We start from the raw sequence: 114,893 nt of genomic DNA, 5'->3' as shown, positions 1-114,893 counted from the left end.
TTACGAAAAAAAGACTACCGAGTCGCCTCGGTAGCCGATTACGAGTGATTCGCTCACCTGATGATATCCATCCAAATTTTTACTGTACTCGCTAAAATGAGTAGCGCTAAAATCATCTGCAGTGATTTTGTCTTCATGTTTTTACCGACGTTCGCGCCGAGCGGTGCGGCGATCAAACTGGCGATAATCATGATGACGGCAGGTTCCCACACAATTTGATCGGTGATAATTTTCCCTGCTGTCGAGCCAATTGACGAGATGAACGTGATAGCGAGCGAACTCGCGATTGCCATCTTCGTCGGAATCCGGAGCACGACGAGCATAATCGGCATCAAGATGAACGCACCTGCTGCCCCGACGATTCCTGCGGCCACCCCGACGACGAACGCCGAACTCGCTGCAATCACTTTATTGAATGTGACTTGGTCGAGTGGGACGTCCTCGACGTTCTTTTTCGGTAAGAACATCATGATTGTCGCAATCGTCGCGAGCACGGCGTAGACGACGTTAATCAAGTTCTCAGACAAGAGCGTCGAGCCGTAGCCGCCGATGAAACTCCCGATCAAGACGGCGACACCCATATACAGGATGAGCTGCTTATTCAAGTAGCCGCCTTTCCGGTATGCGTAAATCCCACCGATTGTCGCGAAGAAGACTTGAATCGCGCTGATCCCCGATACTTCATGGGCGCTGAACGCTGCGAAGCCGAGAAGCGGTGGAATGTACAACAGCATCGGATATTTAATAATCGATCCGCCAATCCCGACCATCCCCGAAATGAACGACCCGATAAAGCCGATCAAAAAGATGGTGATAATAAATCCAAATTCCATATTAACTCCTCCAATTCCCTACCCTCTATATAAGTAAGTTTTATTGTTGTTCCCAAGCGATCATGCCACCCGAGACGTCATAAATCTCCGTGTAGCCACGCTCTTGCAACAGCTGTGCCGCTTGGGCACTCCGGTTCCCGCTCCGACAGATGACATAAATCGGTTCACCTTTCGGATAAGGCAGTTCGGTGGCATTTAATGATGAAAGTGGTGCGTTCACCGCTCCTTCGATATGCCCCCCCTCGTATTCATCCACTTCTCGGACGTCTAACAAGGTTATTTCTTCGTTTTCCAATCTGTTTTGTAGTGTTTCGACGCCAATTTTTGTAATTTCACTCTCACCTGACGTAAAAAGAACGATTCCGACCGTCGCCAGCACTAAAATCGACACAATCATCATGATTTCCTTCAATTTTCGACCTCCGATTCTTTTTCTTGCATTCAGTATACCTCGGGGGGTATATTAAAAACAACGAAAGAAACTCGCTTCAAAAATTCTTAAACCAAAAAAGGAGATTTATCACTCATGAAAACCATTTCGACTATTGAACTAGAAACGTTGCTTCAATCTAATGAGACGCTTAACTTGATTGATGTTCGGGAGACAGACGAATTTGCAGGTGGCCACATCAAGCAAGCGAAAAACGTCCCACTCTCTGAATTCGGTACGAAAGTCGATGAGCTCGATCGTTCGAAACCGATTCACGTCATCTGTGCGGCAGGCGGACGAAGCATGAACGCTTCGGCTTACCTCGACTCACTCGGCTTCGATGTCGTCAACGTCGATGGCGGCATGATGAGCTGGACAGGTGAAACGGTCTAACAATCTTCTATATATACAGTAAAAAAACACAGTCGTTTACAGTCAACTATTCTTAGGGGGGTATTCCACATGTTATTACGTTATTTCTATGATCAAAAATTAGCACAAGCATCTTATATGGTCGGTTGCCAAATGACCGGCGAAGCCGTAGTCATCGACCCGGCCCGCAACATTACACCGTATCTTCAAGAAGCTGAAAAAGAAGGCATGAAAATCGTCGCGACGGCTGAGACTCACATCCACGCCGACTTCGTATCAGGTTCACTCGAGCTCGCGAAACGTACCGGTTCAACGGCTTACCTATCGGACGAAGGTGACGCGTCATGGAAATATGCGTTCGCGAAAGACATCGATTCAAAACTCGTCAAAGATGGCGATACGTTCAAAGTCGGTAATGTCACATTCGAAGTCATGCATACACCAGGCCACACGCCAGAACATATCTCATTCTTGCTGTATGACCGCAACCAGACACAACCAATGGGCATCTTCACAGGTGACTTCGTCTTCGTCGGCGATATCGGTCGTCCTGACTTGCTCGAAGAAGCAGCCGGCGTGAAAGGCACTACAGCCATCGGTGCCGAGCAAATGTTCGACTCGCTCAAGAAGTTCAAAGACCTTCCTGACTTCGTTCAAGTATGGCCGGGCCACGGTGCCGGCAGTGCCTGCGGAAAAGCGCTCGGCGCGATCCCGACATCGACAGTAGGTTACGAGAAAGCGACGAACTGGGCACTTCAAATGACTGATCAAGATGCGTTCATCAAAGAGTTGACGACGGATCAACCAGAACCGCCGAACTACTTCGCAATGATGAAGAAAGTAAACAAAGAAGGCATTCAAGTGACGAACATGATTGTTCGTCCGGAAGTCGTCGGTACGGACCGCATCGACACGCTCGTCGACGAGACACAAGTCGTCGATACACGTACAGGGGAAGAATTCGCCAAAGGACACGTCCCTGGCACCATCAACATCCCATACAACACGAAATTCGTCTCATGGGCCGGCTGGCTCGTCAACTTCGACAAAGACATCACGCTCATCGCGAGCGCGGAAGACTTCGAACAAGTGCAGACGGATCTTCAATCAATCGGTCTCGACCGTCTCCGCTTCATCGTCCCAGTCGAAGAGCTCGGTCAAGAACTTTTGACGGAAACGTACACGGACGTGACAGCTGAACAAGCGATTGAATCAGCTGAAAAAGGTGACGTCTTCGTCCTCGACGTCCGAAATGCGACGGAATGGAACGCGAGCCACTATGAGAAAGCCGAGCGCATCCTACTCGGTAAGTTGGCGCGTGACCACGAAGGCCTCCCGACAGATCAAACGATTGCCGTTCACTGTGCATCTGGCGTCCGTTCACGGATGGCCGCGAGTGTGCTTCAATCACTCGGCTACAAGGATATCCAAAACATCCTCGGTGGCTATGGCGCGATGAAGACTGTCCTCAATGCAGAACAAATCGGCTAATGCTATACTACAAACAAAGAAAGCGCCCACTCGTCTGGGCGCTTTTTCTCTAGGAGGGATTATGTGATCGCCATCGGTCCATTGAACATTCGACTCGATTTACTGGCTATGGTGGCCAGCCTACTTATTCTCTACATCGGCTTTAAAAAAATCGGCTTGTCGGAAAAAGAACGCGACGCCGTCCTCGGGACATGGTTCGCCGGTTTCCTCGCTTGGAAAGGAAGCGCGATCGTCCTCGGTCTCGCGTCGACAGGAAGTTTGGCCTTATCCCTTTATGCGACCGGCGGCACGTGGTCACTTCTCATTGCCGCTGCCGTGATTGCTTTTTTTGTATTCCGGCTCACGCCTAGCCTTCGTGGCTATTGGTTGTTCTCGGCCTTGGTCTTTTGGTTTGCGGTGACGCTCGTCGTCCCCAAATATGGGATGCTCCCGCTGCTTTCCTCATCGCAACCGCTCCATCTCTATATGGCCGCCCTCATCGTCTTACTGCTTATCGCAACGTGGCGCTGGATGCGGACACCGACGCTCGGAGCGCTGCTCTGGACGGGGGTCGGTGCATTTTCGATTTGGTTGACCGGGTCAATCGTCACCGGTACTTTCGAGTTGTGGTGGATCATTCCGTTCTTCCTTCTAATCGCCGTCGCCGCCTACGTGGCGCGACCGTCCCAGAAGGCCGTTCAATACGGACTCGGTCTCATCGTCGTGCTCGCCATCATCAACGCCAGCCTACCAGACGAGACACCACGACTCGAAGCCGGTTCGTCTCAGACCGGTTTGAACATTGGTCAAGTGCCGCCGAACTTTAAATTGAAGCGGACGGATGGAACGACGTTCAACTTGAGTGAGTTGCGCGGCGAACGGGTCGTCGTCAACTTCTGGGCGTCGTGGTGCCCACCGTGTCGGGCCGAGATGCCTGACATGGCCAAGTTTGCCCGTGAACAAGACGATGTGACCATCGTCGCCGTCAATACGACGACGAGCGAACGGGATGTCGCTGATGCCGAATCGTTCGTCGCCCCGTATGAAGACGCGTTCGAGGTCGTCTATGACGAGAACGGGATGGTCGGAGATGCGTATCGGATTCAGGCGATGCCGACAACATACGTCCTCGATGAAAATGGAGTCATCGTCGCCAAGCAATTCGGCGCAATCGACCACGCCTGGCTCGATGCTCAGACAAATTGAAAATAAAGGAGCGGTTTTCTCTCGATTGAGAAAAGCCGCTCCTTTATTTGTCTCGCGGGTAATTCAACTCATTTTTTTTCGTAAGCTTCAAATTCTTTTGAACCTCGTTTTGGAGGATCAGGATCTTGTTGAATAGATAACCACCCTACTAAACCTGTGACAAGCGAGAACAGACTGATCCCCAGTTGAGAAATCGACACGGACGTCATCAATCGGTCAATGATATTAACAATGATGAATGTACTCGTGATGTGAAGGAACAAAGCTAACATCCCTGTATGTGATTGGATGACATCAAGAGTCGTCAACGACTTCAACAAAGCCGATAGAAACAAGTTAATCGGGATCTCTGACAGTCCGTATACGAGGAAGAAGAGGAGCAGACTCCACAACGATTCATACTGTAGACCGAGTATTTTCAAGATTAGAAATTCAAGAGACGTAAACACAATCAATATGATTGAAATAATCAACGTACAAATCAATAAAGGTTTGATTCCTTTTATCGTGATCGTCCCCTTCTGTTTAGACAGCGTCCCCAAACTAAAAACCGCCTGAGCGGTTCTTAATTTTGCTTTGAGTAACCCTGAGTTTTCAAGAAATCTTTCACGTCGAGCCGGGTCGGTCTCGATAACATCCGTCCCATTTGTCCGGTCCACGTGTCGCTTCGTTGGTTCGACCCGCGTGCCGCATAGTAATCGTGAATCGTCGCATCATACGCATCGAGTTCTTGTTTCAGTTGCTCGGCGTCGGCGACGTATGTGTTCTCATGATAAATATGTTCGAGTGGGAGGCGCGGTTTTTGACCTTCGACGTGCTCTGGTACACCGACGGCAAGTCCGAAGAGAGGCAATACCCGCTCCGGCAGACCGAGCAGTTCCTTCACAGCGAACATATCATTGCGAATCCCGCCGATATAGCAAATGCCGAGGCCCATCGATTCGGCGGCAACGACAGCATTTTGCGAAGCGAGCGCGGCATCAATGACCGCAACAAGTAACTTCTCATCCGTCTCGAGTGTCGCATTCACTTCGGCCCCCCGCAGTTCACCGATTAACTCATGTCGATATAAATCAGCGCAGAAGACGAAGAAATGACCGTTGTCGATGACGTACTGCTGATTACCGGCGATTTCAGCCAGTCGAGCTTTCTTCTCCGGGTCGGTCACCCCGATGATGGAATAGGCTTGGATAAAGCTCGACGTCGAGGCGCGCTGGGCGCTCTCGACGATGAGCCGGATTTGTTCGTCGGTCAACGTCTCGTCCGTGAACGAGCGAACGGAGCGGTGGTTCAATAGTGTTTCAATGACTTGGTTCATGAAGCATCCCCCTTTTTTCTTATCTTGGCATAACCACAAGATCGGGACAATTTTGAAAGCTTCTAGTCAGACATCCACCTCAAAAATCGCCCACGGTAGCCAAAGGACAGATTCTGTCTCGACGTCTTCTTGATTGCTATATGTACAATAGCGTTCCGCTTCTTCAAGCGTCGGAATCAAGCCATGTTCATTCAAACGAAACGGGAACTGTTCAGCAAACTCTGACTCAAGACCATTACATAAATAGGAATGAAATATGCCCTTTTCATAACCAAGTACCTCATAACCTAACAGATGACCTGTTTCCACATTCTCTCTTCGCATGACGAAACGCTCGATTCCATATCGTTCAGGACTCTCACCCATTTCACTATCTTCTAAAAATGTAGAGATGTGTGCTTCCGGTAACGCTAGACCAACCACTTTGACCGCCACATGACTGAGAAACTGACGTTTGAATGTATGAGCCAGGTCTAGCGATTGAAACGTTTGTGGATACCCAAGCTGTCCAGACTCATGATACGTATCGATCCATGCCATTAGTTCGGTACTCCCTTGTTGATTAAGCTTTAATTCATGCTCATATGTCGCTTTGGCTTGCGTTGACATACCCCAGAGTACGTCGATGTTCGGATGGTGCTCGCATATACATGTACTTATAGACAAGACGGTTTCAGGAATGAGACGACTATCCATATAATCTGGTCGCACCGACTCTGCGACGAGCACATAACCAGCACTACATATTGTCATTTTTTCTCTCACACGTTTTCTAAGTATATGTAAAGACCTTATGACTCCCCAGGTTTATAGCGGACGAACGGTTGAAACGTTAGTTCAGTAACGTATTAGTTCGTTGTTTCATCATCATTCTTGCTCAATCGCTTTGATGATTTTGGCTGGGTTTCCAGCCACCACGACGTTCGGAGGAACATCCTTCGTTACAACGGAACCTGCAGCGATAACCGCACCATCGCCAATCGTTATTCCTGCCAAAACGACGCAACTCCCTCCAATCCATACATCGTTGCCGATATGAATCGGGGTAGCGATCCCACTCTTGTTTCGGTCACGTGAAGATAACGCATGTCCTGCCGTATAAATCCCGACGTTCGGCCCAATCATGCAGTCATCGCCAATCGTTACTTCAGCCATATCTAAAATCGTACAATTATAGCCTGCATAAAATCGATTTCCCACATGAACGTTAGTGCCTAAGTCACAATGAAAATTGTGTTCAACGACCGGATCTTCACCCACTGTACCAAATAGTTCACGGAGGATTGACGCTCGTAACGTATCATCATCAACTTCAGATGCATTGAAGCGCTGCACGAGCCGCTGTGCACGTCTTCCTTGACGCTTCAGAGCGTCAGTTCCTCGTTCATAATAAATGGTCTCTTTCATCACATGTTCCTCCTGACGTATGGATTAGGGCCTGCTAGTCAAAACGAGCCATCCCTGTGCTCTTTATTATACTCAAAAAAGCAGAGCGGCTGTTGCCGACTCTGCTTGAAATGATTATTCCGTCACTTGACTCAAGAACGGTGTGATATCGACGTTGAGTGCTTCCGAGAGACGCGCGCCGAGGTCGCGGTCGGCCCGATAGAAGTTGCAGATCAAGAGGAGCACCGTGTTTTCATGGCGGACTTCTTTAATGTGCGCCACCAAGTTGTTCACGAGTGCCGTCTTCTCTTCTTCCGAGTAGCGACGGTACACTTCTCCAGCTTGACCGAAGTCATTTGTCTTCTCGATTTTTTGACGTCCAGCCACTCCTGAGATTGGTTGTTCCGTCTCGATATAAGCCGCGTCCGGTTTCGGTGCGTCCTCATAGCGGTTCGGTTCATAGTTGACCGGGCTCGTCTGTTGTTTGAACGGCATCACGCCATCACGCTGATTGTTCGACACTTGTGCGAACGGACAGTTGATCGGGAGCTGCAAGTAGTTCGCCCCGATACGATAACGTTGCGTATCCGAATAGGAGAACAAGCGACCTTGGAGCATCTTGTCTTCAGACGGTTGAATCCCAGGTACGAGCACGCCCGGGTTGAATCCGACAGATTCCGTCTCGGCAAAATAGTTGTCGACGTTTTTGTTAAGCGTCATCGTACCGACGAGTTGATACGGGATGACATCTTCGAACCAGTCTTTTGTCGCGTCGAGCGGATCGAAATCGAAGTTATCCATATCGGCCGGGTCGAGGATTTGGACGTAGAGATCCCATTCTGGGAAGTCGCCTTCCTCGATGGCGTTGAACAAGTCGCGTGTCGCATGGTTGAAGTCTTCGGCCTGTACTTTCGCCGCTTCTTCCATCGACAAGTTTTTAATGCCTTGTTTCGGGACCCAACGGAGTTTTATGTACACCGTGTTTCCGTATTCGTTGACCCATTTGAATGAGTGGACCGATGAACCGCGCATATGACGGTATGAGGCTGGAATCCCTTCATCGCTGAACAAGTGGATGAGCATGCTCGTCGATTCCGGCGTGAGCGACATGAAGTCGAAGAAACGGTCTGGGTCTTGCAAGTTCGTCCGTGGGTCCGGTTTAAGTGAGTGGATCACGTCTGGGAATTTGATGGCGTCACGGATAAAGAAGACCGGTAAGTTGTTTCCGACGAAATCATAGTTCCCTTCTTCCGTGTAAAACTTGACCGAGAATCCACGTGGGTCACGAAGCGTCTCTGGTGAGCCAAGACCATGGATGACGGTTGAGAAGCGAGCGAAGATTGGAGTCTCTTGCCCTTCTTCCTGCAAAAATTTGGCTTTTGTATATCGTTTCATGCTATTTTTAACTTTGAAGACACCGTGTGCTCCGGCACCACGAGCATGAACGACCCGCTCCGGCACGCGCTCACGGTCAAAGTGGGCGAGTTTTTCAATGAGTTGATAATCTTCGAGAAGTGTGGGGCCGCGGCGACCCGCTGTGATGGAGTTGGCGTTATCCCCGATTGGGACGCCTTGGTTAGTAGTTAGACGACGATGTTGATCCATATTGTTGCCTCCTCTTTATAATCATTCTTACAAAGTTAATGATATTAAAAGATAATAATTATTACAAATAAAACGCTCGAGCAATACTCGGGCGTTTTGCAATCGCTTTCAGTTTTTACGTTTCTTATGTTGTTCTTTTCGGTGAATCTCGGTCACGAGCAAGGCCGCGATGATGCCGCCGAGTGATCCGGCAACGAGATCGACCATCGTGTCGTCGTTCCCGTTCCCTTGCATCGTCGTGTTCAATAGCAAGTCCGATGTGAATTCATACATTTCCCAAAGTGCCGCCCCGGCCATCGCGAAGACGACGATATAGACGAAGACGAACCGCTTCGGCATCTCAAGTCGGATGTCCTCATCAAGTCGACTTAAGAAATCGAAGCCGAGAAACGCCAAAAACACCCCACTCAACACGTGAAGAAACGTGTCCCACCAACCGTTCGAATACAATCCGACAATCGACCCCAAGTACTGCGACGCAAACAAGAATAAGATATAGGCGACTTTCATTTTAGCGTCGAACTCGGTTTTGAACGTCTTCTCGAGGATGAACGGAATCAAACCCGACACGATCCCCGCCCCGGCGACGCTCGCGTCAAACCACTCTCCTTCGATGATCGACGTGACGAGTATGACCGCCATGAACAACACGAACCCGAATTCTAGTAGACGTCCTCGTGTCAGTTTCATCTCCTTACGCCTTCTTTCGTAAGAATGTCTCATCTACTCCATTCCCGTTTCAGCGACCGTTTCAACAACCTTATCCGAAAATTCGTGCTTTTGTCGGATTCTTCCGTCATCCGTTTGTCTCATACTGAAAGAAACGATTCGAGGAGGAACACTCATGCCGATCAACCCTTATCTCAATTTCAATGGCGACTGTCGCGACGCCGTCCTGTTTTATGCCGACGTCTTCGCCGAGCCCGCCCCGGACATCATGACGTTCGGTGCCCAGCCTGGACCGGACGGTGAACCTGTACCGGACGAGCTGGCCGACCTCGTCCTCCATGCCCGTCTGAGCGTCCATGGTACATCGCTCATGTTTTCGGACGCTATGCCGGACGGTCCGGTCACGTTCGGGCAGAACATCACACTCGCCGTCGTGACAGATGACCTCCACGCCATCCGTCGAGAATTCGAGGCTTTATCTGCCGGTGGCCGTGTCCTTATGCCGCTCCAAGAGACGTTCTGGAGCAAGGCGTATGGCATGGTCGAAGACCGTTTCGGTGTCCAATGGCAATTCAGTCACGAGGCTTGACCATGACAAAGACCCCATGCTACTTGCAATGGGGTCTTTCGACTCTTTTTATGATTAGCATTATGACGGGGCCATGAATCAACATTGAATTACTTGTGAACGGAGAAACAAGGCTGTAAGCAAAATGAGATAAAAATTATCTGGTTCTCTATATCGCGTTTAAAAATGAGGTTCTGGGTATAAAGTGAAAAAAACTTTCAGGGAGATGGGATAAACTCATGAAAGAAGACAAACACGAGCACTCAAATATTCCAATTTGGGCTTATGAGACTATTGAAATAGAAGATTCTAACGTGCAGTGGGCACGGTTAGGTCTACAAGAAACAAGAGAGTTGTTCGACTTACTTTCAAAGTTTGACATCAAGGAAGCAGAACACATAGGTAGTACGGCCGTTCCTGGTCTACCCGCAAAACCTATTATAGATGTGATGATTAGTATCGAATCGTTTGAAAAAATCCACGATATTGTTGATACATTAACGTTGCATGATTGGCACTATGTACCACCTGAACTAGATGGACAAACCTGGCGGAGATTTTTTGTGAAAGTAAAAAATGATAAGCGAGTTGCTCATTTACACATCATGAAAGTGGCAGAAGATCGTTGGGGAAAACAGATTGAGTTTCGAGATAAATTACGAGACAATCCTTCGCTTGTAAAAGAGTACGGGCTTCTTAAAAGGCATTTAGCAAAAGAATTTCGTAATGACCGAGAAAAGTATACTCAAGCTAAAGCTGCCTTTATAAGTCAAGTATTAAACACCTGACTTGGAGGCACGGAAACACGAATTGGGCAAACATGACTGCAACAATGCTTCACTTCGGGCAGAACCATCAATAAAAAAAGAATCAGACCGCATGTTGCGATTTGATTCGTTAACAGCTCGAGACCCCATCGCAAATCCGCGATGGGGTCTCGTTTATTTCTGGGCGACAAAAAAGATTCGTTCTGCGTTCGGGCCCGGAGCTTGGTCCGTGAAGTCAGCGGTGACCGATTTCACATGGAAGCCGACCCCGATGAGCCATTGCATATACTGCCCCGACTCATACGTCCGTTGCTCATGCGTCTCCTCGACGCGATCATACGTGCCATCCTCGAGGGCGACGAAGAACGTCAAATCGTGAACGACCGAGAGCGGTGCTTCGCCCGGGTCGGCGAACCAGATATACGAACAATCTTCCCCGTTCGAGGCATACGTCTTCTGATTGAAGAGCGTCTGCATCTTGTTCGGCGAATGCACATCAAAGATGAACATGCCGCCCGGTTTCAATTGTTCGTACACCGCCTCGAACGTATCGATGACATCGGCCTCATCCTCGAGATAGCAAAGCGAGTCACAGAGGATTGTCACGGCGTCGACTGGGTGTGGCAATTCAAGCTCCCGCATATCCTGTTGCCAGAGCGGAAGCATGATGCCTGCCTCGAGCGCTTTCTCTTGGGCGACTTCGAGCATCGACTCAGATAAGTCGAGTCCGATTGTCTCGTAATGCTCCGCCAAGCGAATCGTCGCCGAGCCCGTCCCGCATCCGACGTCAGCAAGCGATGCACCGTCTTTGACATGGCGACGCACGAAGGCGACCCAGTCCTCGTACGGGGCATCTTTCATCAACTCATCGTAGACGTAGGCGAACCCTTCGTACGCCATTAGCCGACTTCTACTTCCACTTGTGGCGCATCTGCCCACAATTTTTCAAGGTTGTAGTAGTCACGGTCATCGCGATGGAAGATATGGACGACGACGTTTTCGAGGTCAGCGAGCACCCAACGTGCCGAGTCCATGCCTTCGAATTTGTGGAGCGGGAGCTCATGCTCGCCGGCCACGTCTTTGATTTCGCGCGCGATTGCTTGGACTTGCTTCTCTGAATTACCGTGGCAGATGACGAAATAATCTGCGACCGGTGAGATGCCTTCCATGTCGAGGACGACGATATCTTCGGCACGCTTATCGTCAGCGGCCTTCACGATCAATTCTAATTCTTCTTTTACAGTCATACTGTACCTCCTAGGGTGTTTTCACAAAATGGTTATACGTCTCAATCGTCAGCGGGAAAACCCGCACCGACTTGTTCAATAAATAAGCAATCGTATGGCGCAACGTCGCGACGACGGCCGCTTCGAGCGAACGATCCGCGAGGTCACGCAAGACGTCGACGCCCGGATACGACCGATTCGGTTCGATCGCGTCCGCGACGAATAAAATCTGGTCGATCCGGGACATGCCCGGTTCTCCTGTCGTATGATTCTTGATGGCCGACACGACGGCCGGGTCAAGGTCGTACGCTCGGTCTAACAGGATGGCCCCGACCGGCGCATGCAACAGCTCGTCATCGAACTCAAGCAAGCTCGGATTGAGGTTCTCCTCGACCACGACTTGCCGCATCATGTCGGCATCCAAATATTTCGCATAGTCGTGCAACATCGCCGCGAGTCGCGCCGCTTCCACATCGGCCCCGTACAAGCGGGCCAACCGGTCGGCCGTCTCGACGACACCGAGCGTGTGGATGTAGCGTTTCTCGGGCAACGTCGCCTCAATCAATGATTGTGCTTCCTCATACGTCATACAAGTCGCGCTCCTTGATATAAGTTTCGACATCGAGCGGGACGAGATATTTGATGGACTTGTCCCGTCTCGTCCGCTCCCGGATATCGGTCGACGAGATCTCGAGTTGCGGCATATCGATCGTGCGCACATCTGCCTGTTTCGGGATGCGGTATCGGCTGCCCGGACGCGCGACAGCCCCGAACGTGACGAGGGTGACGAGCGTCTCGTAATCGTACCACTTTTCGAGTGATTCGAGCGAGTCCGCCCCAATCAAGAAGAAGAATGTGTCGTCCGGATACAAGTCCCGCAACCGTCTCATCGTCTCGACCGTATAGGACGGTTCGTCACGTTCAAACTCAATCAAGCTCAGTTTGAACGCAGGTTGATCCGCAATCGCCCGCCGAGTCATTTCGATTCGGTCTTTAGCCGGGCTGAAGCCCGCCTTGTGCGGCGGAATCGCCGCCGGCAGAAACCAGACCTCATCGAGTTCCAACTGTTCGCGCGCCTGTTCGGCGATCAATAAATGACCGAGATGTGGCGGGTCGAACGTGCCTCCCATCAGGCCGATGCGGCTCATGGGAGTTTGATTTGGCGATTTTCTTTCTCAGTCGCCTGTTTGTACAAGACGATGACTTTTCCGATGACTTGAACGACTTCGGCTTTCGTGCCTTCAGCCAATTCTCCGGCTACGTCTTTCGGCGTATCGGTACAGTTTTGAAGCACTTGAACTTTCAAGAGCTCACGTTTTTCGAGCGCGTCGCTAATGTCTTTGCACATCGCTTCACTCACTCCATTTTTTCCGACTTGATAAATCGGCGAGAGGTGGTGTGCCTCGGCACGTAAAAAGCGTTTTTGTTTACCTGATAACATACTATTTATTCCTCCAATAAGCGTTCAATTAACTTCATTCCGACAAGTTGATCCGGTCTCACACCTGTCCAATATTCAAACGCCAAAGCGCCTTGTCCGACGAACATGGCAGTTCCGTTGACGATTTTCGCGTCTGCTTTGGCGGCTTCCTTTAAAAACGGTGTGACGAGTGGACGATATATGATATCACAAACGACAGTGTTTTGTCGTAAACCTTTTAACGATCGTGGTGAATCGACGCCGTCCATGCCGACCGATGTCGTCTGGATGATGACGTCATACCGTGCGATCTCGACATCTGTGAGCGCCTGCGCCTCAATCCCGAACGCGTCCGCGAGACTCTCCGCCCGTTCCATCGTTCGATTTGTGACCGTAACGTCACGGGTCGGCAAGGCACTGATGATGCCGCGCGCTGCCCCACCCGCCCCGATGACGAGCACATGGCCCGTCCAATCGGTCCAGCGGTCGAGCGCGGCGACGAGGCCAGCCCCGTCCGTATTCGTCCCAATCAGCTTCCCGTCCCGCTTATACACCGTATTGACGGCACCGGCGGCTTCGGCCGCCTGATCAAGCTCGTCCAGGTACGGGATGACAGCCTCTTTATACGGGATGGTGACGTTGAAACCGTCCCAGACGCCGTCACGCATCTTTTGAAACAAGTCCGCGAGTTCGTCCGGGGTGACGTCAAGCGCCTCATAGCGCCCGAAAAGCCCAGACGCTCTCAGCCACTGCTCGTGCAGGACGGGAGAGAGCGAATGAGCAATCGGGTGACCGATGACGGCCAGTCTCATACGAGCGCCTCACGTAATGTGACGGCAACTCCTTTTGGTGCCCACGCGGCGATGCGTCCACCTTTTCCGTGAATCGCGACCCAACCGAGTCCGCTGAAGACGATGTCTGTCTTGACGCCGTCACGGAGACTGAACTCGTGACGCACGAGCGGAGGCAACAATTGCAACGTTTTCTCGTTCGGCGGATTGAGCATTTTACCGATATGGTTTTCGTATAGTTCATCTGCTTTGTCGAGCTTGGTCCGGTGTGTCTTCAACTCGTTCGACATGTAGACAACGAACGAGCGCTTGTTGCCTTCCATGTAGTCGAGACGGGCGAGTCCACCGAAGAAGAGCGTCTGCTGCGGGTTCAACTGGAACACGTGCGGCTTAATCTCTTTTTTCGGGGTGATCGTCTTCAAATCTTTCGCATCGACATAATGCGCCATTTGATGACGGTTGATAATCCCCGGCGTATCGTACAGGTTCGCATCATCGTCGAGCGGGACGTCAATCAAATCGAGCGTCGTTCCCGGGAAATGACTGACCGTGATGATGGCCTCGTCTTCTGCTCCGAAACGCTTGATGATTTGGTTGATGAGCGTCGACTTCCCGACGTTCGTACAACCGACGACATAGACGTCCTTGCCTTTACGATAGTACTCAATTTTCTCTGCGAGCTCGTCGATGCCGTGCCCTTTTTTGGCACTGATCAAGTGCACATCGACCGGGTTCAAGCCGAGCTCTTTCGCTTCAGACTTCATCCAGTTGGCCATCCGGTTCGGGTTGACCGACTTCGGTAATAAGTCGACTTTGTTTCCGACCAAGAGGACCGGGTTCGTGCCGACTGAGCGTTGAAGCCCTGGCAACCAGCTACCGTTGAAGTCAAAAATATCGACGATTTTAATGACGAGCGCTTCTTTAGCACTGATGCCGTTCAAGATGCGCAAGAAGTCGTCATCTGTCAATTCGACGTCTTGAATTTGATTGTAGTGCTTCAATTTGAAGCAACGTTGGCAAATGACGATCTCGCGATCGAGTGCCGATTTTGGTGCATAACCGGCACCGGTCGGGTCTTCCGTTTGAATAGCGACACCGCAACCGGCGCAATAACGTGTTGTTTCTTCCATAATGTTGTCTGCTGTCATTTAAGTTGCCTCTTCTTCATTCACTGTAGCGCCTCGCCGCTACTCCTGAAGCGTTAATTCCGACGCCTTACGCGCCGTACATGGACAGCCTCCTTCTTCCTGTGCGTTCGAGGTCCTTATTCATCTTTTTTATGTGAATCTTCGGAACGTGAGTGCATCGCTTCACCGATTTTCTCGGCGACGGCCACTTTGGCGCGCTTCGCATCGACGGCGAGCTCCTCAACTTTTTTCGTGATCAACACGTACTTTCCGCGACGTTTCATATGGGCGAACACGACTTTTTCAAGCATGCGATTGAACTTCGTGACGAGTCCGTCCGTCTTGACGACCGGTTGCACGTGGATGACATGAATCCCGGCCATGTTGGCACCGAGTACGTCCGTGAACAATTGATCGCCTAAGAAAATGGCTTCTTTCGTCGAATAGCCATATTTTGCGAGCGCCTGTTTGAATCCAGACGGTAACGGCTTTTTCGCACGTGCCACATAGTGAAGGCCGAGCGGTTCCGTGAACGTACGTACGCGGTTCTCGTTATTATTCGAGACGACGATGACATCGAGGCCGTGTGACTTCACTTTTTCAAGCCATAGCAAAAGAAGCTCTGGTGCGTGCGGGACATCCCAGGCCACGAGTGTATTATCAAGGTCCGTCAAAATTACACGTACCCCACGGTCTTTCAATTCTTCAAGGTCGATGTCAAATACTGACGCGACGAACTGTTTCGGATAAAGTCGATTAAACACGGTTAAATTCCTCCAATTAGCTAAAGCGATTCAACTACTATACATGTAGTGATATCCCTTCTATGGTAAACGAAAACCGACCAAACGACTAGTGTATCGTTCGGTCGGCCTGAAAAAGTTTTAAAAAATCAACCGTTTTGCATCGTCCCGATGACTTCTCCGAGTCGAACCGGGCCGATTTTGGCTGGGTCGATGGTGACGCGGCCTTTCTCAAAACAAAGGATGACGGTCGAGCCGAATGAGAAATAACCGACCTCGTCGCCTTTGCCCGCGTGTTCGCCTTCAAGCGTCCATTCGATCGTATTGACGTTCAACGCCCCGACCATGATGTGCTCGTATACTCCAACGGCCGTCTCGAAGCGCGTAACGCGACGATAGTTGCGTGAGAGCGGACGAACCGTCTTCGTCAACCCGATGTCATTCACCGGTGCCGAACGGTCACCGAGTTCATAATGACTGAGCACCCGCCCGGCGAGCGGGACGTGTACGCGGTGATAGTCACGCGGGCTCAAATAAAGGACACAGACCGTACCGCCGGCGTAACGTCTTGCTTCTTGTTGCGAGCCGAGCAGCTCGGCGAGCGTGTACGACTGACCTTTGACCTCGAAGCGGCTGTCGTCCGTAATATCGGCCACGATGGACAGTTTGCCGTCGCATGGTGAGACGACCGAGTTCGGGTTGGCGTCAATCGGCCGGACCCCGTCTTTCAAATGACGTGTGAAAAAGGCGTGCAGGCTCGGATAAGCCTCAATCGGTTCCGCCGCTTCATCAACGTTGATTTGATACGTTTTCGCAAACGACGGGATGAAAGCCCGGCTCGCTGACGATTCAGCGAAGGCACGGAGTCGCTTGGCAATGACCGGGGTCGCGTTCAATTCAAACAAAGTCTGATATAAGCGGCTTTTGATCACTGTGTGCCCTCCTCGTTTTTAAAGAACGTTTCATACTGTTGCTCAGAGACCGCTCCTTCAACACGTCCGACTTCTTTTCCATCTTGGAAACGAATCATCGTCGGTGTCCCGTTGATGCCATAAGTCGTCCAGACGTTGTGGTCGGCCAAGTTGATGGAGACGGCGTCATTCTCTTCGATGAGTGGCTCGACGTATGGTTTGACTTGCTCACAGTATTCGCAACCTGTCTGCCAGAAGTAGACGACGACTTCCTCTTCTTCTGAAATCTTCGTCTCGAGCTCGTCAGGTGTGACGGCGTTGACGCCCGTCTCCTCGTTCGCGTTGTTCAAGAAGAACAACAAGCCGAGACCGATGACGATGATGACTCCGATGATGGCGAACGTGATGAAGTTCGCCCGTTTGGCATTGTTTTTCATATTCGATTCCTCCTAATAATATAAAAAGAACTGACTCGGATATGAGCCAGCTTGGTTGTAGACGTCTTACTTCTCTTGTGCGACGTCGCTAATCCCCATATCTTGGTTAAGCGTGTCCAAGAGTACAATAAAGATCGTGATGACGACGCCAAAGAATGTCGCGAGCATCGCGTTGAACGTCACGCCATCGACAGCAGAAATGATAAAGATTGCTGTATTCGAAAGCAAGATCGCCCAGAACAATGTGACTAAGTAACGCATCGATAGTCCCCTCCATCTCACAGATGATTCATGAAAAATTCATACGTCCTTAGTATAGCATTGTTACCGTAAAATGTGCGACCTCGATTGTATATTCTTTCCGTCGAAACGGGAAATATGGTACGGTTTGAGAAATAAGCAACTCGTAGAAAAGAGGAAACCCTATGTCACGTTATTTAATCGCAGTCGATTTGGATGGAACGTTGTTGCGCGATGACAAGACGATCAGTGAGCGCAACGTGCGTGCGCTTCAAGCAGCCCGTGAGGCGGGTCATGAAGTGATGATCGCGACCGGTCGCCCACAACGCCACTCGATCATATATTACGAAAAGCTCGGCTTGACGACACCGCTCATCAACTTCAACGGCGCGCTCGTCCATCACCCGAAAGATCCGTCATACGCAGTGACGCACCGGCCGATTCCGCTCAAGACGGCGCACGAAATTATCGAGGAAGTATCGGAAACGAAAGCGCACAACATCGTCGTCGAAGTGACCGACCACGTCTATTTCCATAAAGATCCGCAAGAGTTTTACAGCCCGTACGCCGAGCGCGCGCTCAGCGTCACCTCGGGCAACTTGCTCAAACACTTGCAGGAAGAACCGACATCGCTCCTCATCCACGCGACGAAAGAGCACGTCGACAACGTCCGCGCTCGTTTGAATAAAGTCCACGCCGAGGCCGTCTTGAACCGCCAATGGCGCATGCCGGAGCACATGATCGAGGTCATGAGCCAGAACACGTCGAAAGCACTCGGGTTGCGCGAAGTATCGAAACATCTCGGTATCAACCGCAAAAACATCATCGCGTTCGGCGACGAGGAAAACGACCTCGAGATGCTCGACTACGTCGGCACCGGCGTCGCGATGGGCAACGCCATCAGCCAGTTGAAAGCCATCGCGGATGAAGTGACCGCGTCGAACATGGAAGACGGCATCGCCATCTACCTTGAAGAAAAACTCGGCATCAAAGCATAATCCACACACCGGCTGTTCATGCAGTCGGTGTTTTTTGCGTTCAATTCTGACCTTGGTCAAATAAAGCGCCACAAATAGTCGTCAAAAATCTTGGTCATCACTTTCGGGGTGTTTGCGATGTACACATTGATTTGTTCTACGTTCGAGTCGACTGGATTCGCGTCGCGTTCATCCGTCGGGAAGTCAGAGATTCCTTTGACAATGATACACTCGACGCCATTTTTCTTGCAGATATACGCGATGGCGCCTGCTTCCGTATCCGCGATGGTGATGTCGTGTCCTTTCAGTTCCCGGTAGTCGTTCCACATCACGACCGCCCGATCGGCCGTCGCAATGGTACCCGTCAAAAAATCGTCCCCGTAGTTCGCTAGTTCAATGTCGACGATGAACGATTGCTTGATCAGCGGCTCTACTTCTTTGACCGTGCAATCGTATTGAACAGCGCGATGAGGGATGAGGATATCCAACTGGTTGAACGTATCGTCGATTCCGGCGCACGTGCCAGCCACAATCACTTTCATTAAATTGAAACGAGACATCATATATTGATTGGCACCGACCCCGTTCGCTTTCCGCACACCGGTGCTGTAGAAAACGAGTTCGACATCATCAAGCGTCCTCTTGAAATACTCGCCATACGGGTAACTGAACCGTTCATCCACGCTAACGTCATAATACTCCAATGTCGCTTCATACTCCCATTTCGTCGCAATACTGACTCCAGTCATCACACGTCCCCCTCACACTCGTTTGATCTCTACCTATACAATAACCCCCGCTGAGCGTTCAGCGGGGGTTTATTTTAGCGTCGGAACGCACCTTCGACATCTTCAGTCGGGACCATATTGATGAAGACGCTTGGATCGGCGTCTTTACAGATGCGTGTGATTTCACGCACTTCGTGTCGTTGAGCGACCATCATGAGCGTCGCTTTCTCGACTTTCGAGTATGTGCCGATCGCCGGCATGAGCGTGATGCCGCGGAAGACGTGCTGGTGCAACTCCTTCGTCACTTCGTCCGGATGACTCGTGACGATGAAGAGCGTCTGGCGCTGCGTATTCGTATAAATCTCATCGATGACTTTCGACGTCACATATAAGAAGACGATCGTATAAAGCGCGGTCTGCCAACCGAACAACGCACCGGCCCAAAGCGCGATCATCATGTTCATGAGGAACAGATAGACGCCGACCGAGTTGTTCGTGAACTTCGCTAAGATCAGGGCGACGATATCGAATCCGCCGGTCGAGGCACCGAAACGAATCGTAATCCCCGAACCGATGGCGAGCAAAACCCCACCGAACACAGCGTTCAAAAGCGGGTCGTCCGAAATGATTGACGACTGCGGAAGCACGCGAATGAACACGGTGACTGCCGCGACGCTGATCAATGTATGAATCATCATGTTCTTGCCGAGCATGAAATAACTGACGATCAACAGCGGTACGTTCAAGACGAAGAACCAAATCCCTTCCCCGAGCTCAAACGGTGTCCCCGCAAACAGTTGCGTAAAAATTTGGGCGAGCCCCGTAAATCCGGTCGAGTATACCCCCGCCGGGATTAAAAATAATGTCATGGATAATGCAACGAACACTCCCCCGATAATCGAAACGATTCCGATGCGAGCGTGTTCTTTAACGGCTTCCGTCAAGTTTTGTCTCCCCTTTCAAAAATGGCTAAGAATCAAGATAACATAGTTTTCTAGTGCTGCCTACCATAAAAATAATGGGATGTGTCTACGCTCTTCATAAAAAAACAAGCCGGCCGAGGCCGACTTGTTGAGCTGATGCGTTTGGTCACGCTTTCACCGTCTCGATTGTCACGGCATCATTTGCCGGGACCGTGACGACGTTTCCGTATACGCGGATGGACACGTCCGTGCCACCTGTCTGTTTGATCGTCACTTGTTCACGCGTCGACGTGACCGTCAAGTGATGACCGCGCCAGAGCATGTTGAACGAGTACCCGTTCCAGCCCTTAGGAATCATCGGGCTGAATGTGAGCTCCGACTCAAGGGCGCGCATTCCTGCGAAACCGTGAACGATCGACATCCATGAGCCGACCATCGACGTGATGTGAAGCCCGTCTTCCGTATCGTTGTTATAGTTATCGAGATCGAGTCGTGCCGAACGTTGGTACAACTCGACCGCCTTGTCTTCATAGCCGACTTCGGCTGCGATAATCGAGTAGACGCAAGGCGACAAGCTCGACTCATGGACCGTACGCGGCTCATAGAAGTCGAAGTTGGCCCGCTTCTGTTCGACCGTGAAGCGATCGCTGAACGTATACAGTCCTTGGAGCACGTCCGCCTGCTTGATGAAGTTCGAGCGGAGGATGCGGTCCCACGACCAGTTTTGGTTGAGCGGCAAATGTTTCGGATCGAGGTCTTTCACCAAGATTTGTTCTTTATCCATGAAGCCGTCCTGTTGCATGAACACGTCTGGGACGAGGTCATCTTTCGGGTAGTACATCTTCGTTTGGATATCGTTCCACTTCGCGAGTTCTTCGTCTGAAAGACCGAGTGTCGCAATCAGTTCTTCAAGACGCGCCGGCTCTGCTTCTTTCAAATAGTTGTACACTTCTTGCGTGTACTCGAGCGTCCAAGCGGCAATCAAGTTCGTATACCAGTTGTTGTTGACGTTGTTGTCGTATTCGTTCGGACCTGTGACGCCTAGAATCATATACACGTCTTTGTGCGGGACAAAGTTGACGCGGCTCGCCCAGTAACGCGAGATCTCGACCAATACTTCAAGTCCGTATTGACCTAGGTATGACTTGTCGCCCGTGAAGTTCGTATAGTTGAAGATGGCGTGGGCGATCGCACCGTTCCGGTGAATCTCTTCATGCGTGATTTCCCACTCGTTGTGGCACTCTTCCCCGTTCATCGTCACCATCGGATAGAGGGCGCCTTCCATGCCGACGTTCTTGACCGAGTTCTCTTTTGCTTGCGGCAATTGGTTGTGACGATATTTGAGCAAGTTCCACGATACTTCCGGTTTCGTCGTCGCCAAGTAGAAGTGGAGGCAATACGCTTCCGTGTCCCAGTATGTGGCGCCGCCGTATTTCTCGCCAGTGAACCCTTTCGGTCCGATGTTGAGGCGCGAGTCCTCGCCCGTATACGTCTGATACATGTTGAAAATGTTGAAGCGGATACCTTGCTGCGCTTCAGCGTCGCCGTCGATGCGGACGTCCGCATCTTCCCAACGAGCGAGCCATGCTTCCGTCTGCTCGGCGAGAAGCGTTTCGAAGCCTTTTTCGAACGCCATCTCGACACGTTGCATCCCTTCCGATTGTAACGCCTCGACTTCATAATCACGGTTCGTGACGACCGAGACGTACTTGTACGCCGTCGCCGTCTCACCAGCTGGTGCCGTGACCGTGAACTTGTTGGCGACGTAAAGGTCCGTCGCTTCGAGCACTTCGCAACGTGCCCCCTCAACGTCAGCAATCATCGATGCCGTGACGTGCCAGTCGAGCTTCTTCGTTTTCGTTGTCACGAACCCAAAACGCTCTTCGACCCCGTGTTCGACCGGCAACCAGAACTTCTCATCGTAGTTTGAGTCTTCGTTGACGACATCGCCGTCCAAGAAAGGTGTGAATTCGACTTTCGCTTCGTAGTTGACCGGAGTGACGTTGTAACGGATCGCCAAAATCTCTTTGTCGACGATTGAGAAGAACCGGACGACTTCGACGTTCGTCTCTTCCGTCCCGTTCACGAGTGTGAACGTCCGCGTCAAGACACCGCGCTGCATATCAAGTTCACGCGTAAAGTCTTTCACTTCCCACTTCGCCAAATCGACCGGCGTCCCGTTGATGGCGACACGAAGCCCAACGACGTTCGTCGCGTTCAATACTTTTGCGAAGTATTCTGGATAACCATTCTTCCACCAACCGACACGTGTCTTATCTGGGTAATAAACACCGGCCACGTAAAAGCCTTGATGTGTATCGTTTGAATACTCTTCTTCAAAGTTGCCACGCATCCCCATATGCCCATTCCCGAGCGAGGTAATTGATTCCGCCAGGCGATTTTCTTCCGGATGTAGGCCTTTTTCCGTTACTTTCCATTCGTCGACTGCAAACAATCGTTTCATCTGTCTGCCACTCCTTTTTCTCTACAAGGCTACTCGTCATTAGACAATCGAATCATGCAACCGTTTGTCTATGAAAGCGCTGTATTTCAATCTCACCTCTCATTTTACACGACTCGCACGAGAATGCAATCGTTTGCATAAACTTTTTTCTTACTTTTTGGAGCAAACAAAAAACCTACCACCTTTTCAAGAAGGCAGTAGGTGCTCTAGTCACTTGTCTTGGTCGCGCCCGAACGCCGCGTTCGCTTCGTGCCCTTCGAACGCCGGGTTGTTTCCATCATTGAACCCCGTGTCCGGTTCATCGAGAACCAAGGCGTAGCCTCCGTTTAAAATATCGCCATACGCGCGGTTGACGTCGTCGTCAGCGAGACCGAGGTCGAGCAACGCCCGCTTCACTTCCTGCTCACCTTCGGCCACACCCGCGAACTTTTGCATCCAGTTCGCGCTCGCTGCTTCCACTTTTGCGTCGGTGTTCCGTTTGACGAGCGAGACGTCATCTTTGTCTCTCGCGACGACATATAAGTCGCTCTCCTCATAACCTTCCTCGGTCAATTGATCGATTTTGGCGACGAGGGCCGCCTCGTCTTGGTATGTGTCTACAAATCGACGTTTGCTCATCGTGTCTCATCCTTTCGGGTTGTCTGGTCATGAATCGTGACGTCGGTCTGACCGACCTCGGTCACTTTAATTTCTTCTTTACGGAGCGTCTCCGTCATAGTCTTCACGTCTTCGGTCACTTGTTTCCGGACGATAATCTCTTCGACGACGACAGGACGTTTGACGATGAACGCCCGTTCCTCGATGACTTGAATCCGGAGATGGTCCCCTTCGTCAATCGTGCGAATGCCGGGCTGATTAAAGTCATAGTCCTCGAGCACGTCTTCTGACCCTGGTGTCCGCTCCACATGAACCTGTTCCCTGCGGACCGGGACTTCAATCTCTTGAACTGTCTCCGCGACGTGTCGATTGATGACGACCTCGCCCGTTTGAACGGCTTGTTTCTCGACGGTCAAGCGCTCCTCGTGCAAGGCAAGCGTCTGTTCTTCCGTCTCCGGTTCTGATTTCATTTTCGGGCGGCCGGCCTCAAGCGATTGGTCGCCACGGTCGGCATCGACGTACAAGAAGAGTCGTCCCTGCTCGACTTCCTGAGCGAAGCGATCCTGTTGCTCCTTCGTGAGCCGCATGCTACCAAGCCAGCGTTCAATCGGTCGCTCGCTCGATGTGACGAGTGAGGCGACCGTACCCGGTTCGTCGGTGACGAGCACATATAACTTCGACTGGCGTCGGACCGCGTCCGCGACGTCGGCTCGTTTGACGAGGACGTACATGTCCTCTTCGGCGTATCCTTCTCGTTTCAAATCGACCGTTCGATTGAGCAGCGCCTCCGGCTGGTCAAATACTTCAGAGATAATCGCATGTTTCATGGCATTGATTCCTCCTATGGTTACTTGGCGAAAAAAAAGGATGGTCCCTCAGAGAGAGCCATCCTTGTCGAGGTACTTGGTCAATCGATTACAGGCGGTCACGCTCGTCGCGACGTTTGCGATCGAGCTCATGATCGCGATGGCGAACGTCGTCTTCCCCTTCGATATGCGCTTCTTCTTTACGCAACGTCTCACGTACCGTTTCCGTATCTTTGACTTTCTCTTTGCCGACGATGATTTCTTCGGCAACGACATCTTTCTTCGTCACATCGACACGTTCTTCCGTGACCGGTACGCGAATCTCATCGCGGTCAGTCGTCGCATCGAACGAATGCCCTGTCGCTTCACGGTCCCCTTCGACACGGCGACGTTCGACATACACTTCATCGTGCTCGACTTCGACATCGACGCGTTCTTCGCGTTCGACGACATCTTTCTCGACGCGAACTTCACCAGTCTGCACACGTTCCTTGTTCACAAGGAGACGCTCTTCGTGCAACTCGAGTTTCTGTTCGTCCGTTAAGTCTGTACGGTTACGGATGTCCTCATCCATATCGTTGAAGCGGTTCGAGTTGACGCCTGCACCTGTTGCACCGATGCCGGCACCGGTTACGCCAGTCCCTGTTCCGAAGTCACGCGCGGTCATATTGCCCGCTTCGTTACCTTCTGATCCGTACCCAGCTGATGTGCGGCCGCCTTCGAACGTATCGTTACGTCCGTCGTCAAACACGCCGTCATTCTTGTCGAGTAAGAGGACCATGCCGCCGTTCTCGATATCTTGGTGATGACGCGCTGTTTCTTCTTCTGAGAAGCCGAGTTTATCGAACGTGTGACGTACTTCGTCTCCGCCGTCTGCTACTCCGAAGAAACGATCGAGCCATGAAGCTTTCGTTTCTTTTACTTCTGCATCCGTTTCGCCGCGAACCATCGAAAGGTTCGACTTATCTTTCACAACGACGTACAGATCGTCTTCGCGATGCCCTTGGGCGCGAAGCTCATCAATTTTTGACACAAGCTCTGACTCCTGATAGTAAGTGCCTACATAACGTTTGTTATCCATGATTGTATCTCCCTTTCAAATTCTTTATTTTTTTGGTTATTGGCTGGGCGGATTCGTAATGATCTGCCATTCGGCCGGTAATGTAGATGTTCCCTTGCAACTCCGTTTCATGCATTTCTTTCACGATTGTAATCTATTTGTAACGATATGACTTTTGACCGATTGATTCCGCTTCTATTATATGCATCCTGATTGAACATAAAAAAACCTCCCGCATGAAACGGAAGGTTTGACCTCATTCAACGATTTCAGTTTTCTTTTTCTGACCACATGACTGACGAACGACCAAATAATGCGGAACGATGACGCGTTTCCCGTAAGGTGGCGCGCTGTCTCCAATCTGTTCAATCAGACAGTTCGTTGCCTCGAAACCGAGGCCGAAGATGTTGATTTCGACCGAAGTGAGCGGCGGATTCGAATGTTCGGCGATGTAGACGTTGTTGAAACTGACGACGGCGACGTCCTCAGGTATCTTAAGCCCCATCTCACTGAGCGTGCTGATGACGCCGAGCGCCATCATATCGTCACTGACGACGACGGCTGTCGGTGGTTCCTCTAACTGGAGCAACTCCCGCACGGCTTTGGCCCCGCCCTTCGTCATGAACTCGGCACGAGCGATATAGTCTTCCCGAACCGGGATGCCCGCCTCCATCAACGCTGTCGCGTACCCGTTGCGACGATCTTGTGTGACGGCGAGTTTATCGGATCCCCCGATAAAGGCGATGCAACGATGGCCGAGGTTGTATAAGTGTTTCGTCACTTCACGCCCGGCCAAATAGTTGTCCGTGTCGACGTACGTAATCGACGAGGCATCTCCAAACGGCTTCCCGACGACGACGAACGGGAATTTTGTCTGACGTAAATATTGAACGACTTTGTCGTCTTCACGTGAGTACAAGACGATGACGCCGTCAACGCGACGGCCTTGGACCATCTCGATGACCCCCGACAAGACCTCTTCTTCGGTCACGCCCGTCGTCATGTAAAGCGAGTAACCGTTTTGGTGGGCTTTCGTACTGATTCCACGCAATACTTCAGGGAAGAATGGATTTTGAAGCGTTTTCGTCGCTGCGCTCGGCATGACGAGACCAATCGACTGTGTCGAGCGGTTGGCGAGACTTCGCGCGTGAATGTTCGGATGGTACCCGAGTTCTTCCATCGAACTGCGTACACGCTCTTTCGTTTTCTGACTGATACGCGGACTGTTGGCGATGACGCGAGACACGGTCGACGGTGCGACATTGGCGTGTTTGGCGACCTCTTTAATCGTGATTTGCATGATGCTCCCCCTTGCTTCCGTTAATTCATAATTCCCTATCACAGGGTATCGTCAGCTCGCGCTCTTGCGACGCTTCCACATGACCAATCCAGTCAAGAAAATCGGGATGGCGATGACAAGTAGACCGATCGTCCACATGTTCACTTCCGATTCCTCGACGATGTAGGCGTTCGCGCTTTCTCCTGCGAGCTTGATGGTGAACGTGCCACGTTTGTCGGTGACAAGTTGTGAGAACAAGAGACCACGAAGGCGTGTATCTTCTCCGACTTCGCTTACCTCGAATTCAATCTCTCGGTCCTCGGCGTTCATATTGATAGCGTACAAAGCGACATCGTCGCCGTCACGACGCTCGAACACGGCCATGCCGTCTTTCGAGGCGATCATGCGTTGTTCGCCGGTCGCGAAGACGGGATATTCCTCTCGCATCCGGTTCATCATCGTGACGTATTCATGGAGCTCTTCATTTCCAGGGAAATCGGTCATGGCCCGGTTCGCCGGATCGGCTCCGCCCTTTTGTGCGTTCTCCGTCCCTTGGAAGACGATCGGCATGCCTGGAGACGCATAAAGGGCGAACAATCCGAGGCGTAGGCGACGCTCGGCCGACTCGGCCCCGCCGAGTTCCGCGACGTGCATGAATCGTTCTACGTCGTGGTTATCGAGGAACGTCGCCATTTGGTTCGGGTCGTTGAAGAACGTCTCGGCGTAGCTGGCGGCCACGTCGATTTCGTCTACACTCGCCGACTTTTGCGTCATCGTCTTCGAGACGCGGTCGTAAAACGTGAAGTTCGTGATGCTGTTGAAGCCTAGGTCATCATATTCCGCGATGTACTGTGGATCCGGATCGAACACTTCGGCCAACAGATAAAAGTCGGGGTCGACGGCCCGCACCGCTTTAACGAAGTCTTCCCAAAACGGTTTGTCGACGTGACGTACCGTATCGAGACGATAGCCGTCAATGCCGGTCTCTTCAATCCAATACGTGGCCGCCTCGAGTAAGTAGTCTTTCACTTCCGGGTCTTCCGTTTTGAAGTCCGGCAAATCGAATAGCCAGTGCGTCTCGACTTGTTCTTGATCGTTCCAAAGCACGATCGGCAACTCGTCATGGAACCAGTCCGGTCGTTCTTCGACCCACGGATGTTTCGGACCGACGTGGTTGACGACGAAGTCGAGGATGACTTTCATGTCCCGTTTATGGGCCTCGTCGACGAGTTCTTGCAAATCTTCTTTCGTCCCGAATTGAGGATCAATGTTATAAAAATCTTTAATCCAATATCCGTGATAGCCGTCCGGCATGTTTTCAAACACCGGTGTCAACCAGACTGACGTGAATCCGAGCGACTCGATGTAATCAAGTTTTTCAATCACGCCTCGGATATCGCCCCCATGAAAGGCTTTCGGGTCATTCTGATCGACCTGGTCATTGTTGTCCGGATTCCCGTCAACGAACCGATCGACCATGATAAAGTACATGCGTTCCTGTTCCCACGATGCTGCTTCTTTCGCTCCGACGACTGTTGGAAACAAAAGAAGCGACAGAAGAACGAGCACGACGCCTCGCCTCATATCGCTTCCCCCTTAAGTGAGTATTATCCTTTCGTACCACCGGCAGTAAGACCCGAGACGAAGTAGCGTTGGAACATGAAGAACAAGAGAACGATTGGGAGGGCCGAAAGGACGGCGCCTGCCGCGAACAACGTGAAGTTGTTGTCGAACTGTCGAGAAATCATGTTGTAAAGACCAACCGCGAGCGTCTGTTTCTCTGGTGTCCGAAGGACGAGCGATGCCAAGATGAAGTCGTTGAACGGGCCCAAGAAGTTGAAGAGGGCGATCGTTGCGACGATTGGCTTCGCGAGCGGCAAAATGATTTGCCAGAAGATACGAAGGTGACCGGCACCATCCATCCGAGCGGCTTCATCGAGCTCTTTCGGAATCGTATCGAAATAACCTTTTGCCAAGTACGTATTCATCGGAATCGCGCCACCGGCATACAGCAGAATGAGCGCTGTGTGCGTGTCGAGAAGACCGAGCATGTTGAGCAATACGTAGATGGCGATGATGGCGACGAATTGCGGCACCATTTGCAAGACGAGGAACAAGACGAGCGAGTTCTTCCGTCCGACGAAACGATAGCGCGAGAACACATAACCAGTGATCGTCACCAAGATGACAGCGAGCGCCATCGTAATGAAAGCGATTTTCAACGTGTTCACATACCATAAACTATAATCCGAAATCGTTAGATCGAACAAGTTTTTATAGTGAATGAACGTCGGATTTTCTGGAATGATTTTTGACGTGATGGTACGACCCGGGTTGAATGACGTCCCTACCACCCAAAGCATTGGATAGAGAATGATGATCGACGCAAGCGTCAAGATGACATAAGAGAACGCCAAATTGATTCGTTTTTGTTTTTTCATATCAAATCATATCCTCGTCTTTGAAAGATTTTGTCCGACGGAACTGGATGACGGCAAGTGTCATGATGAAGAATGACAAAATGAGCGTGATCGCAGCCGCAAGTCCGTATTGCGGGTTGGCTCCGAGAGACAATTTGTAAATCCATGAAATCAAGATATCGGTACCACCGGCAGTTTGTCCCGGTACAGCCGGCCCACCGCCGTTAAAGAGATAGATGATGTTGAAGTTGTTGAAGTTGAACGTGAACTGCGTGATGAGAATCGGTGCTGTTGCGAACAAGAGCATCGGTAACGTAATCAAGCGGAACTTGTCAAAGATGGTCGCACCGTCAATCGTTGCCGCTTCATATAAGTCGCCAGGGATCGATTGCAATACCCCAGTCATGAGCGTCATGATGAACGGGAAGCCGAGCCACCATTGAATCAAGATGAGCGCGCTGCGTGTCGCCGTCGGATCGGTCATCCAGTTGATCGGATCAAGTCCGAACGCTGGAAGGATCGTCGTGTTGAACACACCGAACGATTCGTTGAACATCGAACGGAAAATCAAGATTGTGATGAACGCTGGAACGGCCCATGACAAAATCAAAATCGAGCGGAACAAGCGGCGGAAGCGAAGGCCTTCTTGGTTCAAGAGGACCGCGAGGAAAATCCCGATCGCGATGACACCGACCGTCGAAGCGACCGTCCAGACGAGTGTCCAACCGAGAACGCCGACGAATGTGTCGCGCCAAATGTCGATTTCAAAAATTCGTGTGAAGTTCTCAAACCCGATCCACTCGACAAGTTTTGCCGGTGGTGCGTTGTTGTAACGATAGTTCGTGAACGCGATCAAGAATGTGAAAATGAGTGGTAATACGACTGTGAAGACGAGCAAGATGAGCGACGGGATCAACATCAAGTATGGGAATCCATGGTCGCGCAAGTTGCGGAGTTGCACTTGGAACGTTGGGACGTTTAGGTGCTGATCACGAATGCGACCGACTCGGTAGGCGTCACGAATGTTCCAGATGTAGAACGCGATTCCGAAGAAAAGTAAGATTAATGCGACAATCCCTTCTACCATCAAGAAGATGGAGTGGTCGTTACGAGGTCCTGCCACTTCGCCAAGCGTGATCAATCCCCAAAGGCCACCACGGTCGCCAGGTCCTGCGCCCGCTCCTTTGAAAAAGAGATCGTAGTTTACTGCAAAATAAGACATGATGACGATAAAGAAAGCGATCGCTTTCGCTTTTTGATTGTTATAGAATTGACCGGCTCCCGGAATGATCGAAAGTAATGCGGCGTTCCGAGCATGATTGGTCGGTTTTTCCGGACGTTGTTCCGGCGTTTTAGGGTTCGCGATTGAAGCCATCCTCAATTTCTCCTTTCAATTTGAGCAAATCAATCGAGCAAGCGTTTGCTCAATTCTAGAAAATGAGGGGGAACGCCAGTCGGCGTACCCCATCATTTCATATCCTTATTGGTTGTTTGCTTGGATTTGTTGCTCGATGACTTTAACAGCATCGTCAGCTGATTTTTGTGCATCTTGCTTGCCAGTTGCTACGAGCTGAAGTGCTTGTGCCATTGGCTCCCAAACTTGTCCCATTTCAGGAATGTTAGGCATTGGGATTGCGTTCGTCGCTTGATCGAATACCGCTTTCGCAACTTCGTTCGACGTGATTGTCTCGTTCGACTCGAGTGCTGCTACTGGTGGGATCTCGTTGTAAGCTTCAAACATCTTCAATGCGTTCTCTTCGTTCGTAAGTTCTGCGAGGAACATTTCAGCCCACTCTTGGTTTTCTGTGTAAGCAGAAAGTGCGTATGTCTTCACGCCCATGAACGTCTTGATTGGCTCACCGTTTGGAAGTGTCGGCAATGCAGACGCTCCAAGGTTGACGCCGGCATCTTCGTAACCATCTACGGCCCATGGTCCGTTCATGACTGTGTGTGCTTTCTTCTCAGTGAAGAGTTGGTCCATCGCTTGGCCACCAGACTCGCCGATCAACCCTTTAGGGAAGAGGCCTTCTTGGTACCATTTGCCGATGTAGTCGAAGCCTTCAACTGCGCCTTCGTTGTTCAATCCGATGTCGGTTGGGTCGAGCGCGCCGCCGTCTTCTTTGAAGACGTAACCGCCGAAGCCAGCCACTACACCGTGAGCGAAGTAGAAGTTATCCCAAAGACCGAGGAAGCCGTACTCGCCTTTATCTTTAAGATCTGTAGACAACTTGTACAAGTCGTCCATTGAAGCAGGAGCTTCTGATACCAAATCCTTGTTGTACATGAGGACTGGTGTTTCAACTGATTTCGGATAGCCGTAAGCTTGTCCGTCGAACATAACAGCCGATTTCGAAGCGTCTGTGAACGCTTCAAGTGCGCCTTCATCCGTAAGTGGAGCCAAGTGACCTTGATCAGCGATCGTTCCGATTTGGTCGTGTGGTACGAGAACGATATCAGGACCTTTACCAGATGGGCCATCAAGCGCCAACTTGTCTTTTTGATCCGTCATTTGAACTTCAACGACTTCAACTGCGACGCCGTGTTCTTCTTCAAACGCCTTCGCAACTTCTTTCGTCGTTTCCGACTTATCAATATCTTCCCAAATTACGATTTTTTCTGGCTTGTTCTCGCTAGGAGAACCGCCTTCGTTAGTAGAACCGTTGTCCGTACCGCCACCACATGCAGCAAGTGCACCGAAAGCGAATACTGCCGTTGAAAGTCCTGCTACCATTTTTTTCATCTTCATGATGAAAAACCTCCCCAAGGAATAGTATGGTCAGATTTGCGCAATCGCACTGGCCTACTGATTTTAAACAACTCCGCTACAGAATCAGTAGGTTAGTGAAAACGTTTGCATCCTCACCTCAATTTTTATTATACAGTTGTGTAAGCGTTTTACAAGACTTTTTTTTTAGGAATTTTTCCTGCTGTTGTCCCATTTATCTCTTTTTGAACTTTTTGTAGGTGTTTTTCTTATGAAACAAGGAATCGAACGATTGACAAAATGTAAACGCTTTATTACCCTTTGCTTGAGCAAACGTTTTCACAACTGTTGTTTCTTTTCTGAACAGACAGTGTAAAATGGTTATAACTCTTAATAGAGAAAGGAATTCAAACCCATGATCAAAGAAGCCATCTACCACCGCGCCATGTCCCCTTTCGTGTACAAGTACGACCGAGAAACGATACATATTCGATTCCATACGAAAAGAAATGATATCCAATCTGTTGACTTAATTTGGAACGACCCGTACGACTGGCATTCGGAAGACCCGGCCATGTGGAACTTCGATCCGGACAAGCCGAGCTTTTGGCGCACGTTCGAGACACCGATGGAAAAGATCGGACACGACGACCAATACGACTATTGGTTCATCGCCATCAAGCCGCCATTCCGCCGGCTCCGTTACGGCTTCCGTCTCCATGACGGCAATGAGACGGCCGTCTATACGGAAAAAGGTTGGTTCGAAGATAAGCCGCTCGATGACACGGGCTACTATTTCTGCGTCCCGTTCATCAACCCGGTCGACATCTTCCACGCCCCATCGTGGGTGAAGGATACGGTCTGGTATCAAATCTTCCCGGACCGGTTCGCGAACGGTGACCCTTCTAACGACCCCGAAGGCACGCTCCCATGGAATAGTACCGAGCCGACGGTCACCAACTTCTTCGGTGGCGACTTCCAAGGAATCATCGATCATATTGACCACATCGTCGACCTCGGCATCACCGGCATTTACTTCTGCCCGATCTTCAAAGCGACGACGAACCATAAATACGACACGCTCGATTATATGGAAATCGATCCGCAGTTCGGAACGAAAGAGCAGTTCAAACAACTCGTCGATCTTCTCCACGAGAACGGTATCAAAGTCATGCTCGACGCCGTCTTCAACCATGTCGGCTACAACCACCCTTGGTTCTTAGACGTCGTCGAAAAAGGACCACAGTCAGAGTACCGGGACTGGTTCTATCTTCGTGACTTCCCGATCGAGACGACGCCGAAGCCGAACTACGACACGTTCGCGTTCGAAAAAAACATGCCGAAAATCAATACGGAGCACCCGGCGTTGAAAGCTTATCTATTAGAAGTGGCCCGCTACTGGGTCGAAGAATTCGGCATCGACGGATGGCGGTTAGACGTGGCCAACGAGGTTGATCACGCGTTCTGGCGCGATTTCCGTAAAACGGTCAAACAAGCGAATCCGGATGCGTACATCCTCGGTGAGATTTGGCATGACGCGCAGCCGTGGCTTCAAGGCGATCAGTTCGATGCGGTTATGAACTACCCGTTCACGAACGCGAGCCTTAACTATTTCGCGCTCGACCGGACGTCCGCTTCCGAGTTCCGGGATGAATTGACGCGCGTCGAGATGATGAACACGACGAACGTGAACGAAGTGACGTTCAACTTGATCGACTCGCACGACACCCCGCGCGCCCTCACTCGGGCAAAAGGGCATAAAGGGAAGTTCAAGTTGCTCATGACGTCGATGCTCACGTACACGGGCAGCCCATGTATCTATTACGGTGATGAAATCGGTCTCGAGGGTGAACAAGACCCGGGCTGCCGCCGTTGCATGCCGTGGGATGAGACGCAGGAAGACCGTGAACTGTTCCGCTATATCCAAAAATTGATTCGCCTTCGTAAAGAGCACCCGGTGCTCGCCAACGCCGGCTCGTATCGTTTCAACCTCGTCGATGACGAGTCGAACGCGCTCATCGTCGAACGCTGCACGAAAGACGAGACGTATTTGATATACTTCAATAACTCAGAAACGGTATCGAAGCTGAACCCGCTCTGGCATACAGGAAGCGCTTACGATTTGCTTCACGACCGCGATGTAGACTCACTCGAAGTCGAGCTCGCACCGTTCAGCGCGACGATTTTGAAAATGAAATAAATTCGGTTTTGCACCCGTCTCGGCGGGTGTTTTTTTGTTGAAAATAATTTGCTAAATCCCTTTCTTTTTCATTTCAAAAGGAGTAACATGACCCTTGTGATTTTGACAACGTAAATATTTCATAGAGAGAATTGTAGAAACAAGGGAGAATACACATGCCGAATAAAAACACCGAACAGCTCAGTTTATTTAAAATATCGTGGCCAATCTTCATCGAGCTCGCGCTCCATATGGGGACCGGGATTATCGCCACGCTCATGCTTGCCCATTACTCTGATGCCGCCGCTTCTGCCGTCGGCGTCGCCAACCAAATTTTGAACGTCTTCTTAATCGTCTTCAGCGTGACGTCGGTCGGCGCGACCATCTTAATTGGTCAAGCCATCGGCGCCAATCGGATGAAGAAGAGCCGTGACTTCGCCCGTTCTGCCGTCAGCTTGAACATGTGGCTCGGTGTGATCATGGTCGCCGTCGTGTTCTTGTTCGGTGAGACGTTCCTTCGCCTGTTCGGTCTATCGGATGAGCTGTTCGACCACGGTCTCTTGTTCTTACAAATCGTCGGGTTGTCGCTCTTCACCGAGGCGCTCATCATGGCGCTCAGTTCCGTCCTCCGGAGTCACGGGATGACGAAACATGCGATGCTCGCGACTCTTCTCATCGATATCATCACGGCCATCGGAGCCATGATCGCCGTCATGGGTTGGTTCGGCCTCCCGGTGACAGGTGTCGCCGGTGTCGCCTGGGCCATCGTCATCGCCCGTTTCTCGGCGATGGTACTCTTGTTCTGGATCGTCAAGAAGCGACTCATGCTCCGCTTCCCGCTCAAAGAATTGATTAAGCCGCAACGCGATGATATCCGTGCCTTGCTCCAAATCGGGGTACCATCGGCCGGAGAGAACTTGTCGTATCAGTTCTCACAAATCATCATCACCGGTTTCATCGCCACGATGGGTGAGGCGTCCCTCGCCGCCCGCGTCTACGTCATGAACCTGTCGATGCTCGCCTTCTTGTTCACGGTCGCCGTCGCGCAAGGGACGCAGCTGTTGATTGCCCGTGACATCGGCGGGAAACGGTTTAAAGAGGCGTATACCCGCGCCGTCAAGACGTTGAAGCTCGCCATGTTCGCATCACTCGTGGCCTCACTCGGACTTGCCGTCTTCGGTAAGTCGTTGCTCGGCCTGTTCACGTCGAACCCGGACATCATCGCCGTCGGCGTACCGATTTTATGGGCGACGCTCATCCTGGAGCCAGGTCGTGCCATGAACATCGTCTTGATGGGCTCGCTCAAGTCGGTCGGCGACGTTCGCTTCCCGGTCATGATTGGAATCGCCTCGATGTGGGGCGTCGCCGTCGTCTTCAGTTATTTGTTCGGTCTCCAGATGGGGCTCGGCGTCCTCGGGATTTGGCTCGCCTTCTCACTCGACGAGTGGTTCCGCGGTTTCTTCGCCTTCCGGCGCTGGAAATACGGGACGTGGCAACAAAAAGGCTTCCAGTTCGAACCGAAGCCAACTTCATAACCAATCAAAAAGAAGCGGTCGCTGTGACCGCTTCTTTTTTATCGATTATCGATTTAAGAATGCCTGCATCGCCTGGCGATGAACGTCCGTCTGCCCACATTTCCGTTGCCAGATAATCTCTTGCTCGAGCCCGTCCTCGAACGAATCGGCTCGGAACAACGCCTTCATGCCTTGCACCGCTGTCGGTGACTTGGCTGCGAGCGTCTCGGCGTATGTCGTCAACCGCTCCAAGTATGCCTCATCCTCGACGAGCTCCGTGACGAGACCGAACGTCTCGGCCTGTTCGGCGTCAATCGTGCTGCCGCTCCACATCCAAGCGAGCGCGAGATCTGGTCTCATCAAGCGTCGTAAATGGTATGGTCCCCCGGCGTCGGCGACGAGACCGATTTTGATGAACGCCGAACTGAACTTCGTCGACCTTGCGACGAGCCGGACGTCCGCGGCGAGCGCCAGACTGAGACCCGCCCCCGCGACGACCCCATGAATGCCGGCAATGATTGGTTTCGGACAGTCGGCAAGCGCCCGCACGAGCGGATGATACACCTCTTCTAAATACACTCCATAGTCGGCGTCACTCTCAATCGTCAAGTCCTGTCCCGATGAGAAGGCACGTCCTTGCCCGACGAGCACGATGACGTGGACGGCCTCATCCGCCACGAGCTGCTCCATCGCTTCCCTCGCCTCGCGAAGCAACGTCTCATTTAATGCGTTCAATTTTTCCGGCCGGTCCCATTTCAGCCAGCCGACCCCGTTCCGCTGTTCCAGTTGAATCGTTTCCATCCTAATTTCCCCCTTCATGATAAAATGAATCACTATTCATTTCTCTATCATGGATTCTGTTTCCTTCTTGTCATGAAAACTTTCCGAGTTCGATTGCCCGACGCTACCACTATTTGCTATTCTTAAAAGAGTCGTTCAACGAAAGGGTGGGACCGATGCAACTGACAAACGCCGCAAGACAACTGAAACAACGGAACGTCCCGTTCACGTATCACACATATGAAGTGGACGAGTCCGACGTCTCGGCCAAGCATGTCGCCGCATCACTCGGTAAACCGCTCGACCAACTGTATAAAACGATTTGTCTCGAGAACGAGCAACGCCGATTCGCCTTCTTTTTGATTTCAGGAGAGCTCGATATCGACTTAAAAGCGGCCGCAAAAGCCTGGGGCGCCAAAAAGGCTTCGCCCGTACCGGTGAAGGAACTCGAGGCACTGACCGGGTACATCCGGGGCGGGGTCTCGCCGATTGGTGCGAAGAAACGATTCCCTGTGTTTCTTCACGACAGCGCCAAACAAAAAGACACGATTATCATCTCGGCCGGAAAACGCGGCTATCAACTCGAACTCGCTCCGGCTGACTTGCTCGGATTCACGGACGGTCGCTGGTTCACTCAATAACAAAGATGGAGGCAATACCTATGTGGAAAGAACGAATCCGCTCGTGGATTCCTAACTCATTTACGTTCGGCAACTTGTTCTGTGGCGTCTTGGCCATCGTCTATGCGGCGCGCGGCGACTTTTCGAACGCGACGTTACTGATTATCATCGCCATGATGCTCGATAGTCTCGACGGACGGCTGGCCCGTATGCTCGGAGTGGCCGGTGACTTCGGGAAAGAACTCGACTCGCTCGCCGATGTCGTCACGTTCGGGGTCGCCCCGGCGTTACTCGCCTACTACACGTTCTTTATCGATTACGGCAATTACGGCCTCTTCTTCGCCGCCCTATTCCCGCTGTTCGGCGCCTACCGCTTGGCCCGCTTCAACTTATCGGCGACGAACGTCACGGCCAGCTACTTCTCAGGCGTCCCGATCACCGCGGCCGGCGGACTGCTCGCCGTCGTGACGACGTTCGGGGACCAGATTAATGAACTGCTCACCCCAATCTTTTTCACGGGTCTCGCCCTGCTCATGGTCAGCCGCGTGCGTATCCCGAGTTTCAAAGATGTGCCGCTCCCGCGCCATTCGTTCATCATCACAGTCAGTCTCATCTACTTGACGTACATGATTTTCGCCCGGTGGAAAGAATGGCCGTCGTTCTGGTTCATCGCCGTCACATTCTACGTCTTATTCATCGCCTTCTCGTTCGTCAAGAAACGAAAACGGATGGCGAATTGATGGGTCCCTCTCGAGGGGCTCTTTTTTTGCATGCATTTATTAGACGGATGTCACAAACCTCTCTAGAATGGTAATAGAGGTGATGAAATGAAAGTGTATCCATGGATTTGGAAATGGTTTTTAGTTTGGTATGTCATCGGGGTCGTCCTCGTTGGCTTTGATTTGTTGCCGAGTTGGCTCGAATGGGCAAACCCGGTATTCTTATGGCTCGCTGGGGCCATCGGTGGTTGGGTGATCGCGGACGGCGTCCGCCACGCCCGCTGGATTGTCCCGTTCATCTTCTTCGGCTCAATCGCTGTCGAGACGCTCGGTGTCAAAACCGGGTTCCCGTTCAGCGAGTATATCTACGCCGAGGCGTTCGGTCCGACCGTGTTCGGTGTACCGGTCACAATCGGTGCAGCCTGGCTCGCCGTCATCGGCTCGAGTTTTGCCGTCGCCCGCTTGTTCTCGTTCAAGAACCGCACGCTCTGGCTCGTCCCATTCCTCGCTGTTTGGCTCGATATGGCGATTGACCCGGTCGCCGCGAACGTGAAAGGCTATTGGGAATGGGCCAATGACGGTTTGTATTATGATATCCCGACGCAAAACTTCGTCGGCTGGTTCGGACTGTCTCTCATTTTCTCTTGGTTACTCGACCGGTTTGAAGTCGAGGCGGAACCGATGTTGCTCGGGCACGGCCGTTATTTGTTCGTCATGCTTCACGCCTTGTTCGGAGTCACGGCCGTCAACGCCGGTCTCTACGGGATCGGTGTCCTCAGCCTCGTGACCGCCGCAGGTCTCATCTTGATAGAACGGAGGAGCCGTCATGATCGAAGCGAGCAAAAAGAAATGGTTCAATAACCTGTTCTCGACGTTCGTCAAAGAGCGTCAAATCCGTCCGTTTTTCCATACGATTCACGTCCGGACCGATGACGTGCCGACACCTGGATTGTTTTTGAGCACACACAGCTCGTGGTGGGACGGGATGATTCTGCTCATGTTGAACGAATATTATTTGCGTCACGACGTCCACGTCTTGATGGATGAGGATGGACTGCGCCGCTTCCCGTTCTTCCGCCACTTAGGTGCGTTCTCCATCAAAAAAGGCAAACTATCGGACGTGCGCGCCTCGCTCGACTATGCTAATCGGCTGTTACTCGCTGGCAAGTCCGTCTGGGTGTTCCCGCAAGGACGTGAGTATCCACAGGAGCATCGCCCGCTCGAGATCGGTTCCGGTGCAACGATGCTGATTCACAATCCAGAAGTCCGGTTGTGCGCCATCTATTATACGTTCGCGTCCCACGCCGCCCCGCTCGTCTATGTGCGGTTCCGCAACCATACGGTCGTCTCTAAGACGCGACGTGACCAAAAACAAGAGCTCGCCAAAGCACTTGAGCGACTATATGACGATACGCGCGACGACGTGATCGCACAATCCGACCGCTATATCGAGCTGTTCCCTCCGAAGCGCAGCTTGGCGGATTGGACAGAGCACGTGCTCCAACTCGGAAGAGGCCGCTCATGATTCTGTTCGTCATCACGTCCCTGATGCTCGTCTTCACGCTGGTGAACTTGCTATTCCTCCGGCCGCTCACCGCTCCGGCCCCTGTCCCTTCGACCGCGATTTGCATCCCGCTTCGGAACGAGGAGCGGAACGTGCCGAAACTCGTCACAAGTTTAAAGGCAGCCTTGACGGATGAATGTCACGTTTATTTGTATGAGGACCGGTCCGAGGACGGTACATATGAGGCGCTCGTTCAAGCGATTGCGGGCGATTCCCGCTTCACCATCTTCCGTGGGGTGCCGCTCCCGGAAGGCTGGGCCGGTAAAGTCCATGCATGCCATCAGTTGGCGACCCGGACGACCGAGCCGTATGTATTGTTCCTCGATGCCGACGTGACGATCGACCCGACGTTCATCGGTCGACTTCACGGCACACTCGCCCGCGAAGGAGCGGTCTTCTTGTCCGGCTTCCCCCGTTTCCCGACACCGACTTGGCTCGGCAAACTGTTGATTCCGATGCAGCACGTCTTAATCGCCCAGCATTTGCCCCTGTTTTGGCGAAAAGTCCGTCATCCTGCCTTCGCCGCGGCCAACGGGATGAACGTCCTCGTCGAGCGGGCGAGCTACGAGGATGTCGGAGGGCACGCCTCGATTCATGATTCATTGATTGACGACATCGATCTCTGCCGCGAGTTCAAACGTCGGAAAAAGATCACGTCGCTCGTCAACGTCTCGCCGTATATCACGTGTGACATGTATGCAACGAATGAAGAAGTCTGGAATGGGTTTTCAAAGAACGTATTCAAGGGAATGAATGAAGCAGTGGGCATCGCCCTTTATTTCTTTCTCTACTACGGCATCCAGCTGTCTGCTTTCATCGTCTTTCTCGTCCGCATGGACTGGATTTCATTCTTGGCGTGCGCGTTCGTTTTGCTCGCGCGCCTCGCCATCGATGTCAAATCGGGTGGCCGCCAGTTTTGGCTCCACCCGTTCAGTCTCATCGCCTACTTGCTCCTCTTGTCGAGCGCGGTCGTGCGCAAATGGCGACGGAAGCCGATTTCATGGAAAGGCCGGACGTATCAATAATTAGGAGGCATACTATGAAACATATCGCCATTATCGGGGCCGGTCTCGGCGGCTTGAGTGCCGCCGTCACCTTGGCCGCCCGCGGTTACGACGTGACCGTCATTGAAAAGAATGAGCATGTCGGTGGGAAGCTCATGCCGATTATCACCGATGGACACCGCTTCGACTTCGGACCGAATACGATTACGATGCCGGACGTGTTCCGCTCCGTCATCCGCAACAGCGGCGCCAACCCGGATGACTATTTTGAGCTCGTCAAACTCGAGTCGCACACGGTCAACCACTTCTCCGACGGTTCGACGTTCACATTCGATTCGGACCGCGAAAAAATGGAAGCTGAGGTGCGCCGTCTGACCGGCGATAAAGCCGATAAAAATCAATTGGCCGCTTACTTAGACGAGGCGGAAAAACTGTTCGAGATTGCCAATCACCGCTTCTTCACGCGGATGGACTCGAAAATCGATACCGGTCTTTGGGCCGATATGATGAAAGTACATCCGCTCAAGAGCCTGCATGCGCTCCACAAAAAGTACTTCAAGGACCCGCGCATCATCCAAGCGCTCGATCGATATGCAACGTATATCGGCAGCAGCCCATACGTCACTCCGGGCACGTTCGCGCTCATCTCGCATCTCGAGCTGAATGACGGCGTCTATTTCGCCAAAGGCGGGAACTGGACGATTGCGAAAGGCTTCGCGAAACGGGCGAGCGAGCTCGGCGTCGAGTTCCGGCTCGGCCATGAGGTGACGAAAATCGAAGTGACGAACGGGAAGGCACACGCGGTCGTCATCGACCACGAAGAGGTCATGTCTTGCGATGCCGTCCTTCTGAACGGGGAACTGCTCACGCAATATCCGCGTCTCGTCGACGCCATGGACCGTCCCTCGTTCCCGGTACCGACACGCGACACGATCGAGCCATCGGTGTCCGCTTTCGTCATCATGATCGGCTTGAACAAACGATTGAACCTCGCCCACCACAACGTCTATTTCTCAGACGACTACGAGGCCGAGTTCCGGGCCTTGTTTGAAGAGGAACGCTATGCCGATGAGCCGACGATCTATATCTCGAACTCGGCCCATACCGACCCGTCAATGGGAGAAGCAGGCGATAACTTGTTCATCCTCGTCAATGCGCCGGCCCATATGACCGATATCGATGCCGAGACGTATGAGCATTTGATTCGTCGACGGCTCCGCACGTTCGGTGTCGATTGGGAAGACAGCGATGTCTTGTTCCATCGCCGCGTCACTCCACTCGATTTGACCCGTGATTTTTACGCCTATTACGGAGCGTTGTACGGGACGTCGGCCAACTCGAAAAAAGGAGCGTTCTTCCGTCCGTCGGCCCGTTCCGAAGACGTCTCAAACATCTGGTTTGCGGGCGGTTCGACCCACCCTGGTGGCGGTAGCCCGATGGTGACGCTTTCAGGACAATTCGCGGCCCGATCGATGTTAGAGGACATACCTCTGACAATTTGAACATTTTGTGAACAGAGGATTCGACACTTGTCGACACGGGACAGACGTGATAATATCATATTCGAGTTCAAGCAGTTTTGTAACGTTAGTTACACCTGTAGCGATCGAATGGCTTCCCCGAGCCTATCGCGTTTTGAACTTGTCACACCCGAGAAAAAAGTGATGAGCGAGTTTCCCCACTCGTATCCCGCAGCTGGAACAGCATGCATCTGATGTTCCCCCTTAGTCCATCAAGCATCCTGCTTCAGCGAAGATGCCCCATTGTTTCATTCCCCATGAAACGAGGCACATCTTTAGGGTTCATCACGTCCGATTCGTTCGTTTCCCCGATGAACGAATCACATAACGCTTACACCACTTTTGGTCCCCCGCCAAAAGTGGTTTTTTTGTGCGCAAAAAAGGCAGCCGTCTCAAGACGACCGCCCTTGCTTATAATCTGGTCAACAGTTTGCCTTTTTGAATCGTCGAGACATACGCCCGCTTCGTGAAGACGTCATGCCCGTTCTGCCGGGCCGCATCTAAAATTCCTTCATAGAGGAGCGCTGCCGCCGCGACAGGCTTCCGGCTCGTCACAGGATACAAGTGATGCGTCTCCCGGGCGCTGCTGTATAACGCTTCCGCGCGACGGGCCACTGTCTCCCAGACGTCGATGAACGCCGGAGTCACTTGCCGCGCAAACAAATCGGCTTCCGCGACACCGAACTCGGCGAGCAACGATTGGGGCACATAAATCCGGTCCCGATCGAGGTCTTCCCCGACGTCGCGCAAGATGTTCGTCAACTGCATGGCAATTCCTAAATCGATGGCGCCTTGCTTCAATTGCTGGCGTCCAGCCGCATCGGCGTCCGGCGCGAGAATCGGTAACAGCATCAAGCCGACGGTGCTGGCCGCGTAATAGCCATACTGCTCCGTCTCCTCGAGCGTCGCATAGCGCGTCTTATGTAAGTCCCATTTCATGCCTTCGGCCAACTCGAAGAACGGTTCGACGTCCATGTCGTATCGCTTCCAGACATCCTCGAGCGCCACCCAAAGCGCATCCGGCAATGGTTCGCCCGCCAAGAAAAGATCGAACTCGGCCAAAAAATGCGTCAAACTTTCCTCGGGGCTGTCAGATTCGTCGACCGCGTCATCGAGTGTCCGACAAAACGTATAGACCGCAGCCACGGCTTGGCGGTCAGGTTTAGAGAGCAGGGAAAAGGCCCGATAGAACGTGAGCGAGCCTTTTTTCATTACGTCTTCACATTGACGATACGCTTCTTGTGTCGTCATGGTACAATGCCCCCATTTCTTCTTCCATTCTTTTCACTAACAGTTGCGAGCCGATCATGACGATCGGAACGCCTCCGCATGGATGGACCGATGCCCCGACCGCATAGAGACGGTCGATCTGGGCATACGGACGGGCCTGCGGTTTGAACGCGGCCGATTGGGCCAATTTCGGGGCGATGCCGAAGCTTCCACCCTCGAACAAGCCGAATCGTTCCGCGTCCATCGGCGTCCGGACTTTCATTTCCAAGACACGGTCTCTGAAATCGGGCACCATCCGTTCGATGCGGCCGATCAAATGCTCGATCGCACCGCTCGCTTCGAAGTCTTTCCGTTCCAATTTACGCGGTACCGGTACGAGTACGTACAGCACACTCGTCCCCGTCGGCGCGAGCGAGTCATCGATGAGGGACGGATTGAACGTATACATCGCTGGATACTTGCTCAGTTTACCATCTTCGAAGATGGTCCGCATCGACCCGGCGAAATCAGTCGGCAAATCGAATTGGTGGACCGGCAAGTCGATGTCCCCGTTCACGGTAAAATACAACAAGAGCGTCCCACTCGACGGTTCATACGACTTTGGCTTGACGCCATCAATCAAGCGTTCCATGAGCGGGAAGTCGCCGTTGACGACGACCGCATCATACGGATGGACGACTCCGTCGACGACGACCGCATCCGCCCGACCTTCGGCGACGCGGACGCGTTCCACGTTCGCGTTCAGCTTGAACGTGACGCCCCGGCGCTTCAACTCTTGTTCTATTTTCGTCGCCAGCGAGAAATATCCTCCTTTGACGTACCAAATCCCCTCTTCTTGCTCCCGATACGGAATCAAGCCATAGAGGGATGGCGTGTCATACGGGTTGCCGCCGATGTAGAGCGTTTGCAGACTATAGGCGACACGAAGACGTTCGTCCTTAAAGAAGCGTTTCATGTTCTCGTGGGCCGTCTCATACGCCTTCAAGCGCATGAGGAGCATCAATAACTTCGGCTCGAACAAATCTGTCTTGCTCTTATAGCCCCGGTCCAAGAACGCGTCGAAGCCGAGGCGATACTCTTCTCGTTTTTGGGCCATATATTTTTTGAATCCGGCACCCTCGTTGAAAAGACGGTCGATTTCGGCCGCCTGGCGCTCGATATCGCGATATTTATAGAACGTCGTCCCATCCTCATAACGGAGGCGATAGAGCGGGTCGACTTCAAGCAGTTCGAGCTCACGTTCCGGGAACCCGGCTTCTTGAAGCTGACTTTTCAGTTTCCCGGGTAACAGGACGATGGTCGGCCCCTCATCGACGCGGGCGCCGTTCTCGAATTCGACATAATTGAGTCGCCCCCCGACGCGGGATTCTTTCTCATAAATGGTCACGTGTAGCGACGGATATTTATGGGTCAGGAGCAAGGCCGCGTAAAGCGACCCGATTCCGGCACCGACGAAGCTGATGTTCATTGGCCGACACCTGCCCGGTCACGCAATAGGTTCGCCGTGATCCGCGCCGACTCAAAAATCGTCGGCAGTCCGCTGCCTGGATGAGTGCCCCCTCCGACGAGCCAGACGTGATCGAGTTCCTCGAACTGATTGTGCGGACGGAAATACATCATCTGCGATAAGTTGTGTCCGAGATTGAACGTGGCTCCTTCATATACACCAAACGCTTCCCAGTCGTTCGGCGTGAGCGGCTGCATGACCTCGATATGGTTACGAATGTCGCGATACGGTGAACGCGTCTCAAGCGCATCGAGGACACGTTCCGTCATCGTCGCCTCGAGCTTCTCCCAAGGCAAGTTCGACAGATTATTCGGGACCGGCACGAGGACGTAGAGTGACGATTTACCGGCTGGTGCCAGCGTCGGATCAATGTTTGACGCGTTCTGCACGTAGAAGGAGAAGTCTTCACTCAGCTTCAAGTCTTGCGTCATCTCTTTCACGTTACGCTCGTAGTCGTCTGCGAAATGAATCGAGTGATGGGCGACGTCGTCATAGACGCGATCGAGCCCGAGATAGAGCATGAACGTCGAACACGAGTAGCGCTTCTTCTTCAGTTGTTTCGGACTCCAACGCGTGAGCGCATCGCTCGGGACGAGCGTCGTCATCGCATGGGCGAAATCGGCCCCGACAATCACTTCATCGAACGCGTAATGCACGTTGTTCGCCACGAGACCGTTGACACGCTTCCCATCGAGCAAGAGACGGTCAACGCCTTCTCCGAGACGAATCTCACCGCCCTCTTCTTCGATGACGCGCGCCATCGCTGTACATAGTTGGTTCACGCCGCCAATCGGATGATGGACGCCGTAGGCATGCTCCATATACGACAAAATCGAGAAGCCGCCAGGGCAATCCCAAGCCGACATCCCTAAATATTTGGCTTGGAACGTGAAGGCGTACTTCAGCTCCTCGCTCGTGAAGTATTCCGATAACACGTCATATAACGATTTACCAATCGACAAGAACGGCAACGCCTTCAAGACGCGTGTAGCCACGTAATCCGTCAGCTTGTCATGCGCCGTCTGCAGGACCGGCATCAACTTCGACAGCTTGATGGCTTGTTCGGCCATGAAACGTTCATAGCCTTCCCCGTTCCCAGGGAATTGCTCTTCAATCGCCTGATGCATTTGATCACGGTCGGTCGTCATCGACAGTACCCGGTTCCCTCGATCGAAATAAAGGTCGTACATCGGTTCAAGGCGTTTCATCTCGACGTAGTCATGTAAATCGCGACCCGTCTCTTCGAAAATCTCTTCTAAAATATACGGCATATTTAAAAAAGTCGGGCCACGATCGAACGCGAATTCTCCGACTTGAAGACGAGACGTTCGTCCACCGACGAACGCCTGCTTCTCAAATACTGTTACCTTCACACCACGGCTTGCGAGCAGCATCGCAGCCGCAAGTCCTCCTGGTCCGGCACCGATCACGGCGACTCTTTTTTCCGACACGTTGAACAACTCCCTATGTGAATAGTCTCTTATGCTTCTATCTCATTATAGAAATGACTGGAGACAAGTTCAAATTTGAATCGGCTCGTCGTGTGTCCGCCATGTGTCAATTGCCGCGCTCGGCAATGACGATATACCATGATCCTTCCGGGATGAATGGGATAAAGCGAATATTTTCAAAGCCGACTTGCTGCATTTGACGGCGCAACTCTCGAATTGTCGGTAACGGATGCAAGTTGTCGTGGAGGGTCATGAACGCATTGAACGCCGAGGCAAACCGAGAGCCGAGCGGCGTCTCTGCGAGCGGAGTGACGAGGACGGCGACACCGGACGCCTCGAGGTTCTCGAGCATCAGTTCGAGCAATTCGATTCGTTTTTCTGGCGAGAAGTAATAGAGCATGTTATTCATCATGACGGCATCGAACCGGTCCTCATGATCCCATTCCATGAAATCGGCCACTTCGTAACGAATATCGCCTGACTCATCCTGCTCCCGGGCTTCGGCGATGACGTCCTCTTCTAAGTCAATCCCGGTCAACTTCCACTCTGGTTCGAGGCCATGCAGTTTACGCAAGTAACCACCGTGCCCGCATCCGATATCGAGCATCGTCTTCACGTCGGCCTGACGCAACAGTTGTTGAACGACTGGGAAAGCGACCGTCTCGACGAGCGTCGACGTCTGTGCAACGACCTGTCCATGCGTCGCCCCATCGAACGTCTTCTGTTTGCCCGACTCTAAAAAGTCAGGGTAAGCGATGAGCGCCGGGATATGCAGCTCCATCATCTCTTGCAGCATGAAACCGATACTGCGCTCATCCTCATGCGACAATTGATATTTCAAACTACGTGTCGGGAAGTAACGCCAGCCTCTCTTCTTCAAATGACGAACGGCGACCCCCACTTCAAGCCAACGCTCCAGCGCGAGCTTCGTCAACGGTTGCTTCAAGCGAAGCGTCATCTCCGCAAAGCTGGCACCGCCTTGGAGTGCATCGAACAATCCATATTTATAGCCGATATATCCGTGCCAAAGCGGCAGGAACGATTCCGTTTGTTTCATCCATCTTCGCGCGTGCAAGACGCGTGACCATTCATTCATTTGTTGTTCCATCATTTCACCTCATCATCGTTATCACTGATTTTTTTATTTTCCCCTAATAATTTACGGACAAACAAAAAAATCCCACTCCAATGTGCGGAATGGGAATCAACCTTAAATGAAATTGCTAAAGAACGACTGTCCGTATGGCAACGCATAGCCGATGAAAATCGTCACGAGTGCAAGTACGACGAAACCGCCGAACATCGCGTTCGCTGGTTTTTTCTTCTTCACACGGATGAGCGTCATCTCACCGAAGATGAGCGTGAGCAGTCCGACCGTGATTTTCACGTGATAGAACATGCCGCCACCGTTCAATTGTAAATACAAATAAAGTCCTGTGCCGAACGCGACGAGCAACATGAGTCGAAACACCATGTGGGCAATCTTCCCGCTCTTGTTCGCGTTCTTATAGCCGACGTAGGCGACAGCGAACAAGACGAGTAATAAAATCCAGCTCGTGACGTGCGTGTGTAGGAATGCAGTCAATGGCATTCAAAGTCCCCCTTTCCATTATGTACAATCTCTATTGTACACGAGTCGCTCGCTTTACGGTCAAGCAGGTGATTGAAAAATCTTCGCTTCCACCAAAAAGGCGCCCCATCGATGATCGATAGGCGCCTTGCGTTGCTGACGTGATTAAGCTGTCGTCGTTTCTTGTTCACGGACGGCGTATTCATAACTTGGAATGACGACCGTGAACGTCGAGCCTTGATGCTGCACCGACTCGACATGAATCTGACCGGCGTGACCGCGGACGATTTCCTGACAGATCGGAAGGCCGAGTCCGGTACCGCCGATTTCACGGCTGTCCGAATTGTCGACACGATAGAACTTGTCGAAGAGTCGGTCGAGCGCATCGCTCGGAATCCCGATTCCTTGGTCTTTCACTTTAATCGAAATGGATTGGTCGTGATGGGCCAGTTCGACTGTGATTTTCCCGCCACGCGGCGAATACTTCACGGCGTTCGAGAGCAAGTTACTCATCAACTGTTTGAACTTCTGACAGTCGGCGAACAGTTCGTACGGGCGATCATCGGCCGTGACGAGCTCGAACTGGTGTTTCAACGATGACGCCTCATAGAACGTCATCATATCGCGAATGACCGGCTCGACGTCGAGCTGTTCGCGGTCATACATTTGACTGCCGGCTTCCATCCGTTGTACGTCAAGGAAGTCGTTGACGAGATGCGTCAAGCGCTCCGTCTCGGCATGAATCGTCTGCAAGTATTTCGCTTGCTTCTCGTTCGGCAACTGCTTCTTGACCATGAGCTCGGTGAACCCATAAATCGAAGAGAGCGGGGTACGTAATTCATGGGAGATGGTCGAGATGAACTCGCTCTTCAAGCGCTCCGCCTCGGTCTCGCTCGTGATGTCACGGAAGACGAGTAACGTTCCTTTCGATAACCCACCGACGACGATGCGTTCCGCATACATCTGTAGGTTCATCTCCCCTTTACGAATCGAGAAACTCACGCTGTCATGCGGGAAGTCGTCCGTGAACAAACGATCGGTATACTTCAAGAAATCGTCTTCTTGATCGACTGTCGTTGAAATCGTCTCGCGCCATTCGTTCCATGAGAGTTCCGCGAGTTCGCTCGACGTGATCTCGTCAAGCTCAGGGAACATCTCATAGAGCGGACGGTTGACGAAGACGTCATCGGTCGAGTGTTCGACGTAAATGACCGCCTCGCGAATCGAGTCGAGAATCCGTTCCGTCTTCCCTTTCTCACGGGTCATCTCTTCAAACAGACGCATCCGGAGAAGTGAGAGCGACAACTGACGGGCGAACGACATGATGTCGCCCATTTGTGTCTGCGTGAAGCGGTCTTTATAACGAACGAGATAGATGAACGCGATAATCGAGTCATCCGTCGGATCATGGACCGGCACGGCCGTCTCATACATATAGTATGGATACGGGAGCGGATGGTCGCTCGCGACTTGTTTCGACGAATGGACGGTCGTCCGCAGTGTCATCGCCCGCGTCAAGACCGAATTCTCGCTATCGAGCAATTGACGCGTGAGCGTTTCGTTCAAGCCGTGGCTCGTGATCGAGAATGAGCCTGTCGCATCGAGGAAGACGAGCGCCCCGACTTCAGAGTCGGTGATGGCGACGAGCTTCTCGATAATCTCTGGATAGGCCGTCAATGAGTCGCGGGCCGCGAGCGTCTCGGTCAATTCGTTGCGGTAAGCCAAGTGCTGCTCGTTCTGTTGCGTCTGCTCCAAGATTTCTTCAAGCTCTTGCTGCTGTGCCTGAAGCTCTTCTTGTTGCGCAATCAACTCTTCTTGTTGCGCTTGCAGCTCGTGATTTTTCTCAATCAAGTGACGTTCATTGTCACGAAGCGTCTCGGCCATTTTGTTGAACGACCGTGACATGATCCCGATCTCATCTTCGCGTTCCATCTGATCACTCAAATCGACGATTTCGCCTTTCAACAAGCGATCAGACGCGACTGAAAGTCTCGAAATCAAACGCGTTTGACGGCGCAAGAACGGTTGGATGAACAGTAAAATCAATGCCGCGAACGACAAAATGCTCGCAATCCAGAGGAATTGAAGAATATCGTTATTCAATTTCCAAGCATCGTACACTTTTTGTTTCTCGCTATTCATCAAAGATTTATAATCTGACAATGATGTCTCAATCTGTTGAATCGGTCCGAGCGTATCAATCCCGCGCTCTGGGCTGTACGGGACGACGCCCTGCTCAATCAAACGCTGGGCTGTCGGCAACGCCAACACCGTCTCTGGGTCGATGGTCGTCTCGGTGATTTCACCTTCTGCCCGCAATTGACCGTACTCCGTCGTCACCGGAAGGATGACACCGAAATAGAAGTCATGAAACTCTTGCAAATCCTCCGCGAAAATCTCACCTTGTTTCGTCTGGACGACGCTCTTGAACCAGTTAATCTCTTGTTGGAACTCGTTCTCTTTGGCACGGGCCCGCTCAAGCGCCTCGGTATCCCCAAACAAGAGGAAGCCGCGGGAATCATATTGAGCGCCTTGCCAGTCGTCCCAAAGCACGTTCAACCGGTCAATCCGCTCATCGACATCTTGTAACCGTTGTTCGTTCGCCGCAACTCGTTCTTCCATGTACATGTACATGAAAATCGAGCCGACGAGCGCGAGCGCGAGGAACGAGTAGAGGACGACCATGAGTTCGCGCCCGAGTTTTTGTTTAAACCATCTGTTCAATTCACGATGCCTCCTATAATCTTCACCAATTCAAGGGGACTGAACGGCTTCGAAATAAAGTAGTCGACGCCAATCTCATTCGCGCAATCACGATCAGATTGTTGGCTCTTCGCCGTGAGCATCATCACTTTCGTATGTTGGCGTCCTGGCAGTTTTCGTACTTTCTCAATGACCTCAAGACCGGTCATGCCTGGCATCATATGGTCGACAATCACGAGGTCGTACTCGTTCTGTTCGATTAGCCGATAGGCTTCAAGGCCGTCTGGCGCTTCATCAATGTCATATCCTTCATCTTCTAATGTATCTAAAACAAGCATGCGTAATACTTCTTCATCTTCTGCTAGTAAAATTTTTACCATGACGATTCCTCCATTTTTTATCCCATTCCATTATTTTAACGGATTCAGTTCGTAATCACAAAAAATAAGGGTGTACGGTGTATAACCGTACCCCTTTTTCTTCACAACGTCTACATTATAATACAACAATTTCCTGCAATTCGAGCGAATAAATGAGCATCTGCCCGACCGTGATTCCCCAAATCGCCTCAATCGCCTCACGATAAAGCGAGAGTTGGACGTGATAGCGGTCACGTAACATCTGTTTTGCCGCGTCACGGGAGTCGCTCGAGAAAAGCACAGAGTCCGATTTATAATCGAGAAGTACATACGTCTCTCCGTCATAAAACAGACAATCGATAATCCCTTGGATCAGCACGTGCTCGTCGGTGAACGTCCCCGTTGGATTGACTCGCTCGGCCGGGACCGTGTACGTGAATGGTAGCTCACGCCAACCTGTCCCAGTTTGAAGCGCTGCTGTCAACGCGCGTCCCGTTTCCGAGGCAAAGAACGCCTCGATTTCAGGACTCGCAAGCCGTGCCGTTTCGGCCTCGACCGGGCTGAGCATGCTTTCCGCTTCCCAGCGGTCGATTTGGACATCGAGCGGCTCGGACGGGTCGATCAATTGGAAGACGAGATGTAGCGTTGTCCCCCGTTCGGCTCCTGTCTGCGGAGATTGCTTCCATTTTGGTTCTCGATACGGGGTGTCCGTCGCCCGGTACGTCTCTTCGAACGCCGCCTGTTCAAGCTGGAGCGCCCGCTTCAATTCGGTCACCGTTTGTTTGGCCGCTGTCTCCGTCGCAGCCTGTGCCGGATAGGCGTAGGCGAACGCCTTGTGGACGAACTCACTGACGTTCGCTTCGTCTTTCACCGGAAAATCGATCGCCTCGAACTGTTTGACGTGATGGAGCTGCGCCATCATCTCTTGGAGCGTGGCGACTTCTGCCAAATCTTCCTCACCGATGATGCGATACGTCCACGGTGTCGCTTCTTGTTGCGGAGCGATAACCGGCAAGCCCTGTTGTTCTAAGAACGAGGCAGCCCCTTCAAGTTTCAGGAGTGCCGGAGCGACCCAATCGAGATACGTCTTCGCGTCACGACGCGACTCGGCCGATAACGTCGTCCCGGTCTGCTCGACGTGCAGCCACTGCTGAATCTGTTTCCCCGGTTCTTTAATCGTCCCGACCAAAATCAATTTCTCTTTGGCACGGGTGAGGGCGACATACAGGACGCGCATCTCTTCGGCTTTCATCGTGGCATCGAGATCGCGGCGAATCATCTCTTTGACGAACGTCTCCGTCTTCGTCCGGGTGACGACATCGATGGCGTCGAGCGAGATGCCATACCGTTTATGGAAGATGACGCGCTGCATTTGGTCGCGTTTATTGAACTGCTTTCCAAGCTGGGCGACGATCGTGACCGGGAATTCCAGTCCTTTCGACTTATGGACCGTCATGATTCGGACGACGTTCTCTTCTTCGCCGAGCGAACGCGCCTCTGACAAATCCTCACCGTTATCTTGCAGTCGGTCCATCACGCGGAGGAAGCGATACAAACCGCGGTATCCGCTCCGTTCATAGGACAAGGCCCGATCATAGAGCGCCTTCAAGTTTTCTTGGCGTCCTTTCCCACCTGGCAAGCCACCGGCGAAATCGTAGAAGCCGGTGTCGTTGAACACTTGTTGAATCAGCTCCGACAAGCTATGGTTCCGTGCGAACGTGCGCCACGCTGACAACGCGTCGAGCACATCGCCGCACTTCAGACCGAGGTCATCCTCATCGTCCGCTTTCGCTTTGAGCGCCTCGAAGAACGAGTCCTCCGATTCAAGACGAATCTTGGCCAGTTCTTGGTCACTGAAGCCGAACATCGGTGAACGGAGCGCTCCCGCGAGCGGGATGTCTTGAAGCGGATTGTCAATCAGTTTCAACACGGCGAGCATCATGCGAATCTCGGTCGCCTGGAAATAGCCGCCGTCTGAATCGGTATAGGCCGGGATGTTGTACTGTGTCAAAATATCCATCAGCTGTTCGACGCGCTCTTTTTTTGAGCGGACCAAGATGACGATATCGCGATATTCGCACGACCGCAGCAAGCCGGTCGCCTCATCGGTCACTTTGAACGGTTCCTCGCCCGAGACAAGTTCTAAAATCCGGGTCGCGATGGCGCGTCCTTCGAGCTCTTGTTTCGAGAGATCACGACTCTCACCATTGACGAGAATCAGCTCAGGTCTCGCCTCGAGCTCCTCATACGCCCGGCCTGGCACGAGTCGGGCCGCCTCATCGTATTCGATCTCACTTACTTCCTCGTCCATCAACCGGACGAACAAGTCGTTGATGCCATGGAGCACTTCGGCCCGGCTCCTGAAGTTTTGGGACAGGTCGATCCGTTGTCCCGAACCACCTTGTTTGAACCGGGTCGCCTTTTCGATGAACAGACGCGGCTCGGCATGGCGGAACCGATAAATCGATTGTTTGATATCGCCGACCATGAACAAGTTGCCGACGTGTTCGGCTTCGTGGCTGACGAGTCCGATAATCGTTTCTTGGATCTCGTTCGTATCTTGATACTCATCGATCAACACTTCGGCGAAGCGCTGTTTATAGAGCGATGCGACCGAGGACGGTCCGTCCCCGTCGCGCAAAATCGCGAGCGCATAATGTTCAAGGTCGCTGAAATCGACGAAAGCGCGGTCCCGCTTCGCCTGCTCATAGGCAGCACCGAACGTCCGGACGGTCTTGACGAGCGTCTCGACGAGCGGACGTTGCGTCATCAAGACCTCTAAATAGTCCGCTCCGCTCGTGCCGGCCTGTGCGGTCGCTTCGCTCAACTTCTTCTTCGCCTGGTCGTAGGCCGGTTTCAACACCGTGTGGTAGACATGATGTTCCTCTTTCTTTTGGACGGATTTCATCGTCCCGAATTTGACGGCGCGGGAAGCCGTCTCGAGCTCGCTCCACTTGAACGAGTCCGGATCAAGGTTCGCGAACGGCAAAATCGCCTGTTGCACGTTCTCGGATTGCGTCTCATAACCGGCGAGCCGAAGCTCGATGGCGACGCGACGAAGTTGACGCAACGCTTTCTCGATGTCTACCCAAAGCAGGTGACCGAATTCGATCAGCAATTGCTCATCGTCCGGGTCCCCGTCAAATTGATATAACGAGACGAGCTCATCCAGATAGGCTTCCGGGTCAGGCAGTGTTCGCGCATAGTGATAAAGTCCGAGAATCAACTCCTCAATCTCACTGTCCCCGCGGTCGGACGTATAGGCGTCAATCAAGGCGAAGAACGCTTGGTCTTGTTCGCCATAAGCGTCTTCGAGCACGTCTTCGAGCACATCGTCCTGCAAGAGCACCAAATCACGCTCTTCAGCGATTTTGAACGCCGGGTCGAGGTCGAGCAAATAGTAATTCTCTCGAATCACCTCGAGACAGAACGAGTGAATCGTCGTGATGAGTGCTCGGTTGAGCATTTGGCGTTGTTTGCGAATATATGCGTTCTCCGGGTCGTCACGAAGCGCTTGATCGAGCGCTTTGGCGATTCGCCGCTTCATCTCGGCCGCGGCCGCATTCGTGAATGTGACCACGAGCATGCGGTCGGCCGTCAGTTCGTCCGTCTCATCCAAGAGACGGCTCGCAAGTCGTTCCACGAGGACTGCCGTCTTGCCGGAACCGGCTGCCGCCGAGACGAGCACGTGCGATCCTCTGGCATCAATGGCCGCTTGTTGGTCATTCGTCCACTGCATCGACGTCACCTCCTAATCTTGACAAGACGTCATCTTTTTCTAGCTTTTTCAATTGCCGTGCCTCGTTGGACAACGCCTCATCAAAGTGACAGACACTTTGGAACGGGCACGTCTGGCATGGCCGGCGTTCTTTATACTCATACGGTTCGACCCCGATTTCACCGTCATACATCGCCTCGGCGCTCGATTGGGCCAAATCGATGGCATGGTCCATCAACTGTTCGAGTTGCGGTGGCGAGACGACTTTTTTCGTCGTGTTCGCATCGAGCGTCCCGTCTTTCTTGTACTTGACCGGGATGACGATTGATTTTTTCTGGTCGAGTTTCGCCGTCCGGTCCATCATCTCTAAAATGGCCGGATCATCGACGAGCAACCCTTGCATCTGATACGACTCGAGCACCTTGCGTTCGGTGTCGGTATCCGTCTCGGCCGGAGCGACGAGCGGGCGATGGACGTGGAAATAGAGCGCGGCCGCTGGGGCGACGTTCTCTTGCGTCCAGGCGTTCGCCTGCTCAATCAACACTTTCAAATAGATGAGCATCTGCATCGCGAGCCCGTAATAAATCTCGGCGAAGTCGATCTCTCGTTTACTCGACTTGTAATCGACGATCCGAACGTACAATTGGTCGTGAATCGAAGCCGTATCGACCCGGTCAATCCGACCGACGAGTTCGCACGTCGCCCCGTTACTGAGCGTGAACGATACCGGCGGGAAATTGCCGCTGCCGAAAGCGAGCTCAAAGGCGACCGGATCGAACCCGTCTCGTTTCGACTGCTCGATTAACACTTCCGCAGTCTTGCTGACGACGTCGGTCAATTTCTTCTTCAAATAGCCATACCGGTTCGAACTCATCAAAATCGCGTTTTGAATCTCTGGTGTGACGAGCTCGACGGCCGCCTCAGCGAGAGAAGAACATTCCTCCCGGCTCACATCACGCCATTCTTTCCCTTCCATCTGCACGGTCTGCGACATGTGCTCGATGGTGCGATGATACAAGTTGCCGATATCTGGCGCCTCTAAGCGATACAAACGGCGCTCTTTTAAACGAAGGCCGTAACTGGCGAAGTGACGGTACGGACAGGCTTGGAACGTCTCCAGCCGCGAGACGCTCGCCCGAATCGAGTTCGTGTACAGCGACTTGGCGACGTCTTCCGGTAACGGCTTGGGCACGTTTTGATAGAAGAGCGCGCTCGTCAATAACCGGATCCGCTCGCGGCCTTCCGGATGTTTCAACAGCTCGTTATATACCGTGAACCACGTGTCTTGAATCGGGTAGTGGCGACTGAGCCGCTGTAATTCGAGCGCCGTGACCGCTGCCGTCTGATTCACGTTCGTGATGAACGACAACTGGTCGCTCGGGCGATGTTCCCCGGCTTCTGCGAAGTGGGTCGTCACGACCTTGCCACCGCCAAGCCGCGCCTTCAGGTCCGCGATGAAGCTGGCCGGCTGAATCGCCTTGCCGGCGCGGTCGACGAGGGCGTAGCTGACGAACAGCCGATGACTCGGTGCAGTGAGCGCCTTATACAAATAGTACGTCTCATCGTCAAACAAGTGCTCGGTCGCTTTCCCAGCCCGGACGCCGTTCTCGTGCATGAAGTCGAGGTCCTGGTCGGTCAATAGTTTCGACTGGGTCGAGACGAGCGGGATTTGATCTTCGTTCGCTCCGAGCAGGAAGACGACTTTCTTATCAAGCAACCGGCCCCGAACATAATCGGTGACCGTCAATTGATCCAAAGAAGGCGGGACGAGCGCATAGCGCAGACTATCGAGCCCGGTGTCCATCATTTGGAGGAACAGCTCGGTCGAAAGCGTCTCGTCCGGTGCGGCCGCCTCTAGCTGTTCGAGCAAGTGCAACACCGCGTCCCATACTTGCGTATGTTCGCGCGCCTCGAGCAAGCGTGCCTCTTCGAGCGCCTCATCTCGCCAATGGGCAAGACAGGACGCCACGCCGACTCGTTCCAAGAATGCGTAGATGGCATGCGTGTAAGCCTGCATCGTCTTCGCTGCCTTCAAGTCATCCAACAACGGGTCGAACGTGTCGACGACGGTTTGCCGATAGCGATTGAGCGCCGTCTCTACGTCGAGTTCTTCCCCGGTCAACCGTGCCTCTTCCTCGGCACGACGTTTCAAGTACCACGCGTCATGCCAATGGTAATGTTTAATCCCCCGTTCAATCACGAACGCCTCGAGCCGGTCGACCGATGTGCGTCGATGCTCCTCATCGAGCAGAATCAATTCCGTCTTCAGTGCGCGAAACACCGGCTCTTCCCGGTATCCACGGAGTGCGACTTCAATCGTCGCCTTCAGTAATTCGACGACCGGATGATCGAGCATCGGTTTTCGCTCATCGAGGAAGAACGGCAAGTTCATTTTTTGTAGCGCCTGCGTCGCCAAATCGCCGTACGCTTCAAGCGAACGGGACACGAACGCGATATCGCGGTAACGGAAGCCTTCCTCACGAACGAGACGCACGACTTCACGGACGGCGGCCTCGACTTCCACCGACCGGTCGACGGCCGCGTGTAACACGACGTTCGAATCGGGACGGGTATACGGGGCTGCCGTCACTTGCCCAAACGTGGCCTCGAGATAGGCCAAGCTCGGATGTTGGAAGCGAGGCGCACCCGTATGAGGCGTGTCACTCGACGAGATACCCCGTTCGGATAACAGCTCTTTGAAGCGCATGAGCGTACGCTGTGTCGGTCCGAACGACGGATGGGGCCGGTAGAGCGAATCCGGGTCGATCGTCAACAGGACATCGAGCGGCGCCTTCTCCGCCAAAGCGACCAGCACTGCCAGCTCCTGCTCGGAAAATTCATTGAACCCATCGATGTAAAACCGGGTCCCGGTCAAGTCGATGTCCGGTAACAGTTGCAGCAGCACGTTAAAGTAATCTTCGGCGTGCAGCGATTTCCCCGCTGTCATCGTCAAGAAACCTTCATACAGGATGGACAGGTCCTGCAGTTTCAGCGAAAGGTGTTGGTCTTGTTCGCTCAAGCGGAGCAACTGCTCCGGATCGACGAGTCCTCGTTTGAGGAGCGTGATCAACGCATTCAATTCCTCATAGAAACCGAACTGATTCATCGTCCGGCGGAACAAGGTCAAGCGTTCCTCGTTCATCTCGACGACACGGCGCAACAGCAAATGTGTCCCCGTCTGGTCCAAAAACTGTTCGGTCGCGACGCCACGGTCGCGCATCATCAAAAAGGCGAGACGGCGCATCGATAAGACTTGTATCCGGGTCGACCCGTTCAAGCCGTCGGTCATCGCCATCTTCCGTTCCATTTCAAACGACATTTGGTCTGGGACGAGCATATAGATGGTCGGTCCGCTCGGGTCACGCTTCAGCTCTTCGATGACTTGTTTCGTCATCCATTCGCTTTTTCCGCTCCCGGAACGCCCGACGTGAAAAGTGACCGTCATTTAGGCGAACACCCCTTCCCTTTTTTCTTTATTATGACCCATTCCGCGCAGTTTGTAGAGGGAAATCCTTCGAGACCCCAGCAAGAAAATTGACCAGCCCGCATCCTTCCCAATTTCAGCGAAAATCGATTAGACTGGACGTATGAGGGGGAAATGAACATGAGTGCATATGAACAATTCGGCGGCGAGCGTGGAGTCCAACAGCTCGTAGACGCCTTTTATGATCTCGTCTACGCCGACCCGGTCTTGTTGCCGTTGTTTCCGGACGACAAAGAGCGGGTCAAAGCGCATCAATTCGAATTTTTAACACAGTTGCTCGGGGGACCGAAACTGTATACGGAACGTCGTGGTGGCGGTAACTTGGCGATGATCCATCGTGACCACCCCATCTCTGAGACTCATGCCGGACATTGGCTCGGCTGCATGGAGCAAGCGCTCAAAACGGTCGATGCGCCCGAGTCGATCAAACAACAGCTGTTCCATCGCTTGATCATGTCATCCTCGAACGTCGTCCGCGTCTGCTCGCACCATTTTGAGTAGTCAGCCTTTCGAAAAGCGGGTATGATAAGAAAGTAAGTAAAGGAGGTCGTTTTTCATGACAGAAGAAGAAAAGAAAGAGGCCGTTTCGTCTGAAGAAGAAACGGAAGAAGTAGAACCGACGGCAGTCCTCGCCGACGCCCTCGAAGAGGACGAAGAGGAAGAAGACCAACCCGAAGAAAAGAACATGGACCACATTAAAGGTGTGTTCAACTATATGCACGAGAACGGACGAGAGTACCGCGTCGTCTTTTATCAGGACCGCAAAAACCTCGTCTTCCGTGAACTCGGCAACGGGAAAGTCGAATTCGTCGGACGTTTCACTGACGAGGCATACGATGAAGAGAATGAAGCAGAGATGCGCGAACTCGGCGAGCAACAGCTCGAACGGATTCTTGCGGATCGTCTCAAATAAAAAAATCGCCCGAGTTGGGCGATTTTTTTATTTTCCTTTGTTCCGCTTTTTCTTGCGCAGTGCATAAATGACTCCGGCAATCCCACCAGCGACGGCAATCCCGGCCATGGCAGGCACGAGGATTTTCTTCGTCGGAATCATCTCTTTGACCCGCTCGTACGGTGTCGGCACCGACAACTCGAGTTGAACGGCCGACTCACCATGACCGTTGGCCCGCGCTTTGCGTGCCGCATCGGTGATGACGACGCGCCCCGTCGTATAACGGCGATTTCCATGCTCATCCGTATACGGACGACGTACGCGTTTGACACCGCGAACCGTCTTCCCACGGGCTGCATCCGGACGAACGACGCGTTCGCTCGTCCACGCCCGGCCCCCTGTCGCACTGTAAGCCGGGCGAATCGTCCGGCGGTTTAACCATGTGTATGAATCATTCATCTTTGATTCCCTCCAATATTGTGAAGTCCTTCTCTTATTATACCCATAGAGCATCTCACAAAAACATACGTCTCCCGACGTAAACGAACAAAGGATGGCCCACCTCGGGCCATCCTTTGTCGTCATGCAATTACTCTGTGAACGGTTTATCCCGGTGGCGACGTTTCGCCAAAATCAAGTAGTAAGCCGGAACGAGCACGAGCGTCAGTACCGTCGAGAACAGAATCCCTGACACGATACAGATGGCAAGTGGTTTGAAGAGTGGGTCTTGTCCGAACGCGACCGGCAAGAGGGCGACGACGGCGGTCAAGGCCGTCAACAGGATCGGACGAATCCGGGCCCGCCCTGCCTCATAGACAGCGGTCGTGACAGCCATGCCGTCCCGAATCCCTTGCTCGATGAACTCGAACAAGACGACGGCGTTCCGAACGACGATTCCGGCGAGCGAGACAATCCCCATCGAAGCCATGAAGCTAAATGGCGTCTGTGTGATGAACAGTCCGACGACAGCTCCGGCAATCGCCAAGTAAATCGTGAACAGGACGAGCATCGGTAGTGACAATGAATTGAACTGGAACGCGATAATCAAGAAGATTAAGAACAAGACGACGACGAACAACGTGGCGAGTTCAAGGAAGAACTCGTTTTGTGTGTCACTTGCCCCCGATTGATCAAAGGCAATCCCGTCATCGGTCAATGCAGATTCTGCATCGGCGAGCACGCGGTCGACGTCTTGTTTGAACGCTTCCTCGTCCATACCTTCGCTCGCAAAGATTTGGAGCGTCACGGTCCGTTCTCCGTTTTCACGCGGAATCTGTTGAATCTGTTCCGTCGTCGTTTCGGTGACGAACGTGCTGAGCGGTGCGACCGGTGGGCCGGCTTCCGTTTCGACTGGGACGAGAATATCGTCTAAAGCGAGCGCCTCACGGTTTGCTTCCGCATCGACGACAATTTTCACATCGCGCTGTTCGACACCATCATCGAACGTTCCGATCGGAATCCCGTCCGTGACGAGGCGAATCTGGTCACTGATCGCTTTCGCGGTCACGCCAGCGGCCGCCATCGCGTCACGGTCGAGCTCATACGTGAGTGTTTGGAACGGCTCTTTAATGTTATCGAGGACGAGTGCGCCGTCAATCTCTTCGAGGTCTGCTTTCACGGTATCCCGTGCCGCCACGAGCTCGTCGATTGTCTCGCCGCGCATCGTGAACTCGACAGGTGCCGAAGTCGGCGGTCCTTGTTGTTGCGTATCCAAGAAGATTTCAGCGTCCGGGTTGTTTTCCCGGATTTGTGTCGTATACTCATCAATCAATTGAATCGCATCGATTGTCTCGTTATCGACACGGACGACGATTTGGCCGGTGTTGTCACCTGTTTGGTCGAGACCACCCGTGAACAGGCTCGGTAACCCGCTCCCGGCAAAGATGGACGTCTCGGTGACGCCATCGATGCTTTGGAACTCTTCCTCGATGGCTTGAAGTCTCCGTTCCGTCTCTTCCAAGTCGGTCTGGACCGGTAATGTGACGCTCGTCACGACTTCTGGTCGGTTCGCGGCCGGGAAAAATTCGAATGGTGTCAATAGAATCAATCCGTACAAGGCGGTCGTGATGACGAAACCGACGAGTCCGAACGTCCATGGACGCTTCGCAACTTTTGGCAACAACGTGTCCGCATAGAAATTACTGAGACGGTTGAGTGGTTTCCCTAACCAACCCGGCTCTCGTTTCGAGACTTTGACTTGTTTCCGGTTCAACCAGTATTGGGCAATCGGGACGAGAGTCAAACTGATGACCATCGAAGCGAGCACCGATAACGCCAATACGGTCGGCAAGGCGCGGATAAAGTTCCCGTTCGCACCTGACAAGAGGGTCAATGGCAAGAAAGCGAAGACGACGGCGAGCGTCGAAGTGACGATCGAGCCCCACACTTCTTTCGTCCCGCGTACGGCACCTCCCATCGCCGTATCCCCTTTCCGGTAACGACGCAGGATGTTGTCGTTGACGACGATGGCGTCATCGACGAGAATCCCGAGGGCGATGATGGCACCGATGATGGAGATTTGGTTCAAGTCGACCCCCGTGAAGCGAAGCGGGATTAACGCGAGCAAGAACGATAATGGAATCGCCAAGCTGACGATGATGGATCCTGATACCGTCAATCCAATCGTCGTGACGACGATGACGGCAATCATGGCGACGATGAACTCTTTTGTCAACGACGAGAAGATCGCGTCGACCGCTTTGGCCTGCTCGTAATAAGGGACGAGCTCGACGCCAGAGACGTCTCCGACTTCTGCGGCGACGACTTCATCGACGCGTTCTTGCAGCGTCGGGATATCTTGTCCCGACTCGATTGTGACCGTCAAGGAAATGGCGGGCATCCCATCGAGCGAGACGAGGTCGGTGACCGCTTTTTCCGTCTCTTCGACCGTACCGACGTCTTCGAGTAGAACGGGCGTCCCGTCTACCGATCCGACGACGACTTGGCCCATATCATTGACGTTCGTCAAACTGTCGATCGCCAACTGATAGATGCCCTCTTCCGTCGACTGGCGTCCGAGCGGTGTCGTCTTATATTCTTCATTGATGGCCGTCAAAACGTCCGGGAAGGCGAGTTGACGCTCCCCGAGTTCGGCCGAGTCGAGCGAGACGACGAATTCGGTTTCTGGCAATCCTTTGATTGTCACACCGGTCACGCCTTCGGTCCGCAACAATCGTTCCTCCAACCGCTCGACATCTTCTCGAGCCGCTTGCAACGTTTCGCGGTCGTCCGAAGTCAACAAATATGAAGCGACCGGCAATTGTCCGATCGAATCATTGACGGTCGGTGCCAGCGCATTCTCAGGCAAGCGCGGTGCGGCATCCGAGATGGCTTGGCGCACGTTCGCCTGGAGCTCACTTCGGTCGAAGCCGTCTTCATACTCGACTGTGATGTTTGAGAACTCGGATGCGGATAATGATGACACATTCTCGATTCCTTCGAGTCCTCTCAATTCAGTCTCCAAAATATTCGTGACGTTCCGTTCGACCGTCTCTGCGGTCGCGCCTGGATATGGCGTCTGAATCAAGATGATATTGACACTCGTCTCCGGAATTTCACGCTTCGGAAGTTGGAAGAACGTGAGCACCCCGACAACGACTGCGACGAGTAAAAACACGATGACCAGTTTTCCTCGTTCAATCATTTTTTGAAAAAACATGTTGACCCCTCGCTTTCAGATAATGTGCAAATACACATATGAACTATTCTTCTTCATCATAGAGGGGGTTGTCATCGATTTCAATCTTTAAACCTGACTGAATGTGTTTCAGTGAAAGCGTTTCTGGAAGGAGTACGATAATTGGATGGCGCGTTGTTTTTGTTTGTCGACCGTGTGACTGGATACCGGGACATCGACCGTTTCTCCCGAATGGAATAAAATTTTGCTCCCTTTTCCACTTTTATTCGCCTTGTGCACATGTGAAAAATTGATCCAAGCACAGTCCGGGCTTTCTTTGGCGATGGTCGGGAAAAAGATTGTATCTGCGTGCCAATCCATGATGACGGGCGTTTTCCGGTGCGGGCCGAGTACGCCACGGGCCGCTTCAATCCGTCCTTGGATACTTGAACCGTAATATAGACAGGCGGATTCGAGTAAGTGAAGGGGTGAGCCTTTCAAGCGTTGAACCCCATCGGATTGATAGACGAGCGTCTCCGCCTCCCCGTACTCATTAAACACCGGAATCAAAGCTCTTGTTTCATTCGTCAACTTAGTCATCTGATCTGCCTCCATCATGGATGTATTGCCTTACCTCTCATTCATAACAAGGAATCATCGTTTTCACAAATCGAACTCCAATATTTCCCATTAAAAAAATCAGCCAACGAGTGGCTGATTTTTAATTTCGAGAATCTAACTTTAGTTTTTTTATCGAATTCGAGGGCGGAAAGTGAAAATGCACAGCAACTCCGTCACTTGTATTTCCCAATGCGACCGTCCCCTCATGGAGCGTCACAATCCGTTGAACGATGAAGAGACCGAGCCCAAACTTTCCTTGTTTTCCGCGTGAGAATTGATGGAACAAGTCGAGGTTCTCATCGACAGGTGGGCCATCGTTCTCAATCGTGATCTCGACGCCTGCCTCAGTGTGCGACAGACGGATATGAATCCTCGATTCGGCGTAACGCAAGGCGTTATCGAGCACGTTCTCGAACGCGACGCGAATCTGTTCCCCATCACCGAGCATCTCACCGGCATGTCCTTCGACCGTCCAGTCCAAGTTGCCACGCAATTTGAACCGGCTGACGAGCAGCTCCACCAATTTATCGAGATTGATTGGTTCAAGCCGCATCTCTTGGCCTTTGAAATATTCCAGCTTGGTGACGTACAACAAATCGACGACTTTCTTCTCGAGACGCGATGCCTCTTCATCAATGACTTCGGCCGACCCTTTCAAGTCTCCGGTCGGATAGATGCCGTCCCCAATCGATTGGGCGTAACCACGGATGACCATGATTGGCGTCTTCAAGTCGTGGGAGATGTTTTGAAGCAACGCCTGTTGGGCCACGTCCTGCTCTTGCAGCTCTTGCCGCATCGCATCAATCGAGCGGGCCAATTGGCCGAGCTCGTCTTGACGGGCGAGCGGGAGCACCGTCTCCCATTGACGGTTCGAGATTTTTTCGACCGCCCGTTCCATCTCGACAATTGGCTTCGTCAGCTCACGCGACATCCATAAGGCCGGAATCAACGACAGTAAGCTAATGACCCCGATTAAAATCGAGATGCGCCAGTAGAGCGTCGAAACGAGCTCACGGCGATAGGCGTCCCACGCATAAGATGCCTGATAGATGAGCTCCCCGTCGTACTCGTTTTGACGGATGATATAGTAGACATCCTCTCCGTCAATCGTCGTCTGATATTTAGCGACCTCGCTCGTCTGTTCGATCGCCTCTTGATACATCCGGTTCGTCAGTTCGAGCGGGGCCGACCCATAAATGATTCGTCCGTTCGGCAGAAAGATGAGCTGGTTGACCGAACGGGACTCTTGTTGCCGCCGATCATATTCAATCGGATTTTGCGGGATATTTTCCAACTCGTTCGTATTACCCAGGTAATAATCGACATCTTGCAACGTCTCATACACTTGTTCATCGATGAACTGCGTGATCGAGGAACGAATCGTCAATAAAATCATCAAGGCGAGCGTCACGATGATGAGGAGAATCAACACCCAGATTTTCCACATGAGCCGCTTCGGCTGAAGGTGATCGAGCTTCATGGCTTAACGAGTCGATAACCGACGCCATAGAGCGTCTCGAGCTCCAAGCGATGCAATTTCTTCCGCAGGCGCCGCACCAAATCATCGACGACGCGGTCCGAACCGAAATAGTCATGGCCCCAGACACCTTCGAGAATCTGTTCACGCGACAACGCCGAACCCGGATGTTCGAGGAAGAGGAGCAATAAGTCAAACTCTTTCGACGTCAAATCGATTTCATCCTGTTCGTGTCGGATGAGACGTTTCTCGGGATAAATCGTATATTCCCCATACTCGATATGTTCGTTCGATTTTGAGCCGTACACCCGGTCAATCAACTTCTTCACCCGGATGACAAGCTCGCGCGGCAAGAACGGTTTGGCGATGTAATCGTCAGAACCCATCTCGAGCCCGATGATTTTATCGATGTCTTCGTCACGTGCCGAAATAAAAATCGTCGGCGTGAAGGCGTTCGTCGCCTTGATTTGTTTCAACAGTTGGAACCCGTCCAAGTCTGGAAGCATGATATCGAGCACCCATAGGTCCGGCTCGTCCTTGATGGCAGCTTGAGCCGAGATTCCGTCCGTGAACGACCGAACGCGATACCCTTCCTGCTCCAAATATGTGACGAGCATTTTGTTCAAATTGATTTCGTCATCCACTAAATAAACTGTGTACATTCGAGTCACCTCTGCAACGTTTTTACATATCATATCAAACAATTATGGACAAAAGATGGGAATGAGGTCGTTTCTTGGGCGCTGAATGTGCTCGCCACACGTCAACGAATCGACAAAAAAAGAAGGGTCTCCCCTTCCTTACCGTGTCGGCCGAGTACGCATCTGTTGCGCGAGGAATACTGTGCCTCCACTCAGTAAGGCCAGTACGCCGCTAATCATTACGAGTTCCATCTTGCCCCCACCTTCCCCATTGATAGCGATTCTCATTATCACCTATAATATAGCATGTTTTGACTCGCTTGAACATCACAAAAAAAGCTCCCGCCGTCAGGCGAGAGCTTTGAATCATGCGTTGACGTCGTAGCCTTGTTCTTCGATGGCTTCAATCATCGCTCGTTTCGAGATTTTATCGTTATGGATAACATCGACCCGATGGTCCTGGAGCGAAACGATCGCTGATTCGATGCCGTCTAATTCCGTCAGCGCCCCTTCGACCGCTGCTTTGCAATGGTTGCATGTCATACCTTCTACTTTTAAAGTCGTTTCATTCATGTTGATTTTCCTCCTTGTGTTTTCAATCGTAACGCATTCAAGACGACAGAGACCGAACTGAACGCCATCGCTGCCCCGGCAATCCAAGGGGCGAGCAGCCCCGCTGCTGCGACCGGGATGCCCAGACTGTTATAAGCCAGCGCCCAGAACAGGTTTTGCCGAATGTTACGCATCGTCAATGAACTCATCTCGATGGCGCGATTCACGCCCTCGATGTCTTGTCCCATCACGGTGACGTCAGCCGCTTCTAATGCGACATCCGTCCCGCTTCCAAACGCAATGCCGACATCCGCGACGGCGAGAGCCGGTGCATCATTCATGCCGTCCCCGACCATGGCGACACGTCCTTGGCGCTTCAACGCTTCGACGTGATCCGCTTTCTCGACCGGTAGCACCTCGGCGATGACGTTCGTTTCGGGAATCCCGAGTTGACGTGCGATATCGAATGCGACTTCTTTGCGGTCGCCGGTCAAGACGTACACTTGTCTCGTCAAGGCTAGATGTTGCACGACGGCACGGCTCCGCTCTTTCAATTGATCTTGTAGACCGAACGCCGCGACGATTCCAGACTCGTCAGCCACATAGACAGGCGTCATCGCCTGCATGTCCCAGTCCGGTAAGGCGAATCCGGCTTCTTGCATCATGCGGACTGAACCGATACGTAGAGGTTTCCCATCCACGACCGCTTTCAATCCTCGACCGGCCAACTCTTCGACACGTTCGACCTGGCCGCTGCCTTCACCACGACCAATCGCCTCGGCGAGCGGGTGTGTCGACTGGCGTTCGGCCATGATGGCCAACTTCAAGAACGCCGCGTCTCCGAACGTCGCCACCACTTCCGGCGTCCCTTTCGTGAGTGTCCCCGTCTTATCAAAGACAACGATGTCGACACCATTCAACGATTCGAGTTGGCCACCACCTTTAAATAAGACGCCTTGTTCGGCGGCACGGCCTGTCCCGACCATAATCGATGTCGGCGTCGCCAAACCGAGCGCACATGGACAAGCGATGACGAGGACGGCGATCGAGGCCCGAATTGCCATGTCTAAATCGTTGAACCCGAGTGTCCACACCCCGAACGTCAAGGCGCTGATGGCGACGACGATTGGGACGAACACACCCGAAATTCGGTCGGCCTGCCGTTGAATCGGCGCCTTGTCCGTTTGGGCCTGTTCGACGACGCGGACAATTTGAGCGAGCATCGTCTCGCTACCGACACGTTCGGCGACCATCAACACCCGATGTGAACGGTTAATCGTTCCGCCGACGACGTCAGCTCCGACAGTTTTCTCGGATGGAATCGACTCCCCGGTCAGCATCGACTCATCGATGACCGTCTCTCCTTCGACGATTTTCCCATCGACCGGCACTTTCTCACCTGGACGAACGACGATGACGTCACCGGCTTTGACCAAATCGATCGCGACCGAGCGTTCTTCACCGTCTACGAGTAAAATCGCCTCTTTCGCCTGTAACGACAGAAGCGATTTGAGCGCGTCTGTCGTTTTCTCTTTCGCTCGGGCCTCTAACCATTTTCCGAGTAATACGAGCGTGATTAGGACGGCACTCGTCTCAAAATAGAGTGACGGATGCATCGGATGGGCGAGCATCTCGAAGACGGAGTAAAAATAAGCCGCCGACGTCCCTGTTGCCACGAGCACGTCCATATTGGCCGCGCCGCTCTTCAAACTCTTATAAGCACCCTTATAAAACTGGGCCCCAATCCAAAACTGGACCGGCGTGGCGAGCGCGAATTGCCACCACGGGCTCATCAGCCAATCGGCCTGGAACGCCACACCTGGGATGTGCGTAATCATGACGAGCAGAAGCGGTGCCGACAACAGCGCCGAGATGAGCACTTTTCGCTCGAGGGGGCGCAGGTCGTGTTTTGGCGTCAGTTCCGCCTTTCGTTCTGCGCCGTAACCGATTTTTTCGATGCGGGCGATCAGCTCGTCTTCGGTGATGCCGTCGTCGACGCGAATCGTCGCCGTCTCGAGCGGCAAGTTGACGGTCGCTTCGACACCGTCCATTTTATTTAACACTTTCTCGATGCGGGCCGAGCATGCGGCGCATGTCATTCCTTGAATCGACAGTTCGACGGTTTTCATCGGAACACCTCCTTACTTCTTGATGCGGCTGACGATTGTCATCAATTCGTCAATGTACGGGTCCATGTCTTCCGTTTCACTCGCATGGACTAAACATTTACGCATGTGACGTTCGAGCAGTTGCATCTCGACTTGTTTGAGTGCCGCTTGAATGGCTGACGTCTGGGTCAAAATATCGACGCAGTAGCGGTCGCTCTCGACCATCTTTTGAATCCCACGTACTTGTCCTTCGATTCGGCGCAGCCGTTTGCTGAGCGCTTCACGTTCTGCGTCTTCACGCGGAACGATTGGTTGGTCATGCATGAATTCTTCCATGATTATCACCTCACCATCAATATACCCCTACCCGGTAACGGTGTCAAATCTTTTGAACAAAAAAAGGACGACTGATTTCGTCGTCCTTCTCTCCCGTCAATTGCGTTGGAATTGCTCGCTCTTCAAGACGGTCCGTAAAATCTTCCCGGTCGTGTTCCGCGGCAGCTCCTCGATGATTTCGATATGCGTCGGCTGTTTGTACTTCGCCAGTTTCGTCGCCGCGAACGCTCGAATCTCATCGAGCGTCACCTGTTCGTCTCGCGTGACGATGAACGCTTTGACCGCTTCCCCTTGTTCGGCATCCGGTACCCCGATGACGGCTGCTTCGACGATACCCGGATGTTGATAGAGCACTTCTTCGACTTCGCGTGGATAGACGTTATAGCCACCGACGATAACCATGTCCTTCTTCCGGTCGACGATATAAAAGTAACCGTCTTTGTCCCGTTTCGCCAAGTCGCCCGTATAGAGCCATCCATCGCGAAGCGTCATCGACGTTTCTTCCGGTAATTTATAATAGCCTTTCATCACGTTCGGTCCACGGACGATCAGTTCACCAACCTCGTCGACCCCGACCTCTTCGCCGAGTTCGTCGACGACCTTGTTCTCGACGTGGACGATTGACGGACCGATTGACCCGGCTTTCCGCTCGCCGTGGAGCGGATTGAAACACGTGACCGGTGACGCCTCGGACAGACCGTATCCTTCGAGGATCTTACACTCGAACTTTTGCTCGAACGATTCGAGCAACTGTACCGGCAGACTCGCTCCACCGGATACGAAGACGCGGACATGCTTGAGCGCCGAGGCGTATGCTGGAACTTTCATCGCCGTCTGCAACAGGAAGTTGTACATCGTCGGGACACCGGCAAAAATGCTGACGCGATGTTTTGGGACGAGGTCGAACACGTCCTGCGGTGAGAATTTTGGCAAGATGACAATCGTCGCCCCGCGCAGGAGCGGTGCGTTGACGATGACCGTCAAACAGAAGACGTGGAACATCGGTAAGGCGGCGAGCGCTTTGTCTTCCGGCGTGATCTCCAAATACTCCCCGATCGAATGGGCGTTCGAGAACAAGTTGAGATGTGTCAACAAGGCGCCTTTCGGTTTCCCGGTCGTCCCGCTCGTATACAGGATGACAGCGACCTCGCCCTCATCGACTTCGACCACTTCAGCTTTCGTCGTCGCGAACGCCTCGCTGAACGGTAAGAACTCGATGTCCCCATCCCGCTTCAACGCCGGTACGTCTGCATACGGGACCGAGATGACGAGTCGGAGTTGCGGTAAGTTCGTGAGTGCGGCTTCCGCTTGCGCGACGAGCGGCGACAACGCGACAATCGCCTTTACGTCGCCATCGAGCAAGATGTAGGCCATCTCATCCGGTGTGTATGTAGGGTTGATCGGAATGACGACCCCACCTCGGGCGAGCACCGCGAAATACGAAATCAAGAACGCGGGGCTGTTGCCGAGGACGAGCGCGACGTGGTCGCCTTGACCGATGCCTTTTTGCTCGAGCGTCGCCGCCATCGCCTCGACTTGTCCATAGAACTGTCCGTAGCTGACCGTGTCTTCCCCAAACACGTAGGCCGCCTTGTTCGGATGCGCGGCCACCACGCCTTGTAGTGCCGTGACTAAGTTTGCCATGATAATCCCCCTTTGAAAATGAATGACTATTCACTTTTGAGCCGTAAAAAAGAGCACGGCAGCCGCGCTCTTTTTCAGTTATCTTCATTGTACATGAAACGCCTCAATAAGAAAACGCTTTCAAGTCCATCGTCTGCAAATGATACAATCCGGTCCGGCTCTGTACGTGCACGAGCGCCTGTAACGTCTCATCGTCCATGAGCAAGTCGTCCATCAACTTATGGAGCGCCGACTGTTTCGCTTCCGTCGTCGCCGTGATGAAGAAAATCGCTTCGGCCCGAATACTCTCTCCCGCAATCGTCTGCATCGCAAACGGTTGATTGAGATGCAACAAGGTGATGCCGTCTTGTTTTGCGACGTGAAGCGGTACATCGACGACAGCGACCGGTACGGCGACATCGGTAACGCCCGACGGGATCGTCCGCTCTTGCTCCGTCACGACGCGCGCGAACGTGTCATTGACGATACCTCGACCTTCGAGTTCAAGTCCAATCGCTTGGACGGCGAGATCAAATGTCGGTTGCTCCGTCACCCACATCAAATTCGTGTCCATCCATTCAGTGATAAATCGATACATATCGTTTCCTCCCATTGGTTGACTCCATCTCACGAAAGCGCTTGCACTGATTATGATACGCCTCGCCGGAACGACACGCAACGGTCCAGACAACCTGTCACGAAAACGCCAAAAAGAAAGACCTCTGTAGGGAGGCCCTTCTGCATGAAAACCCGCTTCAGCTAATGAGATCGACGAGTTCTTCGAGCTCGACGTTGCCGAAGTAATGTTTGACGTCAAGCTGTGACAATTGTTCCCGAATCGCGCCGCGTTCGAACCGCGTTCCGACGAGGGCTTGTTCGACGTCATGGATATCCCCGACACCGAAGAAGTCCCCATAGATTTTCGCTTCCGTGATTGTACCCTTGTTGACGTTCAAGCGGACGTCGATCGTACCAATCGGGAATCGACGTTTCGACTCGACATCAAACTTCGGCGATTTCCCGAAGTTCCAGTCCCAGTTCGCATAGCGCTCTTTCGAGATATCCTGAACGATTTCCCAGTCCTCATCGCGAAGCACGTAACGTTCTGGTTCCTGTCCGTCATAAATCGAATGGAGTAGCGCCTCGACAAAGTGCTCCATCGCCATCTCTTCTTCTAAGAACTCCGTGATGTTGGCGACACGGCTACGGACCGACTTGATGCCTTTTGAACGCATCTTCTCTTCCGAGACGTTGAGCGAGTTGACGACTTCCTCGATGTTCGAGTTGAACATGAGTGTTCCGTGGCTGAACATACGGCCGCGCGTCGTGAACTGGGCGTTCCCGCTGATTTTCCGTTCGCCGACTTGGATATCGTTACGTCCCGTCAACTCTGCCTCGACGCCGAGTTGCTTCAAGGCGTCGACAATCGGTTGCGTGAACTTCTTATAGTTGTTGAACGAGTTGCCGTCATCTTTTGTGATGAAGCTGAAGTTCAAGTTGCCCTCATCATGATAGACAGCACCGCCGCCTGACAAACGACGGACGACGTCAATCCCGTTCTCTTCGATATACTTCAAGTTAACTTCTTCTGATGTGTTCTGGTTCTTGCCGATGATGATCGACGGGCCGTTAATATAGAACAAGAAATAATCCTCATGCTCGACGTTCAAATGTTTGAGGATATACTCCTCGACCGCCAAGTTGAGTTTCGGGTCCCGGATATCCGGGTTGAAAATAAATTTCACAGTAGGTTCCTCCTAAGGATAATCGTTAATTGTATTATACGAGACGGCGGCCCGGCGCTACAACTTGTTTACTTCCATTCCCCGTTCATGACGCGCTTCAATGCGTTCGCGACGCCGTATTCGTCATGACGCTCTGTGACGTGGTGGCTAATGGCAATCAAGTCTTCGTGACTATTGCCCATCGCGATCGCTTTACCGGCCACCTCAAACATCGGGACATCGTTCAAGTTGTCCCCGATGACGACGACTTCCGATAAATCGACGCCGAAATGCTCGGCCAATTTTTTGACGCCGTGCCCTTTATCAGCCCCGTTCGCCATGACTTCGATATTGTCATTGCCTGAAGACGTGACGTAAACGCCTTCCACGCGCTCATCGATTTCCGTCCATAGTGAGGACATCTTCTCGAAATGACTCGAAAAGGCGATGAATTTATAGACGCGTCCGGCCTCATTCTTGATGAAATCCTCGATGTCTTCGACGAGACGGACGTCCTCGTTGACGTAATAACGTTTTTGGAAGAACTCATACATCTCGAGCGACCGCTCATCGCCGTTCTGCTTCAAGTTCTCCATCGTCGCATCGATCAAATCGAGTCGGCTCGCGACGAGGCCCGCCTCTGAATACATTTCATAGAAGACGTCCGAATATTTGTGGTCTTGATGCAACACCGACACGACCTCGAGCGCCTCTTCTGTCGTCAAATCGATTTCATGTAGCACTTCACCCGTTTCCGTCAGCACGCGACCGCCGTTCGAAGAGACGATCGGGCACGTGAGGCCCACCTCGTCGAGAATCTCTTTCGCGTTGAAGTAATTGCGTCCCGTCGCAATCGCAAAGCGAATCCCTTGTGCTTCTGCCGCACGGACGATTTCTGCCGTCTCAGGTGCAATTTTCGTGTGGTTGTGCAGAATCGTGCCATCCATATCGGATACGAACAATTTGTACGTTGTCATCAACATCCACTCCTCTTTTTCTGTTTCGCTTATAACTATAACAAAAAGAGAGGCCATCGGAATAATCCGACACCTCCCTTCATGAATCTTTAACCTTCTTCTGCGAGCGCTTTGATTTGTTCATGGACGCTCTTGATGCAGTCTGGCATGCCGATTCCGTCATAGGCGATGCCTGCGAGCAAGATCCCTGGATAGACGCGGCCCATCTCGGCGCGCAACGCGCGGACCCGATCGGAATGGAAGACGGCGTAAGGTGGCAACCCGTCCCGAAGCCGGCTGACGACCGTCTCGAGTGGCGCTGCTTTAATCGTCATCAAGCCTCCAAGGTCACGTAACGCCGTCGCGACAATCTCCTCATCTGACGCATCGACGATCTCATCGGCGCCCGGACGTCCGAGAAAGACGCGCAGGACGTGATACCCTTCCGGCACGGCATGCGGCCATTTTTGGTCGATGAACGTGCACGCCGTAATCGTCACATCCGCCTCTTGGCTCGTGACGAAGCCCGTCCCGACGAACGGCAACTCGATATCGTCTTCTTTGAATACGAGCGAACACGTCGCCGTCGCGTGCGGTTTCATATCCGCGAGAAAATTACTGTCGACTTTCGGTAAGAACTGTCGGATGAGCCGAGGCGGGACCGTCAAGATGAGGTGGTCGGACTCGATATCGCCTCGATTCGTCAGCAGGCGATAGCCGCCTTCAATCTCCTCGACTTGTTCGACCGAACAGTTCAAGATGATCTCGGTGCGCTCTAGTCGCTCGGCAAGACGATCAGTGAGCGACTTCAAGCCTCGCTTGAGTGAAGCGAACTGTCCAACTTTCTTGGCGCCGACTTCCGCGACCCGTTGTTCAGGACGCAAGTGTCGCATCCCTTCATACAAGTTCCCATGTTTCTTCTCGCCTTCGATAAACTGAGGGAACGTCGACAAAGCGCTCATCTGATCGATGTCTCCCGCGTAAATCCCGGAAAGAAGCGGTTCGATCAGCCGGTCGACGATCGGGTCCCCGACACGTTCACGCAAGTACAAACCAAGGGAGACGTCCGTTTCCGGTGCTTCGACGTCCGGTGGCGATAAGAGCATCGCCCGGAGCGCGGCATGTTCTTCGTCCGATAAGAGTGTCGTGTCCTTGAACGCATCGACGTCGAGCGGGATGCCCATGACCGTCTGTTTCGGAATCGGATGCAGCCCGTCATGATGGAGCACGTACGCTTGCCCGACCCCGTTCCGGACGATTTCATCGCCGAGACCGACGTCATGAATCAAGTCCGTCATCGCTGTCTTGCGGAACACGTACGAGTCGGGACCTCGTTCGACCGCAAATTCCCCCGTTTCAAACGTATCGATTTTCCCGCCTAACCGTCCGCTCGTCTCGACGAGCTTGATCGTGACGTCGTTCGGTAAATAACGCTCGGCATAAAAAGCGGCGGTGAGACCTGTGATCCCACCACCGACAATCGTTACATTACGCATGATGTACAATCACGCTTTCCATGCGATCGGCGATGGCTTCAATGAAGCTCCGCTCCGCGTTTGGCATGTTAGGACGCGCGTAGTGAACGCCGAGGCGGTCACAGACGACTTTACATTCCACGTCGTTATCGAAGAGCACCTCGAGGTGATCCGCGACAAATCCGACCGGCGTGTAAACGAACGCTTCATAGCCATGCTTTTCATAAAGTTCAGCCGTCAAATCTTGGACGTCCGGCCCGATCCACGGGTCAGGCGTGTTGCCTTCCGACTGCCAACCGACCTCATAGTTCGGTACGCCCGCCGCTTGAGCGATTTTGTCAGCCGTCTCTTTCAATTGATCCGGATACGGGTCGCCACCTGCCAAAATCTTCTCTGGGAGACTGTGCGCAGAAACGATCAAGCAAGCCTTCTCGGCCGGCACCGGCAAGTTCGCGAACGTCGTTTTGATGGCTTCCGCCCACCAATTGATGAATTTCGGCTCATCGTACCACGATTCGACCGAACGGATCTCGATGCCGTATTTCGCGGCTTCTTCATGCGCCCGTCCGTTGTACGACTTGACGCTGTATGACGAGTAGTGCGGGGCCAATACGACCGAGACCGCTTCTTTGATGCCGTCGTTCGCCATTTGCGCGACCGCGTCTTCTACGAACGGTTCGATGTGCTTAAGCCCGATATAGAGCTTGAAGTCGATTTCGCCCACGTGGTGCTCGTTCAAGATGTCACGGAGCGTCTCCGCTTGATCGATCGTGATTTTCGCGAGCGGCGACACGCCACCGATGGCCTCATAGCGCTCCGTCAAGTCTTGGAGTGCTTCCGGTGAAGGCTTGCGACCATAACGAATGTGCGTATAGTAGCGCTCGATATCTTCAGGTTTGTACGGTGTCCCATAAGCCATTACGAGTAATCCGACGGTTTTCATAATGTTTTGCCTCCCATTTTTTCACGTGAGTAGTCATGGATAAATGCTGTCAATTTGACGAGCACAGACGGATCGACTTCCGGGAACACCCCATGTCCCAAGTTGAAGACGTATCCAGGTTGTTTCATCCCCTCATCGAGGATTTCTTTCACTTTCGCTTCGATGATCGGCCACGGAGCTAGCAAGAATGACGGGTCAAGGTTACCTTGGACCGCTTTCGTGATACCGCGGTCGCGCGCTTCTTGAATCGACAGGCGCCAGTCGAGTCCGACGACGTCGAGCGGCTGGTCTTGCCACTCTTCGACGAGATGGCTCGCTCCGACACCGTGCATGATGAGCGGGATGTCGAGCTTGCGCAACTCGGTGAAGATCCGTTCTGTCGTTGGTTTGATATAACGAACATAATCTTTGCGGCTGAGCGTCCCGACCCATGAGTCGAACAACTGGAACGCTTGAATGCCGGCCTCCGCCTGCGCCGTCGCATACGTGATGACCATGTCGCCAAGCTTCTCCATAAGTGCGTTCCATACGTCCGGCTCTGCGTACATGAGCGCTTTCGTCCGATGGTAACTCTTCGATGGACCGCCTTCAATCATATAACTCGCGAGTGTGAACGGTGCACCCGAGAACCCGATGAGCGGTACTTCCAAACGTTCCCGAAGCAAACGAATCGTCTCGAACACGTACGAGATGTCGTCCGTGTTGAGCGGTTTTAAGCGTTCCACGTCTTCCATCGTCCGGTACGGGTTATCAATGACCGGACCGATGCCGCTCTTGATTTCCACATCCACGCCCATCGACGGAAGTGGCGTCATAATATCTTTATACAGAATGGCCGCGTCGACTCCTAGTTGTTTTACCGGGAGCTCTGTCACGTAGGCACACAATTCGGCATCATGAGTGATTTCGAATAATGTCCTCGTTTTTTTGATCTCACGATATTCTGGTTGGTAGCGTCCGGCTTGGCGCATGTACCAAACGGGCACATAGTCTGTCGCCTCTCCTTTAAACGCCTTCAAAATAGTATCGTTCATACGTCGCGTCATTCCCCTCTATAATTCTCCTACACTCTTCTTCTATAGGTATGTGAACTCAAAAACATTATACAGAAATTAATTAGAATAATGCTAATGTGAAGCATTTTCATTGTGTTTTCTTTGTGTCATTTCTTTGGCGGATACGTGCGGAAGGCCGAATTAAGCTGACCACGAATCAAATCGTCACGCTGTTTCGTCGACAAGCGCTTCTCGCGATCTTTGATGTCTTGAATCCGCCAACCATCTTCGAGCTTCGAGGCCACATCAATCAATCGTTCCACATCATGGAAAGAATATTTACGTGAACCGCCTTTGGTTCGTTCTGGAAAGACGAGCCCTTTTGACTCATAATAGCGGACTTGTCGCTCCGAAAGTCCCGTCAGTTCAGTGATGACGCCCATTCCAATCACTTTCTTCGACTTATAGTCCATCTCTTGCCCTCCTCCCTCATAAAAAAACTATGTCAGATAATCTGACAATTTGCAATCCAAGTCGAATTTTTCGCCTTACACTGAAAACAACTTTTGAATCATCAATCGTTAAAAAGGAGGAATCGCAACATGGAAGACATCTTATATTATATGGACACGCTGTTCGTACTCATCGCCGCCTTGCTCGTCTTGACGATGCAACTTGGATTTGGGTTGCTCGAGACGGGGACGCTCCGGGCTAAAAACGCCGGGCACGTCGCAGTCAAACAAATCATTAGCCTCTCTGTGGCGGCACTCGCCTTTTGGGCTGTCGGCTTCGGCCTCTCATTCGGAGACGGGACCCGTTGGTTCGGGACAGAAGGATTCTTCATGAACGGATCGTTCACGAGCCTCGATTGGGCCAACGTCTCGATCGACATCAAATTCTTGTTCCAGTTGTCATTCGTCGCTGTCGCGCTCGCCATCGCCTGGGGCGGTTTCGCAGAGCGGGCTAAATTGTCTGCTTACGTCTTGTTCGGCGTCTTCTTCGTCGCCATCCTGTATCCAATCGTCGCCCGCTCGGTATGGGCTGGTGGACTTCTCGGGACGATGGGCATGCAAGACTTCGCCGGTTCGGCTGTCGTCCACCTTCAAGGCGGAATGGCTGCCCTTATGGCCACCATCATCTTGAAACCACGTCGTAAAACGGAATCACTCGCCGGTCATAACCACGTCTTGACGGTCGTCGGTGGACTCGTGCTCTGGCTCTGCTGGTTCGGTTTCAATGCCGGGTCGACGATGTCGGTCGCGGACGGATTCTTCGGTTACGTCGCTCTTACGACGATGCTCGCCACGGCTGCTGGTGCGCTCGGTGCGCTCGCCATCGTCATGATTCACAAGAAAACGGCAGACATCCCGACAATCGTCAACGGTGTCCTCGGGGCACTCGTCGCCATCACCGCTGCTTGCGCCTTCGTCGAACCTTGGGCCGCCATCGTCATCGGTGCCCTCGCTTCGATCGCCACGTATGGTACGAGCATCCTTATGGCGAAATATATTGACGATCCGCTCTGCGCCTTCTCAGTACACGGTGTTGCCGGTATCATCGGGACGCTCGCGCTCGGATTCTTCGCCTCGCCTCGCTTGGTCGAGATCACAGGCATCGGTTCGGCCGGCCTCTTCTACGGCGGCGGCTTGACTCAACTCGGTGTGCAAGCACTCGGTGTCTTGATCGCGATGGTCATCGCCGGTGGCGGTAGCTACGCCTTCTTAAAACTCCTCGACGTCACGATTGGTCTTCGTGTCACAGAAGAACAAGAAGATATCGGCCTCGACATCGCCGAGCACGGTGTATCTGCTTACGGTGAAGTCGAGACAGAACCAGAAGCACCGGCACGTCTTCCGAAAATTCTCGGGTCGAGCGTATCGGTCATGTCACCTAAGAAATAACGACAACAGTAAGGGACACCCAATCCGGGTGTCCCTGTTTCATGTCAATCGACTCAAGTAATATCGGACGACCAAATACGCGAGGCCGAGACCGACGAGCGCATCCCACGTCGCCCCGAACAAGAGCGAGGCAACACCGAGGGCGAGCAGTTGCGCGAACAATAACCGCGTCGCCCACCATTTATAGGCGACGAGCCTTTCGGTACGTGTAATCGGTAACCACGACGCCATCGATACCGTGTCGAGCCGTTTAAATAATGGGACGAGTTGGAGAGCCGTCAACCCGACGAAGAGCGGGACGACCAACCCGACATACCATCCGCCCGAGAGCCACATGACGACGAGCGCGACGGCGGAAAGACGCAACACGAGGTCGAGCGAATCGTTCGAGCGCATGACCCGGAGCCCGTACACGTAACGGGCGGCATCAGCCCGTTTCAACACAGACCGCTCGAGCAGACTGACGATGAACGACCGCTCCCTCACATCTTCCCGCATCGCCGGCACATCGACGAACCAACTGACGACCCGGTTGAACTGGGCTTTGCTCTTTTCTTCGAGCGTGAGCCAGTCAAGCAGCGGGATGCGCCGATTCCGTCGCACGTGGAGCAGGACAAACGGGACGAGTGCGGGCACTGACGTCAACAGTGGCACACCGAACAGCATGAGGAAGCCGCTGGCGAGCGCGCTCGGCAAGACGACGTATTTAATACCCTCCAACTTGGCGAGACGACCCGCGGCCGAGATGAGAACACTCGTCGCGAGGATGGCCCCGACTTCGACCGACGTGAGCGTTTGTGTCCGGACGAGTAGCGGCAACACGACGAGCATGACGAGGAGGGCACGGACGGTGGCGAAGACGACATTGAATGCGCGAACGCCTGTCATGAACGCTTGAATCTCACCGAGTCGTGGCAATAAGAAGACTTGGTCCGCTTCTTGAATCAACGTCCGGGGACGATGACCGAGCGGAAGCAGCAACCAAATCAGCGCCACGATCCATTCACTCGGAAAAACCGGGTCCAAATCCGTCAAAAATTGGTTATACACGAACGCCCCGTAGATGAGCGTGAAATAAAGCGTGAATAACAAGCCGCCGTTCGCGACGTAGCGGCTGTATTTCACGACGTCTTCCATCCAGACGCCAAATCGTTGTTTGAATACGTTCATCGTTTCCGCTCCTCGGTCTCAATCGCCTCGACATAGATGTCATCGAGCGTGGCGTCCGGACGCAGACCGTATGTGTCACGAAGTTGCGCGGCCGTCCCGGTCGCGATGACCGATCCTTGGTGCAAGAAGACGAAACGGTCGCAGTGGCGCTCGGCCGTCTCTAAGATGTGCGTCGACATCAAGATGGCGCAGTCTTCCTTATACTCGTCAAACAATCGCAACAGTTGGCGAATCGCAAGCGGATCGAGTCCGACGAACGGTTCATCGACGATGAGGAGCGGTGACTTCGTCACGAGCGCACAGAGAATCATCGCTTTTTGGCGCATCCCTTTCGAGAAGACGGACGGGAACCAGTCCAGTTGCTTCTCCATCCGCATATCTCGTGCCAATCGCTCGGTCCGGGTCGTCAAATCCGCCACGTCGATGTCATACGCTTTCCCGATCAACGTCAAATGTTCACGCAACGTCAGCGTGTCGTACAAGATAGGGGTCTCGGGTATATAACTAATTTTCTTACGATAATTCTTTTCTGACGAGCTGAGTGTTTGACTATCGACTTCGACCGATCCTGAAATCGGATCAAGCAATCCTAAAATATGTTTGATTGTTGTCGATTTTCCGGCTCCGTTTAGCCCTATCAGCCCGACGAGTTCACCTTTTTTTACATCAAACGAAATATCGTGTAACACTTGTTTACCTATATAACCGCCATTCAAGTGGTCGACGTGCAACATGAAAACTCCACCCCTCATTTTCAACTTTTTTTTGTGATATATGTTTTAAAAGCTGTCACATGGGAATAATCTGAACTGTAAGGCATTTTAAAACTTATTCAGTACTTCCATTGTTCCATAAAATTGTTAGTGAGAACAATGGACAAAACAGAAAGGAGAATGTTTTTATGGGTTGGATTATCACTTTAATCGTTGGGGGTATTATCGGTTGGTTAGCAGGTCTTATTTTAGGTAAGGATGTACCAGGTGGCGTCATCGGGAACATCATTGCTGGTATCATCGGTGCTTGGCTCGGTGGCCTCATCTTCGGAGACTTCGGTCCTGCAGTTGGCGGCATCGCGATTATCCCAGCACTTCTTGGTGCGATTATCTTAATCTTGATCGTATCGTTCGTTATGAAATCAATGAACCGTAAACGTTAATCTACGGCTCACGTAAAAGGGACCCTCGCCGAGGGTCCCTTTTTTTGTCATGTCAAAATGAGATAGATGGCTTCATCCCGCTCGATGAACCGTTTCTCGCTCTGTAAGCGCAAGAACGTGAAAATCGACTCGAGCAACGTTCGGTCGTAGCGCCATTCGAGGCCGAGGTCCGTGTCGACTTTTTCATTCGGTTCGCCCAAGAGCGCGAGCAGGTCGTCGGGCCGTTTCTGTAAATCGATATCAATGCGATCGACCCGGCCGTCGACAAACCGGAGTTCCATCCCATCATAGCGCCAGACGTCGCCCCGTTCCATCGGTTCACCAATCTCGTCGACGACTTTCTGTTCCCGTTTGTTCATGAGCGCCTCAAGCGTCTCAATCGAATGACCGGTTTGCGCCTCGACCTCGATTTCAATCAATTCGGCTCGTTCGAGGTCGAATTGTCCGGCCACCGTCTCGTCCTGGTCCGGCAATAACCCAAACGCCAGTTGCGCATCTTCCGTCAATGTCACGGCCTCGGTTTCGGTCACTGTTTCCCCATCGACGACGGCGACGGCTTTGACGTCGTAACGGCCCGGCATGCGAACCACCTCAACTGCTGTGCCTGCCTCATCAATCCGTCCCGCCTGCACCCCATCTATCCAAATATTCGTCAGTGGAACGTCTGCCAAAGCACGCAACGTCTTCGGCAACAACTCAATCCGATAATCCGCAAAGCCGAACCGCCCTTCGCCCGTATCGACGAGCCGGAACAATCCGTCCGTCTCTATGCCTTGTGCCCGGTCCGACCTGTCCTGCGCCACTTCCGAGATGGCCTCACCACGGATCGACTTCTCTTCATTCAACCACTCCATGAAACGGAGCGCTTCGGCTCGCGTGAGCGGTTCCGCTTCATATTCGACGTTTTCCTGGAAGAAGCTGACGTCTTCGGTCAACAGTGCGTCCTTGAAGCGGACGTGAATCTTGTCGTTGGCAGCAGCCGGTTTATATTCCCATTGATAGAACGCACCGACCGCGAGGCCGACACCGAGCGTCACGAGCAGCCCGAGATAGATATTTCTTCGCCGTGACGGTTTCTTCGATCGTACATACGCCATCCGTTTTCTTCCTCTCTCTACTTGCTATTGGTTTCAGTGTAAGGGGCATCGTCTGTCCGGACAATCGTTCTTCCGCCCGAATTTCCATGTTATGATGAGATGGATTAGTCATTCATGAATGGAGGAGTCAGCATGCACACTGAGGACAACTGTATCTTTTGTAAAATCGTTAACAACGACATCCCGTCGTATAAGGTATACGAGGATGACGCCGTCGTCGCGTTCCTCGATATCTCTCAAGTCACGAAAGGACATACGCTCGTCATTCCGAAACACCACGCCCGTAACATCTATGAATTGCCGACCGATGTGGCCCGTGACGTCTTCCAAGCCGTCCCTGCCGTCGCGAACGCGATTCAGCGTGAAACAGGCGCGATCGGGATGAACGTGTTGTCTAACGCCGAAGCGATTGCCGGGCAGACCGTCTATCACTTCCACATCCACCTCTTGCCGCGCTACGGGGAGACGGACGGATTTGGCGCCAAATGGGAAACGCATCAAGACGCGTACTCATCTGACGACATGCAGGCAATCGCTGCCGGTATTAAAGCAAACCTGTAACAAATAAACGGACCGATTGCCCAATGTGCGACCGGTCCATTTTTGTCTCGCGCCTCATGACGAGTTGATTGAATCGAGATGGCGCTTCCGCTCCTCTTCGATTTGGGCACGCTCGACTTGTAATTTAATCGCCTGCTCGTATAACTGTTGCCGCGATTTGACAGATTCCGCTTGTTCGAATTCTTTTCTTAACAAATTTAGACGGGCGTCTATTTCAATAAGTCGCTTTTCAAGCAAAGTTTGTTTCCGCGTCTGTTCGTTCTGTTCCGACGCTTCATATCCCGCCTCGAGTGCTTCCATTATTGTCTGTGCCCAAGGGTCATCTCCCAGTCGTTTGGCCGCGTTATACAGGTCTAACATGTCATCAACCCAACGCTTTTGCATATTCACTGGAGGTCACCTTCCTTTACCCATAGTTTAAAATAAAATGATTTTTCGGTCAAAATTGAATGTTCTGAAAAATTTTATTTAAGATATAGGTTTTTAATCTCTCTTTTTTGGTAAAATAATATGAAAAGAATGTATTCTAGTATCAGCGTGCTCGAGGAGGGGAATGTATTGTCGAATCACAATCGTCGCGATTGGGTTGCTTTCGGCTTTGTCGTAGCGTTTCTAGGAGCTGTGACCGTGAAAAAACTCGCCCGTGGAACGGCGAATGACGCGGCGGCCAATCAACACCGAGCGTCTACAATCACTACGTTGAAAGAACAATTCCAAAAAGTCGCTAAAGATGCGTCGCAAGTTGCGGCGGCAGGTAAGTTACAAGGTAAAGAATTGACAGATCAAGTAAAAGCCGAAGTCGAACGCTATCAACAAGACATTCAGCCTTCAATCGAGCGGATCCAAGGAAACCTAAATGAGCTTTCGAACGTACAGTCAGATGCGACCGAAGCGAAAGCGGAAAAGGCCAACTGACCGGTCTGTCGTCATCGCCCGTCGTTTTAGTCACATTGTATCGGAAAGGATGGATCGACATGGAACACGAAAAAGAATTCACTGGCCCTGAGGCCATGCTCTATAGTCATAAAATCATTCAGCTTAGTAAGGCACTGTGGAAGACGGTCGAGAAAGACTGGCAAAATTGGATTAAACCGTTCGACTTGAACATAAACGAGCACCATATTTTATGGATTGCTCACGCCCTCGGCGGCGCCTCGATCTCAGAGATCGCCAAATATGGGGTCATGCACGTATCGACGGCGTTCAACTTCTCGAAGAAGTTAGAAGACCGCGGTTTGCTCACGTTCTCGAAAAAGGAAACGGACAAACGAAATACGTACGTCCAATTGACGCCTGAAGGTGAAGCGCTCTTGCTCGAGACGATTCATGCGTTCGACCCGGAAGAGAACGGCGTCTTCCGCGCCTCGCTCCCGCTTCAAGAATTGTACGGGAAATTCCCGGACTTGACGGACATCACCGCGATCGTTCGCCGATTGTATGGCGACAACTTCATGGACATCTTTGCAGAAACGTCGAAGATGATCACGGAAGAAGCCGGACGTCGCCCCGAGGACGACGAGATCAGTAAAGAAGCTTGACCTGCCGATACAGCGGTTCCGTGACGTCTAGCGCCATCCCTTGGCGCACGCACGCCGCGAGAATCGTCTCGGCCTCTAACTGAGGATGAAGCATCCCAACGAAATGAACGAGCAAAGGTTCCACGGACGACAGCCCGTAGCGCATTTGCTCGTTTTGTCGTTCTCGGATATCATCCAGCAACGCGAAAAATGCGACGACGTCTTGCCTCGTCAAATTCGCCTTGAGCACCTCATGTTCAAAGGGCCGCTCCGACCAATCGACCGCCCCGAGCAACAGTTCCATTTGAAACGATAATTGATTGATTTTCTCTTCTAACGACACGTTCTCCACCCCATCATTTCACATTCTCTTTCATCATTATACGACACGTTTCTGTGCTATGATACTACACAGGCAAGAGAACAGCTGTTATCATTAACAAAATGTGGTATAGTCGGATTTAGAAACTTATAGATTTATAGGGGTGGAATATATGTCAAACGGAATGACGAATGAACCGAACAAACAGAACAAGAAGTTTTCAACAGGCGCCCTCGTCGGCGCGTCAGCGATTGCACTTCTCATCGGTGTCGGCGGCACGTATGCGGCGACAAGCGGCGGGGCTTCTGACAACTCAACAGTTGTTTCTTTTGAAGGCGGCGAAGTGACACGCGGCGAAATCGTAGACAAGAGCTACGATAGTATGGTCCCACAACTTGCGTTCCAAGAAACGATGAACGAATTGCTTGAAAAAGAGTATGGCGACAAAGTCGAACAAGACAAAGTCGATGAAGAGTTCAGCAAGACCGAAGAGCAGTTCAACTCGAAAGAAGAGTTTGAGCAAGCGATTCAACAAGCCGGCATGACTAGCACGGACGAGTTCAAAGAAGCGCTCCGCGGTCAAATGCTCGTCGATGCAGCGAAATCAGAGCTCGTCGAAGTAACAGACGAAGATATCGAAGCACAGTTCGCGAAAGAGAACGTCGAAGTCAAGGCGAGCCACATCCTCGTCGAGACAGAAGAAGAAGCACAAGCGATCATCAAAGAGTTGAATGACGGTGCCGACTTCGCTGACGTCGCGAAAGAAAAATCGACAGACACAGGTTCTGGTGAGAAAGGTGGCGACCTCGGTTACTTCTCAGCCGGCGCCATGGTCCCTGAATTTGAAGAGTATGCGTTCCAAGAAGACGTCGTTGGCAAAGTTTCTGACCCGGTTCAGTCACAATTCGGCTTCCACGTCATCAAAGTCATGGACCGTAAAGAAAAAGACCTTAAACTCGAAGATGAGAAAGATCGTATTCGTGAAGAATTAGCGACTGAAAAAGCCGCTTCTGTCGACGCGAATAAAATCTATGCCGAGTTGATCGAGAAATATAACGTCGATGTGAAAGATGCGAAAGCATCGAAGCAGTTCGACGCCGTGAAAGATGCGCTCAAAGCAGAAAAAGAAGGTACAGAAGAAGCTCCTGCCGAGGAATCGACAGAGCAGTAATAATAAAAGACGTCCCGCGGGACGTCTTTTTTGTATGCCTTCATAACTTCGGTTTATAGAACGCCCGGTTGTCAAGCGCCATGACCCGTTCTGTGAACGTCCCTGGCTCGACGCCTTCGAACGCCTTATCGAACATATTCATCCGGGCATCGATATTGTCGATGAAGAAGAGCATCTCGGCTTCCGGGAGCTGCGGCGCGTTCGCCGATCCCCATTCCGGTTTCCCGTGATGGCTGAGGACGAGGTGTTGGAGCAACGTCACGACTTCACGGTCGGTGCCGAGCTCTCGGGCCACGACTTCGATTTCAGTTGCCATGAGCGCTAAATGACCGAGCAGCTTGCCTTCGAGCGTATACTCCGGTGTGATCGCGTCCGATAACTCGATCACTTTCGCCAAGTCGTGGAGCACGACGCCCGAGACGAGCAAGTCTCGATTCAATTGCGGATAGAGGTCGCACATCGTGTCAGCCAGCTTCAGCATCGACAGGACGTGGAACGCAAGCCCTGAATAGACCGCATGGTGATGGCGCACCGCTGCCGGATACGTGAAGTAAGCTTCCTCGTTCCGGTCGACAAGCGCCGTCACGAGTTGTTTCATCCCCACGTGCTCCATCGCCTCGATATAGCCGCGAATCCCTGTCTCGAGTTCTGACTTCGGCACTGGGGCCGAGCGCACGTATGGCGCGATGTCCGTCTCACCTTCGATGATGGAGATTTGTTTCAACTTCAACTGGGTCCGGCCACGGTAGTCCATCACTTCCCCGGAAGCATGGACAATCTTTTTCGTCGCATATTTGTCCGTATCGGCACTGTCCCATACTTTCGTCTCAATCTCTCCGCTCTCATCGCATAGGATGAGCGTCAAATATGGTTTGCCGTTTCCGGCGAGTCCACGATACGATTGTTTAATCATCACATATTGGTTCAACGTGTCGCCCACTTTGAGCTGACCGATTTTAGTAGTCGTCAAAAAAAGCACCTCTCTTCTTGTCAGTACCTACATCTTAACGAAAGTTCAGGTCAGATGCCAACTTTCTAAGAAAAGCGGGAATACTTCAGAGAGAAGCATATTGGGGGAATGAAAGATGAATTGGAATTGGTATACACGACCAGAAGAAATCGTACATGTCGACAATCACTATGAGGAAGCGTACACATATTGGCTCGAACAATTGACGACGGCGAAAGTCACAAAAATCATCGTCGAACGTGATTATATGTACGGGTCGCTCACGCTCGACTACGAACAACTCGAACGCGAACCACAAAAAATCGGGCACTATTTCGTGACCCGGGACTTTTTATGGACAATCGGATTCGATGAGCTGTATTGCGAGACAGTGGCCGCGAAGCAGTATGACTCGCCAATCGAGGCATTCTATGACCTGCTCTCTGAAAAGATGGACTATTATTTCCACGGTATCGATGAGTATGAAGAACGCTTGATGATGACCCAACGCGAGATGAGCGGGCAAGTCCCGCCCGAATTTATGAATGAGATTTTCGGGCTCCGCAGCGAGATTGAACGATGGTCCGACACTGTCGTCCCATATCGTGAGTTACTCATGGCCGGACGTGAGGCGTTCCTTGATGTCGACTTAGATGAATTGAAAGCCTATCGCCTTGCCACGTATCGGGTCGACCGTCTATTGACGTTAATCGAACATTATCAAGGCGATGTCATCGCGTTAACCGACCTCGCCTCGACGCTGTCGAACTTTCGCGGCAACGAGATTATGAAGGCGTTGACCGTCTTCACGGCTTTGACGACCCCGGTCGTCGCCTTCGGTGCCATCTGGGGAATGAACTTCAAAGAGATGCCTGAACTGAAGTGGCCGCTCGGTTATCTGTTCGCCTGGATGATGATTATGCTCTTCACAGGCTTGGTCTATGCGTGGTTGAAACGAAAGAATTGGATTGGTTCGCTCTTACAGTTCCCAAATCAAATTCGGAACCAAGAACGATTGGAAAAACAACGTAAGAAACGAAGTGAGTGAAAAGACTAAAAAAACGAACAAAAGTTCGGTATACTGAAAGGAGCAGATGAGACAGAAAGGTGATGTACATGGAACGATTGATTATCCACGTCGATATGGACGCTTTTTACGCCTCGGTCGAACAACGGGACCGTCCTGATTTACGTGATAAGCCTGTCATCGTCGGTGGCGCCCCCCACAGCCGTGGGGTGGTCGCCACCTGTTCGTATGAGGCGAGAAAATACGGGATTCACAGCGCCATGTCATCACGGCGTGCGTTCGCTCTCTGTCCCCAGGCGACGTTCGTCAAACCGCGGTTTCACGTCTATCGGCAAGTCAGCCAGCAAGTGATGGCCATCTTCAAGTCCATCACACCGCTCGTCGAACCGCTCTCGCTTGACGAGGCGTATTTGGACGTGACCGAGAACACACTTATGAGCACGTCCGGCCCTTATATCGCGCGGTATATCCTTGGGGAAATCAAGCGCCGGACGGGGCTGACGGCCTCGGCCGGAGTCGCCCCGTCAAAGTTCGTCGCCAAAATCGCCTCCGGGTTCAACAAACCGAACGGACTGACGGTCGTCGAAGCGGCCGATGTCAAATCGTTCCTCGCCCCGCTCCCCATCACGACGATGCACGGGGTCGGTAAAGTGACCGCCCAAACGCTGTTCAAACACGACTACCATACGATTGCTGACCTCCAGCGCGCACAACCCGAACAGGTTAAGGCCATCTTCGGCTACGACCGCGGCAACCAGCTATACGAACTCGCCCATGGCCGTGATTTCCGCCCCGTCGTCCCGACGCGGGAACGCAAATCGATCGGTTCCGAGACGACGTTCGCATTCGACCTCGATGACCCGGAGGAAGTATATGAACGCGTCGTCCCGGAAATCGAAGATGTGCTCCATCAACTCGACCGGCGTGAACTCAGCTGCCAGACGGTGACGATTAAAATCAAGACAAGCGAGTTCCAGGCCCGGAGCCATCAAATCAAACTGAACCATCCGACGCACGACCACGACGAGATTAAACGGCTCGCCCGCCGCCTGTTCGACGAGATGGCAATCACTGAACCGGTCCGCTTAATCGGGATGACGGTGTCCGATTTAATCACCCGTACAGAGACGGCACGTCAGCTCACGTTCGAAGAGCTGACAAAACCTTCGCTTGAAGAATGAATGACCATTCAGTACAATGAAAGAAAAGGGGGCAGACGGATGGAACAGTATACGATCACAGCGTTCGAGAACGACGGCACGACCGTCTTGAACGATTCATTTACCGCGGCAAGCGATGACGAGGCCAAAACGAAAGGCCTCACGTTGCTCGAGGAAGCCGGGCACCTCCACAAGGGAGCCCGCATCGCACGTCGCGGCCAACTGATCTACTTCGAGCGCTGTAAACTGCCAGGAAAACTGAAAGGCACGGCCTCATAACAAAAGCGCCTCGGGAATCCCGAGGCGTTTTCGTTCATTCGCTATATTTAGCTTCCCACTCGCTGCGCCACTCCGTGTAATCGGGATGCAGCTCTTCCGCCGTCTTCCCATCGAGTGAATAGCTCGATCCGGTAAGCGGCTCGGCCGAATCCGGATATGACGTCCCGCCGATGATTTTGCCGTCCACCATCATGACCGAGACGTTCGTCTGGCCGAGTTCTGCGACTTCATCGAGCGGATGGTTGCGGACGATAAAGTACTCATGTCGAATGTCACGTCCAATATAGTCATCCGGCGGCGTCGTCTGGACTTGCCACGTACTTTCCGTAGGCAACTCAAGCAGATCTTCCTTTTCAAAACTCGACGTTCTATTCCCTCTATAAGAGACGACGTCATAGCCTTGCTCCTCTAAATACGCCTTGGCTACTTTGGCATCCGCCCCGAGCGTCGGTGTCGATTGCTCGCCCTCATTCGAGCAAGCCGCAAGCAAGAGTGCACATACAATGATTCCGATTCGTTTCCACATCGTCTTTCCACCTCATCATTTAGCATTTATTTACATGTTCAACGGAGAGATCCACATGTCCTTCAAAACGGGAAGATGAGTAAAATCGTGAAAATCGCGATGACCGCTGTCACCACTTGCAGCGGCAAGCCGACTTTGACGAAATCGAAGAAACGGTAGCCCCCGATTCCGAACACCATCGCGTTCGTCGGTGAACCGAACGGGGTCATGAATGCGAGTGATGCCGCAATCGCGACGGCAACGACGAACGGGACCGGACTCACTTGAAGCGCCGCGGCGAGCGGTGCGAACAAGACGGCCGTCGCCGTGTTCGAGATGATTTGACTGAGCCCCATCGTCGCGAGGAAAATGGCGACGAGCACCCAGACCGGTCCGGCTTGACCGAACGAATCGCTGATCCACGTGACGAGCCAGGTCATAATCCCGGCATTGTCGAGTGCTTGACCGACGGGAATCATCGCGGCAATCAATAATAGCGAGGACCACTGAATCGATTCATAGGCGACGTCCATGTGGCGCACGGCTCCCGTGAGCACCATCGCCAGCGCCGCGAGCCATACCGCCACGGTCGGGTCGACCCATTCGAAGACGAGGAGCGCAACCATCATGAGCATAATCAGCCCCGCTGCCAGCTGATGACGCTCCGACACAGCCCGGTTCGCGACATCGGTTACCCGCTCATTGGCGAGCAATAAGGCCGTCTCGTCCCCGGCTCGCTCTAAGTCGTCCCACTCCCCTTGCGCGACGAGCATATCTCCGCGCTCGAGCGGGACGTCTTTCAATCGTGTGAGGGCAATCTCTTCGTTCGGACGGATGACTTGAAGCACGTTCAACCGATATTCGTTGCGCAAGTGACTATCCGATAAACAACGGCCGACGAGCGGGCTATCCGTCGGGATGGTGAAGACGGCAACGCCGCCCGCTTTCCCGTAGACGGCCTTCAAGTCGACCTGTTCGACCGCCACTCCTTCCCTTCCAGCAATCCGCCGGACATCCGCCTCCGCTCCGCTGACATACACTTTCCCTTCGATCAGACGTGTTTCCGCGCGAGCCGTGACGAAGCGGTGCGTCACGCTTTTTTCTTGTTCGCCGACGACGATCAGACCGTCTCGTGACCAGTTGACGTCGCGGAGCGTCCGCCCGATTAATGGGTGCCCTTTCGAAAGGGATAAGGCGAATAGGCTTACGTGCGGCACCGCCAAGCGTGGCATCGCCGCGGCGCGCACATCGCTCGTACCGAGAAGCCGATTGCCGATGACATAGAAATAGAATAGGCCGACGACTGCCATGACGAGCCCGATTGGTAAGAGCGCGAAAAAACCGAGCGTGCCGGCGGACGTGTTCCGTAACGTCTCAGCCGCCACCAGGTTCGGCGGCGTCCCAATCAGTGTCATCGTCCCGCCGATACTCGAGAAGAACGCGAGCGGCATCAACAGTTTGGCAGGACTCGTCCCCATCTGTCTCGACATGGCGAGGACGACCGGAATCAATAGGGCGACCGTCCCCGTATTCGACATGAGACTCGACAATAACGTCACCGTGACCATCAAGACGAGAAAAAGACGCACCTCACTCCCTTTTGCGAACGGGATAAGCGCAGCACCTAACCGTTCGGCCAAACCCGTGTGAAATAGGCCGGCCCCCACAATGAACAGCCCAGCAATCATGAGCACGACCGAATTCGAAAAACCGGCCATTGCTTCAACCGGCGTCAATTGATTCGTCAAGACGAGCAACAAGAGACCGATGAGCGCAACCAAGTCGGCTCGGAGCCAGCCTCCAATAAACCCGATAATCATGATTGTTAAAATCACCAAGGTGACCATTACGTCCACCCTTCCTTGTGAATAATTCTACAATCTTACTATACCACGTATATTGTAAGCGTTATCATCGCCGGCGTGACAATCTCGGCAACAAAAAAACGGATGGCTCGATTGCCATCCGCATTACGTCTTATTGAACTTCGTTATCATTGACCATCGGAGCGTAAAGCTCTTCAAGTGGCTTCATGATAATTTTCGTCACTTCTGTGACGAGTTGATGCATGCGTTGCTCTTCTTGCATGAGCTCCATGATCAATTCGTTCTGTTGAACGCCCATCATTTTCGTTTGTGCGTCCATCATCTCTTGTTCAGAGATTTCTTCGCCTTGCATCTGCTTCTGTTGAAGCGTCATTTGGATGTCACGGAAGTCAGCGAATAACTGGTTCGCTTCTGCATCCGCATTGACACGATCGTATAGTGAAGAGAGATTTGTGAACTCCTCAGAATCGCGAAGTGCTTTTTCCAATTGGTAAGCATGATCGTACAAGTTTGTTTGTGACATGTGACGTCCTCCTAAATACTATTAGGGCGTGCCCCTCAAATAATGGCAATCAACCCTTGAATCAACCCAATCATACCACCTAACAAGGCGCCAAGCCATGTTATTGCCCGGAACTCTCGTTTCGAGATCGAGAGAACAATCTCTTCGAGGTACGATGTATCGAGCGAGCTCACCTGCTCTTGCACGATTTGGTCGATTTTGAGGCGGTCCATGACAGTCTCCATTTGATCCGTGAAGCGAGTGATGACGAGTCGGACTCCGGCCGGGACGAGCTCGTCGACGACGCGGTCTTCAATGTCCCGTGTGTACGAGTGGACCGTCCGATCGAGCAACTCCCCGACCGGCAAGCGCGAGACGACTTCTGTCGTCACTCCATCAATCAACCGTTCTTCGAGACGGTCGTCAAGCAACGTGTCGACCGACCGTTCGCTGAACCGTTCGAACTCACGTGTAATCATTTCCGCCATACCCGATCGCGTCGAGCTGCCACGTAGAATATTGATAATCTCCGGTCGAATCATCTCGACAAAATTCAAGTTCTGGACGAAACCGGCGATGAATCCAAGCCGACGCTGGACGAACGAGTCGACCATGTGTCGAAGTTGGGCCTCTCCCTCGACGGAATAGAAATATTCCTCCGACTTGACGAGCAAGGTATCGACTATTTCGGGAATGATACCCCGGACACGGTCCATGCCGTCTTCACCGAGAATCTCATACAGTTTACGCGTCTTCACATCCGCGAGGACGAGCCGGAGCTCTTGGCGGAGCTTCGTGTCCGCTTCTGCCAAGACACGAGTCTCGGCATCCGGATAAAGTGGTTCGATGAGCGACCGAATCGTCTGATCCGAGCGTAGCATCGTCCGTACCTCGCCTTGGACGTAATACGTGATGTGGCCACCGACCTGTTCATCGAGCAGGCGCTTGCGCATCCCTTCCGGCGTCAACAAGTGTTTGACGACGGTCTTACCGAGACTCGTCGCTAACTCATCGCGCCGTTTCGGGATCAAGCCTGGCGTGAATGGGACGCGCATCTTCCCAATATATTTAGGATGATGGGGCCGGAATAACATTTTGATGGCGAGGAAGTTGGTCACTCCCCCGATTGTCGCACCGATGGCGATCATAATGAATACTTTGACTAGACTCTCCAAACTGTCTGCCTCCGATCTGAAATATGATACATTTATTGAAGAGGTGATTGTGTTGACTACGTTTGAACGAATTAAATCGATTTTCCCAATGGCTGTCCATCGGTCAGAAGAAGCGTCAAGTGACGTCCGCTGGTATCAAGCCCCGGACGGCACAGTTTTCGGGCTCCCTAAGCTGGAGCTGACGGAGCGTGAGCGACAGTTGCTCGAATGGTCCGCCACCCCGCTACTGACAAGGCTCGACCCCCGACAAGCCAAATGGCAGGATCGACTACTCACCGACACGTACCGGTTCGCCCGGCCGTTTCGTCTCATGTCACTCGTCCTGCATTATCAGGATGCTGAGGCGCTCGAACAATTTTTAGACGTGTTAGCTGACTTTATGCCTGAAGCAGAGATTGTTCTCATGACCCGGTCACACGTTGAAATCATTGAGACTGATCAGTTCGTCGAGCTGACCGAGTTCGAGGACGTCTTGCGGGCGATTGCGAGCGATTGTTACGTCGAGGCGCACGTCGTCTATAGCGCACGTCCTCTCGGTGACCTAGGGCCACTTTATCACCAGCATCAGGCGCTACTCCCACTCGCCAAGCTCTCTACTAAAGTTTACCCTGCTAGTCAATTATTATACCATTATTTACTACAACGCCATGAGACTTTTGATGTACGTCCCCGTCTGACGGCCCCTGTCGTCGAGTCGCTCGATAAGACGACAATCGATGTATTGGAGGCGTTGTTCGCCCACTCATTGAACGTGTCGCATACAGCGAAGGCGTTATTCATGCATCGAAACACGCTCAACTATCGGCTCGATCGCCTCTATGAAGCGACCGGTTATGACGCCCGAACCTTTTATGATGCCAGTCTGCTCCAATTGATTGTCACGTTGCACAAATCTGAGTAATCGTTTTTGTGCAACGTGTACATATACGATGCAAGCGGTTTCATCGTATAATCATTCTTGTAAGCGCTATTATACAAGAACAGATTCTCAGGAGGCTAACGACATGGCAGAAATTCAATTGAATCATATCGATAAAATCTACGCTGGTGGCGACTCGAAGGCAGTCAGCGATTTCAACTTACACATCAAGGACCGTGAGTTCATCGTTTTCGTCGGACCATCTGGTTGCGGTAAATCGACGACGCTTCGTATGATTGCGGGACTCGAAGAAATTTCGAGCGGTGACTTCATCATCGACGGCAAGCGCATGAACGATGTCGCACCGAAAGACCGCGACATCGCGATGGTCTTCCAAAACTATGCCCTCTACCCGCACATGAGTGTCTATGACAACATGGCGTTCGGTTTGAAACTTCGCAAGTTCCCGAAAGATGAAATCGACCGTCGCGTCCAAGATGCGGCCCGTATCCTCGGACTTGAAGAATACCTTCAACGTAAGCCAAAAGCACTCTCGGGTGGTCAGCGTCAACGTGTTGCCATCGGCCGTGCCATCGTTCGTGATGCCAAAGTCTTCTTGATGGATGAGCCGCTCTCAAACTTGGATGCCAAGCTTCGCGTTCAAATGCGTAAAGAAATCATCCAATTGCACAACCGTCTCGACACGACGACGATTTACGTTACCCATGACCAAACGGAAGCGATGACACTCGCGACTCGGATCGTCATCATGAAAGACGGGATCATCCAACAAGTCGGTTCGCCGAAAGAAGTTTACGAAAACCCGGACAACATCTTCGTAGCCGGCTTCATCGGATCACCTTCGATGAACTTCTTCCGCGGAAAATTGGCTGATGGGAAGTTCCTCGTCGGCGGTGAAGAAATCAATGTCCCTGAAGGCAAAATGAAAGGACTTCGTGACCGCGGTTACGTCGGCAAAGAGCTCGTGCTCGGAATCCGTCCAGAATCAATTCACGATGAGCCGATCTACATCGACTCGCCAACGACGCACACGTTCCACACGCACATCGACGTCGCCGAGCTCATGGGCGCTGAGTCGTACTTGTACGCTGAACTCGGTGGCCACCAGTTCACGGCACGGATCGATGGACGTTCGAACATCCACATGGGTGACGACGTCACACTCGCACTTGATATGACGAAAGCTCACTTCTTCGACACGGAAACAGAACTCGTCATCCGTTAATACAAAAACCCCTTCGATTGCAACCAATCGAAGGGATTTTTTTGTGTCAGCGAATCGCATACCGACGTTCGAGACGATGCTGCCCCGCTTGGATGAGCGTCGACAAGATCCAATAGATCGATGCCGAGAACAAGAGGAGCGGCATGACGAGATACGTCGTCGCTGCGATTTGGTCTGACACGTACGTCAACTCTTGGACGGCGATGACCGAACCGAGTGACGTCGATTTGATGATGTCGATGACCGAGTTGGACACCGGTGGGATTGCACGGGATAACGCCTGTGGAAAGATGATATCCTTGAAGCGCTTCGCACGCGGAATCCCGAGGGCGACACTCGCCTCGACTTGTCCGCGGTCGACCGAATTGATGGCCGCCCGGAACGCTTCCGAGATATAGGCCGCAAAGTGAAGGCCTAACCCAAAAATGAGCGCCTGCATCCCGCTCAGCTGGACGAAACCGGTCAGACCGACGTACAAGATGAGCAATTGCAACAGGAGCGGTGTGCCCCGGAAAAACGAAATATACGTACGCGTGAACAAACGAACGACCTTGACAGGACTGCTGTGCAAGACAGCGATGATCAGACCGAGCACCAAGGCGAGGAGAATCGACAGGATACTGGCGATCAACGTCAATTGTACGGCTTCGATATAGGCCGAACGGTTCTCGATGACGGTCGTGATCAGTTCACTCATTGACTGATGTCCTCACCGAAGTACTTCTCACCGATCTCAGCCATCGTGCCGTCTTCTTGCATTTCAGCGAGCGCCTCGTTCAAGCCTTCGAGCACGTCCGAGTCTTGGCGTGTCATGAAGCCGGCTTCGCTCTTGTTGAAGACGTCACCTACCGCTTTCACGTCGTAACCTGTCTTCTCTAGCTCCGTCAAGATGAAGAGACGGTCGTTGAGCGCCGCATCGAGACGTCCGACTTGAAGGTCTTGGAGCACTTGGTTCGCGCCTTTGTAGAACTTCACTTCAGCACCGGCTTCTTCAGCGAGCTTGGCGTAGACCGATCCTTGTGTCGAGCCGACGACTTTGCCGTCGAGGTCATCGATGCCTTGAATGTCTTCGTTGTCCGAAGCGACGATGACTTGCGCACCTGATACCGCGTACGGAGTTGAGAACGCGTATTTCTCTTCACGTTCTGGGGTGATACTCATTTGGTTGGCAATCATGTCGATGCGTTCCGCGTCGAGTGCTGGAACGAGTCCTTTGAAGTCCATCGGCTCGTATTCGACCGTGTAACCGGCACGCTCGGCCGCTTCGTTCAATACGTCGATGTCATACCCTGTGATTTCACCTTTGTCTTTGTACGTGAATGGCGGGTACGTCGCTTCTGTCCCGACTGTGATGACGGCTTCTTCTGAGCCGCTGTCTGTCTCTGTCCCGCAAGCCGCGAGCACCCCGAACGATGCGCCGATTGCAAGTACTGCTGTTAATGATTTTTTCATGGTAATTTCCGCCTTCCTGATAATCCGTATATGATTACATGGTTATGAACAATACACTCATCATACTGACGGGGGCATATCTTGTCAAACAAAAGACACCACCCTCGTCAGGGCGGTGTCGTCGATTAATCGATTGCTTTCGCTTGCTTCATGACATCGCGTTCAATCGCTTCCCGTTTCACTGTCGTTTTCTCCGCGCTATCGGCGTGGACACTGAAATAGAATTTGATTTTCGGTTCGGTCCCAGACGGACGCAGGCAGAACCATGAGCCGTCCTCGAAGATGAATTTGAGTACGTTCGACGACGGCAACTCGATTGCTTCCGTCTCTCCTTGACGCAAGTTCGTCGCGACTTGTTGCTTGTAATCCTCGAAGCGGACGACTTCGTAGCCGCCGACTTCCTGCGGCGGATTGGCGCGGAACGCCTCCATCATTCGACCGATTTGTTCGAGACCGGCTTTCCCTTTCAACGTCATCGATTGGAGCGACTCCTCGTAGAAGCCATACTTCTCATAGACGGCTTGAAGGGCATCGTATAACGTACGGCCGTGCTGTTTGTGGAAGGCCGCCATCTCGGCGCCGAGCAAACACGCTTGGACGGCATCTTTGTCACGACAGAAGTCCCCAATCAAATAGCCATAGCTCTCTTCATAACCGAATAAGAACTCATACTGACCCGACTCTTCATACTGCTTGATTTTCTCACCGATGAACTTAAAGCCAGTGAGCGTATTCTCGAGGTGGACCCCATACGCCTTGGCGATGGCTGCCCCAAGTTCGGACGTGACGATCGTCTTCGCAACGAAACCGTTCGTTGGAAGCGTGCCCGTCTCCACTTTTTGAGACAGGATGTAATCCATAAGGAGCGCCCCGGTCTGGTTCCCCGTCAAGACGAACCATTCGCCGTTGCGGTCACGGACCGTGAAACCGACACGGTCGGCGTCCGGGTCCGTCGCCATGAGCAAGTCGGCCCCGACGCGATCGCCGTACTGCATCGCGAGTTCAAAGGCAGCCCGTTCTTCCGGGTTCGGATAACTGACCGTCGGGAATGCCCCGTCCGGCTCAGCCTGTTCGTCGACGATGGTGACGTGTTCGAAGCCGTATGCTTTCAATCCTTCCATGACCGGACGACGTCCTGTGCCATGAAGCGGTGAATAGACGATTTTGAGCGGATCGCCTTGGACGTCCGTATGAATCCGAATCGATTGGAGGGCTTCCATGTAAGCTGCATCGACCGATGAGTCGACCGTGACGAGTGTGCCCTCGGCCCGAAGCGTTGCCTCCTCTTTGACGGCAATCGTCAATTCATCCTCGATGGCATTGACGTACGAGACGAGTTCATCGGCCTCGGCTGGTGGCAATTGCCCACCGTCGGCGCCATACACTTTGAAGCCGTTATATTCAGGCGGATTGTGGCTCGCCGTGATGACGATGCCGCCGAACGCGTTCAAGTGACGGACCGCGAATGACAACTCTGGCGTCGCTCGCAAACTAGGGAACAAGTATGTCTTAATCCCGTTCGAGGCGAGTGTACGTGCCGCCCCAAGTGCGAACTCCGGTGAGAAGTGGCGCGAGTCATGGGCAATGACGACGCCGTGACGTTTCGCTTCTTCTCCCGATGCAGCGATAAAGTCGGCAAAGCCTTGCGACGCCTTGCGGATTGTATAGATGTTCATCCGGTTCGCCCCTGGACCGATTTCACCGCGCATACCGCCCGTCCCGAATTCGAGCGTCTTATAGAAGGCATCCTCGAGTGATGTCTCGTCTTGTTCGAGCGCTTCGAGTTCAGCGCGTAAATGTGGCTCGAGTGCCTCGTGTTGTTTCCATCGGTCATATGTCTGTTGCCATGTCATGGTCAGTTCCCCTTTCGACATTCAAAAATTCAATCGAAGTACTCGCCAATTTGTTCCATCTTGTATACGATGGGAGTAACGAAACTTCGAGGTGATACTATGTTTCCAACTATGCGTGCCCAAGAATTGAAACACATCGTCCATACGGACTCGATTCGCTTTATTGATTGTCGTTATTCATTAAACGACGCCTCATACGGAAAGTATGTGTATCGACAGGGACATCTCCCGAACGCCGTCTTCCTCGATTTGATGGAAGATTTATCCGGTCCCGTCTCCGAACATGGCGGACGCCATCCACTGCCGTCAAAAGAAGCATGGACCGAGACGCTTCGCCGGATCGGGATTCAAAAAGATGATTTGATCATCATTTACGATGACGGATTCCCTTATGCCGCCCGTGCTTGGTGGTTATTCAAATGGGCCGGCCATGAGCGTGTCATCGTGCTCGAGGGCGGGATTCAGTCCGGCATCACTTACTGCGGCGAGACGACGACGGACGTTCCGTCCTACCCCGCCTCAGATTACGTCCCAGCGTTCCAAGACGAGATGATTGCGACGATCGAAGACGTCCGTGCCGCCACGGTCACGGGCGGGCTCTATGATTCACGGACGGCCGACCGGTACGACGGCAGCCATGAACCGATTGATCGCAAACCGGGCCATATCCCGAACGCCGTCCTTTGTCCGTATACCGAAGCCGTCACCGACCTCGGCACACTTCAAGATTTTCATGATTTGAGAGAGCTATACGCCAACGTCCTCGATGTCCCCAACCCCATCTTCTATTGCGGGAGCGGAGTCACCGCCTGCGTGAACATTTTGGCGTTACACGCCCTCGGCAAAGATGACGTCCGGCTGTACTCAGGGTCTTACTCTGATTGGATCAGTTATCCAGAAAACACGGTCCACCCGTAACGGGTGGATCGCTTTTTTTATTTCACGCTCGTCGGTTTGATGTTCCAGACGGCGTTCGCGTATTCCGTGATCGTCCGGTCACTCGAGAAGATTCCCGATTTGGCCGTGTTGACGATTGAACTCTCGGCCCAGCGTGCCTTGTCCGAGAACACCTCGTCGACGCGTCGTTGCGCCTGCATGTAAGACGCGAAATCTTTCAACACGAGGAAATCATCATTATAGACGAGAAGCGAGTCGAAGATGGCTTGGAATTGGTATTCTCCGACCTTGTCGAACGTTCCGTTGACGAGGGCGTCGACGACATTACGCACTTCCGTGTTCGCATGGTAGATGTCGGCCGCATGATAACCGCCGAACTTCTTGTAGTTCATGACTTCTTGCGGTGTCAATCCGAAGATGAAGATGTGATCGTCCCCGACCGCATCGCGAATCTCGATATTGGCCCCGTCGAGCGTCCCGATCGTGAGCGCACCGTTCATCATGAACTTCATGTTGCCGGTACCTGACGCCTCGTAGCTCGCTGTCGAGATTTGCTCACTCAAGTCTGAACCAGGGAAGATGCGCTCGGCCATCGAGACGCGATAGTTCTCGAGGAAGACGATTTTGATGAAGCGGCTCGCCCGTTTGTCATTGTTGATCATAGCTGCGAGCGCGTTAATGTATCGAATAACTTCTTTGGCGTAATAATACCCTGGTGCCGCCTTCGCCCCGAAGATGAACGTCCGTGGGACCATCGTGAACGTCGGATCGGCTTGAATCTTTTGATAGAGCGCATGAATGTGCATCGCGTCCATCAATTGACGTTTATAGGCGTGCAACCGCTTGACTTGGACGTCGAAAATCGAGTTTGGGTCGACGGCGATGCCCGTCTCGGCTTGGATATAGCCGGCCAAATCCAGTTTGTTCTGTTGTTTCACGTTCATGACCTGCTCTTGGAAACTCGCGTCTTTGGAGACACCCATCAACTTCTCAAGATCGTTCGGATGTTCGATCCACGATGGACCAATCGCATCGGTAATCAAGTTCGAGAGACGTGGGTTCGACTTGAGGAGCCAACGTCGATGCGTGATGCCGTTCGTCTTGTTGTTGAACCGAAGTGGGAACATCTCATACAAGTGACGCATCTCACGCTGCTTCAGGATGTCCGTATGAATTCGGGCCACCCCGTTCGTCGAGTGTGAGCCGACGACGGCAAGGTTCGCCATGTTGATGTGTTCGTTCGACACGATGGCAATCTCGCCCATATGCGGCTCGAGATGCGGGTAGTTGACGAGGACGTCTTTACAGAAACGGCGATTGATTTCCGTGATGATTTGATAAATACGCGGCAATAACCGCTCATACATCTCGACCGGCCACTTCTCAAGCGCTTCGGAGAGTAGTGTATGGTTCGTGAACGACATGACGCTCTTCGTCACGCGCCACGCTTCATCCCACCCGTAACCGTGGTCGTCCATCAAAATCCGCATGAGTTCAGGGATAGCCACGACCGGATGTGTGTCGTTAATATGGACGGCATAATGGTCGCCGAGGTGTTTCAAGGATTTATTATGACGTAAGTAAGACGTGATCATCGACTGGACGCCCGCCGAGACGAAAAAGTACTGTTGTTTCAAACGCAACACTTTTCCTTCGTATGTCGTGTCGTCCGGATATAGGAACTCAGAGATGGTCGCAATCGATTGTTTGTGTTTGAGCAGGTCTTTGTACGAACCTTTCGTCCGTTCCATGTACTCCTCGTCGTCAAACGGTGACTCGGCGTTCCAAAGACGGAGCGTATTGACGACCTCATTTTTGTAGCCGATGATCGGCATATCGTAAGGTACCGCTCGAACGACTTCATCCGGATGGTGAACGACGCGAAGCCGGTCGCCGATTTGCCGCATCTCGATCCAACCACCGAAATTGACGTCGACGGCTCGATCGGCACGGCGCGTCTCCCACATGTTCCCGTCACGAAGCCAGTTGTCTGGTAACTCGACTTGATAGCCGTCGACGATTTTTTGTTTGAACAAGCCGTATCGGTAGCGAATCCCGTTTCCGTGCCCTGGGAGACTGAGCGCTGCCAGCGAGTCGAGGAAGCAAGCGGCTAGGCGGCCGAGACCGCCGTTGCCGAGACCTGGTTCTGGCTCATACTCGGTGATGTCGGTGAAGTTGAATCCGAGTTCATCGAGACCCTCTTGCACGACTTCGAGGACGTCCATACTGAGCAAATTGTTATACAGAAAACGACCGAGCAAAAATTCAAGTGAGAAATAAATGACTTGTTTGCTCTGTTTTTCTTCTTGTTTGTCGCGGGTGTTGATCCATTTCGGGATTGCCTGCTCACGCACCATCGTTGCCAACGTTTGATACACTTCCTGCTCGGTCCCTTCATCAAACGACTTCCCGTTTAATGCGACAAATCTCTTTTGGAATGAAGTGACGAAGCTCTGTTTGTCTGTAAACATATGTGTGTAAAACTCCTTCCGGTCATGCAAATAGGTGATACAACTCACGGTATTGCTTCGCAGATTGTTTCCAGCTGAAGTCCGCGGTCATCGCTTGATGGACGAGCGCGTTCCAATTGTTATCATCATAGAAGACACGAATCGATTTCTCAATCGTCGCGAGCATCTCGTGGGCGTTATAGTTCAAGAAACCAAAGCCTGTGCCTTCCTGTGTGTATTCGTTATACGGTTTGACCGTATCGCGCAGTCCTCCCGTCTCTCGTACGATCGGGAGCGTCCCGTAACGCATCGAGATGAGCTGGCTGAGACCGCACGGCTCGAAGCGGGACGGCATGAGAAATGCGTCCGATCCGGCATAAATCAAGTGTGCGAGTTCGATATCGAAACCGATATACGACCCGACCTTGCCAGGGTGCGACGCCGTCATGTGATGGACGATGCCCTCATACTCCGGTTGACCCGACCCGAGGAACACGAACTGACAGTCCAAGTTCCCGAGCTCCTCACTCACCGCTTCAATCAAATCAAGACCTTTTTGTTCGACGAGTCGACTGACGAAGCCGATCAACATGACATCGTCACGTACCTCGAGGCCGAACCGCTCTTGAAGCTCACGCTTGTTGGCGAGCTTCCCTTCTTTGACTGTATCGAGATTGTACGTCTGGGCGATGCGCTTATCCGTGCTCGGATCATTGGTCGCCAAATCGAGGCCGTTCAAGATGCCTCGGACGTCGACAGACCGGTAACGGAGTGTCGCATCGAGTCCCTCTCCGTAATACGGTTCCATGATCTCATCGCGATAAGACGGGCTGACCGTCGTGATTTGGTCAGAGTGGACGATACCCGCCTTCATGTAGTTGACGAGACCGTTATGTTGGATCCCTTCTGCCGTGAAGTGTTCCGGACCGAACTGTAACAACTCGCCGAGGACCGCTTCCGGGAAGATGCCTTGATATTGCAGGTTATGGATGGTAAAGACGGTACGAATGCGTTGATACGCCTCGATATGTTGATAATGGATCCGCAAGAAGGCTGGGACGACACCGGTCTGCCAATCATGACAGTGGAGCACGTCAGGCACGTCTTCCGCTTCGAGCTTCCCGATCATCTCGAGCACGGCACGAGAGAAGAATGCGAAGCGCTCGGCATCATCGTAATGGCCATAGAGCACGCCTTCTCGTTTGAAGTAATATTCGTTGTCGATGAAGTAATACATGATTCCATCGCGTTCAAGTTTGAGGACGGCACCGAACTGCTTGCGCCAGCCGACCGGAACAATCAGATCGAACATGTACTCCATCTCATCTACGTATTCTTGAGCGATCGTGCCATATTTCGGCATGATGACACTCACTTCTTCACCAAGGCTAGACACCGCTTGAGGGAGCGAGCCGATGACATCGGCAAGCCCCCCCGTTTTCATGAACGGTGCCGCTTCTGAAGCGACATACCATATTTTCATAATATCCCCCTTACACCGTTGTCCGTTTTCCGATTACGATCGGCTCATCGACCGTACCACGAATGACTTGTCCTCGTTTGACGACCACTTCTTTATCTAAAATGGCGTTCTCGACGACAGCACCTTCTTCGATGATCGATTTGGATAGAATGATTGAATTTTTGACGCGGGCGTATTCGCTGACGACGACACCGCGGAAGAGAATACTGTTTTGGACTTCGCCGCTGATTTTACACCCGTTCGCGACGAGCGCCTCATTCACTTTCGACCCGTTCAAATAGCGCGTCGGCGGCTCATGTTTAATCTTCGTATAGATGTGCGGGAAGTCGTAAATGATTCCCTCATGACGAAGTAAGCGCATACTCTCATTATAGTATGAAAGTACAGAGTGAATCACCTGCATTTTGCCAGTATAGTGATACCCGTGAACGTGAAGGCGGTGCAGCTGCGGACGGATGACACCGTCGAGCAAGTCGTACTCTCCTTTTGATGTCGCTTCATCGACGAGACGAAGGAACAGGTTTTTCGACATGACAATCGTCTCCGTATACGTATACTCATCGCTCGGGCTGTATCCGCGCTCACCGATGCCGACGACACGGTCATTCTCGCCGAGGCGGATTGGACGGCAATAGCCACATTTCTGTTCATGGCCCGTATAGGCAAGCGTGATATCCGCCCCCATCGATTTGTGATGCTCGAGCATGTCTTGGAAATCGATTGTCGTCAACACGTTCGAACCTGTGATGACCACATACGGTTGCTTGCTGCGCACGAAATGTTCGCGGTGCATCGAGAAGTTGGCCAAATCGCCGAGGTATGCTTCTCCGTCAGGCTTGAGTGCCGGCGGGAAGATGTGCAGGCCACCTTGTGAGCGGTCTAAATCCCATTCTTTCCCTGATCCCAAGTGGTCCATGAGTGAACGGTATTTATCAAGTGTGAAAATACCAACTTGGTTGATACCTTGGGTGATCATGTTCGTTAATGTAAAGTCAATTAGGCGATAACGCCCTGAGAACGGGACAGCCGCTAAATTGCGGTGCCCCGTGAATTCAGGAAATAAGCCCTCTTCAGTTCCTAAGTTGATGACCCCTAACAAATCATTCGTCAACAGTAACGCCTCCTTGCGTCGGTCTTTTTTTAAATCAAACACGTTGTTTGAAGACTGTGCCGCTCTCGATATTTTCATGTGGTTCAATGACAACGATCTCACCACCCGGCTCGCCAACTGTCGCCCCGTCTTGAATGACGGCACAGCTCGCGACGATTGCTCGATGAATCGTTACATCTTTTCCAATCCGTGCTCCCGGCATGATGACCGAGTCTTTGACGAGCGAGCCTTCACCGACACGTACATCGTAGAACAAGACCGAATGTTGGACCTCGCCCTCGATTTGGCAGCCTTCGTTAATGACCGACTGTTCGACACACGCATCTTTCCCGATGAATTGCGGTGTTTGGTTCGGGTTGACCGAATAGATTTTCCAGTTCGGATCGTAAAGGTCGAACGGTGGATCTTCTTCGAGCAAGTCCATGTTGGCTTCCCAAAGCGATTGGATTGTTCCAACGTCTTTCCAGTAGCCTTTGAATTTATAAGCGAACACGTTTAAGCCGTCAAGGAGTGTGTTCGGAATGATGTTTTTACCAAAGTCGAAACTTGATGTCTCATCTTCTGCGTCTTGAATCAAATGCTCCCGAAGTACTTTCCAGTTGAAGATATAAATCCCCATCGAGGCCAAGTTGCTCTTCGGCTTCTCTGGCTTCTCGTCGAACTCATTGATGCGAAGATCATCGCTCGTATTCAAAATCCCGAAGCGCGGCGCCTCGTCCCATGGAACTTCCATGACCGAAATCGTGACGTCGGCTTGCTTCTCTTTATGGAAATCGAGCATCTTCTCATAGTCCATCTTGTAAATGTGATCCCCCGATAGGATCAGCACGTACTCCGGATTGTAGTCGTCGATATAGCTCAAGTTCCGATAAATCGCATTGGCCGTACCCTCGTACCAGTTTTTTCCCGACTGTGCTTGGTATGGCGGTAAGATGGCCAAGCCTCCGTTGCGGCGGTCCAAGTCCCAGGCTGACCCGATGCCTAGGTAACGGTTCAATTCTAGCGGCTCATATTGTGTCAACACGCCCACCGTCGTGATTCCCGAATTGGTACAGTTCGATAATGGAAAATCAATGATCCGGTATTTCCCCCCAAAGTTGACAGCAGGCTTTGCTGTCTTCCGTGTGAGAGGCCCGAGTCGTTTCCCTTCTCCTCCTGCGAGGAGCATCGCAACCATTTCTTGCTTCATAGTACAGCCTCCTAAATTCATAATATAATCATCTATTACCCTCTTTCTCTATTTCCTAATGTATTCCTGCCCAAATTATTATATGATAACGTTTACATTTTGAATTTTTTTGAAAGATTGACGATATAATGTATGAAGAGAGAGGTGAGACGATGCGAGCGTGGATTGGGACACTATTTTTTGCTGGACTGTTAGCCGTCGGCGGGACGATCAGCGGAGCGTTAAAAGAAGAGATTGAGCAAGCGAAACAGATTATGACGTGGGGTGAAAAGACGGTCAACGCGACCCCGCTCGCGTCGAAACATGCCGTCACGTTGACGTACAAAGGCGGGACGGAACGGCTCTATTTGAACGGTCGTCGCGATGACGTCTCTGTCGCGCGCTTTCCGGCCCACCTCCGTGAAGCCATCATGACCATCGAAGACCGCAAGTTTAACGCCCATCCGGGATATGACCTCGGCGGTATCGCTCGGGCTTTCATCAATAACGCCAATGAATCCTCGCGCCAGGGCGGGAGCACAATCACCCAACAGCTCGCCCGGAACGTCTATTTGACGCACGAGCGGACTTACGAGCGCAAAGTGAAGGAATTATTGCTCGCCCGGGCACTTGAAAAACAATATAGTAAAAAAGAAATTATGACGGCCTACAGCAACGTCATCTTCTTCGGACATAACGTTTACGGGATTCAAGCGGCGGCCGAGACGTATTTCGCTCGTCCGCTCGAAGATTTGAACTGGAATCAAATCGCTTTCCTGTTAACCGTTCCGAACAATCCATCTTTATATGATCCGCTCGATCCATCGGAATCGTTTTATGAGCGTAAAGATCGAATCCTCACCCAGCTCCGTGATGCCGGCGTCATATCGAGACAAGCGTATGAGACGCATCACGGGGTGAAGCTGACGGCGACGTATCGTCAACACGTCGTCCGATATCCCGATTATATGGATACGGTCATGAAAGAGGCAATCCGACTCGTCCGCTCGCGTTACGACCTCGATGAAGAGGCCGCCAGAGACTACTTGGCGATCAATCAAGCGACAATCGAGACGCATCTGTCCGTCGCCCGGCAACAACAGGCGAAACAAGTCATGACGAAATTGCCGAACGGTTTGAACGGCGGCTATGCCGAGCTGACGCCGAACGGACGCATCATCGCCCTCGTCGATTCAGAGATGACCCAATCGGGTGAATTCAATCGGGCCACGCAAGCGTTCCGCCAACCTGGGTCGGCCATCAAGCCTGTCCTCGTGTTTGCGCCCTATATAGAAGAGACCGGAGCGAAACTCGATACCATCCTCGACGGTCGGCCGGTATGTTACGGGACGTATTGTCCGACGAATAGCGGAAATCGTGTCCTCGGTGATGTATCGTTCCGTGATACGGTCGCATATTCCTACAACACGCCGGCGCTCGCCGCCTTCACCGCAATCGATCAAGAAGTAGCGTATACGACGGCGGACATGATGTTCAGCCAGTGGGACGCTAAGACCGATAACAGTCTCGCCAGCGCACTCGGCGGGTTGACCCAAGGCGTGTCGCCCAAAGAGCTCGCCGCCGCCTATACCCCGTTTCTCAACCAAGGCGTGTACGTGTCCGGCCAGACGATTAAACAGATTCGCTTCGAGTCGGGCGCAGTTACAATCACGCCAAGTATGACGAAGCAAGCCGTCTGGTCGAAAGCGACCGTCACGACGATGCGGGAGGCGTTGTCCGCTGTCACCACATACGGGACAGGACGTTACGCCAACCAAATCAAAGCGCCTTATATCGGTGGAAAGACCGGCACGACGAACTCGCATAAAGACATGTGGTACGTCGGCTTAACCGATGAGACGATCACGGCCATCTGGCTCGGCGCCGACACGCCGCGGCCGTTCCCGGAGCTCGCCAACCGAGCCTATCCTGCTATCGTTTGGACGGAGGCGCATCGCTAAAAGCCAGGGACATCGCTGTCCCTGGCTTTTTATAATCGTCGATACGTATGGCACGTGTAATTTCCCCATGCCTCGAACAGTTCATGTTGTTGAATCAGTTTCCACGGATTGAACAGCGTCTGTCCGTTCTTGTTGAAGAAGATCCCGGCGCCGATGCAGTACGTCGCGTGTTGGACCCGCCCTGCCTCATCGACGAACGTGAGCACGTCCCCTCGTTCGGTCAGTCCCGAATCGGTTCTCATGTAACCGGCCTGACCGAGTGTCTGGAGGAACGTGCCAGGATGGAGCCATTGCGTGGCCATCCATTCGGCACCGGTCACCGCGAACAGCGTGGCCGCGAGGCAATTGCTGCCTGACGTGACCGGGAAAGTGTTGGCAAAACGTCGCACATGGTCAGGGCAAGTATCGGGAATAGAACTCGCCGTCCACTCGTCCCAGGCTTTGGCGTACTCAAACGTCAGTTGACGACACATCTCGTCTGGCATCACCTGAAAGGCTGACTGATGTAAGATGAGATACGGCACACCGTTTACCGTCACAATCGAAGTCGCCAACGAATCGATCTCCATGTCAGCCGCCGGGAAAACGAGCCCCCGTCCAACCGTGACTTGATAGGTAAGCAACTCGCTCCTCACTGCTGGCGGTAATGTCGCAATCCAACCAGGTGGCGCATGCAAGACAAAGGCGGCCTCGCGGTCGATGGTCCAATACGTATAGGCGTTGGCGAGTCGAATATCCCGATAAGACGGATGGACGTTGAATTCCGCTCGCGGGACAATCAAGACGTTCGCATCTGTGCCAAGTAGCGCAACCAGGCTCTCATCCGCCATGAACAAGTCCATCGGTGGCACCATCGATCTCATCCATGCCCGGACGACTTCTTCGGTCGGCATGAGGGGAATCGTCATGTTCACCGTCATAGGATGATATCCCCGACCGAGTTAAACAAGCGGAGCATCGCCCAAGCGAGGCCGCTCAACAAGATGGCCCACATCATCGCTTGAATCAAGAGCAGACCGATCGCCCGAAACGTCGACATCAACTGACTGACTTGCCATATGTAATAGAACAAATAGAGGACGAATGTGCCGAGCAATACCGCGATGACGGCAAGGAGCGAGTTCAGGAACAAGAAGCTGATTCCCGATCCGACCAAGAAAATCGTCGCCCCTGGCTTGAGACGATGGAGCGAGCTGCCGTTCGTCTCACGCGCGAAGAAGGCGAATCCGAGTTGATTGAACGTGTCGGCCACGAGCTTGAAGGCGCTGAACAGCATGAAGTAGATGGTAAAGAACACGACGAGCACGAGCACTTTTGACTCTTGGACGGACAACAGCGCGATAATCTCGCTGTAGACACCGACACGGGTCAACCATTGAATCACATACTCGCTCGTGGCGATCGCAAGCGACATCGAGAACAGAATAATCCCAATCAACGGGGCATAGCTTAACAAGTACACGTTTGTTTTCATATCGGCTCCAATTTCACAAGAATTTCTCATATTCAGTGCAAATCTATTATCAAGTATATTATAATATTTGTAGTCACGGAGAACAAAAGGGGGATTTTCAGATGGGTTTGTTACTAATGGTCGGAATCAGCGTCGTCTTCCTCGCAGCTATCTTTACAGCTGGATACAACAGAAAACCTGAAGGTAATCAATAAGAGCCGAGATTCTCACGAATCCGGCTCTTTTTTTATTTCAACCCAGCATATCCTTGTTGGCGGAGCGCCTCATAGACGATAATCGCCGCCGTGTTCGAGACGTTGAGCGATCGTACGAGGTTCGATTGCGGCAAGCGGATGCAACGGTCAAGGTTATTCTCGATGACTTCCATCGGCAACCCTTTCGTTTCGCGTCCGAAGACGAAGAAATAGTCTTTGTCGACCGCAGACACGTCGAGGTCACTCGGGTACTGTTCCCCGTACTTGGTAATGTAGAAGAACTCTCCGTCCGGGTGCTTGGCCCACAGTTCGTCAAGCGAATCGTGATACCGTACGTCTACGAACTGCCAATAATCGAGCCCGGCGCGTTTGAGCATTTTATCGTCTGTCGAAAAACCTAAAGGACGAATCAAATGAAGCACCGAATTCGTCGCGGCACATGTGCGCGAGACGTTACCTGTATTCGCCGGGATTTCTGGTTGGAACATTACTACATGGATTGCCATAATCTACTCCTCACTTCACTTGTTCGAGATCAAGTAATCGTTGTTTTTGATGAATACCGCCTGCGAAACCGGTCAATTGCCCCCCGCTACCGACGACCCGGTGGCACGGGAAAATGACAGGCAACGGATTCCGGTTCAGTGCCTGACCGACCGCACGAACCGCTTTTGGTCGTCCGATTTGTTCGGCGATTTGTTTGTACGTCCGCGTCTCTCCGAACGGGATCGTTAAGAGCGCATCCCATACTTCTTGCTGAAAGACGGTCCCATGCATCTCAATCCACTCGCGGTCAGACGATTGAAGCCCGTATTGTTCGACACGTTCAATCAGTTCGGTCAGCCAAGCTGGTGCCGAACCATCATCCGCTTCCGTCTCCGCAAAGTCTAACGCACATAGCTTTCCATCGGCGTTCAATTCATAGGCTAACGTTCCCCATTTAGATGACACGGTCTTCATGACTCCACTCCTCTCGGAATAATCGAATCTCTTCATGTACGAGCTCCGACGTCTCCGTCGACTCAATCTGTTGATAAATCGTCTCGGCTTCGGCTCCGAGAATCGCCCCGATCGCCCAGACGGCTGTCGCCCGCATGTCTTCGCGCTCATCCTGTTGGATGAAGTCTTCGAGCACCGGCACGGCTGACGGTTCCCGATAATGGGCCAACGCTAGAATTGCATTTCGCTGAATCGGTTTTTTCCCGCGCCATGCGCCAGACAGATGACCGAACTTTGCTTTGAACTCGCGATTGCTCATATTCAAGAGCGGGACGAGCAACGGTTTGACGATTTCCGCTTCCGGAAGCAATTCTTCATGATGACGCCAGTCCTTCTTCCGATTATACGGACAGACTTGTTGGCACGTGTCACAGCCGTATAGCCGTCCGCCGAGCTTCGAGCGGAACTCACGTGGCATGAGTGTCTTCATTTGCGTCAAATAGGCGATGCAACGTTTTGCGTCGAGCACACCCGGTTCGATGAGCGCCGTCGTCGGACATGCCGTCATGCATTTCGTGCATTCTCCGCACCCGTCCTCAATCATCTCGTCCGGTGGTAAGTATGTGTCCAGGATCATCTCGCCTAGGTAGAGGTACGACCCCTTCTCGGGCGAAATGATGGAACAGTTCTTGCCGCTGAAGCCGATTCCGGCCCGTTCGGCCACCGCCCGATCGACAAGCTCTCCCGTATCGACCATCGAGCGTGTCCGGACGCCCGGGACGAGCTGTTCAATATACGCCTGCAAATGTTCGAGTCTCGAGCCGACAGCGCGATGGTAGTCGAGCCCCCACGATGCCCGGGCGAACAAACCGCGGCGCTCATCGGCCACACTTCGCGGCGCGTCCTTCAATTTGCTCGGATACAGGATAGCGATTGCAATAATCGACTGCGCTTCTTCAAGTAGCAGCGTCGGTGTCGTCCGTTTGTCCAAGTCAGGCTCCTCGAACCCCGAAGCTAATCCCTTTTCTTGCTGCTTCACGAGACGTTGCTTCATGACGATGAACGGGTCGGCCGTCGTCACTTTCAACTCGTCAATCCCAATTGTCGTTGCGTACGCCACAATCTTCTGCTTAAGTGTTTCCGGGGTCATCCCATTCATCGAATCACCTCTTTCATGCCTATTTTCGCATACAAAAAATCTCCCCGCCAGTCGGCAGAGAGATGATGAAGCGGGTGAAGAGAATCGAACTCTCGTCATCAGCTTGGAAGGCTGAGGTTTTACCATTAAACTACACCCGCATGGTTCATATGAGTCGGCTGTAAAAGCGACTACAATCAATATACATCTATACCTTTCGGAAGTCAACACTTTTAAAGAAATTTCTTTGATGGCTTATCAAGTCTATACGTTTATTGTCTGAGTACATCTAGTTCCCTTATTTATCTTCTTTAAATCATATCTCAATATAAGATAGCTGTGGCGATATAAAAATATCCTGCCGACAAAGTCGGCAGGAATGTGCGTCACAACGATGACGTCTTCGGTTCCCGAAGCAAGTGCTTAATATCGCGGAACGTGACGAACGTCTTGTTCTGAGCATCGTACAGTTTGTAGCGTAGCGACTTCAAACTAGACCATAGACCAATCGTCGTCGCTTTTTGGAGCGGCGGCGTCGACGTATGGGCTTGTTCAAGGTTGTAGTTCGGTACACGCGGGCTCAAGTGATGAACATGGTGGAAACCGATATTCCCGGTTACCCACTGCAACACTTTCGGCAACTCGTAATACGAGCTTCCTTCGATGGCAGCCTTCACATAGTCCCACTCGCTCTCGTCCTCGAAATATGAGTCTTCGAACGTATGCTGTACGTAGAACAACCAGATTCCAAGGACACCGGCTGTGAACATCGTCGTGCCTTGAACGATCAAGAACGCTTTCCAACCGACGAGCGCGATGACGAGCGCATAGAGCACGACGAGCGACAAGTTAATGAGATATGTGTTGTTCCGTTCTTTTTTACGCGCATCTTTCCGATTAAAACGGCTCGTGATAAGAATCAAGAACAACGGGCCGAGACCGAACATGACGAGCGGGTTACGGTATAGACGATATTGCAATCGAGTCCATCTCGATGCCTCGACGTATTCTTCAATCGTCATGACCCAAATGTCACCGACGCCACGTTTGTCCAAGTTACCACTCGAAGCATGGTGAATCGAATGCTCTCGTTTCCATTTCTCATATGGGAACAACGTTAGAATCCCCATAATCGTCCCGACGATGGCGTTCGCCTTCTTATTCTTGAAAAACGAACCGTGCGTACAGTCGTGGAAAATGATGAACATCCGGACGACGAAGCCAGCTGCGACGATGGCGAGCGGGATGGTCAAGAAGACCGAGATTTGGAGCGCCTGATAGGCAAGAATCCAGGCTGCAAGAAACGGCAAGATCGTGTTGATCATCTGCCGGACGCTCTTCTTCACGTCGGCCTTTTCAAACGGCGAGACGTGCTTTCGGAGCTGGGCGATTTTTTCTTTACTCATGTACAACTTCCTCCTCAATTGCAAATAGCGATAACGACAACAAAAATGAAATATGAAACCAAATGCACTATGAGATTGACGAGCAACGTGACCGTCACTAAAATTTATTCATCATAAAATATTATTACCAGGTAATTATATCACATCACAGAAGGAAAATCGTTCATTCCAAATGAGTTATCAAATCATTTTTTTGTTTTTTTATCTATTTTTCCATATAAATTCCTTATATGGGATTAATAGCATTTGAAGTGTGTTAAATCCAACTATGTACAGATAGTAGGCAATGATATTGTTCAAAAAACTGAAACAGGTATTTACCCTGAAGCGACTCATCATCACGACGAGCGTCCTCATCTTGCTCATTCCAGTTTTTTGGATCAGCTACACGTTTTATAAAAACTTAAGTCAAGGTGTCGAGAATGAGAATCTTGATGACAAATACGTAAACCGCGTCAAAGAACTACAAATCGAAGTATTCAAGGAAGACCCATTAGACCGCAGAGGCAACTCCACCGCAAAGACTCGCGTTGAATTATAGGTCTCTTTCAATGAAGAGAAACCAAATCGAACTGAATTGATCAAAAGCATGCACTTGATGACACATCAAAAAATATCAGCCCGTTCCAAATGGGTAGCGATTCCGATGACAACACAGAACATTCAACAGTCAGCTGAATACTTGGAGCTCTTAAAACTAAATTTAAAATAGATGATCGAATGTACGCCGAGTTGAAAACGATGCTTGATCACTGGTCACAAGGTGACTTCACTCTAGCTGACAAGGAACAGGATCGCTTATTGGACTTTCTCCAAGCGAGTAGAGGTTTCTCGAACGGATTAGCTACCAAGAACGAAGAAGACCTCTTTATTTTGAACAACTTCGGACCAGAATACTTGAACACATTGAATGAATCGACGTACACGTCATATGAAGAATCATCTCCGTGATGGTTCTTTTTTTCATTGATCTTAAAAAGCTCTAACTGAGGTTAGAGCTTACTGAGTCTTCGCTGAAGACTTTCTTGCGCTTCTGGTGGTAACAACCAGTTGAACCAACGTCCATGCCCATCCGTTTCGGCGAGCACGAACTCACTCTTTCTGCCGTCGATAATAAGATCGAGGTGGAGTAGCTTGTCTTGGACATTATTATAGATGTGACAGACGTCCCGATTCTCACCTATCAAGTCGACTTGATATAAAAGCTCATGCTTGGTTTCAAGCGGCATCTGATTCGCCACATGTGTATGGAAAATACAGACGATGGTATCCCGATCAATTGAATCGACCCGTGGTTTTAATAATTGAACTCCATCCCCTTGAATCAACTCCAATGGTTGTGACCCGACCAACGCGCTCGCCTGCTCAAATAGTTCTAGACGAGTTTCATGTTCCGGCCAGATGAGAGCCTTCAACCACAATTTTTCATCTGCATCGGTCAAATCGACGATATTCAAATCGAACCCGATTCGTTCCCGGACTGGAGGAAGCTGTAGATTCAGTCGAGGTCTTCCTTCGCCAATCACCTCCGCTGAAATCTCGAGAGATGACGTGACGTTCCCGACCAGTTCGCTGTCGTCATATCGATAGCTGTACTAATCCCATAGGAGCTGTAGACCGGCGCTCGTACCAATCTCTACTAAAGCCAACGGTTGCTTTGAGTATCTAGAAATCATACCGAACACTGGATATAAATACGCACATCGTCTCACTTCGTTCGTTTGAACGAGCCTAGTCTGTAAGAGAGCAACCAACTCAGTTTCATAAGTCGTGCAAAATTGTTGAAAACTCGGAAATAGTCCTTCATCTACCTTTTTCGCTTCAATGGCCACGCTTGGGTAATAGTCGCCTAATGGATGCTGGTGCCCACTCAAGAGCAGATAATGGACTGCCCCAAACAACAAGTTTGGAACAGGCTGTCCCGAATTGGCTTGTTCACATAATGTGAGAATCGATACGTCTGTCGCTATCTCGTTCGACAATGATTCATAAAGAACACTCGAACCTCTACACTCGTTTGTAGCAAACCTCATAAAAGTTTGAGCGATTTGATCTGTCGGCAATGTACTTCCCTCTTCGTCCCCTTGCACAATCGTACACTCCTTGCTTATTCCTTACGCATCGCTCACTTCCCTTTATTTTTAAACTTTCACATACAAAAAAGACCCTAGCCTCAGCTAGGATCTACGGATACCGGTGGTCGGAGTCGAACCGACACTCCAGAGGAACACGATTTTGAGTCGTGCGCGTCTACCAATTCCGCCACACCGGCATATTATGTTGGAGGCGCCAGTCGGAATCGAACCGACGATAGAGGAGTTGCAGTCCTCTGCCTTACCACTTGGCTATGGCGCCAAATTTAATGGAGCGGAAGACGGGATTCGAACCCGCGACCCCGACCTTGGCAAGGTCGTATTCTACCACTGAACTACTTCCGCATAATGGCTGGGCTGGAAGGGATCGAACCTACGCATGTCGGAATCAAAATCCGATGCCTTACCACTTGGCTACAGCCCAATAAAATGGGGCGACTGAAGGGAATTGAACCCTCGAATGCCGGAATCACAATCCGGTGCGTTAACCACTTCGCCACAATCGCCATAATTATATTAGAAAGCAGGGGCAGCAGGAATCGAACCCGCGCTGACGGTTTTGGAGACCGTAGTTCTACCGCTAAACTATGCCCCTAAGTGGTGGGGGGGGGCGGATTCGAACCGCCGAACCCGAGGGAGCGGATTTACAGTCCGCCGCGTTTAGCCACTTCGCTACCCCCCCACATGGTGGCTTTGGACGGAATCGAACCGCCGACACAAGGATTTTCAGTCCTTTGCTCTACCAACTGAGCTACAAAGCCATGTATGTAGTAATTTAATTGAAAAAATGGCGGTCCTGACGGGATTCGAACCCGCGATCTCCTGCGTGACAGGCAGGCATGTTAACCGCTACACCACAGGACCACACTAATTGCGGGGGCTGGATTTGAACCAACGACCTTCGGGTTATGAGCCCGACGAGCTACCAGACTGCTCCACCCCGCGACGATATAAAATTTAAATGGTGACCCGTACGGGATTCGAACCCGTGTTACCGCCGTGAAAGGGCGGTGTCTTAACCGCTTGACCAACGGGCCATACTATTGATTGAAAAACTGGCGGAGAGCAAGGGATTCGAACCCTTGAGACGGTTTTGCCGCCTACACGAATTCCAATCGTGCTCCTTCGGCCACTCGGACAGCTCTCCAAAAAGAGAAAAGTGGCTCCGCAAGTAGGATTTGAACCTACGACCTACCGGTTAACAGCCGGTTGCTCTACCACTGAGCTATTGCGGAACGATCTTGCCTGGCAGCGTCCTATCCTCACAGGGGGAGACCCCCAACTACTTTCGGCGCTGAAGCGCTTAACTTCCGTGTTCGGCATGGGAACGGGTGTGGCCGCTTCGCTATCGCCACCAGACAAGTATTATATTAACATTATTTAGTCATAACGTCAATATTTTTTAAGAGATTGTTCTCTCAAAACTGAAGACTCATCAATTCACACAAACCTTAGACTAGATCAAAGCCTCGACCGATTAGTATCATTCAGCT

The 114,893-nt window shown here is 52.3% G+C and carries 110 protein-coding genes, 14 tRNA genes, 1 rRNA gene and 1 pseudogene; 31 read left to right on the top strand and 95 right to left on the bottom strand.

From position 1 onward, the window contains the following. Positions 1-53: 53 nt before the first annotated feature. Together KNP80_RS11375 and KNP80_RS11370 are read right to left on the bottom strand one after the other, a co-directional pair. Positions 54-833, bottom strand: coding sequence for a sulfite exporter TauE/SafE family protein (locus KNP80_RS11375; protein WP_214720498.1), 780 nt, complete (start codon positions 831-833; stop codon positions 54-56). Positions 834-873: 40 nt separating this feature from the next. Beyond that, complete coding sequence (locus KNP80_RS11370; protein WP_251132378.1) at positions 874-1,245, bottom strand: rhodanese-like domain-containing protein; 372 nt, start codon at positions 1,243-1,245, stop codon at positions 874-876. 114 nt (positions 1,246-1,359) lie between these two features. Between KNP80_RS11370 and KNP80_RS11365 the strand changes: the two genes are divergently transcribed. From KNP80_RS11365 to KNP80_RS11355, 3 genes are all read left to right on the top strand, one after another. Next, complete coding sequence (locus tag KNP80_RS11365; protein ID WP_214834769.1) at positions 1,360-1,656, top strand: rhodanese-like domain-containing protein; 297 nt, start codon at positions 1,360-1,362, stop codon at positions 1,654-1,656. Positions 1,657-1,725: 69 nt separating this feature from the next. Continuing rightward, positions 1,726-3,126, top strand: coding sequence for an MBL fold metallo-hydrolase (locus tag KNP80_RS11360; RefSeq protein WP_214834768.1), 1,401 nt, complete (start codon positions 1,726-1,728; stop codon positions 3,124-3,126). Between the two features lie 63 nt (positions 3,127-3,189). Beyond that, positions 3,190-4,311 carry a redoxin family protein gene (locus KNP80_RS11355; protein ID WP_214834767.1) on the top strand — a complete coding sequence of 374 codons (1,122 nt, stop codon included), beginning with the start codon at positions 3,190-3,192 and terminating at the stop codon, positions 4,309-4,311. Between the two features lie 68 nt (positions 4,312-4,379). Here the strand turns inward: KNP80_RS11355 and KNP80_RS16010 are convergent, their stop codons facing one another. The 6 genes from KNP80_RS16010 to KNP80_RS11325 form a co-directional block, all read right to left on the bottom strand. After that, positions 4,380-4,970, bottom strand: coding sequence for a YrvL family regulatory protein (locus KNP80_RS16010; RefSeq protein ID WP_353047998.1), 591 nt, complete (start codon positions 4,968-4,970; stop codon positions 4,380-4,382). Beyond that, a complete protein-coding gene (gene nfsA, locus KNP80_RS11345) occupies positions 4,877-5,629 on the bottom strand; it encodes an oxygen-insensitive NADPH nitroreductase (RefSeq protein ID WP_214834765.1) in 753 nt (250 codons plus the stop codon). Before nfsA ends, KNP80_RS16010 begins: the two co-directional genes overlap by 94 nt. 66 nt (positions 5,630-5,695) lie before the next feature. Then, positions 5,696-6,169: a hypothetical protein gene (locus KNP80_RS11340; protein WP_214834764.1), complete on the bottom strand. Its 474-nt coding sequence runs from the start codon at positions 6,167-6,169 to the stop codon at positions 5,696-5,698. Between the two features lie 327 nt (positions 6,170-6,496). Next, complete coding sequence (locus KNP80_RS11335) at positions 6,497-7,036, bottom strand: sugar O-acetyltransferase (protein ID WP_214834763.1); 540 nt, start codon at positions 7,034-7,036, stop codon at positions 6,497-6,499. Between the two features lie 114 nt (positions 7,037-7,150). Then, complete coding sequence (locus KNP80_RS11330; RefSeq protein ID WP_214834762.1) at positions 7,151-8,620, bottom strand: catalase; 1,470 nt, start codon at positions 8,618-8,620, stop codon at positions 7,151-7,153. A gap of 108 nt (positions 8,621-8,728) precedes the next feature. Continuing rightward, the gene (locus KNP80_RS11325; RefSeq protein WP_021066644.1) at positions 8,729-9,310 is read right to left on the bottom strand and encodes a DUF2238 domain-containing protein; all 582 of its coding nucleotides are present in this window, start codon (positions 9,308-9,310) and stop codon (positions 8,729-8,731) included. Positions 9,311-9,464: 154 nt separating this feature from the next. Here KNP80_RS11325 and KNP80_RS11320 point away from each other — a divergent pair, with 154 nt between their 5' ends. Then, positions 9,465-9,878, top strand: coding sequence for a VOC family protein (locus KNP80_RS11320; protein WP_214720238.1), 414 nt, complete (start codon positions 9,465-9,467; stop codon positions 9,876-9,878). A gap of 218 nt (positions 9,879-10,096) precedes the next feature. Beyond that, complete coding sequence (locus KNP80_RS11315) at positions 10,097-10,645, top strand: GrpB family protein (protein WP_214720239.1); 549 nt, start codon at positions 10,097-10,099, stop codon at positions 10,643-10,645. A gap of 153 nt (positions 10,646-10,798) precedes the next feature. Here KNP80_RS11315 and KNP80_RS11310 read toward each other — a convergent pair whose 3' ends face one another. The 11 genes from KNP80_RS11310 to KNP80_RS11260 all read right to left on the bottom strand — a co-directional run bounded on the left by KNP80_RS11310 (position 10,799) and on the right by KNP80_RS11260 (position 17,540). Then, entirely contained in the window at positions 10,799-11,524 is a 726-nt protein-coding gene (locus KNP80_RS11310; protein ID WP_214720240.1) for a class I SAM-dependent DNA methyltransferase, read from the bottom strand. After that, positions 11,524-11,871, bottom strand: coding sequence for a ribosome silencing factor (gene rsfS, locus KNP80_RS11305; protein ID WP_021066647.1), 348 nt, complete (start codon positions 11,869-11,871; stop codon positions 11,524-11,526). The genes KNP80_RS11310 and rsfS overlap by 1 nt, the downstream gene beginning before the upstream one ends. 10 nt (positions 11,872-11,881) lie before the next feature. Further along, on the bottom strand, positions 11,882-12,439 hold the full coding sequence (gene yqeK, locus KNP80_RS11300) for a bis(5'-nucleosyl)-tetraphosphatase (symmetrical) YqeK (protein WP_214834761.1): 558 nt from the start codon (positions 12,437-12,439) through the stop codon (positions 11,882-11,884). Next, on the bottom strand, positions 12,429-12,998 hold the full coding sequence (locus tag KNP80_RS11295; RefSeq protein WP_214720242.1) for a nicotinate-nucleotide adenylyltransferase: 570 nt from the start codon (positions 12,996-12,998) through the stop codon (positions 12,429-12,431). Before KNP80_RS11295 ends, yqeK begins: the two co-directional genes overlap by 11 nt. Beyond that, positions 12,995-13,291, bottom strand: coding sequence for a ribosome assembly RNA-binding protein YhbY (yhbY, locus tag KNP80_RS11290; protein ID WP_021066650.1), 297 nt, complete (start codon positions 13,289-13,291; stop codon positions 12,995-12,997). Before yhbY ends, KNP80_RS11295 begins: the two co-directional genes overlap by 4 nt. 5 nt (positions 13,292-13,296) lie before the next feature. Then, on the bottom strand, positions 13,297-14,082 hold the full coding sequence (gene aroE, locus KNP80_RS11285; RefSeq protein ID WP_214720243.1) for a shikimate dehydrogenase: 786 nt from the start codon (positions 14,080-14,082) through the stop codon (positions 13,297-13,299). Further along, positions 14,079-15,191 (bottom strand): ribosome biogenesis GTPase YqeH, encoded by a 1,113-nt coding sequence (gene yqeH, locus KNP80_RS11280; protein ID WP_214720282.1) that lies wholly within the window; start codon positions 15,189-15,191, stop codon positions 14,079-14,081. Before yqeH ends, aroE begins: the two co-directional genes overlap by 4 nt. Before the next feature lie 134 nt (positions 15,192-15,325). Next, entirely contained in the window at positions 15,326-15,952 is a 627-nt protein-coding gene (locus KNP80_RS11275) for a YqeG family HAD IIIA-type phosphatase (RefSeq protein WP_021066653.1), read from the bottom strand. 128 nt (positions 15,953-16,080) lie between these two features. After that, entirely contained in the window at positions 16,081-16,863 is a 783-nt protein-coding gene (locus KNP80_RS11270) for a phosphatidylserine decarboxylase (protein ID WP_214720244.1), read from the bottom strand. Beyond that, a complete protein-coding gene (locus KNP80_RS11265; protein ID WP_021066655.1) occupies positions 16,860-17,279 on the bottom strand; it encodes a thioredoxin family protein in 420 nt (139 codons plus the stop codon). The genes KNP80_RS11270 and KNP80_RS11265 overlap by 4 nt, the downstream gene beginning before the upstream one ends. A 66-nt stretch (positions 17,280-17,345) precedes the next feature. Further along, positions 17,346-17,540 (bottom strand): YjzD family protein, encoded by a 195-nt coding sequence (locus KNP80_RS11260; RefSeq protein ID WP_021066656.1) that lies wholly within the window; start codon positions 17,538-17,540, stop codon positions 17,346-17,348. A gap of 164 nt (positions 17,541-17,704) precedes the next feature. Here KNP80_RS11260 and KNP80_RS11255 point away from each other — a divergent pair, with 164 nt between their 5' ends. After that, on the top strand, positions 17,705-18,517 hold the full coding sequence (locus tag KNP80_RS11255; protein ID WP_214834760.1) for a Cof-type HAD-IIB family hydrolase: 813 nt from the start codon (positions 17,705-17,707) through the stop codon (positions 18,515-18,517). Positions 18,518-18,573: 56 nt separating this feature from the next. Here the strand turns inward: KNP80_RS11255 and KNP80_RS11250 are convergent, their stop codons facing one another. The 11 genes from KNP80_RS11250 to KNP80_RS11200 all read right to left on the bottom strand — a co-directional run bounded on the left by KNP80_RS11250 (position 18,574) and on the right by KNP80_RS11200 (position 31,519). Next, a complete protein-coding gene (locus tag KNP80_RS11250; protein ID WP_214720246.1) occupies positions 18,574-19,245 on the bottom strand; it encodes a 5'-methylthioadenosine/S-adenosylhomocysteine nucleosidase family protein in 672 nt (223 codons plus the stop codon). A 74-nt stretch (positions 19,246-19,319) separates the two neighbouring features. Next, positions 19,320-20,168 carry a YitT family protein gene (locus KNP80_RS11245; RefSeq protein WP_021066659.1) on the bottom strand — a complete coding sequence of 283 codons (849 nt, stop codon included), beginning with the start codon at positions 20,166-20,168 and terminating at the stop codon, positions 19,320-19,322. 145 nt (positions 20,169-20,313) lie between these two features. Further along, positions 20,314-22,611, bottom strand: a complete 2,298-nt coding sequence (locus KNP80_RS11240; RefSeq protein WP_214834759.1) for a glycoside hydrolase family 65 protein — start codon at positions 22,609-22,611, stop codon at positions 20,314-20,316. 210 nt (positions 22,612-22,821) lie between these two features. Next, a complete protein-coding gene (locus KNP80_RS11235; protein WP_214720248.1) occupies positions 22,822-23,229 on the bottom strand; it encodes a general stress protein in 408 nt (135 codons plus the stop codon). Further along, a complete protein-coding gene (locus KNP80_RS11230; protein ID WP_214720249.1) occupies positions 23,226-24,035 on the bottom strand; it encodes a YsnF/AvaK domain-containing protein in 810 nt (269 codons plus the stop codon). Before KNP80_RS11230 ends, KNP80_RS11235 begins: the two co-directional genes overlap by 4 nt. 88 nt (positions 24,036-24,123) lie before the next feature. Further along, on the bottom strand, positions 24,124-25,095 hold the full coding sequence (locus tag KNP80_RS11225; RefSeq protein ID WP_251128896.1) for a YsnF/AvaK domain-containing protein: 972 nt from the start codon (positions 25,093-25,095) through the stop codon (positions 24,124-24,126). 235 nt (positions 25,096-25,330) lie between these two features. Then, complete coding sequence (locus KNP80_RS11220) at positions 25,331-26,374, bottom strand: LacI family DNA-binding transcriptional regulator (RefSeq protein WP_214720251.1); 1,044 nt, start codon at positions 26,372-26,374, stop codon at positions 25,331-25,333. A gap of 51 nt (positions 26,375-26,425) precedes the next feature. Further along, the gene (locus KNP80_RS11215; protein WP_214720252.1) at positions 26,426-27,937 is read right to left on the bottom strand and encodes an alpha-amylase family glycosyl hydrolase; all 1,512 of its coding nucleotides are present in this window, start codon (positions 27,935-27,937) and stop codon (positions 26,426-26,428) included. A gap of 23 nt (positions 27,938-27,960) precedes the next feature. Further along, positions 27,961-28,794 (bottom strand): sugar ABC transporter permease, encoded by an 834-nt coding sequence (locus KNP80_RS11210; RefSeq protein ID WP_214720253.1) that lies wholly within the window; start codon positions 28,792-28,794, stop codon positions 27,961-27,963. A gap of 1 nt (position 28,795) precedes the next feature. Beyond that, positions 28,796-30,148, bottom strand: a complete 1,353-nt coding sequence (locus KNP80_RS11205) for a carbohydrate ABC transporter permease (protein ID WP_052090084.1) — start codon at positions 30,146-30,148, stop codon at positions 28,796-28,798. 105 nt (positions 30,149-30,253) lie between these two features. Continuing rightward, entirely contained in the window at positions 30,254-31,519 is a 1,266-nt protein-coding gene (locus KNP80_RS11200) for an extracellular solute-binding protein (protein ID WP_214834758.1), read from the bottom strand. A gap of 373 nt (positions 31,520-31,892) precedes the next feature. Between KNP80_RS11200 and KNP80_RS11195 the strand changes: the two genes are divergently transcribed. Together KNP80_RS11195 and KNP80_RS11190 are read left to right on the top strand one after the other, a co-directional pair. Next, positions 31,893-33,677 (top strand): glycoside hydrolase family 13 protein, encoded by a 1,785-nt coding sequence (locus tag KNP80_RS11195; protein ID WP_214720255.1) that lies wholly within the window; start codon positions 31,893-31,895, stop codon positions 33,675-33,677. A 155-nt stretch (positions 33,678-33,832) separates the two neighbouring features. Further along, positions 33,833-35,191, top strand: coding sequence for an MATE family efflux transporter (locus KNP80_RS11190; RefSeq protein WP_021066671.1), 1,359 nt, complete (start codon positions 33,833-33,835; stop codon positions 35,189-35,191). 45 nt (positions 35,192-35,236) lie between these two features. On the opposite strand, the gene KNP80_RS11185 is transcribed toward KNP80_RS11190, so the two are convergent. Beyond that, positions 35,237-35,971 carry an enoyl-CoA hydratase/isomerase family protein gene (locus KNP80_RS11185; RefSeq protein WP_029595950.1) on the bottom strand — a complete coding sequence of 245 codons (735 nt, stop codon included), beginning with the start codon at positions 35,969-35,971 and terminating at the stop codon, positions 35,237-35,239. Between the two features lie 155 nt (positions 35,972-36,126). Here KNP80_RS11185 and ybaK point away from each other — a divergent pair, with 155 nt between their 5' ends. The 6 genes from ybaK (at position 36,127) to KNP80_RS11155 (ending at position 41,359) form a co-directional block, all read left to right on the top strand. Further along, positions 36,127-36,591 (top strand): Cys-tRNA(Pro) deacylase, encoded by a 465-nt coding sequence (ybaK, locus tag KNP80_RS11180; protein ID WP_058763054.1) that lies wholly within the window; start codon positions 36,127-36,129, stop codon positions 36,589-36,591. Positions 36,592-36,611: 20 nt separating this feature from the next. Then, positions 36,612-37,310, top strand: coding sequence for a CDP-diacylglycerol--serine O-phosphatidyltransferase (gene pssA, locus KNP80_RS11175; protein ID WP_021066674.1), 699 nt, complete (start codon positions 36,612-36,614; stop codon positions 37,308-37,310). 87 nt (positions 37,311-37,397) lie between these two features. After that, positions 37,398-38,150 (top strand): carotenoid biosynthesis protein, encoded by a 753-nt coding sequence (locus tag KNP80_RS11170; RefSeq protein WP_021066675.1) that lies wholly within the window; start codon positions 37,398-37,400, stop codon positions 38,148-38,150. Beyond that, complete coding sequence (locus KNP80_RS11165) at positions 38,116-38,814, top strand: lysophospholipid acyltransferase family protein (protein WP_214720256.1); 699 nt, start codon at positions 38,116-38,118, stop codon at positions 38,812-38,814. Before KNP80_RS11170 ends, KNP80_RS11165 begins: the two co-directional genes overlap by 35 nt. Beyond that, positions 38,811-39,878, top strand: coding sequence for a glycosyltransferase family 2 protein (locus KNP80_RS11160; protein ID WP_029595952.1), 1,068 nt, complete (start codon positions 38,811-38,813; stop codon positions 39,876-39,878). The genes KNP80_RS11165 and KNP80_RS11160 overlap by 4 nt, the downstream gene beginning before the upstream one ends. 14 nt (positions 39,879-39,892) lie before the next feature. Next, positions 39,893-41,359, top strand: coding sequence for a phytoene desaturase family protein (locus tag KNP80_RS11155; RefSeq protein ID WP_058763052.1), 1,467 nt, complete (start codon positions 39,893-39,895; stop codon positions 41,357-41,359). A 429-nt stretch (positions 41,360-41,788) separates the two neighbouring features. On the opposite strand, the gene KNP80_RS11150 is transcribed toward KNP80_RS11155, so the two are convergent. The 9 genes from KNP80_RS11150 to addB form a co-directional block, all read right to left on the bottom strand. Further along, a complete protein-coding gene (locus KNP80_RS11150) occupies positions 41,789-42,628 on the bottom strand; it encodes a phytoene/squalene synthase family protein (RefSeq protein ID WP_214720257.1) in 840 nt (279 codons plus the stop codon). Next, entirely contained in the window at positions 42,597-44,075 is a 1,479-nt protein-coding gene (locus tag KNP80_RS11145) for a phytoene desaturase family protein (protein WP_214720258.1), read from the bottom strand. Before KNP80_RS11145 ends, KNP80_RS11150 begins: the two co-directional genes overlap by 32 nt. Continuing rightward, positions 44,072-45,598, bottom strand: coding sequence for a phytoene desaturase family protein (locus KNP80_RS11140; RefSeq protein ID WP_125318023.1), 1,527 nt, complete (start codon positions 45,596-45,598; stop codon positions 44,072-44,074). The genes KNP80_RS11145 and KNP80_RS11140 overlap by 4 nt, the downstream gene beginning before the upstream one ends. A 73-nt stretch (positions 45,599-45,671) precedes the next feature. Further along, entirely contained in the window at positions 45,672-46,673 is a 1,002-nt protein-coding gene (locus tag KNP80_RS11135; protein ID WP_214834757.1) for a class I SAM-dependent methyltransferase, read from the bottom strand. 102 nt (positions 46,674-46,775) lie between these two features. After that, the gene (locus KNP80_RS11130) at positions 46,776-47,156 is read right to left on the bottom strand and encodes a YisL family protein (RefSeq protein ID WP_029595956.1); all 381 of its coding nucleotides are present in this window, start codon (positions 47,154-47,156) and stop codon (positions 46,776-46,778) included. Positions 47,157-47,300: 144 nt separating this feature from the next. Further along, positions 47,301-49,859, bottom strand: a complete 2,559-nt coding sequence (locus KNP80_RS11125) for a sensor histidine kinase (protein WP_214834756.1) — start codon at positions 49,857-49,859, stop codon at positions 47,301-47,303. Further along, positions 49,856-50,218 (bottom strand): response regulator, encoded by a 363-nt coding sequence (locus KNP80_RS11120; protein ID WP_021066686.1) that lies wholly within the window; start codon positions 50,216-50,218, stop codon positions 49,856-49,858. Before KNP80_RS11120 ends, KNP80_RS11125 begins: the two co-directional genes overlap by 4 nt. A gap of 115 nt (positions 50,219-50,333) precedes the next feature. Next, positions 50,334-53,936, bottom strand: a complete 3,603-nt coding sequence (gene addA, locus KNP80_RS11115) for a helicase-exonuclease AddAB subunit AddA (protein ID WP_214720260.1) — start codon at positions 53,934-53,936, stop codon at positions 50,334-50,336. Further along, positions 53,920-57,360 carry a helicase-exonuclease AddAB subunit AddB gene (addB, locus tag KNP80_RS11110; RefSeq protein ID WP_214832553.1) on the bottom strand — a complete coding sequence of 1,147 codons (3,441 nt, stop codon included), beginning with the start codon at positions 57,358-57,360 and terminating at the stop codon, positions 53,920-53,922. The genes addA and addB overlap by 17 nt, the downstream gene beginning before the upstream one ends. A gap of 159 nt (positions 57,361-57,519) precedes the next feature. Between addB and KNP80_RS11105 the strand changes: the two genes are divergently transcribed. Both KNP80_RS11105 and KNP80_RS11100 read left to right on the top strand, forming a co-directional pair. Continuing rightward, positions 57,520-57,900, top strand: a complete 381-nt coding sequence (locus KNP80_RS11105) for a truncated hemoglobin (RefSeq protein ID WP_021066689.1) — start codon at positions 57,520-57,522, stop codon at positions 57,898-57,900. Positions 57,901-57,955: 55 nt separating this feature from the next. Next, positions 57,956-58,312, top strand: coding sequence for a hypothetical protein (locus KNP80_RS11100; protein WP_021066690.1), 357 nt, complete (start codon positions 57,956-57,958; stop codon positions 58,310-58,312). A gap of 27 nt (positions 58,313-58,339) precedes the next feature. On the opposite strand, the gene KNP80_RS11095 is transcribed toward KNP80_RS11100, so the two are convergent. The 16 genes from KNP80_RS11095 to KNP80_RS11020 all read right to left on the bottom strand — a co-directional run bounded on the left by KNP80_RS11095 (position 58,340) and on the right by KNP80_RS11020 (position 75,831). Next, entirely contained in the window at positions 58,340-58,750 is a 411-nt protein-coding gene (locus tag KNP80_RS11095) for a hypothetical protein (RefSeq protein ID WP_021066691.1), read from the bottom strand. Positions 58,751-58,880: 130 nt separating this feature from the next. After that, entirely contained in the window at positions 58,881-61,934 is a 3,054-nt protein-coding gene (locus tag KNP80_RS11090) for an efflux RND transporter permease subunit (RefSeq protein WP_251132377.1), read from the bottom strand. A gap of 123 nt (positions 61,935-62,057) precedes the next feature. Next, positions 62,058-62,507 carry a competence protein ComK gene (locus KNP80_RS11085; protein WP_251026131.1) on the bottom strand — a complete coding sequence of 150 codons (450 nt, stop codon included), beginning with the start codon at positions 62,505-62,507 and terminating at the stop codon, positions 62,058-62,060. A gap of 121 nt (positions 62,508-62,628) precedes the next feature. After that, a complete protein-coding gene (locus tag KNP80_RS11080) occupies positions 62,629-64,008 on the bottom strand; it encodes a sensor histidine kinase (protein WP_214720263.1) in 1,380 nt (459 codons plus the stop codon). After that, entirely contained in the window at positions 64,005-64,667 is a 663-nt protein-coding gene (locus tag KNP80_RS11075) for a response regulator transcription factor (protein WP_214720264.1), read from the bottom strand. The genes KNP80_RS11080 and KNP80_RS11075 overlap by 4 nt, the downstream gene beginning before the upstream one ends. Positions 64,668-65,012: 345 nt before the next feature. Beyond that, positions 65,013-65,219, bottom strand: a complete 207-nt coding sequence (locus KNP80_RS11070; RefSeq protein WP_214832557.1) for a cation transporter — start codon at positions 65,217-65,219, stop codon at positions 65,013-65,015. Further along, positions 65,216-67,327, bottom strand: a complete 2,112-nt coding sequence (locus KNP80_RS11065) for a heavy metal translocating P-type ATPase (protein WP_214720266.1) — start codon at positions 67,325-67,327, stop codon at positions 65,216-65,218. Before KNP80_RS11065 ends, KNP80_RS11070 begins: the two co-directional genes overlap by 4 nt. 12 nt (positions 67,328-67,339) lie before the next feature. Further along, a complete protein-coding gene (locus tag KNP80_RS11060) occupies positions 67,340-67,642 on the bottom strand; it encodes a metal-sensitive transcriptional regulator (RefSeq protein WP_021066698.1) in 303 nt (100 codons plus the stop codon). Positions 67,643-67,738: 96 nt separating this feature from the next. Further along, a complete protein-coding gene (locus tag KNP80_RS11055) occupies positions 67,739-69,286 on the bottom strand; it encodes a long-chain-fatty-acid--CoA ligase (protein ID WP_214720267.1) in 1,548 nt (515 codons plus the stop codon). Between the two features lie 103 nt (positions 69,287-69,389). Beyond that, on the bottom strand, positions 69,390-69,863 hold the full coding sequence (locus tag KNP80_RS11050; protein WP_131472251.1) for a PTS sugar transporter subunit IIA: 474 nt from the start codon (positions 69,861-69,863) through the stop codon (positions 69,390-69,392). Positions 69,864-70,020: 157 nt separating this feature from the next. Next, positions 70,021-71,010: a lipoate--protein ligase gene (gene lplA / locus KNP80_RS11045; RefSeq protein WP_021066701.1), complete on the bottom strand. Its 990-nt coding sequence runs from the start codon at positions 71,008-71,010 to the stop codon at positions 70,021-70,023. A gap of 68 nt (positions 71,011-71,078) precedes the next feature. After that, positions 71,079-71,966: a Cof-type HAD-IIB family hydrolase gene (locus KNP80_RS11040; RefSeq protein WP_241764605.1), complete on the bottom strand. Its 888-nt coding sequence runs from the start codon at positions 71,964-71,966 to the stop codon at positions 71,079-71,081. 89 nt (positions 71,967-72,055) lie between these two features. Beyond that, positions 72,056-73,441 (bottom strand): protoporphyrinogen oxidase, encoded by a 1,386-nt coding sequence (gene hemG, locus KNP80_RS11035; RefSeq protein ID WP_029595969.1) that lies wholly within the window; start codon positions 73,439-73,441, stop codon positions 72,056-72,058. Next, entirely contained in the window at positions 73,434-74,363 is a 930-nt protein-coding gene (gene hemH / locus KNP80_RS11030) for a ferrochelatase (protein ID WP_214834755.1), read from the bottom strand. Before hemH ends, hemG begins: the two co-directional genes overlap by 8 nt. After that, positions 74,360-75,409 (bottom strand): uroporphyrinogen decarboxylase, encoded by a 1,050-nt coding sequence (gene hemE / locus KNP80_RS11025; protein ID WP_214834754.1) that lies wholly within the window; start codon positions 75,407-75,409, stop codon positions 74,360-74,362. Before hemE ends, hemH begins: the two co-directional genes overlap by 4 nt. Before the next feature lie 116 nt (positions 75,410-75,525). Then, positions 75,526-75,831, bottom strand: coding sequence for a MerR family transcriptional regulator (locus tag KNP80_RS11020; protein ID WP_021066706.1), 306 nt, complete (start codon positions 75,829-75,831; stop codon positions 75,526-75,528). A gap of 129 nt (positions 75,832-75,960) precedes the next feature. Between KNP80_RS11020 and KNP80_RS11015 the strand changes: the two genes are divergently transcribed. Then, on the top strand, positions 75,961-77,259 hold the full coding sequence (locus KNP80_RS11015; protein WP_214720270.1) for an ammonium transporter: 1,299 nt from the start codon (positions 75,961-75,963) through the stop codon (positions 77,257-77,259). Between the two features lie 39 nt (positions 77,260-77,298). On the opposite strand, the gene KNP80_RS11010 is transcribed toward KNP80_RS11015, so the two are convergent. Both KNP80_RS11010 and KNP80_RS11005 read right to left on the bottom strand, forming a co-directional pair. Next, a complete protein-coding gene (locus tag KNP80_RS11010; protein ID WP_214834753.1) occupies positions 77,299-78,429 on the bottom strand; it encodes an ABC transporter permease in 1,131 nt (376 codons plus the stop codon). Next, positions 78,426-79,163, bottom strand: coding sequence for an ABC transporter ATP-binding protein (locus KNP80_RS11005; protein ID WP_214720272.1), 738 nt, complete (start codon positions 79,161-79,163; stop codon positions 78,426-78,428). The genes KNP80_RS11010 and KNP80_RS11005 overlap by 4 nt, the downstream gene beginning before the upstream one ends. Before the next feature lie 167 nt (positions 79,164-79,330). On the opposite strand from KNP80_RS11005, the gene KNP80_RS11000 reads away from it, so the two are divergent. Continuing rightward, on the top strand, positions 79,331-79,585 hold the full coding sequence (locus tag KNP80_RS11000) for a GlsB/YeaQ/YmgE family stress response membrane protein (protein ID WP_021066710.1): 255 nt from the start codon (positions 79,331-79,333) through the stop codon (positions 79,583-79,585). Between the two features lie 47 nt (positions 79,586-79,632). On the opposite strand, the gene KNP80_RS10995 is transcribed toward KNP80_RS11000, so the two are convergent. Further along, a complete protein-coding gene (locus KNP80_RS10995) occupies positions 79,633-80,682 on the bottom strand; it encodes a hypothetical protein (protein ID WP_214834752.1) in 1,050 nt (349 codons plus the stop codon). 132 nt (positions 80,683-80,814) lie between these two features. Between KNP80_RS10995 and KNP80_RS10990 the strand changes: the two genes are divergently transcribed. Next, positions 80,815-81,243: an HIT family protein gene (locus KNP80_RS10990; RefSeq protein WP_214720274.1), complete on the top strand. Its 429-nt coding sequence runs from the start codon at positions 80,815-80,817 to the stop codon at positions 81,241-81,243. A 54-nt stretch (positions 81,244-81,297) separates the two neighbouring features. On the opposite strand, the gene KNP80_RS10985 is transcribed toward KNP80_RS10990, so the two are convergent. Next, positions 81,298-81,603 (bottom strand): hypothetical protein, encoded by a 306-nt coding sequence (locus KNP80_RS10985; RefSeq protein WP_251132376.1) that lies wholly within the window; start codon positions 81,601-81,603, stop codon positions 81,298-81,300. A gap of 198 nt (positions 81,604-81,801) precedes the next feature. Here KNP80_RS10985 and KNP80_RS10980 point away from each other — a divergent pair, with 198 nt between their 5' ends. Beyond that, positions 81,802-82,158: a hypothetical protein gene (locus tag KNP80_RS10980; protein ID WP_021066714.1), complete on the top strand. Its 357-nt coding sequence runs from the start codon at positions 81,802-81,804 to the stop codon at positions 82,156-82,158. A gap of 59 nt (positions 82,159-82,217) precedes the next feature. Next, positions 82,218-82,781, top strand: coding sequence for an HTH-type transcriptional regulator Hpr (locus KNP80_RS10975; protein WP_021066715.1), 564 nt, complete (start codon positions 82,218-82,220; stop codon positions 82,779-82,781). Here KNP80_RS10975 and KNP80_RS10970 read toward each other — a convergent pair. Beyond that, positions 82,765-83,103 (bottom strand): DUF1878 family protein, encoded by a 339-nt coding sequence (locus tag KNP80_RS10970; protein ID WP_242679007.1) that lies wholly within the window; start codon positions 83,101-83,103, stop codon positions 82,765-82,767. The two genes, KNP80_RS10975 and KNP80_RS10970, sit on opposite strands and share 17 nt — an antisense overlap. A 151-nt stretch (positions 83,104-83,254) precedes the next feature. Here KNP80_RS10970 and KNP80_RS10965 point away from each other — a divergent pair, with 151 nt between their 5' ends. Further along, positions 83,255-84,253 carry a peptidylprolyl isomerase gene (locus tag KNP80_RS10965; protein ID WP_214720275.1) on the top strand — a complete coding sequence of 333 codons (999 nt, stop codon included), beginning with the start codon at positions 83,255-83,257 and terminating at the stop codon, positions 84,251-84,253. A 40-nt stretch (positions 84,254-84,293) separates the two neighbouring features. On the opposite strand, the gene KNP80_RS10960 is transcribed toward KNP80_RS10965, so the two are convergent. Next, the gene (locus tag KNP80_RS10960) at positions 84,294-85,166 is read right to left on the bottom strand and encodes an HD domain-containing protein (protein WP_214720284.1); all 873 of its coding nucleotides are present in this window, start codon (positions 85,164-85,166) and stop codon (positions 84,294-84,296) included. A 172-nt stretch (positions 85,167-85,338) separates the two neighbouring features. Here KNP80_RS10960 and KNP80_RS10955 point away from each other — a divergent pair, with 172 nt between their 5' ends. The 3 genes from KNP80_RS10955 (at position 85,339) to KNP80_RS10945 (ending at position 87,668) form a co-directional block, all read left to right on the top strand. Then, positions 85,339-86,250: a magnesium transporter CorA family protein gene (locus KNP80_RS10955; protein WP_214720276.1), complete on the top strand. Its 912-nt coding sequence runs from the start codon at positions 85,339-85,341 to the stop codon at positions 86,248-86,250. A 68-nt stretch (positions 86,251-86,318) separates the two neighbouring features. Then, positions 86,319-87,410 carry a DNA polymerase IV gene (dinB, locus tag KNP80_RS10950; RefSeq protein WP_251128898.1) on the top strand — a complete coding sequence of 364 codons (1,092 nt, stop codon included), beginning with the start codon at positions 86,319-86,321 and terminating at the stop codon, positions 87,408-87,410. Positions 87,411-87,449: 39 nt separating this feature from the next. Next, positions 87,450-87,668: a YhzD family protein gene (locus KNP80_RS10945; RefSeq protein WP_214720277.1), complete on the top strand. Its 219-nt coding sequence runs from the start codon at positions 87,450-87,452 to the stop codon at positions 87,666-87,668. Between the two features lie 34 nt (positions 87,669-87,702). Here the strand turns inward: KNP80_RS10945 and KNP80_RS10940 are convergent, their stop codons facing one another. The 4 genes from KNP80_RS10940 to KNP80_RS10925 form a co-directional block, all read right to left on the bottom strand. Beyond that, entirely contained in the window at positions 87,703-88,194 is a 492-nt protein-coding gene (locus KNP80_RS10940; RefSeq protein ID WP_214834751.1) for a hypothetical protein, read from the bottom strand. Between the two features lie 62 nt (positions 88,195-88,256). Then, complete coding sequence (locus tag KNP80_RS10935) at positions 88,257-90,008, bottom strand: SLC13 family permease (protein WP_353047997.1); 1,752 nt, start codon at positions 90,006-90,008, stop codon at positions 88,257-88,259. A 142-nt stretch (positions 90,009-90,150) separates the two neighbouring features. Then, positions 90,151-90,522, bottom strand: a complete 372-nt coding sequence (locus KNP80_RS10930; RefSeq protein ID WP_114166429.1) for a YlbF/YmcA family competence regulator — start codon at positions 90,520-90,522, stop codon at positions 90,151-90,153. 35 nt (positions 90,523-90,557) lie between these two features. Further along, positions 90,558-91,649 carry a DUF445 domain-containing protein gene (locus tag KNP80_RS10925; protein ID WP_214720286.1) on the bottom strand — a complete coding sequence of 364 codons (1,092 nt, stop codon included), beginning with the start codon at positions 91,647-91,649 and terminating at the stop codon, positions 90,558-90,560. A 76-nt stretch (positions 91,650-91,725) separates the two neighbouring features. On the opposite strand from KNP80_RS10925, the gene KNP80_RS10920 reads away from it, so the two are divergent. Both KNP80_RS10920 and KNP80_RS10915 read left to right on the top strand, forming a co-directional pair. Next, positions 91,726-92,577, top strand: coding sequence for a PucR family transcriptional regulator (locus tag KNP80_RS10920; protein ID WP_214720280.1), 852 nt, complete (start codon positions 91,726-91,728; stop codon positions 92,575-92,577). Positions 92,578-92,680: 103 nt separating this feature from the next. Continuing rightward, a complete protein-coding gene (locus tag KNP80_RS10915) occupies positions 92,681-93,781 on the top strand; it encodes an ABC transporter ATP-binding protein (protein WP_214834749.1) in 1,101 nt (366 codons plus the stop codon). Positions 93,782-93,827: 46 nt separating this feature from the next. On the opposite strand, the gene KNP80_RS10910 is transcribed toward KNP80_RS10915, so the two are convergent. The 3 genes from KNP80_RS10910 to KNP80_RS10900 form a co-directional block, all read right to left on the bottom strand. Continuing rightward, a complete protein-coding gene (locus KNP80_RS10910) occupies positions 93,828-94,478 on the bottom strand; it encodes an amino acid ABC transporter permease (RefSeq protein ID WP_021066728.1) in 651 nt (216 codons plus the stop codon). Further along, positions 94,475-95,233, bottom strand: a complete 759-nt coding sequence (locus KNP80_RS10905) for a transporter substrate-binding domain-containing protein (protein ID WP_131472218.1) — start codon at positions 95,231-95,233, stop codon at positions 94,475-94,477. Before KNP80_RS10905 ends, KNP80_RS10910 begins: the two co-directional genes overlap by 4 nt. A 125-nt stretch (positions 95,234-95,358) precedes the next feature. Continuing rightward, complete coding sequence (locus tag KNP80_RS10900) at positions 95,359-97,086, bottom strand: phospho-sugar mutase (RefSeq protein ID WP_214834748.1); 1,728 nt, start codon at positions 97,084-97,086, stop codon at positions 95,359-95,361. A gap of 99 nt (positions 97,087-97,185) precedes the next feature. On the opposite strand from KNP80_RS10900, the gene KNP80_RS10895 reads away from it, so the two are divergent. Beyond that, positions 97,186-98,004 carry a sulfurtransferase gene (locus tag KNP80_RS10895; protein WP_251128902.1) on the top strand — a complete coding sequence of 273 codons (819 nt, stop codon included), beginning with the start codon at positions 97,186-97,188 and terminating at the stop codon, positions 98,002-98,004. A gap of 17 nt (positions 98,005-98,021) precedes the next feature. Here the strand turns inward: KNP80_RS10895 and KNP80_RS10890 are convergent, their stop codons facing one another. The 4 genes from KNP80_RS10890 to KNP80_RS10875 are packed head-to-tail and all read right to left on the bottom strand — an operon-like array spanning position 98,022 to position 104,216. Beyond that, positions 98,022-100,454 carry a glycogen/starch/alpha-glucan phosphorylase gene (locus tag KNP80_RS10890; protein WP_214720474.1) on the bottom strand — a complete coding sequence of 811 codons (2,433 nt, stop codon included), beginning with the start codon at positions 100,452-100,454 and terminating at the stop codon, positions 98,022-98,024. A gap of 22 nt (positions 100,455-100,476) precedes the next feature. Further along, positions 100,477-101,916, bottom strand: coding sequence for a glycogen synthase GlgA (gene glgA, locus KNP80_RS10885; RefSeq protein ID WP_214720473.1), 1,440 nt, complete (start codon positions 101,914-101,916; stop codon positions 100,477-100,479). Between the two features lie 10 nt (positions 101,917-101,926). Then, on the bottom strand, positions 101,927-103,027 hold the full coding sequence (gene glgD, locus KNP80_RS10880; RefSeq protein ID WP_214720472.1) for a glucose-1-phosphate adenylyltransferase subunit GlgD: 1,101 nt from the start codon (positions 103,025-103,027) through the stop codon (positions 101,927-101,929). A 34-nt stretch (positions 103,028-103,061) separates the two neighbouring features. Further along, positions 103,062-104,216 (bottom strand): glucose-1-phosphate adenylyltransferase, encoded by a 1,155-nt coding sequence (locus tag KNP80_RS10875; protein WP_214720471.1) that lies wholly within the window; start codon positions 104,214-104,216, stop codon positions 103,062-103,064. A 152-nt stretch (positions 104,217-104,368) separates the two neighbouring features. Here KNP80_RS10875 and KNP80_RS10870 point away from each other — a divergent pair, with 152 nt between their 5' ends. Further along, positions 104,369-106,156, top strand: coding sequence for a transglycosylase domain-containing protein (locus KNP80_RS10870; RefSeq protein ID WP_251130380.1), 1,788 nt, complete (start codon positions 104,369-104,371; stop codon positions 106,154-106,156). A 29-nt stretch (positions 106,157-106,185) separates the two neighbouring features. Here KNP80_RS10870 and KNP80_RS10865 read toward each other — a convergent pair whose 3' ends face one another. From KNP80_RS10865 to desA, 7 genes are all read right to left on the bottom strand, one after another. Further along, on the bottom strand, positions 106,186-107,076 hold the full coding sequence (locus tag KNP80_RS10865; RefSeq protein WP_214720469.1) for a hypothetical protein: 891 nt from the start codon (positions 107,074-107,076) through the stop codon (positions 106,186-106,188). Continuing rightward, positions 107,073-107,630, bottom strand: a complete 558-nt coding sequence (locus tag KNP80_RS10860; protein ID WP_021066738.1) for a DUF5366 family protein — start codon at positions 107,628-107,630, stop codon at positions 107,073-107,075. The genes KNP80_RS10865 and KNP80_RS10860 overlap by 4 nt, the downstream gene beginning before the upstream one ends. 226 nt (positions 107,631-107,856) lie before the next feature. Continuing rightward, the gene (gene trmL / locus KNP80_RS10855; RefSeq protein WP_021066740.1) at positions 107,857-108,330 is read right to left on the bottom strand and encodes a tRNA (uridine(34)/cytosine(34)/5-carboxymethylaminomethyluridine(34)-2'-O)-methyltransferase TrmL; all 474 of its coding nucleotides are present in this window, start codon (positions 108,328-108,330) and stop codon (positions 107,857-107,859) included. A 10-nt stretch (positions 108,331-108,340) separates the two neighbouring features. Continuing rightward, positions 108,341-108,784 carry a methylated-DNA--[protein]-cysteine S-methyltransferase gene (locus KNP80_RS10850; RefSeq protein ID WP_214720468.1) on the bottom strand — a complete coding sequence of 148 codons (444 nt, stop codon included), beginning with the start codon at positions 108,782-108,784 and terminating at the stop codon, positions 108,341-108,343. Beyond that, positions 108,765-109,913, bottom strand: coding sequence for a tRNA epoxyqueuosine(34) reductase QueG (gene queG / locus KNP80_RS10845; RefSeq protein WP_214834781.1), 1,149 nt, complete (start codon positions 109,911-109,913; stop codon positions 108,765-108,767). The genes KNP80_RS10850 and queG overlap by 20 nt, the downstream gene beginning before the upstream one ends. A gap of 78 nt (positions 109,914-109,991) precedes the next feature. Beyond that, positions 109,992-110,062 (bottom strand) — tRNA-Gly (locus KNP80_RS10840). A 225-nt stretch (positions 110,063-110,287) separates the two neighbouring features. Then, on the bottom strand, positions 110,288-111,307 hold the full coding sequence (gene desA, locus KNP80_RS10835) for a Delta(5) desaturase DesA (RefSeq protein WP_214720467.1): 1,020 nt from the start codon (positions 111,305-111,307) through the stop codon (positions 110,288-110,290). 589 nt (positions 111,308-111,896) lie between these two features. Between desA and KNP80_RS16005 the strand changes: the two genes are divergently transcribed. Together KNP80_RS16005 and KNP80_RS10830 are read left to right on the top strand one after the other, a co-directional pair. Further along, positions 111,897-112,019 (top strand): DUF6241 domain-containing protein, encoded by a 123-nt coding sequence (locus KNP80_RS16005; protein ID WP_353047996.1) that lies wholly within the window; start codon positions 111,897-111,899, stop codon positions 112,017-112,019. A 29-nt stretch (positions 112,020-112,048) separates the two neighbouring features. Next, entirely contained in the window at positions 112,049-112,258 is a 210-nt protein-coding gene (locus tag KNP80_RS10830) for a hypothetical protein (protein WP_214834747.1), read from the top strand. 41 nt (positions 112,259-112,299) lie between these two features. Here KNP80_RS10830 and KNP80_RS10825 read toward each other — a convergent pair. The 15 genes and pseudogenes from KNP80_RS10825 to rrf form a co-directional block, all read right to left on the bottom strand. Continuing rightward, a pseudogene (locus tag KNP80_RS10825) lies at positions 112,300-113,340 on the bottom strand (DUF2332 domain-containing protein). Between the two features lie 158 nt (positions 113,341-113,498). Continuing rightward, positions 113,499-113,579, bottom strand: a tRNA-Leu gene (locus tag KNP80_RS10820). A gap of 9 nt (positions 113,580-113,588) precedes the next feature. Further along, positions 113,589-113,662 (bottom strand) — tRNA-Cys (locus tag KNP80_RS10815). Between the two features lie 8 nt (positions 113,663-113,670). Then, positions 113,671-113,745, bottom strand: a tRNA-Gly gene (locus KNP80_RS10810). 4 nt (positions 113,746-113,749) lie between these two features. Further along, a tRNA-Gln gene (locus tag KNP80_RS10805) sits at positions 113,750-113,824 on the bottom strand. 6 nt (positions 113,825-113,830) lie between these two features. Next, positions 113,831-113,906 (bottom strand) — tRNA-His (locus KNP80_RS10800). An 18-nt stretch (positions 113,907-113,924) separates the two neighbouring features. Next, a tRNA-Trp gene (locus KNP80_RS10795) sits at positions 113,925-113,995 on the bottom strand. A 3-nt stretch (positions 113,996-113,998) separates the two neighbouring features. Then, positions 113,999-114,082 (bottom strand) — tRNA-Tyr (locus KNP80_RS10790). A 3-nt stretch (positions 114,083-114,085) separates the two neighbouring features. Next, positions 114,086-114,161: transfer RNA gene (locus tag KNP80_RS10785), tRNA-Phe, on the bottom strand. A gap of 27 nt (positions 114,162-114,188) precedes the next feature. Continuing rightward, a tRNA-Asp gene (locus tag KNP80_RS10780) sits at positions 114,189-114,264 on the bottom strand. A gap of 7 nt (positions 114,265-114,271) precedes the next feature. Beyond that, positions 114,272-114,345: transfer RNA gene (locus KNP80_RS10775), tRNA-Met, on the bottom strand. Between the two features lie 17 nt (positions 114,346-114,362). Continuing rightward, a tRNA-Glu gene (locus KNP80_RS10770) sits at positions 114,363-114,437 on the bottom strand. Positions 114,438-114,456: 19 nt separating this feature from the next. Then, a tRNA-Ser gene (locus KNP80_RS10765) sits at positions 114,457-114,547 on the bottom strand. 13 nt (positions 114,548-114,560) lie between these two features. Next, positions 114,561-114,635, bottom strand: a tRNA-Asn gene (locus KNP80_RS10760). Between the two features lie 8 nt (positions 114,636-114,643). After that, a 5S ribosomal RNA gene (gene rrf, locus KNP80_RS10755) occupies positions 114,644-114,759 on the bottom strand. Positions 114,760-114,893 lie beyond the last annotated feature (134 nt).

The organism is Exiguobacterium sp. E4787, from assembly GCF_018618375.1.
GTDB lineage: Bacteria > Bacillota > Bacilli > Exiguobacteriales > Exiguobacteriaceae > Exiguobacterium > Exiguobacterium chiriqhucha.
This window is presented reverse-complemented; position numbering and strand designations above follow the sequence as displayed.

What these genes read in the sequence shown, in the direction of transcription:
- KNP80_RS11340 (WP_214834764.1), bottom strand. Translation starts at nt 6,169, where the DNA reads ATGGCATGGATCGATACGTATCATGAGTCTGGACAGCTTGGGTATCCA.
- dinB (WP_251128898.1), top strand. Translation starts at nt 86,319, where the DNA reads ATGGAACGATTGATTATCCACGTCGATATGGACGCTTTTTACGCCTCG.
- KNP80_RS11200 (WP_214834758.1), bottom strand. Translation starts at nt 31,519, where the DNA reads ATGAAGATGAAAAAAATGGTAGCAGGACTTTCAACGGCAGTATTCGCT.
- KNP80_RS11005 (WP_214720272.1), bottom strand. Translation starts at nt 79,163, where the DNA reads ATGTTGCACGTCGACCACTTGAATGGCGGTTATATAGGTAAACAAGTG.
- KNP80_RS10905 (WP_131472218.1), bottom strand. Translation starts at nt 95,233, where the DNA reads ATGAAAAAATCATTAACAGCAGTACTTGCAATCGGCGCATCGTTCGGG.
- KNP80_RS11010 (WP_214834753.1), bottom strand. Translation starts at nt 78,429, where the DNA reads ATGAACGTATTCAAACAACGATTTGGCGTCTGGATGGAAGACGTCGTG.
- KNP80_RS11120 (WP_021066686.1), bottom strand. Translation starts at nt 50,218, where the DNA reads ATGGTAAAAATTTTACTAGCAGAAGATGAAGAAGTATTACGCATGCTT.
- glgA (WP_214720473.1), bottom strand. Translation starts at nt 101,916, where the DNA reads ATGAAAATATGGTATGTCGCTTCAGAAGCGGCACCGTTCATGAAAACG.
- yhbY (WP_021066650.1), bottom strand. Translation starts at nt 13,291, where the DNA reads ATGTTATCAGGTAAACAAAAACGCTTTTTACGTGCCGAGGCACACCAC.
- yqeK (WP_214834761.1), bottom strand. Translation starts at nt 12,439, where the DNA reads ATGACGTATGAGGAAGCACAATCATTGATTGAGGCGACGTTGCCCGAG.
- KNP80_RS11325 (WP_021066644.1), bottom strand. Translation starts at nt 9,310, where the DNA reads ATGAAACTGACACGAGGACGTCTACTAGAATTCGGGTTCGTGTTGTTC.
- KNP80_RS10830 (WP_214834747.1), top strand. Translation starts at nt 112,049, where the DNA reads ATGCTTGATCACTGGTCACAAGGTGACTTCACTCTAGCTGACAAGGAA.
- KNP80_RS10985 (WP_251132376.1), bottom strand. Translation starts at nt 81,603, where the DNA reads ATGTTAGACCTGTATAACGCGGCCAAACGACTGGGAGATGACCCTTGG.
- hemH (WP_214834755.1), bottom strand. Translation starts at nt 74,363, where the DNA reads ATGAAAACCGTCGGATTACTCGTAATGGCTTATGGGACACCGTACAAA.
- KNP80_RS11265 (WP_021066655.1), bottom strand. Translation starts at nt 17,279, where the DNA reads ATGAAAAACAATGCCAAACGGGCGAACTTCATCACGTTCGCCATCATC.
- KNP80_RS11090 (WP_251132377.1), bottom strand. Translation starts at nt 61,934, where the DNA reads ATGATTGAACGAGGAAAACTGGTCATCGTGTTTTTACTCGTCGCAGTC.
- KNP80_RS10900 (WP_214834748.1), bottom strand. Translation starts at nt 97,086, where the DNA reads ATGACATGGCAACAGACATATGACCGATGGAAACAACACGAGGCACTC.
- KNP80_RS11190 (WP_021066671.1), top strand. Translation starts at nt 33,833, where the DNA reads ATGCCGAATAAAAACACCGAACAGCTCAGTTTATTTAAAATATCGTGG.
- KNP80_RS11055 (WP_214720267.1), bottom strand. Translation starts at nt 69,286, where the DNA reads ATGGCAAACTTAGTCACGGCACTACAAGGCGTGGTGGCCGCGCATCCG.
- KNP80_RS11250 (WP_214720246.1), bottom strand. Translation starts at nt 19,245, where the DNA reads ATGACTGGAGTCAGTATTGCGACGAAATGGGAGTATGAAGCGACATTG.
- KNP80_RS11095 (WP_021066691.1), bottom strand. Translation starts at nt 58,750, where the DNA reads ATGAATGATTCATACACATGGTTAAACCGCCGGACGATTCGCCCGGCT.
- KNP80_RS11360 (WP_214834768.1), top strand. Translation starts at nt 1,726, where the DNA reads ATGTTATTACGTTATTTCTATGATCAAAAATTAGCACAAGCATCTTAT.
- KNP80_RS11220 (WP_214720251.1), bottom strand. Translation starts at nt 26,374, where the DNA reads ATGCAAATCACGATTAAAGAGGTCGCCAAACACGCCAATGTCGCACCG.
- KNP80_RS11050 (WP_131472251.1), bottom strand. Translation starts at nt 69,863, where the DNA reads ATGTATCGATTTATCACTGAATGGATGGACACGAATTTGATGTGGGTG.
- KNP80_RS11065 (WP_214720266.1), bottom strand. Translation starts at nt 67,327, where the DNA reads ATGAAAACCGTCGAACTGTCGATTCAAGGAATGACATGCGCCGCATGC.
- KNP80_RS10910 (WP_021066728.1), bottom strand. Translation starts at nt 94,478, where the DNA reads ATGAGTGAACTGATCACGACCGTCATCGAGAACCGTTCGGCCTATATC.
- KNP80_RS10890 (WP_214720474.1), bottom strand. Translation starts at nt 100,454, where the DNA reads ATGTTTACAGACAAACAGAGCTTCGTCACTTCATTCCAAAAGAGATTT.
- KNP80_RS10915 (WP_214834749.1), top strand. Translation starts at nt 92,681, where the DNA reads ATGGCAGAAATTCAATTGAATCATATCGATAAAATCTACGCTGGTGGC.
- KNP80_RS11295 (WP_214720242.1), bottom strand. Translation starts at nt 12,998, where the DNA reads ATGAGCCGCATCGGCCTGATGGGAGGCACGTTCGACCCGCCACATCTC.
- KNP80_RS10850 (WP_214720468.1), bottom strand. Translation starts at nt 108,784, where the DNA reads ATGAAGACCGTGTCATCTAAATGGGGAACGTTAGCCTATGAATTGAAC.
- KNP80_RS11310 (WP_214720240.1), bottom strand. Translation starts at nt 11,524, where the DNA reads ATGGCGTACGAAGGGTTCGCCTACGTCTACGATGAGTTGATGAAAGAT.
- KNP80_RS11215 (WP_214720252.1), bottom strand. Translation starts at nt 27,937, where the DNA reads ATGAGGCGAGGCGTCGTGCTCGTTCTTCTGTCGCTTCTTTTGTTTCCA.
- KNP80_RS11230 (WP_214720249.1), bottom strand. Translation starts at nt 24,035, where the DNA reads ATGAAACATGCGATTATCTCTGAAGTATTTGACCAGCCGGAGGCGCTG.
- KNP80_RS11070 (WP_214832557.1), bottom strand. Translation starts at nt 65,219, where the DNA reads ATGAATGAAACGACTTTAAAAGTAGAAGGTATGACATGCAACCATTGC.
- KNP80_RS10870 (WP_251130380.1), top strand. Translation starts at nt 104,369, where the DNA reads ATGCGAGCGTGGATTGGGACACTATTTTTTGCTGGACTGTTAGCCGTC.
- KNP80_RS11255 (WP_214834760.1), top strand. Translation starts at nt 17,705, where the DNA reads ATGTCACGTTATTTAATCGCAGTCGATTTGGATGGAACGTTGTTGCGC.
- KNP80_RS10990 (WP_214720274.1), top strand. Translation starts at nt 80,815, where the DNA reads ATGCACACTGAGGACAACTGTATCTTTTGTAAAATCGTTAACAACGAC.
- KNP80_RS10945 (WP_214720277.1), top strand. Translation starts at nt 87,450, where the DNA reads ATGGAACAGTATACGATCACAGCGTTCGAGAACGACGGCACGACCGTC.
- KNP80_RS11160 (WP_029595952.1), top strand. Translation starts at nt 38,811, where the DNA reads ATGATTCTGTTCGTCATCACGTCCCTGATGCTCGTCTTCACGCTGGTG.
- KNP80_RS11015 (WP_214720270.1), top strand. Translation starts at nt 75,961, where the DNA reads ATGGAAGACATCTTATATTATATGGACACGCTGTTCGTACTCATCGCC.
- KNP80_RS10875 (WP_214720471.1), bottom strand. Translation starts at nt 104,216, where the DNA reads ATGAAGCAAGAAATGGTTGCGATGCTCCTCGCAGGAGGAGAAGGGAAA.
- KNP80_RS10940 (WP_214834751.1), bottom strand. Translation starts at nt 88,194, where the DNA reads ATGTGGAAACGAATCGGAATCATTGTATGTGCACTCTTGCTTGCGGCT.
- KNP80_RS11210 (WP_214720253.1), bottom strand. Translation starts at nt 28,794, where the DNA reads ATGAAAAAACAAAAACGAATCAATTTGGCGTTCTCTTATGTCATCTTG.
- hemE (WP_214834754.1), bottom strand. Translation starts at nt 75,409, where the DNA reads ATGACGCGACGTATGAACGATACTATTTTGAAGGCGTTTAAAGGAGAG.
- KNP80_RS11100 (WP_021066690.1), top strand. Translation starts at nt 57,956, where the DNA reads ATGACAGAAGAAGAAAAGAAAGAGGCCGTTTCGTCTGAAGAAGAAACG.
- queG (WP_214834781.1), bottom strand. Translation starts at nt 109,913, where the DNA reads ATGACCCCGGAAACACTTAAGCAGAAGATTGTGGCGTACGCAACGACA.
- KNP80_RS11165 (WP_214720256.1), top strand. Translation starts at nt 38,116, where the DNA reads ATGATCGAAGCGAGCAAAAAGAAATGGTTCAATAACCTGTTCTCGACG.
- KNP80_RS16005 (WP_353047996.1), top strand. Translation starts at nt 111,897, where the DNA reads ATGCACTTGATGACACATCAAAAAATATCAGCCCGTTCCAAATGGGTA.
- KNP80_RS11205 (WP_052090084.1), bottom strand. Translation starts at nt 30,148, where the DNA reads ATGGCTTCAATCGCGAACCCTAAAACGCCGGAACAACGTCCGGAAAAA.
- KNP80_RS10960 (WP_214720284.1), bottom strand. Translation starts at nt 85,166, where the DNA reads ATGATTAAACAATCGTATCGTGGACTCGCCGGAAACGGCAAACCATAT.
- KNP80_RS10975 (WP_021066715.1), top strand. Translation starts at nt 82,218, where the DNA reads ATGGAACACGAAAAAGAATTCACTGGCCCTGAGGCCATGCTCTATAGT.
- KNP80_RS10895 (WP_251128902.1), top strand. Translation starts at nt 97,186, where the DNA reads ATGTTTCCAACTATGCGTGCCCAAGAATTGAAACACATCGTCCATACG.
- KNP80_RS11075 (WP_214720264.1), bottom strand. Translation starts at nt 64,667, where the DNA reads ATGTACACAGTTTATTTAGTGGATGACGAAATCAATTTGAACAAAATG.
- KNP80_RS10865 (WP_214720469.1), bottom strand. Translation starts at nt 107,076, where the DNA reads ATGACGGTGAACATGACGATTCCCCTCATGCCGACCGAAGAAGTCGTC.
- KNP80_RS11040 (WP_241764605.1), bottom strand. Translation starts at nt 71,966, where the DNA reads ATGACAACGTACAAATTGTTCGTATCCGATATGGATGGCACGATTCTG.
- yqeH (WP_214720282.1), bottom strand. Translation starts at nt 15,191, where the DNA reads ATGGAAGAAACAACACGTTATTGCGCCGGTTGCGGTGTCGCTATTCAA.
- KNP80_RS11000 (WP_021066710.1), top strand. Translation starts at nt 79,331, where the DNA reads ATGGGTTGGATTATCACTTTAATCGTTGGGGGTATTATCGGTTGGTTA.
- KNP80_RS11155 (WP_058763052.1), top strand. Translation starts at nt 39,893, where the DNA reads ATGAAACATATCGCCATTATCGGGGCCGGTCTCGGCGGCTTGAGTGCC.
- KNP80_RS11170 (WP_021066675.1), top strand. Translation starts at nt 37,398, where the DNA reads ATGAAAGTGTATCCATGGATTTGGAAATGGTTTTTAGTTTGGTATGTC.
- rsfS (WP_021066647.1), bottom strand. Translation starts at nt 11,871, where the DNA reads ATGACTGTAAAAGAAGAATTAGAATTGATCGTGAAGGCCGCTGACGAT.
- KNP80_RS11235 (WP_214720248.1), bottom strand. Translation starts at nt 23,229, where the DNA reads ATGAGCAAACGTCGATTTGTAGACACATACCAAGACGAGGCGGCCCTC.
- KNP80_RS11135 (WP_214834757.1), bottom strand. Translation starts at nt 46,673, where the DNA reads ATGGAACAACAAATGAATGAATGGTCACGCGTCTTGCACGCGCGAAGA.
- KNP80_RS11260 (WP_021066656.1), bottom strand. Translation starts at nt 17,540, where the DNA reads ATGCGTTACTTAGTCACATTGTTCTGGGCGATCTTGCTTTCGAATACA.
- KNP80_RS11225 (WP_251128896.1), bottom strand. Translation starts at nt 25,095, where the DNA reads ATGGATAACAAACGTTATGTAGGCACTTACTATCAGGAGTCAGAGCTT.
- KNP80_RS10965 (WP_214720275.1), top strand. Translation starts at nt 83,255, where the DNA reads ATGTCAAACGGAATGACGAATGAACCGAACAAACAGAACAAGAAGTTT.
- nfsA (WP_214834765.1), bottom strand. Translation starts at nt 5,629, where the DNA reads ATGAACCAAGTCATTGAAACACTATTGAACCACCGCTCCGTTCGCTCG.
- addA (WP_214720260.1), bottom strand. Translation starts at nt 53,936, where the DNA reads ATGCAGTGGACGAATGACCAACAAGCGGCCATTGATGCCAGAGGATCG.
- addB (WP_214832553.1), bottom strand. Translation starts at nt 57,360, where the DNA reads ATGACGGTCACTTTTCACGTCGGGCGTTCCGGGAGCGGAAAAAGCGAA.
- KNP80_RS11130 (WP_029595956.1), bottom strand. Translation starts at nt 47,156, where the DNA reads ATGCCATTGACTGCATTCCTACACACGCACGTCACGAGCTGGATTTTA.
- KNP80_RS11240 (WP_214834759.1), bottom strand. Translation starts at nt 22,611, where the DNA reads ATGAAACGATTGTTTGCAGTCGACGAATGGAAAGTAACGGAAAAAGGC.
- KNP80_RS10955 (WP_214720276.1), top strand. Translation starts at nt 85,339, where the DNA reads ATGAATTGGAATTGGTATACACGACCAGAAGAAATCGTACATGTCGAC.
- KNP80_RS11105 (WP_021066689.1), top strand. Translation starts at nt 57,520, where the DNA reads ATGAGTGCATATGAACAATTCGGCGGCGAGCGTGGAGTCCAACAGCTC.
- desA (WP_214720467.1), bottom strand. Translation starts at nt 111,307, where the DNA reads ATGAGTAAAGAAAAAATCGCCCAGCTCCGAAAGCACGTCTCGCCGTTT.
- KNP80_RS11315 (WP_214720239.1), top strand. Translation starts at nt 10,097, where the DNA reads ATGAAAGAAGACAAACACGAGCACTCAAATATTCCAATTTGGGCTTAT.
- KNP80_RS10925 (WP_214720286.1), bottom strand. Translation starts at nt 91,649, where the DNA reads ATGATCGCCATCGGTGCGACAATCGGGGGAGTGACCAACTTCCTCGCC.
- KNP80_RS10860 (WP_021066738.1), bottom strand. Translation starts at nt 107,630, where the DNA reads ATGAAAACAAACGTGTACTTGTTAAGCTATGCCCCGTTGATTGGGATT.
- KNP80_RS11060 (WP_021066698.1), bottom strand. Translation starts at nt 67,642, where the DNA reads ATGGAAGAATTCATGCATGACCAACCAATCGTTCCGCGTGAAGACGCA.
- KNP80_RS11085 (WP_251026131.1), bottom strand. Translation starts at nt 62,507, where the DNA reads ATGACTAAGTTGACGAATGAAACAAGAGCTTTGATTCCGGTGTTTAAT.
- KNP80_RS11145 (WP_214720258.1), bottom strand. Translation starts at nt 44,075, where the DNA reads ATGAACATCAGCTTCGTCGGTGCCGGAATCGGGTCGCTTTACGCGGCC.
- KNP80_RS10930 (WP_114166429.1), bottom strand. Translation starts at nt 90,522, where the DNA reads ATGTCACAAACAAACTTGTACGATCATGCTTACCAATTGGAAAAAGCA.
- KNP80_RS11375 (WP_214720498.1), bottom strand. Translation starts at nt 833, where the DNA reads ATGGAATTTGGATTTATTATCACCATCTTTTTGATCGGCTTTATCGGG.
- KNP80_RS11185 (WP_029595950.1), bottom strand. Translation starts at nt 35,971, where the DNA reads ATGGAAACGATTCAACTGGAACAGCGGAACGGGGTCGGCTGGCTGAAA.
- trmL (WP_021066740.1), bottom strand. Translation starts at nt 108,330, where the DNA reads ATGGCAATCCATGTAGTAATGTTCCAACCAGAAATCCCGGCGAATACA.
- KNP80_RS11330 (WP_214834762.1), bottom strand. Translation starts at nt 8,620, where the DNA reads ATGGATCAACATCGTCGTCTAACTACTAACCAAGGCGTCCCAATCGGG.
- KNP80_RS10995 (WP_214834752.1), bottom strand. Translation starts at nt 80,682, where the DNA reads ATGGCGTATGTACGATCGAAGAAACCGTCACGGCGAAGAAATATCTAT.
- KNP80_RS11335 (WP_214834763.1), bottom strand. Translation starts at nt 7,036, where the DNA reads ATGAAAGAGACCATTTATTATGAACGAGGAACTGACGCTCTGAAGCGT.
- KNP80_RS11080 (WP_214720263.1), bottom strand. Translation starts at nt 64,008, where the DNA reads ATGAAGCTCGATCACCTTCAGCCGAAGCGGCTCATGTGGAAAATCTGG.
- KNP80_RS11150 (WP_214720257.1), bottom strand. Translation starts at nt 42,628, where the DNA reads ATGACGACACAAGAAGCGTATCGTCAATGTGAAGACGTAATGAAAAAA.
- KNP80_RS11195 (WP_214720255.1), top strand. Translation starts at nt 31,893, where the DNA reads ATGATCAAAGAAGCCATCTACCACCGCGCCATGTCCCCTTTCGTGTAC.
- pssA (WP_021066674.1), top strand. Translation starts at nt 36,612, where the DNA reads ATGTGGAAAGAACGAATCCGCTCGTGGATTCCTAACTCATTTACGTTC.
- KNP80_RS11365 (WP_214834769.1), top strand. Translation starts at nt 1,360, where the DNA reads ATGAAAACCATTTCGACTATTGAACTAGAAACGTTGCTTCAATCTAAT.
- KNP80_RS11320 (WP_214720238.1), top strand. Translation starts at nt 9,465, where the DNA reads ATGCCGATCAACCCTTATCTCAATTTCAATGGCGACTGTCGCGACGCC.
- KNP80_RS11020 (WP_021066706.1), bottom strand. Translation starts at nt 75,831, where the DNA reads ATGGACTATAAGTCGAAGAAAGTGATTGGAATGGGCGTCATCACTGAA.
- hemG (WP_029595969.1), bottom strand. Translation starts at nt 73,441, where the DNA reads ATGCGTAATGTAACGATTGTCGGTGGTGGGATCACAGGTCTCACCGCC.
- ybaK (WP_058763054.1), top strand. Translation starts at nt 36,127, where the DNA reads ATGCAACTGACAAACGCCGCAAGACAACTGAAACAACGGAACGTCCCG.
- aroE (WP_214720243.1), bottom strand. Translation starts at nt 14,082, where the DNA reads ATGAGACTGGCCGTCATCGGTCACCCGATTGCTCATTCGCTCTCTCCC.